The 108,131-nt window shown below is 59.4% G+C and carries 114 protein-coding genes, 4 tRNA genes and 5 pseudogenes (2 of these 123 cut by a window edge); 63 read left to right on the forward strand and 60 right to left on the reverse strand.

Features of this window, described 5'->3' with window-relative positions; translation table 11 throughout:
* The 8 genes and pseudogenes from SynTAK9802_RS00840 to SynTAK9802_RS00880 all read left to right on the forward strand — a co-directional run.
* Positions 1–1,398, forward strand: partial view of an ABC transporter ATP-binding protein gene (locus SynTAK9802_RS00840; RefSeq protein WP_186496817.1) — the 3' portion only. Its footprint begins 357 nt before the window's first position; the window shows 1,398 of its 1,755 coding nt (coding positions 358–1,755); its start codon lies beyond the left edge, outside the window; its stop codon occupies positions 1,396–1,398.
* Positions 1,399–1,481: 83 nt separating this feature from the next.
* Positions 1,482–2,315, forward strand: a complete 834-nt coding sequence (locus tag SynTAK9802_RS00845; protein ID WP_186496819.1) for a nucleotide-diphospho-sugar transferase — start codon at positions 1,482–1,484, stop codon at positions 2,313–2,315.
* The gene (locus SynTAK9802_RS00850) at positions 2,315–3,214 is read left to right on the forward strand and encodes a hypothetical protein (RefSeq protein ID WP_186496821.1); all 900 of its coding nucleotides are present in this window, start codon (positions 2,315–2,317) and stop codon (positions 3,212–3,214) included. Before SynTAK9802_RS00845 ends, SynTAK9802_RS00850 begins: the two co-directional genes overlap by 1 nt.
* A 32-nt stretch (positions 3,215–3,246) precedes the next feature.
* Positions 3,247–3,843 carry a hypothetical protein gene (locus tag SynTAK9802_RS00855; protein ID WP_186496822.1) on the forward strand — a complete coding sequence of 199 codons (597 nt, stop codon included), beginning with the start codon at positions 3,247–3,249 and terminating at the stop codon, positions 3,841–3,843.
* Positions 3,840–4,943: pseudogene (locus SynTAK9802_RS12485) on the forward strand (3-dehydroquinate synthase family protein). The gene SynTAK9802_RS00855 and the pseudogene SynTAK9802_RS12485 overlap by 4 nt, the downstream one beginning before the upstream one ends.
* A 3-nt stretch (positions 4,944–4,946) precedes the next feature.
* Complete coding sequence (locus SynTAK9802_RS00870) at positions 4,947–5,681, forward strand: SDR family NAD(P)-dependent oxidoreductase (protein ID WP_186496829.1); 735 nt, start codon at positions 4,947–4,949, stop codon at positions 5,679–5,681.
* Complete coding sequence (kdsB, locus tag SynTAK9802_RS00875; RefSeq protein WP_186496831.1) at positions 5,671–6,435, forward strand: 3-deoxy-manno-octulosonate cytidylyltransferase; 765 nt, start codon at positions 5,671–5,673, stop codon at positions 6,433–6,435. Before SynTAK9802_RS00870 ends, kdsB begins: the two co-directional genes overlap by 11 nt.
* Positions 6,436–6,529: 94 nt before the next feature.
* Positions 6,530–7,252, forward strand: coding sequence for a hypothetical protein (locus tag SynTAK9802_RS00880; protein ID WP_186496834.1), 723 nt, complete (start codon positions 6,530–6,532; stop codon positions 7,250–7,252).
* 21 nt (positions 7,253–7,273) lie between these two features.
* On the opposite strand, the gene SynTAK9802_RS00885 is transcribed toward SynTAK9802_RS00880, so the two are convergent.
* Positions 7,274–8,287, reverse strand: a complete 1,014-nt coding sequence (locus SynTAK9802_RS00885) for a glycosyltransferase (protein WP_186496836.1) — start codon at positions 8,285–8,287, stop codon at positions 7,274–7,276.
* Positions 8,288–8,392: 105 nt separating this feature from the next.
* On the opposite strand from SynTAK9802_RS00885, the gene SynTAK9802_RS00890 reads away from it, so the two are divergent.
* The 4 genes from SynTAK9802_RS00890 (at position 8,393) to SynTAK9802_RS00905 (ending at position 12,471) form a co-directional block, all read left to right on the forward strand.
* Positions 8,393–9,211 (forward strand): hypothetical protein, encoded by an 819-nt coding sequence (locus tag SynTAK9802_RS00890; RefSeq protein ID WP_186496838.1) that lies wholly within the window; start codon positions 8,393–8,395, stop codon positions 9,209–9,211.
* Positions 9,212–10,324 (forward strand): glycosyltransferase, encoded by a 1,113-nt coding sequence (locus tag SynTAK9802_RS00895; RefSeq protein WP_186496839.1) that lies wholly within the window; start codon positions 9,212–9,214, stop codon positions 10,322–10,324.
* A gap of 366 nt (positions 10,325–10,690) precedes the next feature.
* Positions 10,691–11,167, forward strand: coding sequence for a hypothetical protein (locus SynTAK9802_RS00900; protein WP_186496840.1), 477 nt, complete (start codon positions 10,691–10,693; stop codon positions 11,165–11,167).
* A 695-nt stretch (positions 11,168–11,862) separates the two neighbouring features.
* Positions 11,863–12,471 carry a hypothetical protein gene (locus SynTAK9802_RS00905; RefSeq protein ID WP_186496841.1) on the forward strand — a complete coding sequence of 203 codons (609 nt, stop codon included), beginning with the start codon at positions 11,863–11,865 and terminating at the stop codon, positions 12,469–12,471.
* Between the two features lie 1,187 nt (positions 12,472–13,658).
* Here the strand turns inward: SynTAK9802_RS00905 and SynTAK9802_RS00910 are convergent.
* From SynTAK9802_RS00910 to SynTAK9802_RS00935, 6 genes are all read right to left on the reverse strand, one after another.
* Positions 13,659–13,859, reverse strand: coding sequence for a photosystem II reaction center protein J (locus SynTAK9802_RS00910; RefSeq protein ID WP_011363231.1), 201 nt, complete (start codon positions 13,857–13,859; stop codon positions 13,659–13,661).
* A gap of 10 nt (positions 13,860–13,869) precedes the next feature.
* On the reverse strand, positions 13,870–13,989 hold the full coding sequence (locus SynTAK9802_RS00915) for a photosystem II reaction center protein L (RefSeq protein WP_006852026.1): 120 nt from the start codon (positions 13,987–13,989) through the stop codon (positions 13,870–13,872).
* Between the two features lie 8 nt (positions 13,990–13,997).
* Positions 13,998–14,138, reverse strand: coding sequence for a cytochrome b559 subunit beta (gene psbF, locus SynTAK9802_RS00920; RefSeq protein WP_006851435.1), 141 nt, complete (start codon positions 14,136–14,138; stop codon positions 13,998–14,000).
* A gap of 3 nt (positions 14,139–14,141) precedes the next feature.
* Positions 14,142–14,390 (reverse strand): cytochrome b559 subunit alpha, encoded by a 249-nt coding sequence (gene psbE / locus SynTAK9802_RS00925; protein ID WP_006850675.1) that lies wholly within the window; start codon positions 14,388–14,390, stop codon positions 14,142–14,144.
* Between the two features lie 71 nt (positions 14,391–14,461).
* On the reverse strand, positions 14,462–15,463 hold the full coding sequence (locus SynTAK9802_RS00930; protein ID WP_186496842.1) for a photosynthesis system II assembly factor Ycf48: 1,002 nt from the start codon (positions 15,461–15,463) through the stop codon (positions 14,462–14,464).
* Positions 15,464–15,472: 9 nt separating this feature from the next.
* Positions 15,473–15,871, reverse strand: a complete 399-nt coding sequence (locus SynTAK9802_RS00935) for a rubredoxin (RefSeq protein ID WP_186496843.1) — start codon at positions 15,869–15,871, stop codon at positions 15,473–15,475.
* An 83-nt stretch (positions 15,872–15,954) separates the two neighbouring features.
* On the opposite strand from SynTAK9802_RS00935, the gene SynTAK9802_RS00940 reads away from it, so the two are divergent.
* The 3 genes from SynTAK9802_RS00940 to SynTAK9802_RS00950 are packed head-to-tail and all read left to right on the forward strand — an operon-like array spanning position 15,955 to position 17,623.
* A complete protein-coding gene (locus SynTAK9802_RS00940) occupies positions 15,955–16,317 on the forward strand; it encodes an NAD(P)H-quinone oxidoreductase subunit 3 (protein WP_038551549.1) in 363 nt (120 codons plus the stop codon).
* Between the two features lie 2 nt (positions 16,318–16,319).
* Positions 16,320–17,060 carry an NADH dehydrogenase subunit K gene (locus SynTAK9802_RS00945; RefSeq protein ID WP_186496844.1) on the forward strand — a complete coding sequence of 247 codons (741 nt, stop codon included), beginning with the start codon at positions 16,320–16,322 and terminating at the stop codon, positions 17,058–17,060.
* Positions 17,057–17,623, forward strand: coding sequence for an NAD(P)H-quinone oxidoreductase subunit J (locus SynTAK9802_RS00950; protein WP_186496845.1), 567 nt, complete (start codon positions 17,057–17,059; stop codon positions 17,621–17,623). Before SynTAK9802_RS00945 ends, SynTAK9802_RS00950 begins: the two co-directional genes overlap by 4 nt.
* On the opposite strand, the gene yvcK is transcribed toward SynTAK9802_RS00950, so the two are convergent.
* Positions 17,617–18,972, reverse strand: a complete 1,356-nt coding sequence (yvcK, locus tag SynTAK9802_RS00955; protein WP_186497921.1) for a gluconeogenesis factor YvcK family protein — start codon at positions 18,970–18,972, stop codon at positions 17,617–17,619. The two genes, SynTAK9802_RS00950 and yvcK, sit on opposite strands and share 7 nt — an antisense overlap.
* 148 nt (positions 18,973–19,120) lie before the next feature.
* Here yvcK and SynTAK9802_RS00960 point away from each other — a divergent pair, with 148 nt between their 5' ends.
* Together SynTAK9802_RS00960 and SynTAK9802_RS00965 are read left to right on the forward strand one after the other, a co-directional pair.
* Complete coding sequence (locus SynTAK9802_RS00960; protein ID WP_186497923.1) at positions 19,121–19,879, forward strand: ATP-binding cassette domain-containing protein; 759 nt, start codon at positions 19,121–19,123, stop codon at positions 19,877–19,879.
* Between the two features lie 5 nt (positions 19,880–19,884).
* On the forward strand, positions 19,885–20,745 hold the full coding sequence (locus SynTAK9802_RS00965) for an MlaD family protein (protein ID WP_186496846.1): 861 nt from the start codon (positions 19,885–19,887) through the stop codon (positions 20,743–20,745).
* A 49-nt stretch (positions 20,746–20,794) separates the two neighbouring features.
* Here SynTAK9802_RS00965 and bchD read toward each other — a convergent pair whose 3' ends face one another.
* Positions 20,795–22,915 (reverse strand): magnesium chelatase ATPase subunit D, encoded by a 2,121-nt coding sequence (gene bchD / locus SynTAK9802_RS00970; RefSeq protein WP_186496848.1) that lies wholly within the window; start codon positions 22,913–22,915, stop codon positions 20,795–20,797.
* A 38-nt stretch (positions 22,916–22,953) separates the two neighbouring features.
* Here bchD and folK point away from each other — a divergent pair, with 38 nt between their 5' ends.
* Genes folK through SynTAK9802_RS00985 form a run of 3 tightly spaced genes read left to right on the forward strand, consistent with a single transcriptional unit; the run spans position 22,954 to position 25,457 of the window.
* Positions 22,954–23,445: a 2-amino-4-hydroxy-6-hydroxymethyldihydropteridine diphosphokinase gene (folK, locus tag SynTAK9802_RS00975; protein ID WP_186496850.1), complete on the forward strand. Its 492-nt coding sequence runs from the start codon at positions 22,954–22,956 to the stop codon at positions 23,443–23,445.
* A gap of 18 nt (positions 23,446–23,463) precedes the next feature.
* Positions 23,464–24,024 (forward strand): NUDIX hydrolase, encoded by a 561-nt coding sequence (locus tag SynTAK9802_RS00980; protein ID WP_186496852.1) that lies wholly within the window; start codon positions 23,464–23,466, stop codon positions 24,022–24,024.
* On the forward strand, positions 24,024–25,457 hold the full coding sequence (locus SynTAK9802_RS00985; RefSeq protein WP_186496854.1) for an FAD-binding domain-containing protein: 1,434 nt from the start codon (positions 24,024–24,026) through the stop codon (positions 25,455–25,457). The genes SynTAK9802_RS00980 and SynTAK9802_RS00985 overlap by 1 nt, the downstream gene beginning before the upstream one ends.
* Here SynTAK9802_RS00985 and SynTAK9802_RS00990 read toward each other — a convergent pair.
* Positions 25,436–26,677 (reverse strand): DegT/DnrJ/EryC1/StrS aminotransferase family protein, encoded by a 1,242-nt coding sequence (locus tag SynTAK9802_RS00990; protein WP_186496856.1) that lies wholly within the window; start codon positions 26,675–26,677, stop codon positions 25,436–25,438. The two genes, SynTAK9802_RS00985 and SynTAK9802_RS00990, sit on opposite strands and share 22 nt — an antisense overlap.
* 19 nt (positions 26,678–26,696) lie before the next feature.
* Positions 26,697–27,281, reverse strand: a complete 585-nt coding sequence (locus SynTAK9802_RS00995) for a thioredoxin family protein (protein ID WP_186497924.1) — start codon at positions 27,279–27,281, stop codon at positions 26,697–26,699.
* A gap of 57 nt (positions 27,282–27,338) precedes the next feature.
* On the opposite strand from SynTAK9802_RS00995, the pseudogene SynTAK9802_RS01000 reads away from it, so the two are divergent.
* A pseudogene (locus tag SynTAK9802_RS01000) lies at positions 27,339–27,857 on the forward strand (hypothetical protein).
* On the opposite strand, the gene SynTAK9802_RS01005 reads toward SynTAK9802_RS01000, so the two are convergent.
* Both SynTAK9802_RS01005 and SynTAK9802_RS01010 read right to left on the reverse strand, forming a co-directional pair.
* Positions 27,839–28,279, reverse strand: coding sequence for a hypothetical protein (locus SynTAK9802_RS01005; protein ID WP_186496858.1), 441 nt, complete (start codon positions 28,277–28,279; stop codon positions 27,839–27,841). The pseudogene SynTAK9802_RS01000 and the gene SynTAK9802_RS01005 overlap by 19 nt on opposite strands.
* Positions 28,280–28,294: 15 nt before the next feature.
* Entirely contained in the window at positions 28,295–29,206 is a 912-nt protein-coding gene (locus tag SynTAK9802_RS01010; protein WP_186496860.1) for an FAD-binding domain-containing protein, read from the reverse strand.
* An 83-nt stretch (positions 29,207–29,289) separates the two neighbouring features.
* Here SynTAK9802_RS01010 and fabI point away from each other — a divergent pair, with 83 nt between their 5' ends.
* The 3 genes from fabI to SynTAK9802_RS01025 are packed head-to-tail and all read left to right on the forward strand — an operon-like array spanning position 29,290 to position 32,240.
* Positions 29,290–30,072 carry an enoyl-ACP reductase FabI gene (gene fabI, locus SynTAK9802_RS01015; protein ID WP_025362030.1) on the forward strand — a complete coding sequence of 261 codons (783 nt, stop codon included), beginning with the start codon at positions 29,290–29,292 and terminating at the stop codon, positions 30,070–30,072.
* Positions 30,073–30,101: 29 nt separating this feature from the next.
* A complete protein-coding gene (hisB, locus tag SynTAK9802_RS01020) occupies positions 30,102–30,710 on the forward strand; it encodes an imidazoleglycerol-phosphate dehydratase HisB (protein ID WP_186496862.1) in 609 nt (202 codons plus the stop codon).
* Positions 30,711–30,770: 60 nt separating this feature from the next.
* The gene (locus SynTAK9802_RS01025; protein ID WP_186496864.1) at positions 30,771–32,240 is read left to right on the forward strand and encodes a carotenoid oxygenase family protein; all 1,470 of its coding nucleotides are present in this window, start codon (positions 30,771–30,773) and stop codon (positions 32,238–32,240) included.
* Here the strand turns inward: SynTAK9802_RS01025 and SynTAK9802_RS01030 are convergent, their stop codons facing one another.
* The 6 genes and pseudogenes from SynTAK9802_RS01030 to SynTAK9802_RS01055 all read right to left on the reverse strand — a co-directional run bounded on the left by SynTAK9802_RS01030 (position 32,241) and on the right by SynTAK9802_RS01055 (position 39,198).
* Positions 32,241–33,788 (reverse strand): BCCT family transporter, encoded by a 1,548-nt coding sequence (locus SynTAK9802_RS01030; RefSeq protein ID WP_186496866.1) that lies wholly within the window; start codon positions 33,786–33,788, stop codon positions 32,241–32,243. It abuts the gene before it with no gap.
* A gap of 18 nt (positions 33,789–33,806) precedes the next feature.
* Positions 33,807–34,997, reverse strand: coding sequence for an FAD-dependent oxidoreductase (locus SynTAK9802_RS01035; RefSeq protein ID WP_186496867.1), 1,191 nt, complete (start codon positions 34,995–34,997; stop codon positions 33,807–33,809).
* Positions 34,994–36,050 (reverse strand): annotated as a pseudogene (locus tag SynTAK9802_RS01040) (Glu/Leu/Phe/Val dehydrogenase dimerization domain-containing protein). Before SynTAK9802_RS01040 ends, SynTAK9802_RS01035 begins: the two are co-directional and overlap by 4 nt.
* A complete protein-coding gene (locus SynTAK9802_RS01045; RefSeq protein ID WP_186496868.1) occupies positions 36,050–37,087 on the reverse strand; it encodes an SAM-dependent methyltransferase in 1,038 nt (345 codons plus the stop codon). The pseudogene SynTAK9802_RS01040 and the gene SynTAK9802_RS01045 overlap by 1 nt, the downstream one beginning before the upstream one ends.
* Before the next feature lie 69 nt (positions 37,088–37,156).
* Positions 37,157–37,738, reverse strand: coding sequence for an RdgB/HAM1 family non-canonical purine NTP pyrophosphatase (rdgB, locus tag SynTAK9802_RS01050; RefSeq protein ID WP_186496869.1), 582 nt, complete (start codon positions 37,736–37,738; stop codon positions 37,157–37,159).
* Positions 37,735–39,198, reverse strand: coding sequence for a phosphoglucomutase/phosphomannomutase family protein (locus tag SynTAK9802_RS01055; RefSeq protein ID WP_186496870.1), 1,464 nt, complete (start codon positions 39,196–39,198; stop codon positions 37,735–37,737). Before SynTAK9802_RS01055 ends, rdgB begins: the two co-directional genes overlap by 4 nt.
* 53 nt (positions 39,199–39,251) lie before the next feature.
* Between SynTAK9802_RS01055 and SynTAK9802_RS01060 the strand changes: the two genes are divergently transcribed.
* Positions 39,252–40,727 (forward strand): TM0106 family RecB-like putative nuclease, encoded by a 1,476-nt coding sequence (locus SynTAK9802_RS01060; protein ID WP_186496871.1) that lies wholly within the window; start codon positions 39,252–39,254, stop codon positions 40,725–40,727.
* Here the strand turns inward: SynTAK9802_RS01060 and SynTAK9802_RS01065 are convergent.
* Both SynTAK9802_RS01065 and pyrE read right to left on the reverse strand, forming a co-directional pair.
* Positions 40,709–41,503, reverse strand: a complete 795-nt coding sequence (locus SynTAK9802_RS01065) for a glycine cleavage T-protein (protein ID WP_186496872.1) — start codon at positions 41,501–41,503, stop codon at positions 40,709–40,711. The genes SynTAK9802_RS01060 and SynTAK9802_RS01065 overlap by 19 nt on opposite strands.
* Positions 41,500–42,072, reverse strand: coding sequence for an orotate phosphoribosyltransferase (gene pyrE, locus SynTAK9802_RS01070; protein WP_186496874.1), 573 nt, complete (start codon positions 42,070–42,072; stop codon positions 41,500–41,502). Before pyrE ends, SynTAK9802_RS01065 begins: the two co-directional genes overlap by 4 nt.
* A 56-nt stretch (positions 42,073–42,128) precedes the next feature.
* On the opposite strand from pyrE, the gene SynTAK9802_RS01075 reads away from it, so the two are divergent.
* The 4 genes from SynTAK9802_RS01075 to SynTAK9802_RS01090 all read left to right on the forward strand — a co-directional run bounded on the left by SynTAK9802_RS01075 (position 42,129) and on the right by SynTAK9802_RS01090 (position 45,056).
* Complete coding sequence (locus SynTAK9802_RS01075) at positions 42,129–42,629, forward strand: hypothetical protein (RefSeq protein ID WP_255487795.1); 501 nt, start codon at positions 42,129–42,131, stop codon at positions 42,627–42,629.
* A 12-nt stretch (positions 42,630–42,641) separates the two neighbouring features.
* Positions 42,642–42,714: transfer RNA gene (locus SynTAK9802_RS01080), tRNA-Ile, on the forward strand.
* 13 nt (positions 42,715–42,727) lie between these two features.
* A complete protein-coding gene (locus SynTAK9802_RS01085; protein ID WP_115081543.1) occupies positions 42,728–44,011 on the forward strand; it encodes a hemolysin family protein in 1,284 nt (427 codons plus the stop codon).
* A gap of 37 nt (positions 44,012–44,048) precedes the next feature.
* On the forward strand, positions 44,049–45,056 hold the full coding sequence (locus SynTAK9802_RS01090) for a Gfo/Idh/MocA family protein (RefSeq protein ID WP_186496878.1): 1,008 nt from the start codon (positions 44,049–44,051) through the stop codon (positions 45,054–45,056).
* A gap of 15 nt (positions 45,057–45,071) precedes the next feature.
* On the opposite strand, the gene SynTAK9802_RS01095 is transcribed toward SynTAK9802_RS01090, so the two are convergent.
* Entirely contained in the window at positions 45,072–48,233 is a 3,162-nt protein-coding gene (locus tag SynTAK9802_RS01095) for a glycoside hydrolase family 15 protein (protein WP_255487796.1), read from the reverse strand.
* 63 nt (positions 48,234–48,296) lie between these two features.
* Between SynTAK9802_RS01095 and SynTAK9802_RS01100 the strand changes: the two genes are divergently transcribed.
* The gene (locus SynTAK9802_RS01100; protein ID WP_186497925.1) at positions 48,297–49,031 is read left to right on the forward strand and encodes a WecB/TagA/CpsF family glycosyltransferase; all 735 of its coding nucleotides are present in this window, start codon (positions 48,297–48,299) and stop codon (positions 49,029–49,031) included.
* Between the two features lie 4 nt (positions 49,032–49,035).
* Here SynTAK9802_RS01100 and SynTAK9802_RS01105 read toward each other — a convergent pair whose 3' ends face one another.
* Both SynTAK9802_RS01105 and tgt read right to left on the reverse strand, forming a co-directional pair.
* Positions 49,036–49,179: a photosystem II reaction center protein K gene (locus tag SynTAK9802_RS01105; protein ID WP_025362038.1), complete on the reverse strand. Its 144-nt coding sequence runs from the start codon at positions 49,177–49,179 to the stop codon at positions 49,036–49,038.
* Positions 49,180–49,210: 31 nt separating this feature from the next.
* Entirely contained in the window at positions 49,211–50,329 is a 1,119-nt protein-coding gene (gene tgt / locus SynTAK9802_RS01110) for a tRNA guanosine(34) transglycosylase Tgt (protein WP_186496882.1), read from the reverse strand.
* 29 nt (positions 50,330–50,358) lie between these two features.
* Here tgt and cobS point away from each other — a divergent pair, with 29 nt between their 5' ends.
* A complete protein-coding gene (cobS, locus tag SynTAK9802_RS01115) occupies positions 50,359–51,129 on the forward strand; it encodes an adenosylcobinamide-GDP ribazoletransferase (RefSeq protein WP_186496885.1) in 771 nt (256 codons plus the stop codon).
* On the opposite strand, the gene SynTAK9802_RS01120 is transcribed toward cobS, so the two are convergent.
* Entirely contained in the window at positions 51,089–52,210 is a 1,122-nt protein-coding gene (locus SynTAK9802_RS01120) for a sensor histidine kinase KdpD (protein ID WP_186496887.1), read from the reverse strand. The genes cobS and SynTAK9802_RS01120 overlap by 41 nt on opposite strands.
* Before the next feature lie 341 nt (positions 52,211–52,551).
* Here SynTAK9802_RS01120 and SynTAK9802_RS01125 point away from each other — a divergent pair, with 341 nt between their 5' ends.
* Positions 52,552–52,920 (forward strand): DUF3155 domain-containing protein, encoded by a 369-nt coding sequence (locus SynTAK9802_RS01125; protein ID WP_011363271.1) that lies wholly within the window; start codon positions 52,552–52,554, stop codon positions 52,918–52,920.
* Here SynTAK9802_RS01125 and SynTAK9802_RS01130 read toward each other — a convergent pair whose 3' ends face one another.
* On the reverse strand, positions 52,921–53,493 hold the full coding sequence (locus SynTAK9802_RS01130; RefSeq protein WP_186496889.1) for an alpha/beta hydrolase: 573 nt from the start codon (positions 53,491–53,493) through the stop codon (positions 52,921–52,923).
* A gap of 56 nt (positions 53,494–53,549) precedes the next feature.
* On the opposite strand from SynTAK9802_RS01130, the gene purH reads away from it, so the two are divergent.
* Entirely contained in the window at positions 53,550–55,112 is a 1,563-nt protein-coding gene (purH, locus tag SynTAK9802_RS01135) for a bifunctional phosphoribosylaminoimidazolecarboxamide formyltransferase/IMP cyclohydrolase (RefSeq protein WP_186496891.1), read from the forward strand.
* A 54-nt stretch (positions 55,113–55,166) separates the two neighbouring features.
* Entirely contained in the window at positions 55,167–55,625 is a 459-nt protein-coding gene (locus SynTAK9802_RS01140; protein WP_011363274.1) for a DUF4079 domain-containing protein, read from the forward strand.
* 7 nt (positions 55,626–55,632) lie between these two features.
* Here SynTAK9802_RS01140 and SynTAK9802_RS01145 read toward each other — a convergent pair whose 3' ends face one another.
* The 4 genes from SynTAK9802_RS01145 to sfsA all read right to left on the reverse strand — a co-directional run bounded on the left by SynTAK9802_RS01145 (position 55,633) and on the right by sfsA (position 59,942).
* The gene (locus tag SynTAK9802_RS01145; RefSeq protein WP_186496893.1) at positions 55,633–56,241 is read right to left on the reverse strand and encodes a DUF1997 domain-containing protein; all 609 of its coding nucleotides are present in this window, start codon (positions 56,239–56,241) and stop codon (positions 55,633–55,635) included.
* Positions 56,242–56,301: 60 nt separating this feature from the next.
* Entirely contained in the window at positions 56,302–57,501 is a 1,200-nt protein-coding gene (locus SynTAK9802_RS01150; RefSeq protein WP_186496894.1) for a 4-hydroxy-3-methylbut-2-enyl diphosphate reductase, read from the reverse strand.
* Positions 57,502–57,611: 110 nt separating this feature from the next.
* The gene (locus tag SynTAK9802_RS01155; protein WP_186496895.1) at positions 57,612–59,075 is read right to left on the reverse strand and encodes an ammonium transporter; all 1,464 of its coding nucleotides are present in this window, start codon (positions 59,073–59,075) and stop codon (positions 57,612–57,614) included.
* 102 nt (positions 59,076–59,177) lie between these two features.
* A complete protein-coding gene (gene sfsA / locus SynTAK9802_RS01160; RefSeq protein ID WP_186496896.1) occupies positions 59,178–59,942 on the reverse strand; it encodes a DNA/RNA nuclease SfsA in 765 nt (254 codons plus the stop codon).
* Between the two features lie 68 nt (positions 59,943–60,010).
* Here sfsA and murJ point away from each other — a divergent pair, with 68 nt between their 5' ends.
* Entirely contained in the window at positions 60,011–61,618 is a 1,608-nt protein-coding gene (gene murJ, locus SynTAK9802_RS01165; RefSeq protein WP_186496897.1) for a murein biosynthesis integral membrane protein MurJ, read from the forward strand.
* On the opposite strand, the gene SynTAK9802_RS01170 is transcribed toward murJ, so the two are convergent.
* Genes SynTAK9802_RS01170 through SynTAK9802_RS01180 form a run of 3 tightly spaced genes read right to left on the reverse strand, consistent with a single transcriptional unit; the run spans position 61,605 to position 62,474 of the window.
* Entirely contained in the window at positions 61,605–61,868 is a 264-nt protein-coding gene (locus SynTAK9802_RS01170; protein WP_114988123.1) for a cytochrome-c oxidase, read from the reverse strand. The genes murJ and SynTAK9802_RS01170 overlap by 14 nt on opposite strands.
* Before the next feature lie 27 nt (positions 61,869–61,895).
* On the reverse strand, positions 61,896–62,186 hold the full coding sequence (locus SynTAK9802_RS01175; RefSeq protein ID WP_011363281.1) for a DUF3181 family protein: 291 nt from the start codon (positions 62,184–62,186) through the stop codon (positions 61,896–61,898).
* A gap of 42 nt (positions 62,187–62,228) precedes the next feature.
* The gene (locus tag SynTAK9802_RS01180) at positions 62,229–62,474 is read right to left on the reverse strand and encodes a hypothetical protein (RefSeq protein WP_115161217.1); all 246 of its coding nucleotides are present in this window, start codon (positions 62,472–62,474) and stop codon (positions 62,229–62,231) included.
* A gap of 88 nt (positions 62,475–62,562) precedes the next feature.
* On the opposite strand from SynTAK9802_RS01180, the gene SynTAK9802_RS01185 reads away from it, so the two are divergent.
* From SynTAK9802_RS01185 to SynTAK9802_RS01215, 7 genes are all read left to right on the forward strand, one after another.
* A tRNA-Arg gene (locus tag SynTAK9802_RS01185) sits at positions 62,563–62,636 on the forward strand.
* A 95-nt stretch (positions 62,637–62,731) separates the two neighbouring features.
* Positions 62,732–64,021 (forward strand): serine hydroxymethyltransferase, encoded by a 1,290-nt coding sequence (gene glyA / locus SynTAK9802_RS01190; RefSeq protein ID WP_255487797.1) that lies wholly within the window; start codon positions 62,732–62,734, stop codon positions 64,019–64,021.
* Positions 64,022–64,136: 115 nt separating this feature from the next.
* Positions 64,137–65,279, forward strand: coding sequence for a glycosyltransferase family 4 protein (locus SynTAK9802_RS01195; protein WP_186496898.1), 1,143 nt, complete (start codon positions 64,137–64,139; stop codon positions 65,277–65,279).
* Positions 65,272–66,531 (forward strand): competence/damage-inducible protein A, encoded by a 1,260-nt coding sequence (locus SynTAK9802_RS01200; RefSeq protein WP_186497927.1) that lies wholly within the window; start codon positions 65,272–65,274, stop codon positions 66,529–66,531. Before SynTAK9802_RS01195 ends, SynTAK9802_RS01200 begins: the two co-directional genes overlap by 8 nt.
* A 26-nt stretch (positions 66,532–66,557) precedes the next feature.
* Positions 66,558–67,976 carry a 3-isopropylmalate dehydratase large subunit gene (gene leuC / locus SynTAK9802_RS01205; RefSeq protein WP_186496899.1) on the forward strand — a complete coding sequence of 473 codons (1,419 nt, stop codon included), beginning with the start codon at positions 66,558–66,560 and terminating at the stop codon, positions 67,974–67,976.
* Entirely contained in the window at positions 67,976–68,590 is a 615-nt protein-coding gene (locus SynTAK9802_RS01210) for a 3-isopropylmalate dehydratase small subunit (protein ID WP_186496900.1), read from the forward strand. Before leuC ends, SynTAK9802_RS01210 begins: the two co-directional genes overlap by 1 nt.
* A 64-nt stretch (positions 68,591–68,654) precedes the next feature.
* Entirely contained in the window at positions 68,655–69,098 is a 444-nt protein-coding gene (locus SynTAK9802_RS01215) for a pentapeptide repeat-containing protein (protein WP_186496902.1), read from the forward strand.
* On the opposite strand, the gene SynTAK9802_RS01220 is transcribed toward SynTAK9802_RS01215, so the two are convergent.
* Together SynTAK9802_RS01220 and SynTAK9802_RS01225 are read right to left on the reverse strand one after the other, a co-directional pair.
* Positions 69,099–71,882, reverse strand: coding sequence for a DUF3769 domain-containing protein (locus SynTAK9802_RS01220; RefSeq protein WP_255487798.1), 2,784 nt, complete (start codon positions 71,880–71,882; stop codon positions 69,099–69,101). It abuts the gene before it with no gap.
* Positions 71,883–72,097: 215 nt separating this feature from the next.
* The gene (locus tag SynTAK9802_RS01225) at positions 72,098–72,217 is read right to left on the reverse strand and encodes a photosystem II reaction center protein I (RefSeq protein WP_006042333.1); all 120 of its coding nucleotides are present in this window, start codon (positions 72,215–72,217) and stop codon (positions 72,098–72,100) included.
* A gap of 64 nt (positions 72,218–72,281) precedes the next feature.
* Between SynTAK9802_RS01225 and SynTAK9802_RS01230 the strand changes: the two genes are divergently transcribed.
* Entirely contained in the window at positions 72,282–75,221 is a 2,940-nt protein-coding gene (locus SynTAK9802_RS01230) for a glycoside hydrolase family 38 C-terminal domain-containing protein (protein WP_255487799.1), read from the forward strand.
* Here SynTAK9802_RS01230 and psbN read toward each other — a convergent pair.
* Positions 75,209–75,349, reverse strand: a complete 141-nt coding sequence (gene psbN, locus SynTAK9802_RS01235) for a photosystem II reaction center protein PsbN (protein ID WP_011363291.1) — start codon at positions 75,347–75,349, stop codon at positions 75,209–75,211. The genes SynTAK9802_RS01230 and psbN overlap by 13 nt on opposite strands.
* Before the next feature lie 84 nt (positions 75,350–75,433).
* Here psbN and psbH point away from each other — a divergent pair, with 84 nt between their 5' ends.
* The 4 genes from psbH to SynTAK9802_RS01255 are packed head-to-tail and all read left to right on the forward strand — an operon-like array spanning position 75,434 to position 76,763.
* Entirely contained in the window at positions 75,434–75,634 is a 201-nt protein-coding gene (psbH, locus tag SynTAK9802_RS01240; RefSeq protein WP_006849996.1) for a photosystem II reaction center phosphoprotein PsbH, read from the forward strand.
* Between the two features lie 9 nt (positions 75,635–75,643).
* Complete coding sequence (locus SynTAK9802_RS01245; RefSeq protein WP_115081562.1) at positions 75,644–75,874, forward strand: TatA/E family twin arginine-targeting protein translocase; 231 nt, start codon at positions 75,644–75,646, stop codon at positions 75,872–75,874.
* 14 nt (positions 75,875–75,888) lie between these two features.
* A complete protein-coding gene (gene pth, locus SynTAK9802_RS01250; RefSeq protein WP_186496908.1) occupies positions 75,889–76,506 on the forward strand; it encodes an aminoacyl-tRNA hydrolase in 618 nt (205 codons plus the stop codon).
* Entirely contained in the window at positions 76,506–76,763 is a 258-nt protein-coding gene (locus SynTAK9802_RS01255) for a DUF3146 family protein (protein WP_011363294.1), read from the forward strand. Before pth ends, SynTAK9802_RS01255 begins: the two co-directional genes overlap by 1 nt.
* On the opposite strand, the gene SynTAK9802_RS01260 is transcribed toward SynTAK9802_RS01255, so the two are convergent.
* From SynTAK9802_RS01260 to rph, 4 genes are read right to left on the reverse strand one after another with little or no spacing between them, the layout of a single operon-like run.
* Positions 76,741–77,187, reverse strand: a complete 447-nt coding sequence (locus SynTAK9802_RS01260; protein WP_115081564.1) for a resolvase — start codon at positions 77,185–77,187, stop codon at positions 76,741–76,743. The genes SynTAK9802_RS01255 and SynTAK9802_RS01260 overlap by 23 nt on opposite strands.
* Positions 77,184–78,335 carry a DUF3084 domain-containing protein gene (locus SynTAK9802_RS01265; RefSeq protein WP_186496909.1) on the reverse strand — a complete coding sequence of 384 codons (1,152 nt, stop codon included), beginning with the start codon at positions 78,333–78,335 and terminating at the stop codon, positions 77,184–77,186. The genes SynTAK9802_RS01260 and SynTAK9802_RS01265 overlap by 4 nt, the downstream gene beginning before the upstream one ends.
* Before the next feature lie 27 nt (positions 78,336–78,362).
* The gene (ntcA, locus tag SynTAK9802_RS01270; RefSeq protein WP_006850810.1) at positions 78,363–79,079 is read right to left on the reverse strand and encodes a global nitrogen regulator NtcA; all 717 of its coding nucleotides are present in this window, start codon (positions 79,077–79,079) and stop codon (positions 78,363–78,365) included.
* Positions 79,080–79,137: 58 nt separating this feature from the next.
* Positions 79,138–79,881, reverse strand: a complete 744-nt coding sequence (gene rph, locus SynTAK9802_RS01275) for a ribonuclease PH (RefSeq protein ID WP_186496910.1) — start codon at positions 79,879–79,881, stop codon at positions 79,138–79,140.
* Between the two features lie 145 nt (positions 79,882–80,026).
* Between rph and SynTAK9802_RS01280 the strand changes: the two genes are divergently transcribed.
* Entirely contained in the window at positions 80,027–80,626 is a 600-nt protein-coding gene (locus tag SynTAK9802_RS01280) for a cob(I)yrinic acid a,c-diamide adenosyltransferase (protein WP_186496911.1), read from the forward strand.
* Positions 80,626–81,219, forward strand: a complete 594-nt coding sequence (gene dcd, locus SynTAK9802_RS01285; RefSeq protein WP_006849961.1) for a dCTP deaminase — start codon at positions 80,626–80,628, stop codon at positions 81,217–81,219. Before SynTAK9802_RS01280 ends, dcd begins: the two co-directional genes overlap by 1 nt.
* Before the next feature lie 10 nt (positions 81,220–81,229).
* Here dcd and thyX read toward each other — a convergent pair whose 3' ends face one another.
* Together thyX and SynTAK9802_RS01295 are read right to left on the reverse strand one after the other, a co-directional pair.
* The gene (thyX, locus tag SynTAK9802_RS01290; protein WP_186496912.1) at positions 81,230–81,952 is read right to left on the reverse strand and encodes an FAD-dependent thymidylate synthase; all 723 of its coding nucleotides are present in this window, start codon (positions 81,950–81,952) and stop codon (positions 81,230–81,232) included.
* Between the two features lie 44 nt (positions 81,953–81,996).
* Complete coding sequence (locus SynTAK9802_RS01295) at positions 81,997–82,572, reverse strand: thioredoxin domain-containing protein (protein ID WP_186496913.1); 576 nt, start codon at positions 82,570–82,572, stop codon at positions 81,997–81,999.
* 63 nt (positions 82,573–82,635) lie between these two features.
* Between SynTAK9802_RS01295 and SynTAK9802_RS12490 the strand changes: the two genes are divergently transcribed.
* A complete protein-coding gene (locus SynTAK9802_RS12490) occupies positions 82,636–83,139 on the forward strand; it encodes a hypothetical protein (RefSeq protein WP_255487800.1) in 504 nt (167 codons plus the stop codon).
* A gap of 135 nt (positions 83,140–83,274) precedes the next feature.
* On the opposite strand, the pseudogene SynTAK9802_RS12735 reads toward SynTAK9802_RS12490, so the two are convergent.
* Together SynTAK9802_RS12735 and SynTAK9802_RS12500 are read right to left on the reverse strand one after the other, a co-directional pair.
* Positions 83,275–84,018: pseudogene (locus SynTAK9802_RS12735) on the reverse strand (transglycosylase SLT domain-containing protein); the annotation flags it as partial.
* Entirely contained in the window at positions 83,931–85,100 is a 1,170-nt protein-coding gene (locus SynTAK9802_RS12500) for a lipopolysaccharide assembly protein LapB (protein ID WP_255487801.1), read from the reverse strand. The gene SynTAK9802_RS12500 and the pseudogene SynTAK9802_RS12735, both read right to left, overlap by 88 nt.
* Before the next feature lie 153 nt (positions 85,101–85,253).
* Here SynTAK9802_RS12500 and glmM point away from each other — a divergent pair, with 153 nt between their 5' ends.
* Positions 85,254–86,648 (forward strand): phosphoglucosamine mutase, encoded by a 1,395-nt coding sequence (gene glmM, locus SynTAK9802_RS01305; RefSeq protein ID WP_186496915.1) that lies wholly within the window; start codon positions 85,254–85,256, stop codon positions 86,646–86,648.
* Here the strand turns inward: glmM and SynTAK9802_RS01310 are convergent.
* Genes SynTAK9802_RS01310 through SynTAK9802_RS01325 form a run of 4 tightly spaced genes read right to left on the reverse strand, consistent with a single transcriptional unit; the run spans position 86,635 to position 90,935 of the window.
* Positions 86,635–87,588, reverse strand: a complete 954-nt coding sequence (locus tag SynTAK9802_RS01310; RefSeq protein WP_186496917.1) for a BadF/BadG/BcrA/BcrD ATPase family protein — start codon at positions 87,586–87,588, stop codon at positions 86,635–86,637. The genes glmM and SynTAK9802_RS01310 overlap by 14 nt on opposite strands.
* Positions 87,585–88,901, reverse strand: coding sequence for an IctB family putative bicarbonate transporter (locus SynTAK9802_RS01315; protein ID WP_186496919.1), 1,317 nt, complete (start codon positions 88,899–88,901; stop codon positions 87,585–87,587). The genes SynTAK9802_RS01310 and SynTAK9802_RS01315 overlap by 4 nt, the downstream gene beginning before the upstream one ends.
* 9 nt (positions 88,902–88,910) lie before the next feature.
* A complete protein-coding gene (gene trmB, locus SynTAK9802_RS01320; protein WP_186496921.1) occupies positions 88,911–89,615 on the reverse strand; it encodes a tRNA (guanosine(46)-N7)-methyltransferase TrmB in 705 nt (234 codons plus the stop codon).
* A 24-nt stretch (positions 89,616–89,639) separates the two neighbouring features.
* The gene (locus tag SynTAK9802_RS01325; RefSeq protein WP_186496923.1) at positions 89,640–90,935 is read right to left on the reverse strand and encodes an FIST N-terminal domain-containing protein; all 1,296 of its coding nucleotides are present in this window, start codon (positions 90,933–90,935) and stop codon (positions 89,640–89,642) included.
* Between the two features lie 69 nt (positions 90,936–91,004).
* On the opposite strand from SynTAK9802_RS01325, the gene SynTAK9802_RS01330 reads away from it, so the two are divergent.
* Together SynTAK9802_RS01330 and SynTAK9802_RS01335 are read left to right on the forward strand one after the other, a co-directional pair.
* Complete coding sequence (locus SynTAK9802_RS01330; RefSeq protein WP_186496925.1) at positions 91,005–91,616, forward strand: DUF3177 family protein; 612 nt, start codon at positions 91,005–91,007, stop codon at positions 91,614–91,616.
* Positions 91,616–91,909, forward strand: coding sequence for a hypothetical protein (locus SynTAK9802_RS01335; protein WP_186496927.1), 294 nt, complete (start codon positions 91,616–91,618; stop codon positions 91,907–91,909). Before SynTAK9802_RS01330 ends, SynTAK9802_RS01335 begins: the two co-directional genes overlap by 1 nt.
* Here SynTAK9802_RS01335 and ileS read toward each other — a convergent pair.
* Positions 91,894–94,818 carry an isoleucine--tRNA ligase gene (gene ileS / locus SynTAK9802_RS01340; protein ID WP_186496929.1) on the reverse strand — a complete coding sequence of 975 codons (2,925 nt, stop codon included), beginning with the start codon at positions 94,816–94,818 and terminating at the stop codon, positions 91,894–91,896. The two genes, SynTAK9802_RS01335 and ileS, sit on opposite strands and share 16 nt — an antisense overlap.
* Before the next feature lie 27 nt (positions 94,819–94,845).
* A complete protein-coding gene (locus tag SynTAK9802_RS01345) occupies positions 94,846–95,340 on the reverse strand; it encodes a Ycf66 family protein (protein ID WP_186496931.1) in 495 nt (164 codons plus the stop codon).
* A gap of 54 nt (positions 95,341–95,394) precedes the next feature.
* Here SynTAK9802_RS01345 and SynTAK9802_RS01350 point away from each other — a divergent pair.
* Positions 95,395–95,476 (forward strand) — tRNA-Leu (locus SynTAK9802_RS01350).
* A gap of 54 nt (positions 95,477–95,530) precedes the next feature.
* Positions 95,531–96,562 (forward strand): beta-carotene hydroxylase, encoded by a 1,032-nt coding sequence (crtR, locus tag SynTAK9802_RS01355; protein ID WP_186496933.1) that lies wholly within the window; start codon positions 95,531–95,533, stop codon positions 96,560–96,562.
* A gap of 7 nt (positions 96,563–96,569) precedes the next feature.
* Here the strand turns inward: crtR and gatC are convergent, their stop codons facing one another.
* From gatC to SynTAK9802_RS01375, 4 genes are read right to left on the reverse strand one after another with little or no spacing between them, the layout of a single operon-like run.
* Entirely contained in the window at positions 96,570–96,863 is a 294-nt protein-coding gene (gene gatC / locus SynTAK9802_RS01360) for an Asp-tRNA(Asn)/Glu-tRNA(Gln) amidotransferase subunit GatC (RefSeq protein WP_186496935.1), read from the reverse strand.
* Positions 96,860–97,648: a creatininase family protein gene (locus SynTAK9802_RS01365; RefSeq protein WP_186496937.1), complete on the reverse strand. Its 789-nt coding sequence runs from the start codon at positions 97,646–97,648 to the stop codon at positions 96,860–96,862. The genes gatC and SynTAK9802_RS01365 overlap by 4 nt, the downstream gene beginning before the upstream one ends.
* Before the next feature lie 43 nt (positions 97,649–97,691).
* Positions 97,692–97,835, reverse strand: a complete 144-nt coding sequence (locus SynTAK9802_RS01370; RefSeq protein WP_186496939.1) for a hypothetical protein — start codon at positions 97,833–97,835, stop codon at positions 97,692–97,694.
* Between the two features lie 14 nt (positions 97,836–97,849).
* Positions 97,850–98,608 (reverse strand): queuosine precursor transporter, encoded by a 759-nt coding sequence (locus tag SynTAK9802_RS01375; protein WP_186497928.1) that lies wholly within the window; start codon positions 98,606–98,608, stop codon positions 97,850–97,852.
* 28 nt (positions 98,609–98,636) lie between these two features.
* On the opposite strand from SynTAK9802_RS01375, the gene SynTAK9802_RS01380 reads away from it, so the two are divergent.
* Together SynTAK9802_RS01380 and SynTAK9802_RS01385 are read left to right on the forward strand one after the other, a co-directional pair.
* Positions 98,637–99,278 (forward strand): DNA-3-methyladenine glycosylase, encoded by a 642-nt coding sequence (locus tag SynTAK9802_RS01380; protein WP_186496941.1) that lies wholly within the window; start codon positions 98,637–98,639, stop codon positions 99,276–99,278.
* Positions 99,275–100,324 (forward strand): aspartate carbamoyltransferase catalytic subunit, encoded by a 1,050-nt coding sequence (locus tag SynTAK9802_RS01385; protein ID WP_115009533.1) that lies wholly within the window; start codon positions 99,275–99,277, stop codon positions 100,322–100,324. The genes SynTAK9802_RS01380 and SynTAK9802_RS01385 overlap by 4 nt, the downstream gene beginning before the upstream one ends.
* On the opposite strand, the pseudogene SynTAK9802_RS01390 reads toward SynTAK9802_RS01385, so the two are convergent.
* The 5 genes and pseudogenes from SynTAK9802_RS01390 to SynTAK9802_RS01410 all read right to left on the reverse strand — a co-directional run.
* A pseudogene (locus SynTAK9802_RS01390) lies at positions 100,264–100,641 on the reverse strand (NAD(P)/FAD-dependent oxidoreductase); the annotation flags it as partial. The gene SynTAK9802_RS01385 and the pseudogene SynTAK9802_RS01390 overlap by 61 nt on opposite strands.
* A 176-nt stretch (positions 100,642–100,817) precedes the next feature.
* On the reverse strand, positions 100,818–101,198 hold the full coding sequence (locus SynTAK9802_RS01395; protein ID WP_186496945.1) for a DUF565 domain-containing protein: 381 nt from the start codon (positions 101,196–101,198) through the stop codon (positions 100,818–100,820).
* Between the two features lie 176 nt (positions 101,199–101,374).
* Positions 101,375–101,575, reverse strand: coding sequence for a hypothetical protein (locus tag SynTAK9802_RS01400; protein WP_011363323.1), 201 nt, complete (start codon positions 101,573–101,575; stop codon positions 101,375–101,377).
* Between the two features lie 42 nt (positions 101,576–101,617).
* Positions 101,618–101,755, reverse strand: a complete 138-nt coding sequence (locus tag SynTAK9802_RS01405) for a hypothetical protein (protein WP_186496947.1) — start codon at positions 101,753–101,755, stop codon at positions 101,618–101,620.
* A gap of 8 nt (positions 101,756–101,763) precedes the next feature.
* Positions 101,764–101,836 (reverse strand) — tRNA-Ala (locus SynTAK9802_RS01410).
* 45 nt (positions 101,837–101,881) lie between these two features.
* Here SynTAK9802_RS01410 and SynTAK9802_RS01415 point away from each other — a divergent pair.
* Both SynTAK9802_RS01415 and coaBC read left to right on the forward strand, forming a co-directional pair.
* A complete protein-coding gene (locus SynTAK9802_RS01415) occupies positions 101,882–102,103 on the forward strand; it encodes a DUF2555 domain-containing protein (protein WP_114988156.1) in 222 nt (73 codons plus the stop codon).
* Positions 102,093–103,391: a bifunctional phosphopantothenoylcysteine decarboxylase/phosphopantothenate--cysteine ligase CoaBC gene (coaBC, locus tag SynTAK9802_RS01420; RefSeq protein WP_186496949.1), complete on the forward strand. Its 1,299-nt coding sequence runs from the start codon at positions 102,093–102,095 to the stop codon at positions 103,389–103,391. Before SynTAK9802_RS01415 ends, coaBC begins: the two co-directional genes overlap by 11 nt.
* Here the strand turns inward: coaBC and SynTAK9802_RS01425 are convergent.
* Entirely contained in the window at positions 103,364–103,669 is a 306-nt protein-coding gene (locus SynTAK9802_RS01425) for a hypothetical protein (RefSeq protein WP_186496951.1), read from the reverse strand. The genes coaBC and SynTAK9802_RS01425 overlap by 28 nt on opposite strands.
* Positions 103,670–103,789: 120 nt before the next feature.
* On the opposite strand from SynTAK9802_RS01425, the gene SynTAK9802_RS01430 reads away from it, so the two are divergent.
* From SynTAK9802_RS01430 to SynTAK9802_RS01445, 4 genes are all read left to right on the forward strand, one after another.
* The gene (locus SynTAK9802_RS01430; RefSeq protein WP_186496953.1) at positions 103,790–104,620 is read left to right on the forward strand and encodes a photosystem II manganese-stabilizing polypeptide; all 831 of its coding nucleotides are present in this window, start codon (positions 103,790–103,792) and stop codon (positions 104,618–104,620) included.
* A gap of 105 nt (positions 104,621–104,725) precedes the next feature.
* Positions 104,726–105,898 (forward strand): sulfate adenylyltransferase, encoded by a 1,173-nt coding sequence (sat, locus tag SynTAK9802_RS01435; RefSeq protein ID WP_186496955.1) that lies wholly within the window; start codon positions 104,726–104,728, stop codon positions 105,896–105,898.
* A 44-nt stretch (positions 105,899–105,942) separates the two neighbouring features.
* Positions 105,943–107,793: an ATP-dependent zinc metalloprotease FtsH gene (gene ftsH, locus SynTAK9802_RS01440; RefSeq protein WP_186496956.1), complete on the forward strand. Its 1,851-nt coding sequence runs from the start codon at positions 105,943–105,945 to the stop codon at positions 107,791–107,793.
* 28 nt (positions 107,794–107,821) lie between these two features.
* On the forward strand, positions 107,822–108,131 hold the start of the coding sequence (locus SynTAK9802_RS01445) for a bifunctional 4-hydroxy-2-oxoglutarate aldolase/2-dehydro-3-deoxy-phosphogluconate aldolase (RefSeq protein ID WP_255487802.1). Its footprint extends 335 nt past the window's final position; only the first 310 of its 645 coding nucleotides appear in the window; the start codon lies at positions 107,822–107,824; its stop codon lies beyond the right edge, outside the window.

A 108,131-nucleotide genomic window follows, 5' to 3' on the forward strand; every position in this document is an offset into this window, starting at 1 on the left:
TTTGAAAACTATATTTTTAATACCTACGAGTTTCATGTTTCTGCCAATAGCAGTATTATTATTTCGGCATTGACCATGCAAATGCCAAAGTTGATTGCTTCGATAAACTCTTTTTTTGAAATCATTTCATCATCATTAATAGTACTATTTATTCTCTTGGTATTAATTTCCGCCAATCCTATACTTGCCGCCATTTCAATACTGTTTTTTTGCGTAATTTATACTGTTATTGCATTTGCAAGTAAAAAGAAAATAAAAGCCAATAGCATTAAAATTGCTGAATCTACACGAATGTTGGTTCAAGTCACTCAAGAAAGTGTTGGCGCCATAAAAGATATTATCTTGGATGGATCTCATAAACATTTTCTTGAAAAGTACACGACTCGTGACTTTTCTCAAAAAATTCTTCAAGCTAATAACTTATATATTTCTGCTTACCCCCGATACCTTGTAGAAGGCTTTGCAATGATTTTAGTGGCTTTAATTGCGTGTAATTATGCCATTCAAAATAATAATTTAGAATCTGTTATCCCAATTTTGGGTACGTTTGTTTTAGCGATACAGAAAATGCTACCAGCAATTCAAAAAATCTATAGAGGCTGGGCATTGATAAGCGGATATGCCAGTGACAATAAAGTTATTGCAAAATTTTTGAACAATCCCACAATAATGCCAATCAAGCCCTTCTCTCCAAAGGTATTAAAACAGAGTATTGAATTTAAAGATATTTCTTATTCTTATCCAAGTTCAAATTCTCCTGTTCTCTCGCATGTAAACCTGAGATTAAAGCTAGGCGATTGTATTGGAGTTGTTGGCAAAACCGGTTCTGGAAAGAGTACATTGATAAATCTGCTTATGGGGCTACTTATACCAAAAACCGGGAGTATTTATATTGATGACTCTTTAGTTTGTGACTATGGTAGGCAATCTATTGAGAAGTCTGAAATATTCAGAAATAATGTTGCCCATGTCCCTCAGGATATTTTTCTCATCGACGATACTATTCTTGGTAACATAACATTAGGCAAGAATAAGTCTGATATTCTTTCTGACATGCTTGAAAAATCATTGAAAGTGTCAGAACTAGATCGTTTTGTCGCAGACTTACCTGAAAATATTCATACTTTTGTCGGAGAACGAGGATATATGCTAAGCGGTGGTCAAAAACAAAGGATAGGTATTGCGAGAGCTATCTATAAAAACTCGACAATCTTAGTCCTTGATGAGGCTACCAGTGCGCTTGACTCACAGACACAGGATCAGATCATGGATAATCTGGAGCAAATCAGGCAAGATAAAATTATAATAATGGTTGCGCATCGCAAGGAAAGCCTCCGTCATTGTGATAAACTTATTTCTATTGAAAATGGAATTATCTCAGTAATAAATTCAAAATGACCGTAACCAATATTACTCTTGAGACTAGTTATAGAGTCCCAATACTAATTAATATCTATAATAGACCGCATTTCTCAGTAATCTTGGTCGATGCTCTTAGGAAGGTAAAACCTCGTAAGATCTATATTGCATCTGATGGTGCTAAATCTAATACAAAAGACATTGAACTTGTTAGCAAAGCCCGTCAAATTACCGAATTAATTGACTGGGATTGTGAATTATTTACCCTTTATCGTCCGCATAATCTTGGATGCAAAGATGCGGTGAGTTCTGCCATTTCTTGGTTCTTTAACTGTGAATCTAGTGGGATAATTCTTGAGGATGATACAATCCCTGCGCCAGACTTTTTTGCTTATTGCCAATATATGCTTGAGAAATATATTGATGACAAGTCTATATGGATGATTTGTGGATTTAATCCTAAAAATCCAACTGCTATAACTAATCAAGCATTTTTATCTCAAAATCCAAGTGTTTGGGGTTGGGCGACTTGGGCGGATCGATGGAAAGAATTTGACCTAGAGTTACGAGATTGGCCCACAAAACCAATAAAGTTTAATTCGCTAGTCCCAAAATACGTTAAAAGATTTTATAAACGCATTTTTAATCTGGTCAAAAATAATACTATTAATTGCTGGGGCTATCAAGTTACTTATATGATCCTTAAAAATAATGGCCATGTTGTTAAGCCTTATACTAACTTAATTGGCAACATAGGCACTGTTGGGGCTCACTCTACATCAAAAGACCTAAACCATTTTACTCCTACTGGACAATATACTGTACCTTCTAAAAATATAGATATCAAGTCAGACTATTCACAAGATTTATGGTTTTATGATGTGAACCTTAAGCGCTATAGGACTATCAATAGGCTAATAAATAAAATCAAAAAATATTTAACTTTTAGAACTTAATGATCACCTTAATCGCTTTTGCTGACACATCTCTAAGAAGAAGTGTTCATAGGTTCAACAAACAAGCGCAAAATCTCGGTTTCTTTGACAATATATGCATATATAGTGAACGCGACTTCTCTAATTTGTATAAAGAAAGTCCTTTCCCCTCTAAGGTTGATCGAGGATATGGCTACTGGTCATGGAAATCAAGAATTATTCTGGATACTATGTCTAACGTCTCATGCAAAGATATTATTGTTTATGTTGATATTGGATGCCATTTTAATCCCAAAGGTAAAAACCGTTTTGAGGAATATCTTGGCTTATTAAAATTCTCTAAAACAGGCATTCTAGCCTTTCAGGCTACTGCACCATCTTTAAGCAATTCTCCACTTATTCATGATGGTCGACCGTTACCAGATCAGTCACTTTATATTTGGACAAAAGGGGATGTATTTGATTTCTTTGGCATTAGAGATGATGAAAAGTTTACGAAATCGCAGATTATAGGTGCCGGAATTATATTTATTCAGAAAAATGAGCATAGCATGTCAATAATTCAAGAATGGGATCAGCTTATGCACTCATATCCATGGCTAATAAATGATTTACCTTCTATATCTCCTAACTTCTCCGGATTCCAAGAGCATAGGCATGACCAGTCTTTATGGTCTATTTTGTGTTTAAAGTATTCTGTATCTACGGTATCTGCCTATGAGTATTGGTACCCGCAATCTTTCAATTTGTCAAAATCTGATTGGCGTGTATTGGCCAAAATGCCCATTCTTGCCAAGCGTGATTTAAACTATGGTTCTATTGTTGCTATAGCTTTGTTATTCAAAAAAATCAAAAGACGGTTTTTTAAAATTCTCCTCTGCTACGCAGAGAAAACAAAAAATATCTATTTTTGCAACTAATGCATTTATTTATTCCTTATTCTAGGCAGTACATGAAGCTGAAGTATAAACATGATGCTTCATTCCTACAATTTATCGAAGATACAGTCCTTCCTGTTTCACTCAATCGGTTCTGTCGTGACAATAGAGTTTCTAAAATATATTTTTACTCAGATATACCATTGCCTAAGGATGTTCCTACCTCAAATTTAAAAATTTTAATTTCAAAAAATTTAGCCCCATCTTGTGATTCTAACTTAACCTTGGCGACATCTTTTTTCGAATCACACATATTTGATTTTTCAGCCCCTATTTTGCAAGTGAATCCACTATATCCTTTTTTATCAATTGAAAATTTGTTTAATTGCTATAGTTCTGTTTTATCTTCTGAGTTTGATGTTGTATTTTCTTCTTTACGGACCGGTCAAGTTATTGATAAGGCTTCGAACAAGAGAGCAAGTGATAACTACTTTTATGATATAGGTGCTTTTTATGTCTTCACTCCAAATCAGCTTTTATCCGAGCAAACTAGATTCTACGGGAAGATTAAAAAAGCATCTCTGAATGCTGTCGAAAATGTTAATCTTCGAACATTAGATGATATCAGTTTGTACAACCAAGTTATCAATCTGGGAGGATTAGTAAAATGATTAAACCTGATTTGACCATTGATTTAGAGCAAGCTTCTTATCCTGTTTATATAAAAGGTGATATTCTAGATTCTTTTCATGAAATATCATCTGATTTATTTCTTCCCTCAAATATATTTGTTATTGCTGACTCTGCAGTTTGGAATTTGTATTCTTTCAAGCTAGAGTCTTTTTTGGCGAACAAAAATTATTCTGTTTTTGAGGTAAAAGGTGGTAAGTCTTGTAAAAATTTTTCAACAGTCTTATCGATTTTTCAGGAAATGGATGAATTGAATTTCCCTCGTAATACATTAATAATTGCCTTCGGTGGTGGTGTGATTGGCGATTTAGCTGCGTTTGTTGCTTCCTGTTGGTACAGGTGAGTTCCTCTCCTACACATACCAACGACTTTGATGGCTGCTGTTGATAGCTGTGTTGGTGGTAAAACAGCCATTAACTTTAGAGATACTGTCAATGCTATTGGTACTTACCACCATCCTTGCGCCATAGTAATAGACATAAAAATACTTCAATCGCTTCCTTTGCGAGAGATCTCTTCTGGAATGGGAGAAGTCCTTAAATATGTATTATTAGGCTGTGATCAATTAATCGACTATTCTAATAGTAGGCACAACATTAATTATGAGGAAATAGTTACTTATTCATTGCTTACAAAGCAAAATTTTGTCAAAAATGATATTAAAGAGCAATCAATGAGATTATTTTTAAATTTTGGACATACTATCGGTCACGCAATAGAATTTAGCACGATTCTTAACGGTCATGAGTTATTGCGTCATGGCGAAGGTGTTGCTCTCGGTATTTTGGCTTCACTTCGTCTCTGTATTCAGCAGGGAAATTCTCAGTTGATCAAGCTTTATGATTATTCTTATGAATTTATGTTGACCCATAATCTCCCTGTTTCTATCAGTGCCTCTACTCTTGGTCTTACAAGAGAAGAACTCATTAATAAAATTTCAGCATTAGCTTTTAAGGACAAAAAACGTGTTGATTCCTCTCTTCGTTTCATTGGTCTTGAATCTATAGGCAAACCATTTATAATTTATATCTCAGATCCTGATACTATCAGCATTGCTCTTTCTGAGTTGATTACAGACTGAATTATGCAAGAGATTGTTCTTACAGGTGTTAGCAAAGGTTTTGGTAAGCAGCTCTTGTTGTCTTTATCAGAAAAATATTTTATTCACGCTCTGACGCGTAGCCCCGAAGATATATCATTTGCAGTTGAATTAGAACAACAAAATAAAATTAAGCTTTACTATGCTGATCTTGCTTCTATTAACGAAGTAGACGCTTTCTGCGACCAAGTCCTTGCCAACTCTAATCAATTACTTGGCATTATTAATAATGCTGGTCGTAGATTTCGTAGTTCTATTGATACAATTGAGTATTCTGACTTATGCTCCTTGTTTGACGTAAATATACACGCACCTTTTTTTATAATCAAGAACTTGCTCCCCCTATTGAAGAAGAATAAGTATTCTCGCATCATCAACATATCTTCTATAGTAGGTTATAGGGGTTTTGATGACTTGTCTGGATATGGTATGACGAAAGGTGCCATAAATTCTATGACTAAATGCCTCGCATCTGAACTAGCTGAGCATCAAGTTACTGTTAATGCTATTCTTCCTGGTTTTTGTGAAACCTCATATGCAGATAAATTTAAATCTAATCTACCCTTATACGAATCCACCATCATACGGACACCCTTGAAAAGGTGGGGGGCAGACACTGAATTAAATGGTATAGTTGAGTTTTTGTTGTCAACTCATTCTTCATATATGACTGGTTCGTTAATTACAATGATGGTGGCTGGACTGCAATATGACTCCTGAAACACTTATTGTTATACCATCCAGATTAGATTCTACGAGGATAAAGAGGAAGCCATTACAGCTTATTCACGGCAAACCAATGATAGTATGGGTTGCTGATAGAGTTGCCAATTTTAATCTTCTACCATACGTTGTTGCTACTGATAGTAATGAAATATATGATGTTTGCACGCGACATAATCACCCGTGCACTCTGACTTCAGCTACTTGTTCCTCTGGTACAGATAGAGTTTTTGAAGTTTCCACTATGCCTCAATATGTAAATTATTCCTTATATATTAACGTGCAAGGTGATGAACCTCTAGTTTTAAAAAGTTCTATCAAAAGTGTTTATTCAAGTTTGCTTGAAAATCAAGACTGTTTTGTACAACTTTTGTCAAAAAAAACTGTTACTAGTAATAACACTTCAGAAGTAAAAGCTGTTCTTAACGAACACCTTGAAATACTTTATTGTAGTCGCGCGTTGATTCCATTTGCAAAATCTGAACCAGAGAGTTATCAAATTTCAGTTATTAGTGGGCTTTATGGTTACTCAAGAGATACTCTTAAAAAGTTCTACAATTCGACGCCAGGACCTCTTGAACATTTAGAAGGTATTGAGCAGTTACGTTGTATTGAAAACCATATAACGATCAAAGGTCTATTTGGTGAAAATATTGAAAGAAGCGTAGATACCCCTCAAGATCTGCAATTTATGCGAAATTTGCCCTTAACCATGTTTCACAACTCTTCTGTTTCGTGTTCAGATGTCTGAAAGACTAGTCCGTTATTTTAAGTATTTGTGGCGTGACTCTAGTTCATTTGACCCTAGACTCTTCCTTTATTTGAACAACCGTATATCTTCGAATATGAACTACACTTCTTTAAAAAATTTATTTAAGAATAAATCTTGCTATTGCATCGGTACCGGTCCATCGCTTGATCTAATTGATACCTCTCTGATTAAGGATTCCATTGTTTTGCTTTTGAATTCTGCTTATCATCTATACAATTCTTTGGATTCGTCCAACATAGTATTTTGGTTTTCAATTGATAGTGGCTTCATTAGTAGAAATATAACTTTAATTCCTTCTTCTCTACCTGCAATTTTAATCCCAAATGGCTTTAGGTACTATGGTACCTATAAGAACCTGACCCGTCCCACAGACATTATTTTTTTTCCTACCCTTTCTTTACGTCGTGGTCACCGATTTGGATTTCCAAACCTACGCCCAAAACTTGTTTCTTTAGTTGACGTCAATAATGGTAACTATTTTAAATCTTTTCGCACTCCGATTTTTCCTCATACTGTCATGTTAAACGCAATAGCTCTGGCTTCAAAATTTCAATCATCTTCCATCATTGCTATAGGTTTTGATTGTCCATCTGCTAAGGCTGAAAAGAACTACACATACTCCTCATTGATTAATTCATTCATAAATTCTAACAATAGAGGATTTAATACAGACCAGATCGAATCTTACTTGCAAGCTCTTAATTCTTATTCAGAGTCAATTGGTTCCAAAATTTTTAACTGGTCTCCCCTTAGTACTCTAAAATCTATTCACAAAGTTCAAACCATTGATTGGTGACCCATTTTATTTATAACCATTCTACTTCCTGGAATCAACCAAGATATAATTAATAATGTCCTCCATTTTCATGCAGTCTCTATTTATTATATCGATAATCTCTTTTGGAGACGTTCGATTTCCATATATGGCATTTTCGAGCTGTTTATATATGTTTAGCCAAGGATCGTATTTATGGAACCCATCGTATTTATATAGGTAGTCATAGCAATCTGTTTTCGAAGCTATTAGGGCATTACCTATATATACTGCTTGTTCTAGGCCAGAGAGGCCCAAGCTTTCCCTAAATCTATCGCTGGGTGTTATCCCTATATCAAATTCAGCGTATATTCTTTTAGACATCTGCGCACTACCCATGTAATAGATGTTAGACGAGTCTCCGATTTTTGATTTCAAAATATTTAAGTCTGTTGGGTTTCCGCTACCTAGTATTATCAACAAATAGTAATTATTACTTGCGTTTTTTTCTGTTTTTAGCTTTTCGACTAGCCTAAATATACCTTTATCTTCCCGTATCCTGCCGCAATACAATAAAAGTCTTGTATTCTTATCGTTGCTAGCCCGTAATAATGAAGTTACTCTTTTTATCCGTTCATCATCTTTGCCACTTGTGGGCATCTGGGAGATACTACTTACATTAGATATAAAAGACTTTTTAGGAATTGTTTTCAGATTATAACTTTTTTTGCAAGTATGGCTTGAGTAAATTGTTACATTTGAATTCATGACAAGCTTGCTATATATAAACTTTATTACTTTGCTAGAAGGTGCAACCATGTGCTCGTGATTTATCCAATATGTGCTTGAATCATGCATTCCCATTAACCTTAATAACCCAACGTATGCTGCTGTATAACGAGTTGTTGTATGTATGATTAGATCTTTTTCACCTATTTTGCGCAAAACTTTTAAGTAGTAAAAGATAACGTTTAATAGCTTGGCCTTGCTTTTAGATGCGTGGTAATTAATCGCAAGTTTTTCAACCCTCTTTCTCATCTCACTATTCCAGGTTGTATCGTATAAATTAACTGTCAAATTTGACCCTTTTGATAACAGTTTCTCGATCCAAATAATGCTTATGATTTGACCTCCTCCCAGGCTAGACCTGCTAGAGTCTTCTAGTATTAGGTAGCTTCTTTTGTGAGCATCGCTATTATTACGATTCATAAAGGTAGTCCTGTTGAACTCTGTAAAACCCTTAATTCATCATACCCCCTTTTAACACTACCTGACGTTTGTGGTCATATTGTTTATGATTCATCTGAATATATTGCAGATTTATCATTATATTGTTCGCCTAAAATTAAGTACATTCATGCCTACCCTGGTAATGGCATAGTTAGTGCTTTGAATTGCAGTTTTTTAGCGGTTCGTGAGTTTTTTCCCGATTCAACTCACCATATATTTATCCATTCTGGAGACGTGTTTGACCCATGTTTTACATCTGACGCAATTGAGAGAGGATGTATTATTACTTCTGCAGAAGTTCGCGATCTTAATTTCTACGGATATACCAATGTCTACAAAGATAGATGTGAAAAATTGCTACCTATGTTTTCAAAAATTTATCAAGGGATGACGGTTTCTCATGTTGGTACAATTATTTCAAATTCTCTTTTCGAAGCTTATGGATTATACCAATATCAATATAAATTTGCCATGGATTACCATTTCTTTCTATGGTGTAGGTTAAGTCATGCATCTTTTAGTAGTAATAAGCTTTCATCTACTTGTATAGATATGGGTGGTATTTCTTCTATTCATCCATACAGAGCACTATGGGACACAACCAAGGCCAGGTTTATATTATTTTCTAAACTAAGGCGTGAATATGTGCACCCCTCTTTTTATTCTCTGCTTGCTTATATAAAAAGATTTGTTTTTGATGCTTTCTCTCTTTTTCTCCCAAGTGGTCTCATCTTGAATTTGCGTTTTTTTAATAAAAGGTTGATTAAGTAAGTGATTCCTCATCGCTCTGGTTTACAGATATTAAGTCATTGCCCACCAGGTTTTGGTGGTGTTGAGAGAGTGGCTCACTCTATTAGTTGTTCAAATGGTTACGCAGTCTGTTTTTTTCAGCCTGTTCCAAGAAATACTCCAACAACACCATATAAAAAAATACATATCAAATCCATTAAGCTGTTCCGATATTATTTTCCTTTTGACATTATTCAATTTATTAATGTCTGTTCTGGCTATAAGCATATACATATTCACCTGCCATCTCCAGGAGCATTACTTGCTTGCCTTCTGATTTTCTTACTGAAGCCTATATTTGGTTTGAATGTATCGTTACATTGGCATGCCTTTCTTGGTCCTAAGCAAAAATCTTTATTCTCACGCTTCTTCGTAAACCTCACGAATTTATTTTTTACTTGTTTTGCTCGTCTGTCTTCATTCGTTGTAACCACAAGCCCGACCTTGAAGTCTGAGCTCGTTTTTTCAGGTATTTCTGAGTCTAAACTGTTTATTCTTCCTTGTAATATTGATGAGAATTATGAGAAGCAGCTGGTTTCTTCCTACCATTTAAGAGAGAAATTTTCAGTCAGTACTTCCGTTTTGCATGTTGTCTTTGTTGGACGCCTAGAAAGTTATAAAAGATTGGACTGGGTTGTTGATTCTCTTAAAAACTCCAATATTTCCTGGAAATTGCATGTAATAGGTGCTGGCGCTCTATATTCCCACTACTCAAGTCTTTATGCAGACGAACCTGTGGTTTTTTATGGATTACTAACAGATTCAGCAAAGTATAAAATAATGTCTTGTTGCCATTGTTTGGTTCTTCTTTCCGATTCGTGCAATGAAGCCTTTGGGATTGTTCAGTTAGAGGCTATGGCTCTTGCTATTCCTTCAATATCACTCAATATCCCACGTTCGGGTATGTATTGGGTTTCAAAGACTCATTCTATGGAATGGTCTGGTAACTTGAATGATTTGCCTTTTCTTTTTAATCAGCTTTATAAAGATCCAGAACTATTAAAATTTTTATACGCTGAATCACGACTTCGCTATATAAATACTTTTTCTTATAGAAATTGGATTTATAGCTTTAATCATCTCCCTTTTTCTTGATTCATGTTTTCTATTAAACCCCTTTTGATTGTAACCGGTTCTCATAATATAGGGACTTCTATTGCTGGTTCGTTGCTGGCTAAACTTTTTCGGCTGAAATATATATGAACCCTCTAATCTTTTTTTAACAAGCATCTTTTTACTCCTACTTGGTATTCTTCTTCCTTTTGTATTGATTATAATCTCAATATCATTCCAACTTGGCGCCCTTCCTCTGAGCCAGATCTTTCTCCTAAGTTCCCATTTCGAGATATTCTTTCTAGTAAAGTAAAGATCTTTGGGCATTACTTGCGAAATATTAGATCTTCCGAACCCTGTGTCGTAAAGGATCCTTTTCTATTACCAGCTCTGTCAAATCTCGTCGACATGGAGTGTAATTCCCTCATTATCTTTACACATAAAAATCCTTTGTCTCTCGGCCTAAGCTTTATGTTTAGAAGGCAGCAAGAGTCAATCTTTGAGCTTTTAAGCCCAACCCAGCATCCTAATTATTTTGACTATTTTAAATCTTTAGATTGGGATCTTGATCCTTACCCAATATACCTCAGAAATGCTATTCATTTGTCTTTGGCCTCTTTATATTATTCTTCGTTTTACTCATCAATTGGTCTTTCGGTCTTCGATATTCATGATTTTTCTTTTATTGCTGATTTAACTGAATCTCTGGGTTTAATCAGTGATTCTTTTGGTTTAGCCCTCCCATCACCATCATATAGACAGAGGATCTTTAGTTCTTTTACAAGTGCTCGAAGTTTGAAAGATTTGAGTCAATTTTACACTGCTGACATTATTAATTCTGTTTCTGCCAAGTTTTCGGCAATTCGAGGCCAGCTTTATTCCTAAAACTATGAGATTTCGTCTTTTTCCTTTTTTTAGATACCTTTTCCCTTTTGTTTTTATTGCATTAATCTCAATGTCAGACGTAAAAATTTCTTTTTTAAAGCTAGGTCCGCTTTTCTCTCTTTTGTCCTGTTTTTATTTGTTTAAATCGCCTTCTTTCTCTTTACCTCTTAACTTCAAGCTTTCCTTTTCTTCCCTTGTAGTTTTTCCAGTTCTCGGTTCATTTTTTTGTATTCTGATTCTCAAGCCTCGCTTTATATCTTCTTCAATTATTTTAATTCAACCATTTGCGCTTTGGTGTTCCTGAAGCTTCTGCAACGTATCCCATTTCGTTTGTGGTCATATTTTGTCCTATACATACTCACGTTTCTTTCAATTATTGGTATTGTTCAAGTTTTGTTGAGTGGTCCCCGGCCTCCCATCATTTTTTATGAAACAAGTTATACCTCATATTGGCTTCCTTTTCTCTTCTCCCTCTTTCTGTGTCCAGTTTTGCAATCTCCTGAAAGATTTTTCTTTCGATCACGCTCAGGGACGCTTGTTTTTGTTTCACCCTTGCTTCCGGCTTATTGTCTCTATTGACTCAGTCTGTTGTTTTCTTTCTTGCTTTTTTGTACATTATATTATTTGTCTTCTTCTTTTCGCTCCGATCTTTCCTCTTTAAATTATTCTCTTTAAGGCTACTGATTTCTAAGAGATTGCTTCTGTTTGTCACACTGTTATTTGTCTCTTCTCAGTTCCTTCTTCCAGTTGCTGCTAGGTTGAATCGTTTTCTTTCTGGATTTTATGCTGCTTTTGGTCCAACTTTTCTTTCTGATCTGGCTCTCTTTGTTCAAGCTCAATCTGGCGCAAGAAGTATGCAGTTTTTTGCTTCTTATTCTTCGTTCCTTGACTTGTCTCCCTTTCAATTTTTATTAGGGGGTGGTGTGTCCCTCGACTCAAGACCTTTGGGTGGTCTTTTGAATAACTTGTCGCAAAGCTCATTGCCTTTTGATTATAAATATTTATGGATTTACAAGTTTTATTTGTTTACTGCTGTTCCAGGGCTTGGTGTTTTCGTTCATTTAAATCAAGTTGGGTTTATTTCGCTTGTCGCTTGGTCTTTTTTGGTGTTTGTATACGTATTCAAGTATAGGATCATGCCTCTTTATTTCTTGTCTGGTTGGTTGATTATCATGGTCCTATTTTTGTCGTCTAACCTTACCTACGCATTCCTTTATTTGCAGATTTTTGTGCTTGGCGAGGCTTATTTGTCTGTGTCACAACGTCGTAATAACCGTCTTGTTTATGCTGCCTCTCCTTCTTGATGGCATGTTGTTTTTTTGGGATTGTCTTGGCTTTGGTTTGTTCAATAGCGCACAAGTTAATTGGTTGCTTCTCGTTTTCTGAACTACCTTTTTTGTCATAGATGCGCTTATGTCTTGCCAGCTCTGGTTTGTCTTATGTGACTTATTTCGTGATTTTAGATCGTTTAATTCTGCTTCGTTGTGATTTTTTTGGTGAATGGATCTCCTTCTTTGGCTGCACTGTAGTGGATAGCTTTTTGCTGCCTGGTGAGGTCTGCCTGCAGCTACTTATGCGTTTACGGACCTTTAGGGCCGTCTTTGGGTGTTGGATCCCCTGTATTTCCTTACGCAACAGTTCGATAGCTTGCCGGAAGGCGCTCCCACCGTCCATCTCGGTCATCTACAAAGTACAGACGCCATCAGCCTGCCCATATGTTCATGTAGGCAATCTATGTGGCTTTGGCCAGCCCCCGAGCTGGTGCCCGCGGATGTTTAGGTCTGGATACTGCTGCATCAATAGCGGGCTCCAAGCATGTAATGTCTCGGCATTTCTGCAGTTATGGGTGTGGTGTGTCCGCCTTTGGAAGCATCTTTGATCTGATCTTGGTAGACGCTGGTGCTAGTGGAGGTTAGTTCGAGGATCTGTAGCAATGTCTGCTGTGGTACTCACATGGGCCACCTGCTCCCAGAGATCTCGCGGTTCCCAGTGCACCGTGTGCAGCCCCGCATCTTGGTTGATCACGTGGCACCAACGGCTTCTGCCGCATTTGTCGCAGAACAGCTCCTCTAGCCATTCGTTGCTCAGCACCAGCACCGGGTATGCGTTGATTATTAGCTACACCTTCTTGGCAGAAATACCGCGCTGCTGAAGCTGCCCCGGCTGCAACAGATGCAGAAAATATTTCCTGTCATTGCCTCCAATGCGTTCACCAGGGTGGGCCGGGCAGAACAGGGCACGGCGTATGGGCCGGCTTCGCTGGTTGCGGCGCCTTTGAGTCCACTCGGCTTCAGTACGAGGCGGAAGCATCCGTTTCTAGCTGACCTAGGTCCTCTATGGCACCGGTTGAACGGATCTCGCTTGAGCGCACACGGTTCCGATTTATGCACGATTCGAGTCGGCAAGAGGACAATGAATAGCCGTGTGCCAAGCAAATAAAAGCCCCTGGCCGAAAGGCCGGGGGCTTTTGCGAGGAACATGATTCCGGAAATTAGGCGGAACCAACACCGGTGTAGGAGCCATAGAAGAACAGGCCCACAACAAAGAGAACAGCCATTCCGCCTGCAGTGGCAACAAGCCATAAAGGAAGAACGCCTTCGGTCCAGCGGCTTCTCCAAGGCACAGCCGGTGTCCCATCCGGGTTGCGATCAGGAATTCGACCGTCGGGGTACGGGGATTTTTTTCCGCTCATCGAATAATCCTCAGTTGAAGAAGTAACTGGACATGAGTACGCCGGTCACGAAGACAAAGAGCAGACCCAGGTACAGGCTGGTGCGGTTGAGTTCAACTGGCAGGTTGTTGGGATTGGGATTGCGTTCCATGGGTTGGATCAGCGGCGGATGAACTGCATCGCGGCAAGGGCGCCAAGGAAAAACACCGTCGGGATGCCGAGGGTGTGCAACGCCAGCCAACGAACCGTGAAGATCGGATAGTTGCGTGGCGTTGTGGCGACAGGAGGAGCTTGGGTCATGACTTATTTCAGACGGATGTCGAGTTCAGATTTGCCCTCGTAGCGCTGGCTCACCACAGGAGCTTTACTTTCCGAAGCCTGAAAATAGGCGTCGGGACGAGGTGTTCCGAAGGCGTCGTAGGCCAGGCCGGTGGACACGAACAGGAAGCCTGCCAAAAAAATGGAAGGCAGTGTCACGGCGTGGATCACCCAGTAACGGATGCTCGTGATGATTTCGAAGAACGGGCGTTCTCCTGTTGAGCCGGCGGCCATGGCGTTGGGCGTGTCAGGACGATGATCTTAGGAGGTGGCTCAGGTGAGATGAGGCTGAGGCGTTGCCGCAGTTACACAGCGTTGCCCACCCAACGCAGCAGGTTGCCCCGCTCACCCAGCACAAAGGCGTGCTCTCCGTCGAACACCATGCGGGTGAAGTTGCTGGGTTGACGGTCCCCGACGGGGTCGTTCTCCCAGCTGTCGCCGCCGTCGCGGCTCACCAGCAGGGTGCCGTTGCCACCGCCGGCCCAGATGGCGCCGTCGTTATCCCAGGCCAGATCCATGTAGCCGTAGCCGTTGGTGATCGGGATGATGGCTTTGCTCCAGCTGTCGAAGTTGCCGGGCTCATCGTTGAGTCGAATTTGTGCGCCGCGGGCCACCATCCACAGGTTCCCGTCGGGTTGGAAGCCGATGCTTTGCAGCCGCTGGCTGCTAACGCGCTGGTGCACCTGCCAGACGGAATCACCCGGTTCCCATGTGGCGTAGAAGTTGCCAAGGCCACTCACGCTCACGTAGCTGCCATCCCTGCTGCGACGCAGATCCCGGACCGCACCTGCTGCATCGGTCACCTTGGCTTCCCAGCTGCTGCCGTCGTCATGGGTCTCGTAGACCGCGCCCACGTTGGTGGCGAGCTCTGCGGAATGGCTGCCCAACGCTGTGATCAGGTAGGGCTCGCCGGGCAATTTGGTGTCGAGGAACAGGCGGGTCCAGTTTTGGCCGCCGTCGTCGCTGTGCATCAGTAGCCCGGGTTGACCGGCGATCCAGCCTTCATCGCCATCGAAGTCGATGCTGATCAGACGGAAGTTCTCTTCATCGGGCAGATCAAGGCTGCGCTCATTCCAATGGGCACCCCCGTCGTTGGTTTCCCGGATCATCCGGTTGCTGCCCACCAGGTAGCCGTGGCGGCTGTCGGTGAAGGCCACATCCAGCGGGTTGGCCTGGGTGTCGAGATCCATGGCCTGCCAAGGACTCGTGCTGGCCGTGGGCACGTGGGTGGTGACGCAGCCGCTGAGGCTGACCCCCAGCACAAGCACCAGCAGAAGCTGGCTGACAGAGTTCAACAGGCGTTTCATCAGTTGGCCTCAGCGCAGGGAATAAAGGGACAGGAAAAAGGCGAAGCCGAGAGCAAGGCTGCCGAAGATCAGAACATTCTTCTGCCCGGGCGTCATCCGGTTCACCCCGAGGCCGAAATCGAGGTTCTCGTCGAAACCACTGGCCTTGGCACGCGGACCGATGTCGCGGAAGGCCGCCACTTTGCTGCGGCAGACGGGGCAGCGGAAAGCCAGCGCGTCGAGATCCTCGAAGGCTGTGCCGGGGTCAATCCCAACTTTCTTGACCCCTTCGTCGGGGTCATAGACGTAGCCGCAGCTGCGACATTCGAAACGGTGGGTCCGTGGGTCGCTCTCCGGAGCGGTTTCAACCGCTGGTTCCACCGCTTCGGTGGTATCGACCGGCTGGACGGACTGTTGTTCGTCGCTCACCGCTGTGTTGCTGGGCCAATCGACTCTATCGACGACAACTCCAGGCGGTGAATGCCAGACTGACCCGGTCTACGGGGACCTCCATGTTTGCCCTGCCCGGCTACGACGCCTTTCTGGGGTTTCTGCTGATTGCGGCTGCAGTGCCGGCCCTGGCGCTGATCACCAACAAGTTGGTGGCGCCGAAAAGCCGTGCTGGTGAGCGCCAACTCACCTATGAATCCGGCATGGAGCCCATTGGTGGGGCCTGGATTCAATTCAATATCCGCTACTACATGTTTGCGCTGGTCTTCGTCATCTTCGACGTCGAGACCGTGTTCCTTTATCCCTGGGCTGTGGCGTTCAACCGTCTCGGCTTGCTGGCCTTCATTGAGGCCCTGATTTTCATCGCCATCCTGCTGGTGGCTTTGGCCTACGCCTGGCGCAAAGGCGCCCTTGAGTGGAGCTAGTTATGTCTGAGAACACATCCCCCTCTATTGCTGCTGTTCGCGATCTGCGCGAAGCCAGCTGCGGTCCGATTGGTGCCCCAGCGGTCACCAACGATCTCAGCGAGAACGTCATCCTCACCAGTCTGGATGATCTGCACAACTGGGCTCGCTTGAGCAGCCTCTGGCCTCTTCTTTATGGAACGGCCTGCTGCTTCATTGAATTTGCAGCGCTGCTCGGGTCTCGCTTCGATTTCGACCGCTTCGGTCTGGTTCCCCGCAGTTCCCCTCGTCAGGCCGACCTTTTAATCGTGGCTGGCACCGTGACCATGAAAATGGCGCCCGCCCTGGTGCGGCTCTATGAGCAGATGCCCGAGCCGAAATACGTGATCGCCATGGGTGCCTGCACCATCACCGGTGGAATGTTCAGCGCTGATTCCACCACCGCAGTGCGCGGCGTCGACAAGTTAATTCCGGTGGATCTTTATCTGCCCGGCTGTCCGCCCCGCCCTGAAGCGATCTTTGATGCCGTGATCAAGTTGCGCAAGAAAGTTGGCGATGAGTCGCTGGCGGAGCGTCGCAAGCATCAGCAAACCCACCGCTACATGACGGTCTCCCACCAGATGAAGCGTGTTGAACCTGTGGTGACCGGTTCTTACCTTCGGGCCGAATCTCAGAAGGCTGCCCTGGCTGCGGCTCCGGCAGGGCAGACCCTGGCCACCGATGCCGCCGTGCTTACCCCTGCTGCTGAACCTGTCGAGTCATGAGCGAAACCCCTTCCAAGAAGACAGCCGCCTCGGATGAAGCTGGTGCTGTTGTTGCTCCCGAGCCTGGTCCGGTGAGCCAGTGGTTGAACAAGCAAGGCTTTGATCACAGCAGCCTTGAGCCTGATCATCTTGGTGTTGAGCAGATCGGCGTTGACGCTGCCGTTCTTCCCATGATTGCTGCGGCGCTCAAGAGCAACGGCTTTGACTATCTCCAGTGCCAAGGGGGCTACGACGAAGGCCCCGGTGAGCAACTGGTTTGCTTTTATCACCTGTTGGCGTTGGCGGAACAGGTGGAGGCCATGGCGGCCGATCCCTCAGCCAAGCTGCGGGAAGTGAGGATCAAGGTGTTCCTCGATCGTGAAGGCACCCCCTCGCTGCCATCGATCTATGGACTGTTCCGTGGCGCCGATTGGCAGGAGCGTGAAACCTTCGACATGTATGGGATCCAATTTGAGGGACACCCGCATCCCAAACGCTTGTTGATGCCGGAGGACTGGAAGGGATGGCCGCTGCGCAAGGACTACGTCCAGCCCGATTTCTATGAAATGCAGGACGCCTATTGATCGCGTTCGCGTCGATGGCTTCGGTAGAAGCGCATCACCGCAAGGGCAAGGCTGCGCGAGTCGTGGCGCAGTGTTGCAGTCGGCCGCACTCCCTGCAGTGGAGCCTGAGTCACGTCGTAGCCGTCTGAGCGGAGCCCTTCCGCATCGCAACGCACGGGATCAGCGCCGCGGCTTTGGTAATACCGCACCAGATCAGACTCGGGCAGATCGTCTTGGGCCAAGACGGCATTGAACAGTCTGGGCTCAATGCCGAGGGTGGCGAGCTGTGCCTCGATCGCGCGGATGTGACCGCGCACATCCAGGCCATCGGTCTCGCCGGGTTGCGTCATCAGGTTGCAGATGTAGAGCCTGGGGGCCTTGCTGCGTTTGATGGCGCCCACCAGTTCCGGTACCAGCAGATTGGGGAGCAGGGATGTGTAAAGGCTGCCCGGTCCGAGCACGATCAGGTCGGCATTGGCGATTGCTTCGAGGGCCCGGGGCAGGGCCGGTGGTCGTTCAGGACTGCAGCCCAGGCGAACAATGGGGCTGGGGGCGTGGCCGATGTTGCTTTCGCCTTCGATCCGTTGGCCGTTTTCAAGTTCGGCCCAGAGCTGCACATCCACGTTGGTGGCGGGCACCACCTGACCTTGCACGGCCAGCACACGACTTGATGCGGTGATGGCGGTTTCCAGATTGCCCGTGATCGCTGAGAGGGCAGAGAGAAACAGATTGCCGAAGCTGTGCCCTTCTAGGCCGCTCCCGGCTGCAAAGCGATATTGGAATAGGCGGGTGAGCAGTGGCTCTTCGGTGGACAGGGCGGCCAGGCAGTTGCGGATATCACCTGGGGGCAGCACCCCTAGTTCCCGCCGGAGCACTCCGCTGCTGCCGCCGTCATCAGCGACGGTGACGATCGCGGTGATGTTGCTGCTGTAGCGCTTCAGACCGCTCAGCAGGGTCGATAAACCCGTGCCGCCGCCGATGGCCACGATGTTGGGCCCCCGGTTCAAGCGGCTCTTGGCCCGCAGGGCATCCACCAGAACGGTGTCCTTGTCGGGAGCGAGAGCCTGTTGAATCGAGCCGAAGCTGCGGCTCTGCCCCCAGAGCAAAAGGCCACTGCCGATCAGCAGCACCAGGGGTCCGGTGATCTCGCGGGGCAGCACGGTTGTGAGGTTCCCCAGCAGCCAGCTAAGGGTTTCAAGGATCCAGTAGATCGGCTTCAGATCGGCCCAGACGGCGGCCCCTAGCAGTGCCGTCAAAAGGCCCAGGCCGGAGGTGAGCAGCCAGCGCTTCACCACTAAGCCAGGCTGCAGCCAGCGAACCGCCCGTTGGGAGCGGGTCATCAGATCCCGTCGCCGCTGATGGCGCATCATCCGGGCTTGGCGTTTGCTTGTCGGAGGCTTCAGCGCCAAGGAACGGCTTGATGAGCAAGTTCACCGAACTGTACGGAGCTTGTGGAAAGGCGGCAGGATGGCTGTGTTTTTGGCCCAGACCGTGCCGCAGTCTCAACCCGTCGTGGAGATGCGGGACCTCACGATGCAGTGGGGATCTCGGCCTGTTCTGGATCGGGTCAACTTGACCTTGCGTGCGGGGGAGCGCTTGGCCGTGGTGGGCCCATCCGGGGCAGGAAAGTCCACGGTACTGCGTCTTCTGGCTGGTTTGCAGCTGCCCACCAGTGGTGAGCTGCGCTTGTTCAACAAAGCCCAGACCTACCTGCGGCTGGACCAGACCGACCCGCCGGACGTGCGGCTGGTGTTTCAAAACCCCGCTCTGTTGGCATCGCTCACGGTTGAGGAGAACGTCGGCTTTCTCTTGCGCGAACGCACGCAGCTGTCGCGGCAGGAGATTCGTGACCGTGTGCATGCCTGCCTTGAGGCGGTGGGGCTCTATGACGTGGCCCACCTCTATGCCGGGGAATTGAGTGGTGGCATGCAGAAGCGGGTCAGCTTTGCCCGTGCCCTGATTGATGATCCTCAGCGGGGGAATCAGTCGATGCCCCTGTTGTTGTACGACGAGCCCACAGCAGGACTCGACCCCGTGGCGTGCACGCGGATCGAAGACTTGATTGTGAAAACCACCACCGTGGCGCAGGGCTGTTCAGTGGTGGTGAGCCATGTGCGCAGCACGATTGAACGCTCTGCGGAACGGGTGCTGATGCTCTACGACGGTCAGTTTCAGTGGGAAGGCTCGGTGGATGCGTTTCGCAGCACCGACAACCCCTATGTCATCCAGTTCAGGACGGGTAGCCTGCGCGGACCGATGCAACCGGCGGAGCACTGACCAACATGCGACGCAGTGTTCGTGATGCCATCGTCGGATTCACGGTGATTGGCGGCATCGTTGGATTTGCTTCAACCGCTCTTTGGCTCCGAGGGCTTCGTTTGGGGGCTGGCCACTGGTCTCTGACGGCCCGTTTCAACGACGCAGCAGGTTTGGCGGAGCGTTCTCCTGTCACTTACCGGGGCATCTTGGTGGGTTCGGTGCGTTCGATTGAGGTCACCCCTGAGGCGGTGGTGGTTGAGCTTGAGATCAACCAAGCTGATCTGCGTTTACCGCTGCCCGTCACGGCCACGGTGGGGGCGGGCTCGCTGCTGGGGGGTGACGCCCAGGTGGCCTTGGTCAGCAGCGGAACCCCGCTTCCGCCGGATGCACCCCTCCCTCAAGCGCCTGGCTGTCAGCCAACGCTCCAGCTCTGCAACGGTGGAACTGTGGTGGGACGAGAAGCTCCCAGCCTCTCCACCGTGACAGCAACCATGCAGGCGCTGCTGGCCCAGGTTCAGGACGAGCGGGTGATTCCCAATGTGGCGGCCTCGCTTGAGCAGATTGAGGCCTCCACCAAGGAATTCGAGGAGTTGACGGTGCAGCTGCAGGATGAACTGGCCAAGGCCGCGCCTGTGATTCGCAATCTGGAGTTAGCCACGGCACATCTGAACAACATTGCCGCGTCCCTCGATAATCCCCAGACCCTGAGCGACCTCAAGCAGACGGCCGCCAATGCCGCCCAGCTCACGGCCACGATCGATGCCGTGGGTGGCGATGTGGCTCAACTCACCAGTGATCCTGAGTTCATGAAGGGTGTTCGCAATCTCACCATCGGCTTGGGTGAATTGTTTGGCGAAATCTTTCCAGCACAAACCGCTCAATAGGCACGATATCGGGTCGATATTGGTGTGATTTCGACTCGATATCGTGCTTTTAGATGTTGGTGATGGCGTCCATTGCAACTGCTGCAATCGCCTGATCGCTGGCCTTGGGCAGCTGAACGTATTTGCCGCCTGCGGCTTCAGCCAGGTCTTTGCCCATGCCGCTGCCGATGAACTTCCGCTCGGTGTCGATCACCAGCAGCTTGATCCCAAGCATCCGGTAGCGGGCAGCGACGTCCAGCACCTCTTGCTTGAGATCGGGTTTCTCATCGCCCTCCAGTTCGGGTTGGCCTAGGGAGGTGCTCAGGGGTACGTTGCCGCGACCGTCGGTGATGGCCACCACAACCACCTGGCCGAGATCCCCTGTGGCCAGCGCATTGGCACCAACGCGGGCTGCTTGCGTGAGGCCATGGGCCAGGGGTGAACCGCCGCCGCAGGGCATCGATTCCAGGCGGCGGCGGGCCGCCGTAATCGAGCGGGTGGGCGGGAGCAGCACTTCGGCTTGATCCCCGCGGAAGGGGATCAGAGCCACTTCATCGCGGTTTTCGTAAGCCTCGGTGAGCAGCCGGATCACGGCGCCTTTGGCGCTTTGCATCCGGTTCAGGGCCATCGAGCCGCTGGCATCCACCAGGAACACCACCAGGGCACCGGCCTTGCGCTGCAGCAGCTTGGCCCGCAGATCTCCCTCTTCCACGATCACCGAGCGGCCCGGTTCCCGTTCGCGGCGAATCTTCTGGTACGGCGCCGCTGCCCGCAGGGTGGCGTCCACGGCGATCCGGCGCACCGGCCCTCGGGGCAGCATCGGTTTCACGTAGCGACCACGGCTGTCGCTCAGCACCACGGAGCGGCTGCCGCTGTTGCCGCTTTTCGCTTTGGCGGCATTGAACAGCAGCAGATCAGGGTCCACTTCGATCGCTTCGGGATCGAGCATGAACTCTTCGGGCACCGCCGGTGGAGCCTGATCCTCCTCGCCGTCACCCTCTTCGTCATCGCTGTTGTCGTCCTCGCTGTTGTCCTCCGGCGGTTCGTTGTCCTCGTCGTCGGACCCCTCCGGAGGTGGGGGCGGGTTGTCCTGCTGCTGATCGCCCTGGTCCTGGGGCTGCTCGGGGGGCGGCGGAGGCGGTTCCTGGTCCTGCGGTGGCGGTGGCTCCATCTGCTGGTCGGGCGGCGGCATCTGGGACGCCCGCGGAGCGATCACCAGGGCCACGGCCACCTGGAGGTCGTCAGCTTCCACCTGATCCCGTCCGCTGAGGGCGGCATGGGCCTTGGCCACCCGCACCGCGTAGAGCTCGGAGCGGTGCCCTTCGACGCCGCCGCGGATGGCTTCGGTGACGAGGTATTCGATTTGCTCGCCGCTGATCTGAACATCCGGGAGCCACTGGCGGGCCAGCAGCAGCTGTGTAGCCAGCGCATCGGTTTCCTCGCTCCATTTTTCAGCAAAGCTGCGGCTGCATTGGCCATGGCTGATCACTGCGTTGGTGATCTCCACCCGCTGCTCGGTGCTCACCAACTGGTTGGCGGAGAGCGCAATCGCGAAGCGATCCAGCAGGTGATCGCGAACGTTGCCCTCCTCCGGGTTGTAGGTGGCGATCAGCAGCGGCCGGCAGGGGTGGCTGAGGCTGAGACCTTCCCGCTCCACCCGATTTTCGCCGCTGCCGACGGCCGCCAGCATCAGGTTGACGATGCCGTCGTCGAGCAGATTGAGCTCGTCGACGTAGAGCACGCCGCGGTGGGCATCGGCGAGTAGCCCGGGCTGGAACACCGCACTGCCACTGGATAGGGAGGCTGCAACATCCACAGCGCCCACCAGGCGGTCTTCGGTGATGCCAAGGGGAATCTGCACGAAGGGGGCGGGAATCACCGTGGAGGGTGCTTCGCCTGTGATCCGCTCACGGGTGGCGTCGTCCCATTCATCCGAGTTCTGGGGATCGAGGTTGCGCCCCACACCCCCATCGGCCTCGAGGATGTCGATCGGGGGCAGCAGGGCATGCAGGCCCCGGGCCAAAACCGATTTGCCGGTGCCGCGTCCCCCCGCGATCACCACACCGCCCAACCCAGGGTCGACGGCCGCCAGCAGAAGGGCCAACTTCAACGTCCCATGGCCCGTGATCGCTGCCAGCGGAAAGGCACGGGTGGCCTGATCGTCCTTCACCGCTACTCCGGTTGCCACCATGGACGCGTTCAGCCCGTTCGTGCGCGCCAGTCTCGCTGATGCCCTCCATCGATGACGCTTCTGTTGCGGTGGCGCTGGGGGCGAACCAGCCCAGTGCGGCGGGATCGCCGCGCGAGACGTTGGTGGCGGTGCGGCCTTTGCTGGAGAAGCTGCTGAGGGCTTGGGCCGGTCAAAAGCTGGTTTACCGCTGGTCATCCCTGCACGACACCGCTCCGGTTGGTGGTCCTCCGGACCAGCCCCGTTACTGCAATGCCGTGATGTTGGTGGAGGGGCTGCAGGCCCCGCCGAGCGTGCCCGCCGCCCTGGAACTGTTGGATGCCTTACAGGGTTTGGAACAGCAGTTCGGCCGCAACCGATCGCAGGAACAGCGCTGGGGCCCGCGCAGCCTCGATCTGGATCTGCTGTTCTGGGGAGAACTGCGGCTGGATCATCCTGACCTGATGCTTCCCCACCGGCGGATGCACCTGCGCAGCTTTGTGCTGGCGCCGTTGCTGGAAGCGATGCAGGGCACTTACCCGCCATGCTGGTGAGCCTTCTCGCCTGATCCCATGGCGCCACTGCCCGCCCCGGAGCCCTTTGAGCTGCTGGACACCGTTGAGGTGGTGGACGCTCGCAAGCTCCGTTTCGAGCGCAACCGGATCAAGCTGCCGATGGGTGTCGAGGCCACCTTCGGGATGATCCGCCACCCCGGCGCTTCCTTGGCGGTGCCGATCACGAATGACGGCCAGGTGGTGCTTCTGCGTCAGTACCGCTTTGCGGTGCAGGCCCGCCTGCTCGAATTCCCAGCAGGCACGCTTGAAGATGGCGAAGATCCACTGGAATCGATGCAGCGGGAGCTGGGGGAGGAAGCCGGCTTTAGCGCTGCGCAGTGGGATGTGCTGGGGCCGATGCTCCCCTGCCCTGGTTATTCCGATGAAGTGATCCATTGCTTCCTGGCCCGGGAGCTCACGCCCTTGGAGAATCCGCCAGCCGGCGATGACGACGAAGATCTGGAGGTGGTGCGGATGAGCCCAGCCCAGCTGGATGCAGCGTTGGCCTCGGGCGATGAATGGCTCGATGGCAAAAGCGTGACCGCCTGGTTCCGTGCCAAGCAGCTTCTCGGCCTCTGATGACCAGCTCTCGCGTTCTGTTTTGGCACCGCCGCGACCTGCGCCTGGCGGACAACCTTGGTTTGGTGGCAGCTACGGACATCAGTCCGGCGGTGACGGGGGTATACGTGCTCGACCCGCAGCTGATCAACCCGCCGGATCATCTGCCGCCGATGGCGCCGGCCCGGCTGTGGTTTCTGATCGAGAGCCTGGTGGAACTGCAGCAGCGCTGGCGGAAGGCCGGTAGCCGGTTGCTGGTCGTCAAAGGTGACCCGGTGGCGGTGTTGCCGCAGCTGGCGCAGCAGATCGGTGCCGAGGCTGTGGTGTGGAACCGCGATGTGGAGCCCTATGCCCGTGAGCGGGACCGCCAGGTGGCCAAACAACTGCAGGCTGATGGCCGCAAGGTGGTGGTGGATTGGGATCAGCTGCTGATCGCTCCAGAGCTGCTCAAGACCGGTGGTGGTGACCCATATCGCGTGTATGGCCCGTTCCTGCGCAACTGGCGCGGCCAGGTGCTGGCCAAGCAACCCAGCACCATTGCGGCCCCCACCGGGCTGGTGGATCTTGATCCTGCTCAGCTGCCGGCCGTTGAGTCCCTGGAGGCTCTGCGGGAGAGCCATGGTTTCAAGGGCGCTGAGATCTGCCCCTGCCGCCCTGGAGAAGCGGCGGCGCTGGCCCAACTCAGCAGCTTCTGTGATGGGCCGTTGCTCGGCTATGAGCCTGGTCGCAATTTCCCCGGTACCGCAGGCACCTCCACCCTCAGTGCTGCCCTGAGCGTCGGCACCCTCAGCCCGCGCCAGGCCTGGTGTGCCGCCCAGGACTCCCGTGAGCAAGCCCGCAGCGAGGAGCACTTGCAGGCCATTGCAGTGTGGGAGCAGGAGCTGGGCTGGCGCGAGTTTTACCAGCAGGCTCTGTTTCATTTCCCGGAACTCGCCGATGGCCCCTACCGCGAGCAGTGGCGCCGCTTCCCCTGGGAGAACAACGAGGACTGGTTCGACTTCTGGAAGGAGGGGCAGACCGGCATGCCGATCATCGATGCCGCCATGCGTCAGCTCAACCAGACCGGCTGGATGCACAACCGCTGCCGCATGATCGTGGCCTCCTATCTGGTCAAAGACCTGATCTGCGACTGGCGCTGGGGCGAGCGCGCCTTCATGGAACTGGAGGTGGATGGTGACCTGGCCGCCAACAACGGTGGCTGGCAGTGGAGCGCCAGCAGTGGCATGGACCCCAAGCCCCTGCGCATCTTCAACCCCGCCACCCAGGCCTCCAAATTCGATTCAGCCGGCGACTACATCCGCCAGTGGGTGCCGGAACTGCGCCATGTGAACACCAAGGATTTGCTCAGCGGTGAAATCGGTGCTCTGGAACGGCGCGACTACCCCGAACCTCTGGTGGATCACAAGAAGCAGCAGGCTCGGTTTAAAGCGCTTTACGCCACCATCCGGTCCTGATCACCTTCGTCGGCACGTCGGAACTGGCCCGGCACCTTGGCTGCCAGCAGTTGGCGCACCGTGTCGATCACAGCCTCTTGCTGCTGGCCACTCAACTCAGGGAAGATCGGCAGGCTCAGCACCTGGCTGCAGAGCTGTTCCGTCACCGGTAAGGAGCCCTGTTGCAAGCCCAGATGGGCGTAGGCCGGCTGCCGGTGGATTGGAATGGGGTAGTAAATGATCGTGCTCACCCCACGCTCCTGCAGGGTCTGCTTGACCCAGTCGCGGCAGCAGCTCTCGGGGATGCCGTGGCGTGCACTGGTGGTGGAGGGGGTGCAGCTGGCGTTGCAGAGCGGCTGGCCGCTGGGGCAACTGCCGATGCGCACCACGAATTGGTTCCAGCTGTGGCCGTCGTCGGGGGTCGGCAGTGTGAGGCCGTTGAGATCGCCAAGAGCATCCCGGTAACGCTTGGCGATGGCTGTTCGTTTGCCGATCCACTCCTCAAGCCTTGGCAGCTTCACGTTCAAGACAGCCGCCTGGACCGCATCCAGCCGGCTGTTGTAGCCAAGGCTGGTGTGCAAGTACCGCTCGGGCATGCCGTGCACGGCGAGCTCACGCATGGCCTGGGCCAGTTGGGCATCGCTGGTGGTGACAGCACCGCCATCGCCGGCCGCGCCGAGGTTCTTGGTGGGGAAGAAGCTGAAGCAGCCCACATCGCCGAAGCTGCCCACGGCCTGACCATTCCACCGGGCTCCCGTTGCCTGGGCGCAGTCTTCGATCACCTTCAGCTGATGGCGTTCGGCAATGGCCATCAGCCGGGTCATGTTCACCGCGCGCCCGAACAGGTGCACCGGCATCAGGGCCCTGGTGGCGGGGGTGATCGCAGCTTCGATCTGATCGAAATCGATCAGGTAGGTGCTGGGGTCGACATCCACGAACACCGGCGTGGCGCCGACGGCGCTGATGGCCTCAGCCGTGGCGAAAAAACTGAACGAGCAGGTGATCACCTCATCGCCGGCGCCAATGCCCAGGCCGCGCAGGGCCAGGATCAGAGCGTCGGTGCCGCTGTTGCAGCCAACGACGTGCTCGCAGCCAACACTGGTGGCAAACGCTTCCTCAAAGCGTTTGATTTGCGGTCCACCGATGTACTGACCGCTTCGCAACACCTCGAGCACCGCCTCTTCGAGGTCCACACCAAGATCATCGATCTGCTGGCTGAGGCTGAAGGGAGGTACTTGCATAAAGCAAAGCTTAAGTGGCTCAGCCGAACCACTCCGGCTCCTGTCCGGGGTTCCACTTCACATTGCAGCCCACCGAGGCGGTCTGGTCTGGATTCACCAAAGCTCCCGTCAGCACGGCCTCGAGGGCGGCCCGCAGGTCACGACCATCGAGGGGCTGATCGTTGCCGGGTCGGCTCCCGTCCAATTGGCCGCGATAGCGCAGGCTCTGCAGGCCTTCGCCATCAGGTGAAAACAGGTAGAACTCCGGCGTGCAGGCGGCCCTGAGCGCTCGGGCCAGGGTTTGCTGCTCATCCAGCAGGTAAGGGAAGCTCCAGCCATGGCGCCTGGCCTGGTCCGCCAGTTGCTCCGGCCCATCCTGGGGGTGGGTGATCAGGCTGTTGCTGCTCACACCGATCAGTTGCACCGCATTTCTGAAGTCTTGGTTCAGTCGAGTGATCTCGGCCTCCACATGTTTCACAAAGGGGCAATGGGCACAAAGCACCATCAGCAGCACGGGCCGTTGGTCCAGAGAACTTCTGTTCAGCCGACCACCCGTGACCTGGGGAAGATCAAAATCAGGCAGGCCTGTGCTCAGCGCCAGCATCGTGGATGGTGTCAGGGCCATAAGGCGCAGGCAGATGCAGCGAATCTGCTTCAGGATGGCCACCTCCGGTGGTAATGGATGCCGCGCCTGCGACTGCTTTGGGGAGTCGTCCTGCTGCTGGGGGCCTGCGCTGCTCCAAAGGAACCGCCCAGTTGGCGCTTGTTCCCTCTCGAGCGCCATTCCCCCCATGACGGGGTGGCTGTGGTCAATCAGCCCGATGGCTACGGGCTCCACATTTATCTGGAGACAGACACCAGCTTCCCAGGGGTGTGTCGGCCCCGATGGCTGCCGGATCCGGCCCGCCTGTTCAACGGCAATGGATCCACACCGTTCAGTTCCGGGTTGGCGACCCGTGAGGAGTTTTTTGATGCCGTGGCCAGGCGCGATGTGCGTGGCCTGTTGAAGAGCGAGCTGAAAGCTCTGTGCCAGGCCCGCGCTCCGGAAGACCGCTGGCAGTGGATCGAGCCGCCCCGGAACGACAAGCAGGTGGTTCCTGTGTAGCTGCCCTCACTCGAGGAGGAAGATCTGCTTACTAATCCTGTGGAGGAATTGAAGCGGGCCCGGCAGCTGCTGAGGGATCAACGGGCTGGTGAGTAGCCCTCCCACACCACCGCTTCGGCATCGCGCCAGTACCGGCTGAACCGCCCCAGCCGTGGTGGCCGCGGCAGTTCCACGAACGGTTCGGGATCCAGCAGTTCAAGCGGCAGTTCTGCGTCGATGGCCTCGCCGATCCGCTCCAGGCGTGGATCTACAGAGCTGCTGCTCACCACACCATCGGCCTGATGGCGACGGGCAAAGGCCAGCACCTCATCGGCCACATCCCCCTTGCGCAGGGTGAGGGGAAGGTCGAGGGCGTTTTCGTAGAGGAAGCCGAGCCGTTTGCGGCTGATTCGTGCCTCTTGGATCCAACGGATGTCGAACACGAACACCGCTGGTGACTCTGGCCAGGCCTGCAGCGCTGGGTTGTTGGCACCAAGGGCCTCCTCGTGAATCCAGAGGATCGGGCGTTGAAATGTCATCGAGGAATCTCCTGCTTATCGCTTGGGACGGGCCAGGGCGGCACTGGCGCCTCTGCTGCTCCGGCGTTGGCGGTTGCGCTGCTGGTTGCGGTTGTTGCCGGTCTCCCGTATGGCCGGCATCAGGGCGAACAGCTGGCTCTCCAGTTGGTCGTAGCTGCCTTCGAATGGGCAGCTGTTTGCGCTGGGGCAGCTGTCGCAGTAATGCCCGTCGCTGTAGCGCTCCAGGTTGCCGCGGTTGAAGAAGTAGGGCTTGTGGCTGAAGGTGCTGGCCACCCATTGCCAGCTCAGATGGTTGCTGGCTGGATCGCCATCCAGCAGGTGCTCCAGGAACCAGTCGGCTCCGGCTTTCCAGTGCACCCGTCGCCAGTGCACGAGCCAGGCGGCCATCCACATGCGGGCGTGGTTGTGCAGCCAGCCGGTCGTCACCAGTTGATCGCGGAAGCCATCCATGCAGGCCAGCCCCGTGCTCCCTGCGCGCACATCGGCCGGCAGTTCCTGGGCATAGGCCCCGGCGTCATGGCCTGTTTTGAACGGCTCTTGATCGTCATGGATGCCATCCCCCAGATCGAGCCACATCCGTTGCCAGAAGTCCCGCCAGCCGAGTTCGTTGATCAGCTTTCCGCCCTCATCGCGGTTGCGGATCCGTGCAAACACTGAATCGCGCACCTCCGCGAGGGTCAGCACGCCGTGACGGATGTAGGGCGACAGCCCGGTGACTGCACCCTTGAGGTGATTGCGACTTTTGGCGTAGCGCCTTGCGTCAATGCGCCGCAGTTTGTCTTCGGCTGCTTCACGCCCACCGCGGATCGGGCTGAGTTCCCCCTCCGCCCCTGGGAACTCTTGCGCCAACAGGGTGTTGAGGGCATCGCGGGACGCGAATTGCCGCGGCAGGTCGCCGTTGATCGGGGGTGACGCAGCGCTGGGCACCGGCCTTTGTCAGCAAACGAGCGGTGATCTTGGCGGGGGATGGGGGAGAATCGCGCGAATTCAACCCGTTCCGGTCTGTCCCGATGCTGCTTGATCTCACCGGCAAGAAGATTCTCGTCACCGGCATCGCCAACAACCGTTCGATTGCCTGGGGCATCGCTCAGCAGCTGAAGGCGGCCGGTGCTGAACTCGGCATCACATATCTGCCTGACGACAAGGGCCGCTTTGAGGCCAAGGTGCGCGAACTCACCGCTCCCCTTGAGCCCAGCCTGTTCCTGCCTTTGAATGTGCAGGATGCCGACCAGATGGCTGAGGTCTTCGGCGAGATCAAGGAGAAGTGGGGCGTGCTCGACGGGCTGGTGCACTGCCTGGCCTTTGCTGGCAAGGAAGAGCTGATCGGTGACTACAGCGCCACCACCGCTGAAGGCTTTGCCCGTTCCCTCGACATCAGCGCTTATTCCCTGGCCCCCCTCTGCGCCCATGCCAAGCCGCTGTTCAGCGAGAAGGCCGGTGTGATCACGCTCTCCTACCTCGGTGCTGAGCGTGCGATCCCCAACTACAACGTGATGGGCGTCGCCAAGGCGGCTCTGGAGGCTTCTGTTCGCTATCTCGCGGCAGAGCTGGGTCCCGAAAAGCAAGTGCGCGTCAATGCCATCAGCGCCGGCCCGATCCGCACCCTGGCCAGCTCCGCCATCGGCGGCATTCTCGACATGATCCACAACGTGGAGGAGAAGGCTCCCCTGCGCCGCACCGTGACCCAGATGGAAGTGGGTGGCACGGCTGCCTTCTTGCTCAGCGATCTGGCCAGCGGCATTTCCGGTCAGACCATCTACGTGGATGCGGGCTACTGCGTCACCGGAATGTGAGGCACGATGAGGGCACTGAAGCTCGGGTGATGGCACGTCAGGGAACGATCCATCGGGTCACTGGTGAAACCGATGTGAAGGTGCGGCTGGATCTGGACGGCTCCGGCCAGTGCCAGTCCAGTACTGGTGTGCCGTTTCTCGACCACATGCTTCATCAGATCAGCAGCCACGGCCTAATCGATCTGGAAATCAATGCGGTGGGAGACACTCACATCGACGATCACCACACCAATGAGGACGTGGGGATTGCCGTGGGGCAGGCCCTGGCCCAGGCCCTGGGGGACCGGCGCGGAATTCATCGCTTCGGTCACTTCGTGGCACCGCTGGATGAGGCCCTGGTGCAGGTGGCCCTGGATTGTTCCGGTCGCCCCCATCTCAGCTACAGCCTCGAGATTCCCAGCCAGAAGATCGGCACGTACGACACCGAGCTGGTGAAGGAGTTCTTCGTGGCGGTGGTCAACAACAGCGGGCTGACCCTCCACATCCGTCAGCTGGATGGGGTCAACTCCCACCACATCGTTGAAGCCTGCTTCAAGGCCTTTGCCCGGGCCCTGCGCATGGCCACGGAGGTGGATCCACGCCGGGCCGGCGCTATCCCCAGCAGCAAAGGGGTGCTGGAGCAGGCCGGCGCCAGCTGAGCGCAGCTCCGCGCTTCACAGTCCGTTACGAGAGGATGGGCGGACGTTGATCGTTCGCCCGTGACCGTCGCCCCCGCCCGCAGCTACGCCCGCAGCGACTGGGCCAGTTCCTTTGTGAACGTTGAGCAGGAACTCACCGACGTGGCGCTGACCCCGGTGCGTGGAACGGTTCCGACGGAGCTTCAGGGCACCTTTTATCGCAATGGCCCCGGGCGGCTTGAGCGGGATGGGCATCGGGTGCATCACCCCTTCGACGGCGACGGCATGATTGCGGCGATGCGGTTTGAGAACGGCAGCGTCTGCCTCAGCAACCGTTTTGTGCGTACTGAGGGTTGGCTGGCGGAGGAGAAGGCCGGCAAGGTGCTCTACCGCGGCGTGTTCGGCAGTCAGAAGCCGGGTGGTCGGCTGGCCAATGCCTTTGACCTGCGCTTGAAGAACATCGCCAACACCAATGTGGTGCGTCTGGGTGATCAGCTGTTGGCCCTCTGGGAGGCGGCGGAACCCCATGCGCTCGATCCCCGCAGCCTGGAGACCCGCGGCCTGTCGCGCCTCGATGGTGTGTTGAAAAAGGGCGAGGCTTTCAGCGCTCACCCCCGCTTCGATCCCGGCCACAACGGACGGCCCCGCATGGTCACCTTCGGGGTTAAGACCGGGCCCCGCAGCACCATCCGTCTGATGGAGTTCGCCACCGATGGCCCGGAAGCTGGCGCCTTGCTGCACGACCGTTCCGACAGCTTCCCCGGCTTCGCCTTCCTCCACGATTTCGCCATCACCCCCAACTGGGCGGTGTTCCTCCAGAACGCCATCGCCTTTAATCCATTGCCGTTTGTGACCGGCGAAAAGGGTGCGGCCCAGTGCTTGGCATCTCAACCCGGCGGCAAGGGGCGCTTCTGGCTGATCCCCCGCGATTCCGGCCGCTTCGCCGGTCAGAAGCCCCGCATTCTCGAAGCTCCCGACGGTTTCGTCTTCCATCACCTCAATGCCTTCGAGGATGGCGATCACGTCGTGGTGGAGAGCATCGTCTACGACGATTTCCCGTCCATCGGACCTGATGAGGATTTCGCTGAGGTGAATTTCGACACGGTGCCGGAGGGAATCCTGCACCGTTGTCGCCTCGACCTCAGTCGGGAATCGGTGCAGACCGAGCGGATCAGCGAGCGCACCTGTGAGTTCGCCATGGTCAACCCCGAGCGTCAGGGCCTCAGCGCCCGCTTCGCCTGGATGGCGGTGGCGGAGCGGGAGAGGGGCAACGATCCGTTGCAGGCCATCCAGAAACTTGATCTGGATTCCGGGGAGACCCACACCTGGAGTGCGGCGCCGAGGGGCTTTGTGAGTGAGCCGTTGATGGTGCGTCGTCCCGGTGCTGAGGCAGAGGACGACGGCTGGGTGCTCGATCTGGTGTGGAACGGGGCCCGGGCCGCATCCGATCTGGTGATCCTCAACGCCCGTGATCTGTCGGAGGTGGCGGTGCTTGAGCTGCCGTTGGCCGTTCCCCATGGCCTGCACGGGAGCTGGGCACCCATCAGCTGATTAGCTGAGTCCTTCGCGCTTGGCTTCCCTCCAGGCCAGCCGTGGCGCGCTCCAGAGGGTGGCCAGCACCAAGGGGGTGACCGGCACCGCGGTGATCACGATGAAGGCCTGCAGGGCATCGATGGAGGTGCTGTCCCCCAGGCCCGAGCCAATGCGAAGCAGCACCAAGGTGAGGCTGCCGATCATCAAGGCCCAGAACAGGCGCAGCAGAGCAGGGGGCTCGTTGCGGCCGCTCACCACCATGGCCGCGGCGTAACTCATTGAGTCGGCGCTGGTGCACATAAACAGCACCACCAGCACCAGGCCGACCGGAATCAGCAGACCGGCCAGGGGGAGTTGGCTGAGGATCGTGAGCAGGGCAGCGGCGGCTCCGTTCTGGGCCAGGGCTTCGCTGATGCCGCCCCCCGCCAATTCGAGATGCAATCCGGTGCCCCCCAGCAGGGTGAACCAAAGGTTGGTCACGATCGGGCAGAGGATGGCCACCGCCAGTACCAGTTCACGAATGCTGCGGCCGCGGCTGACGCCGGCGGTGAACAGCCCCATCAAGGGCGCATAGCCGAGGAACCAGCCCCAGTAGAACACCGTCCAGCCGTTCACCCAGTTCGCCGGCACGGCATTGGGAGTGAGGGCCATCTGCGGCAGGTGGATCAGATAGGTGATGAAGCCGCTGAAGAAGTGCTGCATCAGCCAGAGGCCCGGGCCCAAAAGCAGTAGGCCCGCCGCCATGGCCAGGGTGAGCCACACATTGAGCTCCGACAGCCACTTGATGCCTTTTTGAATGCCGCTGACGGTGGAGGTCGCGAAGACGGCGGTCAGCAGCACCACCACAAGGGATTGCAAGCCGGCACTGTCGCTGAGCCAGGGCAGTTGCCCTGCGGCATTGCTGAGCTGCAGCGAGAGGAAACCCAAGGGGCCAACCGTGCCGGCGATTGCGGCCACCACAGACAACCCATCCGCCAGGTGACCGAGCGCACCATCCACCCAGCTGCGCGGCACGATGTTCACCAGAAGTGTGCGGGGACGCAGGGGTTCACCCCGTCGCTCCAGGATCGAGAAGGTGATCGTGGTGGTGGTGGCCACCAGGGCCCAGGCGAGGAAGCCCCAGTGCAGAAAACTCACCGCCAGGGCGGGATCCACCGCTGCGGCAGTGCTGCCCTCGACCCCCGCAAACACCGGTGATGGGGTCTGGAAGTGATAAAGCGGTTCGGCTGCCGACCAGAACACACCACCCCCCGCCAGCAGGGTGCAGATCAGCACTGCGCACCAGTCGAAGAATTTGAGACTGGGCTTGCTCTCAGCGCCTCCAAGCCGGAGTTTGCCGACTGGGCTGATGGCCAGGACCAGCGCGATCAGAAACAGCAGCACCACCATCCACTGCCAGACCCCGCCGAGGGCATCACTGATCACGGCTTTGCCGTTGTCGGTGAATTGCTTGGCCAGCGCCAGGTCGATGGCCGACACCAGCAGAAAGATCAGCAGGGGAGCAGCCCCCACCCAGAGGGGGGGCTGGCGCCACCAAGAGCGCTGGTTCGCGGGGGTGTCAGACATCGGATGAGGGGTGAGGGGTCAGGCGCGGACGGCGGCGCGTTGGTGGCTCCAGCAGGAGAGATCCACCGCTGGTTGTTCTTCACTGGCGAGGCGTGCCAGGGAATCACCGATCAGGGGGGCGAACTTGAAGGCCTGGCCGGAGCCTCCTGCGAACAGGCTCAGCTTCGGGGTGAGCCGGTCCAGCACGAAGTTCACGTCGCTGGCCATGGAGTAAGGGCTGATCACGGTCTCCACCCGCTCCTGCACACCCTCCAGTTCGTTGAACAGGAAGGTGTCGAGCAGCTCCACCAGGCGAGCGGGTGGTTCGGTCACCATGGCGTTGGGTTCGGCGACGCGCAGCTCCTTCGGAGCCCAGTCGATGCCCGCCTTGATCCGGGGGCGGCCATCCGCCGTTTGGCTGAGGACGGGGAATCCGTAGTAGAGGCCACCGTCATCGCCGCGTTCCTGCTGGAAGCAGAACCACTGGGGGTAGCGATCGGCCAGTGCCGGGTCGACCGTGTAGTGGGCCCAGAGCATCGGCCACACCTCCAGTTTGGGTGAGAGGCCAAGAGGGGCCAGCAACAGCTGGCTCCAGATCCCACAGGCCACCACCAGCTGTCCGGCGGCGATGTGTTCGCCGCTCTCCAGGGTGACGCCACCGCCATCGGCATCGAGGCCCGCCACGGGGCAGTACTCGATCAGCTGATGGCCGGCCTTGCGGGCGGTGTTGATCCAGTGGGCCACGACCCTGTCGCTGCGCACGGCGCCGGCGGTGGGCTCGAACAGTCCGGTGAAGCCCGGCTTCGGCTTCAGCGGGAAACGGGCCGCGATCTGGTCGGCGTTGAGGGCCTCATAGGGGATGCCCTGATCGTCCATGACCCGTCGGGCCCCGGGGATCGACCCCTCGATCGTTTCTTCATCCCAGCTTTCGCCGTAAAAGAGCAGGCCGTGGGTCTCCCGCAGTTGCTGACCGGCGTGGTTTTCTTCCTCGCGCCAGAGGCGGTTGGCCTCCTGGGCGAGACGGCAGAGCATCGGGTCGGAATACATCTCCCTGAACATCCGGGTTTCGCCATAGCTGCTGGCTTTGGCGTGGGCCAGGGTCTGAGCTTCCAGCAGCACCACATCGCGCACGCCGCGGCGGGCCAGGGATGCAGCGCAGCTGAGGCCGGCCATGCCGCCGCCCACGATTACGACGGCTGCCCGGCTGGGCAGGGACGTTGGTCTGCTCATTCGCTTTCTCCAAAGCTGAGGCCGATGGGCTCGGTGGAGGGTGTTGCAGCCACCTCCTCAAGGGCTGCACCCACCGACAGGCCCTGTTCGCGCTGATTCAGATACTCGCTGGCCCGTCGGCGCACCTCATCGCGAACGAAGGCATAGACGTCCTTGGCACCAGCGTCTTTCCAGGCGTCGGGGGAGAACCGCTCGATTGAGTCGGCGATCACAGCTCCTGCATTCACCAGGGGGTCTGGCAGCACCCGCACACCGCGGCGACGCAGGTCATCCGCCAATTGGGGTTGCTGGAAGGGGGCATTGGCGGCAGGCACCACGGCGGGGGTTTTCAGCGCCGTCGCCATTTCGGCGTTGATCAACCCGGAGATTGAGCAGGGCAGCAGCAGGTCGAGGTTCAGTTCCCACCAGGCGCAGCTCTCCGGCAGCGGCGTTGCGCCGGGAAAACTGGCTTTCTCGCGGTCCAGATCCACGGTGAAAACGGTCCAACCGTGCTCGACGAGATGGCGGGCAACGGTGCCACCAACGGCACCGCAGCCGTGCACGAGGGCCCGGCCGGGGCGGGCGTCGTTGAGGTCCTTGTCCAGAACGGCCTCCACAGCACCGAGGGTGCCGTGGGCTGTGGCGGCACTGGCGTCCACAGGGCTGCCGACCGCCGCCAGCACATGGGGGGGTGAGCGCCGTCAGACGCTCCATGTCTTCCAGGCTGGTGTTGAGATCGCAGCCGGTGATCATCGCGCCGTCAAGCGACTCCAGCAGCTCAGCGGTGACGCTGATCAGCTCATCCTTGACGGCATCGGGCTCAGCGGCCCGGGCAACGATCTTGCCCCCGGCGAAACCGGTGCCGTAAAGATCGTGCTTGTGGGTCATCAACCCCGCCAGTCGCTGGCCGTCTGCGATGCAGGCCTCATCGCTCGGGTAATTGAGCACCCGCAGGCCTCCGTTGGCGGGGCGCTTGGCATCGGTGTCTTCCGCCACCACGAACACCGAGAGGTGATCGGAGACGTGTTCCGCCAGCACCGACACGGTCGGCGCTGTTTTCTTGCCGCTGCTCATCAGGCCACCTTCTCCATCATCTGGTGGTGTTCGACGTAGTCGAGGCTCCATTCGCTGGGGGCTTCGGCGATGCGCTGCTGCAGCCGCTCGAACACCGTGTCTGCTGCGGTGTCGCCGGCAGCACTGGCGAAGCTGTGGCGGCTCCAGCTGCGGATCGTCGCCATCAATCCGGCGGCGAAAGTCGCCGTGTCACCGTTCTCGTTCCAGCGGCATCGGTAAGGGCACTTCACGTAAACGGTGCGCTCGTCCACAAGCCGCAGGCCGTTGCGGTAGGCGGCGCTGCTCTCGTCCTTCAGCGGAGCCATGAACTCCTCGGGGGATTTGTAGAAGTTCAGAACCGTGCCTTGTTGGTACTGCTCCTGGTTGATCAGGCCTTCCTCGGCCATGCCCCGCCAGATCTGGTGCAGCTGGTCGTGCACGTTGCGGGTTTCGCCGCCGTTGTGGCCGAGATAGAGCCCTGCTTCATCACGGGAGAGGTTCACCGTCAGCAGGCGCCCGCCCACTTTCAGTTCGCGGCTGCGCAGCTCGAGGATGTGGTTCCAGTCCTTCATCGCCTGGGCGGTGAAGCGCTGAAGTGCCTCGGCATCACCGGACGCCAGCACATGGGTGTGGCTGTTCAGGGGGCCGGGGGAGGCGCTCAGCCAGTGCATGGCCGTGGCGGAAAAACCGAAGCTCACCGAGTTCGGCGCCACGGAGGGCTCGTAGAAGCTGCGGGCACTCACCAGCACCGTTGGTTTCGGATCCCGGGGGATCTGCAGGGCCAGGTTGTTGGCCAGAGCAATGTTGTCGTTGCTCGGCAGGTCGTTGCCGATCAACGTCAGGTGGGCCTTCGGCTGGTTGGCATGCAGGCGATCCAGCACCTGGTTCCAGAGCCCAACGGCGGTTCCACCATCGGCAGCTCCGTAATCGATCAGGACATGGCTGTCAGCGACAGCCAGTTGATTCACACAAGTCAGGGCCCAGTCCGAGGCGGCTTCGATGCACAGAAGAGCGCCCTCGGTCTGCGCGCTGTAACCCGTGGTCATGGCGATGGCCATGGACCTCGTCAGCGGCAGGCCTCACCGTACAGACCATGCCACGAGAGCCTTTGTATCCCAGGTTCTTCTTCAGCTTGCTTCGAGCAACTGGCGCAACTTGGGTTCCAGGAGGCTGAAGGCTTTGCCGCGGTGGCCGTGCTGCTTTTTCTCCGCCAACGGCATCTCGGCGAAGGTGCGGCCGGTTCCAGCAACTTCGAAAATCGGGTCGTAGCCGAACCCCTGATCTCCCCGGGGTGTGGCCGTGATCAAGCCGTCGCAGCGGCCTTCCACCTCCAGCAGGATCGTGCCGTCTGGGGCGGCGACACAGAGCGCGGCGCAGAAATAGGCCTGGCGTTGGTCTGAGCCGTTCAGGGCCTTCAGCAGCCGGGCAATGCGTTCCGGGTCGGTGGGGGCATAGCGGGAGGAATGAACACCCGGAGCGCCATCAAGCGCATCAACGCTGAGGCCTGAATCGTCGGCCAGGGCCCATTCCCCTGTGGCGGCGGCAACCGCTTGAGCCTTGAGCCGGGCATTGGCGGCAAAGGTGGTGCCCGTCTCCTCCACCTCCAAGCCTTCTGGCTGGGGTTGCACGCTGACTGGCAGGGCCTGCAGCAGACCCTGGAATTCACGAATCTTGCCGGCGTTGCCGCTGGCGATCACAAGGGTCTTCATGCGGCCTCCGCAAACTGTCGGGCCCAAGCGAGAACCTCGTTCACCCGCTCGGCATCCGGCCCTTCGCAGTAGAGCCGCAGCAGCGGTTCCGTGCCGGAGAAGCGCAGCATCAGCCAGTGGTTCGGCCCCATCCTCAGCTTGATTCCGTCGGTGCTGATCACCTCCAGCACGTCTGCGCCGGCGACGCTCGAGGGCGTGCTCTGGTACAGCAGCGTCTCGAGCCGTCGGCGTGCCTCCATGTCGGCCAGGCGCAGGTCGAGTCGGTCGTAGTGACTGCTGCCTCCATGCTGTTGCTGGAGTGCATCCAGACGCGCACCCAGGGGTTGCTTCCCTTCCACCAGGGCTTCCAGCACCAGCATCGCCGCGAACAGGGCGTCCCGCTCGGGCAGGTGCATGCCGAAGCCCACACCACCGGATTCCTCTCCGCCGATCAGCACATCCCCGGCCAGCATCTCTGCGGCGATGTACTTGAAGCCCACCGCGAGCTCCAAAACGTTGCGTCCCTGGGCCTCCGCCACCAGCCGCATTAGATCCGAGCCGCTCACGGTTTTGACCACGGCGCCCGGCAGCTGGCGGGCTCGGGCCAGGTGATCGATCAACAGGGGCATCAGCAGCTGGGTGCTGCAGAACCGGCCGGTTTCATCCACGGCAGCGATGCGGTCACCATCGCCGTCGAACACCAATCCCACCGCAGGAGTTCCGGCGGCCGTTGAGGCTTTCACGGCCGCGATCAACGCCCCGAGGTAGGGCGCCAGGGGTTCCGGTGGATGACCGCCAAACAAGGGATCACGGTCGCTGCGGATCTCTTCCACAACGCCAGCGGCTTCAGGGCCGAGCAGTTCCGTCACACATCCGGCGGCTGAGCCGTGCATCGGATCGACGATCACCTTGAGGTTGATGGCCTTGAGGCCATCAACCAGGGCCTTCAGGTCCAACTTGCGGCGCAGCCCTTCCAGATGCTCGCCGCGCCCATCAAACCGGGGGACCTCCGCCTTGATCGGTGCCGTGATGCCGCCGGCGGCAAGACGTCGTTCGACTGCGGCCGTGAAGTCTCCCTCGACCGATCCACCAAAGGGTCCTTTGATCTTCAGCCCCAGCCATTCCGGTGGGTTGTGACTGGCGGTGATAACCAACGCTCCCAGGGCTTTGCGCTCCACCACGGCCCAGCTGCAGGCCGGCGTGGGCACAGCGGTGTCGGTGAGCAGGGGTTCCAGTTCACAACCACGCACAGCGGCTGCGATGGCTTCCGCCAGTTCTGGAGCCAGAAAGCGCCGGTCGTAACCGATCACCACCGTTCGGCTGTTGAGACCTTCGGGGGCGCGATGGGCGAGCTCCTGAGCCGCGGCAGCAGCAACGGGCAACAACCGCTCAACCGTGATGTCGACGCCGGTGATCCCGCGCCAGCCATCGGTGCCGAACTTGATCGGAGCTGGACTCAGAGGGAGGGGAGCCGATGCCATGGCACAGCCTGCACTTCAGTGGATCTAGCAGCTGGCAGCCGTAGGGTCGGCGGATGGGTGACACCCCGGCTGCCGACAACGCTCTCACCGACCGGTTGCTGCGCAGTTGGCTGCGTTGCCGTCGCAAGGCCTGGCTCGATCGCCACGGGAATCCTGCCGAGCGGCGTTGGACGGCCCATCGCAATCTCCTGCTGGACGACCAGCAACGCTGTTTTGTGGCCTTGCTCCCCCGCAAGCCTGGCCATGGCATCGCTGCCTGTGCTGCCGGAGCCGAGGCCGTGGTGGGTCTGCGCCTGAAGGGGCTTGGCCCATCCGGTGAGTCGTTGGAGGCACACCCTCCACTGCTGCGGCGGGTCAAGGGGAAGAGCCGCTGGGGTGACTTCGCCTATCAACCGGTGCTGGCCCGTCAGGGCCGCCGCACCACCCGGGAACATCAGCTGCCGCTGGCGCTGATGGCCCTGTTGCTTGCGCAGCATCAGCAGGGGGACGTTCCGTCGATGCTGGTGCTCGGCGGTGGTGGCCGGCGCCTGGAACAGGAGCGGCTGCATCTCTCCAGTGGTCTGCGCCGACAGCTGTCCGAGGGGCTGCGCAAATTGCGCTCTGACCTCGAGCGCCCGGTTCCTCCTCCGCTGGCCGCTGACCGGCGCAAGTGCTCACTTTGCAGCTGGCGTGTCGCCTGCAATGCCGTGGCGGCGGAGGAAGGGCATCTGAGCGAGGTCAGCGGCATCGGCGCCAAGCGGCGCGAGATGTTGCTGGAGCTTGGGATTCGCGGCTTGTCCGATCTGGCCGCGGCTGATCCGTTGCAGCTCGCCGAGCAGCTGCACCGTTTTGGGGATCAGCATGGTGAGGTGGCCGCATCCCTGGTGGCTCAGGCCCGGGCGCAGCGGGATGGACGGGTGGAGCGTTTGGATGCCTCAGCGGCACTGCCGGAACTTCAGGACTGTCCTGGTGTGCTGCTCTACGACATCGAATCCGATCCCGACGCCCGTCACGACTTCCTTCACGGTTTTCTGGTGTTGCCCAGAACCAAAAGCGGAAACTGGGATCTGGCATCCGTGGCGTATCACCCGATCCTGGCTCTGGCGGAGCATGGTGAAGCCCGTTGCTGGCTCCGTTTGCAACGGTTGCTGAATCGCTATCGGGGTTGGCCGATCCTCCACTACGGGGAGACAGAAAGCCTGGCCTTAAGGCGTATGGCTGAGCGGCAGGGTGCTGCCGAGGCCGAGGTGCTGCAGCTTCGTCAGCGGTTGGTGGATGTGCATGCCCGGGTCAGACATCACTGGCGCCTGCCCCTGGCCAGTTATGGCCTCAAGGCCGTGGCTGTTTGGCAGGGGTTCCAATGGAGTCAGGCCGGTGTGGATGGGGCCAGGGCCCTGCTCTGGTGGCGGCAGTGGCAGGGGGAGGGGCCCGATCGACGCGGCACCAGGCACGGGCTGCGCTGGATCTTCGATTACAACCGCGACGACTGTCTGGCCACCTGGGCCGTAGCCGACTGGTTGCTTGAACAGGATCAGGCGTCGGGATCCTGAAACGCCTCAGGTTGACGGATCTGGAGCTGTTCTCCGTTGGGACCTTCCAGCGTTGGACTGGCCAGGCACTGGCGGCGCACCAGGGCCAGCCCAAGCCAAGTGCCATCGTGTTCGAGCGCACTGGTGATCACCCCGGCTCGCTCGCCATCCAGCGTGAGCTTGGCGGCGGCCGCAAGTGGACTGGGGCAGCTCCAACAGCGCAACTGTTGCTTCACTCCTGCCTGGCCGATGAGTTTGGCCATGGTCTCCTGGCCGAGGTAGCAGCCTTTCTCTGTGCTGACCTGAGCGATGAGCCCAAGCTCCAGGGGGTTGGTCTCGCCATTGAGTTCACCGGGGCCCGGGGGGAATCCGCTTTGAAGCCGCCATTGCTCCAGAGCCGTCGCGGTGGCTGCTTCCCCTGATGTCCAGGGTTCCGGAAGGGCCGCATCCGGATCGCACCACACGGCTGCAGCCATGGGCTCGAGCCACTGCAGTCGGCGCAACTGGCCCAGGGGTTGGAGGCGAACCCGATCGGCTGGAAAGATCACCTGATCAAATCCAGAGTGAACGGCAGAGGCCTCTCCCGCCAGAACGATCACATCGGCCCCCTCTGCATCGAAACGAAGTTCCAGCACGGCCCGCAAGCGTCCCGTTGCGGTCAGCCAGCAGGTCTGAAGCAGATCCCCGGATTGGAGTGCGTTGAGGTCAGCACTGGTCTGCCCCTGAAGAAACTGGCGTGCTCCGCTGCCGTTCAAGCGCAGCCAGGGAACCTGGGCGTCCCAAAACAACTTGCTCATGCCGGCGTGAAGGCGGCGATTTCAGACAGCTTGAAAAGGCTGATCAGTTCAAGATTTTCAGCCGTCATCGCAGCGTCACCCCCTTCTTCCCGGTCGACGATGGTGACGACCCGCTCCACCTTGTAGCCGGCGTCGCGCAGCTGCCGAACTGCCTTGAGGGATGAGCCTCCTGTGGTGACAACGTCTTCCAGCACGGTGATACGTGCCCCGGGGGAAGGGAGCGGACCCTCCAGCCAGGCACCGGTGCCGTGGCCTTTGGCTTCCTTGCGCACGATCAGCGCATCCAGCTCCCGACCTCGATCGGCGGCGGCCATGGCAACACCGCTCACAAGTGGGTCTGCTCCGAGGGTCAGCCCAGCCACGGCCAGCGCATCGGCCTCCACGTGGGTGAGCATCGCCCGGCTGATCAGCGCCAGGCCGGAACCGCTCAGGCTCACGGGTTTGCAGTTCACGTAGTGCTCGCTCTTGCGGCCTGAAGCCAGGGTGAAGTCTCCGCGTCGGTAGGCCAGGGTGGCCAGACGGTTCAGCAGTTGCTCCCGCTCAGTCGGGACACTCGACGATTCAGACATGGGGCTGGCCGCGCTTCGCAGATGTCCTTAGTTTGCGCTTAGAGCTGATTCATCCGGTGCTGCTGCGGTCGTTCTTTGGTTCGAGCCTGCTTCTGCTCGCCGGCCCATCGGTGTTGGCGGGTCCGTTGGTCTGCACCACCAGTGTTGAGGCGCCTCCGCCCGGCAGTGGTTCCGCTCCCGTCGAAGTCACGGTGTGCCACCCCACGGAGACCACCAGTGAGCTAGTCAACCGTCGCTTTTACACCTGGACCTCACCCATGGCCCGGGGCGTGGACCCCCTACATCAATTGACCGATGTTCTGGGGATCGCGGTTGGCGGCATCGAGGGGAACCGGTTCATGGGATTCGGCTTCCCCGACCAGAGACTGATCTGGGATGGGTCTGCACTTCAGAATACGACGGGAGCTCTGCTGGACGAGCAGAGTCCGCCGTTGCCGATGCGAACCCTGGACATCTCGAGCGGTTTCAATGGCAGCCTGGCGGCCACCGAGACCATCGAAGCCGTGCCGGATGCGCCCTCGGACGATCACTTCCCCGGCGTAACTCCCCTGTGGTAACACTCTCCCTAAGGGGGTCTAGCAATCTGGTGAATGCAGCGAACTCATAATTCGCCTAAGGCGAGTTCGATCCTCGCGACCCCCATTCCCCCCTGTTGATGCGGCTTCTTCTGCTGGCTGTTCTGCTGGTTCTGCCGGCCTTCTTCGCGGCTGCAGAGGTGGCCCTGCTGCGGCTACGCCCAAGCCGCGTTGAAGTGCTCGTCGAGGAAGAGCAGGCCGGGGCCCGTTCCATCCAGCGTCTTCAGCGACGCCTGCGGCGCGCTCTGCTGGTGTCTCAACTGGGTGCAACCCTCGCTCTGGTGGCCCTTGGCTGGGCTGGCCGTGGTCTGGGGGGGCGGCTCTGGTCAGATGGGTCTGTGGGTGTCGCTTGGCGCGATACAGCCTTGTTCCTCAGCATCGTGCTGCTGGCCACGCTGGTGGCTGGTTTGCTGCCCAAGGCCTGGGTGTTGAACCGTCCGGAATCTTCGGCGCTTCGCCTGGTGCCGCTGCTGGAGGTGGTGATGCGCTGCCTGGCTCCACTGCTCAACCTGCTTGAGGCGCTGGCGGGCCTGTTGATGCGCCTGCTTGGCCTGGCTCCCCAATGGGATGTGCTGGTGCCAGCCCTTTCCGCTGGTGAACTGGAAACCCTGGTGGAATCCGGACGGGTCACGGGGTTATTCCCAGATGAGAAGAACATCCTGGAAGGTGTCTTCGCCCTGCGGGACACCCAGGTGCGGGAGGTGATGGTGCCGCGCTCCGGGATGGTCACCCTGCCGGCCACGGTTCGTTTCGCGGAAATGATGGAGGCCGTGCACCACACCCGTCATGCCCGCTTCCCGGTGATCGGTCAGTCGTTGGATGACGTGCGCGGTGTGCTGGATCTGCGTCAGATGGCCGAACCGATTGCGCGGGGTGAGCTCCAGGCCGATTCGTTGCTCGAGCCCTATCTCCAGCCTGCGGTGCCCGTGCTGGAGACCTGCACGCTGGCGGAACTGCTGCCGATGATCCGCAGCGGTCAGCCGCTGCTGCTGGTGGTGGATGAACACGGCGGCACCGAGGGGCTGGTGACCGCAGCTGATCTCACCGGAGAAATCGTTGGTGATGAGGATCCAGCCGAGACCGATGAACCGGATCTGATCGAAGAGAAGGACTGCCCCGGTGCCTGGCTGGTGGCCGGAGATCTCGAGATCTTCGAGCTCAATCGACAGCTCGATCTCGATCTGCCCGAGGCCGATGACCATCACACCCTGGCGGGCTTTCTGCTGGAGCGGCTCCAGCACATTCCATCCGCGGGGGAAGGGCTGCATTTCAACGGCCTGCAGTTCGAGATCACAGCCATGGCAGGGCCGCGGATCGAGCGGGTCCGGCTTGTTCTCCCCAGTTCAGAGGAAGATTCCGACTGAGGGCCGATAGTCTTCCCCTAATCGACCGCCTGCGCTGATGTCTCCCGACCCCATGGTCCCAGTCAAGGTCGGGGTGATCGGCATCGGCAACATGGGCTGGCATCACGCTCGGGTGCTCAGTCTTCTGCGGGATGCCGATCTTGTGGGAGTCGCGGATCCTGATGCTGAGCGCGGCAAGCTCGCCACTGAGCAATTCGGCTGCCGCTGGTTCGCCGACTACAACGCCATGCTCTCGGAGGTGGAGGCCGTCTGCATCGCGGTCCCCACGCTGCTGCACCATCCCGTCGGTCTAGCCTGCCTCCGTGCGGGTGTGCACGTTCTGATTGAAAAGCCGATTGCGGCCAGTCAGGACGAGGCCACTGCACTGATCGAGGCCGCTTCAGCGGCGGGGTGTCTGCTGCAGGTGGGCCATATCGAGCGGTTCAATCCTGCCTTCCGTGAGCTCACCAAGGTGGTGGCCAACGAGGAGGTGGTGGTTCTTGAGGCGCGTCGCCACAGCCCCCACTCCGATCGGGCCAATGACGTCTCCGTGGTGCTGGATCTGATGATCCATGACATCGACCTCGTGCTGGAGCTCGCGAAGGCGCCGGTGGTGCGGCTCGCCGCTGCCGGTGGTCGCAGTGCCGAAGGCCCGATCGATTACGTCAACACCACGTTGGGTTTCGAGAACGGTGTTGTGGCCAGCCTCACGGCCAGCAAGATGAGCCACCGAAAAATTCGCAGCCTCAGTGCCCATTGCCGTTCGAGCCTGGTGGAGACGGACTTCCTCAACCACACCCTGCATGTTCATCGCCGGGCCCACGAGTGGTATTCCGCTGATCACGGCGAGCTGCTGTATCGGAATGACGGCTTCATCGAGGAGGTGAGCACCACCTCGATCGAACCGCTCTATGCCGAGCTCGAGCACTTTCTGCAGTGCGTTCGCGGCCGGGAGACCCCTGCGGTGGATGGTCTTCAGGCCTCGCGGGCTCTCAAGCTGGCAGACCTGATCGAGCAGGCCGTCGAACACCCGGATACGGGAGCGCCCCTGTGCGCACCGATCTGAGGGCTTTCACTGGGATTACACCAGCCCCTGCTCTTCGGCCAGTTCCCGCAACGCCGTGATCTGCCAGCGGCGGCAGTCACCGGGTGAGGACCGATAAAACTGCCCCCAGGCCTGGGCCTTGTGTTGCGGGTAGTTCTCTGGACGAAGAGAGGGATGGCTCTGCTGCCAGCCCACCCTGACGGCATGACCGATCACCACGTCGAGGGCCAGGTCATCCTCGAAGCGCACCTCTGGATTGGCTTCGACAAAGGCCATCAGCGAAAGCAGGCATTCGCTGCAGAGTTGTCGGTATTCCGGCGCCTTGATCCGACTGAGCAAATGGTCGACCTGGGAGGCGAAATTGCGCTCCCCTGGCGTCTTCTCGAGGATGAGGCTGCTGTTAAGGCGATTGCGCCGCTCCAGCTTGTCGCCAATCACCAGGCCGCGGCAGTGCTGCAGCAGCGACCAGATCCCGGCGTAGAAATCGCGGGGAACTTTCTGGAAGGAACCCAGGCGGATGCGGTGTTGAAGCCAGTCCCCACCCCCCGGTGTTTCCTCCAACGGGTCAGGCACTGACCACTGCACCCGGCCGCTCACGTGCAGCTGTTCGCCGCGTTGCAGGGCTGCTCTGGCATGGTCCACATCGGCGAGCACGGCGCGCAAGCGCTTGCGAATTGCGTGGGGTGCTTCGCTGCAGAGGGCTTCAAAGGCTTCGTCCTGACTGAGCGTTTTCTCCACGGCCAGCTCTGATGTCAGCAGCAGCATCAGCTGCCCCAGCTGAAGGGTGAGGCTCCCCTTCAGCAGCGCTGGCTCCCGCCGCGCCACGCTGTCGAGGGCGAGCAGGAGTTCCTGTTCGAGCATGCGTTCACGGCCGTCGATTCCGCTGGTGGTTTCAATCCGCTCGGCGATGGCGGCACTGTCCATCGGCTGACGCAGCCGGGAGTCGCCGGTGTAGTTGCGCCCCACCACCACCTGTTTCTGACGCACGAGAAGATCGGTGAGGGCATCTTCGAGTTGGGGATGCACCATTCCCATGGCGCCAGCACAGCGCCGCACAACGTTCCAGTCCTCACAACGCAAGCCCCGTTGATAGACCTCCTCAAGCAGGGTGCGCAGGGCCACCGGATGGCCCTCGGGGCTGCGTTGAATCCCCTGGGGGCCAAGACGCCGTTGCAGCAACTCGAGCACTTCCGCCTGTTCATGCAGCAGCGCACTGTTCCAGAGGCGCTGGCTCAATTGTTCGATCGGTGTGTCATCCAGCTCCTGCTCCTCTGCGGCGGTCAGATCCCTCAGATCGGTGGCGTCGCGCAGAAGCGGCTTGGCTGGCTCGGAGCATGGAACCGGTTTCTGTTGGAGCGGCGGCAGCTGCACTTCCTGCGCCTGATCCACCAGTTCACTGAGGCAGCCCAAGCGGACGGGGATGCTTTCAATGACGCCGCTGCCGAGTTGCCGGGCCAGTTTGAGGATGACGTCGCGGTGCTGCTGGAGGGCTGCGTCGCGAATGGGGATCACCAGAAGGGGACGTCCCATGCCGCGCCAGTGCCGTTGCAGCAGATGCAGCTCGTCCACAACGGTTTCCACTAGCTCCTCCGGGTCATCGGCCAGATAGCTGCTGACGTCTTCCAGCACGGACGGGGTGAACACACGGATGGCGCCGTCCTGGCGGTAGACCCGAGCCGTGTCCTCGGTTTCCACCCGGTGCCCGGGGCGCCCGGTGAGCTCAAGCCGCGGATTGGTGCCGGCGGCTTTCAACCGTTGCTTCAGCTCGTCGGACGACTGCACGGAAATCATTGAGGTTGGGTCGATCGGCACCTCTGCAGCCAGCAGCGCCTGGCGCACGTCATCCGTCTCCGCAGCCATCGCCACAAGAACAGTGTCGGCGCCGAGCGACTGCGGCTCCCTGCGTCCACAGGGGTCAATGTCCTCGGGACGGATCAGATCGTCCAGCAGCATTTCCCCAAGCCACACCAGGCTCTGGGTCCAGATCAGCGGCAGGTTGGTGTTGGCCACCCGCTTTTGGCTGCCTGGATTGAGCCGTTCTTGAGCGACGGCACTGGCCGGCACCTGATAGAGCTCGGGGTAGAGACGTTCGCCGTCCTGTTCAACGGCCAGGGTCTTGAGCTGGCTGTGCAGGCGCCGGGCCTCGTCCCAGCGTCCTTCGCAGCAGGCGGTGACCAGTTCGAAGGCCAGAAACAACGGCCATTCCGACTCGATTCCTTCAAAGGCGGCGAGCTCCTCTGGTTCGTAGTGCAGGCGGTTGACGTCTTCCACCGCCGTCTGGTGACCATCCCGGAGGAAGCGTTTGTAGCCATAAGCCCCGCCGAGTTCGCGTCGAATACGCCGGCCGGTGCGCTCCACCAGGGCGGCATCTTCCACGGCCCAGGCGGGATAACCAATCACTGAGAGGCAGGCACTGTCTGCTTCCTTGCTGGCGGATTCCCGCGGCAGGAGCCCTTGCAGGGCGCGACGGAGGCGCACGATGGCCCCTTGGGGAATCAGCAGGATGCAGCTGCCGTCGCCATGGGGGCCGTAGAGGTCAAGCCCATCCAGGGCCTCCAGGGCGGCTTTGGCCATGCCGATGGAGCTGGCATTGCGCTCCGGTAAACCATGGTTGCCTTTGTCGCCCCGTTCCCAGATCCCGTAGTCGGGGGTGCGGTAGGCCCTGGCGATGTAGTGCACCAGGTTTTGGAGGAAATCCACTTCATCACGGCTTTGCACCACCGCGCAGTCGCCTTTGGTCAACTGCGCCAGCTGCAGCAGAAACAGGGAGGTGGCATCGAGTTGGAGATGCCCCCAGGCGTCGTCGGCTACCACCGGCTCGCCGGTGCAACTGTCGTATTTGGCGTGAAGGGCGTCGAGGGGGTTAAGGCTCTGCTTGAAGCGCTCCACCTTCTCGGCCTGCCGCATCATCGAGCGCATCAGGCCGCGCATGAGGGCCACCACTCGCTGCTCCAGCTCCCAGGCGCGCAGGCTGTTCTGCCCCTGCTGACGGCGGTGGGCCAGGGCCAGCCCCCAGACACACTGCACTGAATAGACGCAGTCCCGCACCCAGGCATCGCCGTAGTTGCCATGGATGGTGTGAGCGGTGCTGGCGGGGAGCAGGCCGCTGATCGGGTCCTGCCGATCGAGAACCACCCGTTGGATGGATTGATCCAGACGCTGAAGGGTCGTGGCGTTGTTCTGCGGAAGGGTTTCCATCGTCGTCACAACCATGCCCTCATGCATCACCACCCCTAAATTCTCCAACGCAGCCCTATGGCTATGGACTCTGTCAGCACTGCTCCCGACGACCGTCGCCGCTTTCAGGTGCTCGGTGTGCCGGTGGATGCCTGTCGTGATGTCTGTGCAGCTGCACTCGGTTTGCATGCCCGCGGCGGCGGACGCATCGTCACCCTCAACGCTGAGATGACAATGTCGGCTCGGGCCGATGCCGCTCTGGGGCAGGCGATCGCAACCGCTGATCTGGTGATCCCGGATGGAGCTGGAGTGGTCTGGGCTCTGGGCCGTCAGCAGGTCCGGGTTGTCAAAACTGCCGGCATCGAACTGGCCTGGACTTTGCTGGAGTACGCCGCAACCCATCATTGGCGCGTGGCGCTGGTGGGGGCGACACCTGAGGTGATGGCAACACTGCGTGAGGAATTGCCGCAACGCATCCGTGGGCTCAACCTGGCTCTCGCGGTGGACGGTTACCAACTTCCCGAGGCCTGGCCGGGTGTTGAGGCTGAGCTCAAGGTGTTGAAGCCGGATCTCGTTCTGGTGGCCCTGGGGGTGCCGCGCCAGGAAACCTGGTCACAACGCGTGGCGTCCGGGCAGCCTGGGCTGTGGATGGGTGTCGGCGGCAGTTTTGACGTCTGGACCGGCATCAAAAAACGAGCTCCCGGCTGGATGTGCCGGATGCAACTCGAATGGCTTTATCGGCTCGTACAGGAGCCATCACGCTGGCGACGCATGCTGTCGCTGCCAGCGTTTGCTTTGAAGGTGATCCGGTTGGGCTGAGGCTTCAGCGGAAGCCCACAGAGGCCTGCCAAACGAAGGCCAGCAGTAGGAAGAAGACCGGGATCAACGGGAGAATGTCGATCAGCGGAGAGAAGGCCTGATAGGCCTCGGGCAGCTGTGCCAGCAGGTCGAGGGTGAAGGCGGCCATCCCTTGCATCAAAAAGGCGTTGGGCTGGACGCTACCACGTGTGATGGGCTGGCGAGTCTGGCTCCCAGGGAGCGAAATCCTCTGAAAAACAGCCGTCGCGAATGGCTTGTGCCATGGCCGAGGTGAAACGCACCAGATGGGTGATGTTGTGAATGCTCAACAAGGTGAGGCCCAGAAGCTCCTCGCTGCGAATCAGGTGATGCAGGTAGGCCCGGGTGTGACCGGTGCAGGCCACGCAGGAGCAGCTCGGATCCAGGGGGGTGTGGTCGTGGCGGAAGCGGGCGTTGCGCAGGTTCCAACGTTCACCGCCCACCAGGGCGGTTCCATGACGGCCGAGTCGGGTCGGTAAGACGCAGTCGAACAGGTCGATCCCGTTGGCCACGGCAATGGCCATCTCGCGCAGGGTGCCGATGCCCATCAGGTAGCGCGGTTTGTCTGAAGGAAGCAGGGGCGTGACATCCCGCACGATGCGATGCATCTCCTCAGCGGGCTCACCAACGCTGACGCCACCGACGGCAATGCCCGGCAGATCAAAGGAGGCGACGGCCTTGGCACTCTCCCGCCGCAGATGGGGGAAACAGCCGCCCTGAACGATGCCGAACAGCGCCTGATCCTCGCGGGTGTGGGCTTTGACGCAGCGCGTGAGCCAGGCATGGGTGCGGCGACAGGCATCGATGACGTCGTTCTCAGTCGCCGGATAGGGCGGGCACTGGTCGAAGGCCATGGCCACATCCGCCCCGAGGGCCATCTGGATCTGGGTGGCATGTTCCGGGGTCATGTCGATTGTGCGTCCATCGCGGGGGTTTCGGAACACCACCCCATGGTCATCGATCTTGTTCAGGTCCCCCAGGCTGAACACCTGAAAGCCACCGGAGTCAGTGAGCATCGGGCCGTTCCAGCCCATGAACCGGTGCAGGCCACCGGCCGCCGCCACGATCTCCTCCCCCGGTTGCAAGTGCAGGTGGTAGGTGTTCGAGAGCACCATCTGGGCTCCCGTGCGCCCGAGCTGCTCCGTGCTGATCCCCTTGACGGTGGCCAGGGTTCCCACCGGCATGAAGCGTGGTGTGTGCACCGGCCCATGCGGGGTCTCAAAGGTGCCGCACCGTGCTGATGTGTTGGCGCAATGCGCGTTGATTTCGAAGCCGAACACGACTGATCCGCCCCTGTATTGACCCTACGGTGAGGGCCGATTGCATTCCTCGCGCCATTCCCAGGATCGTTCCGCCCTGGCTTTCCGATCTGGCGGGAGCCTGGATCTTCTACACGGTGCTGCCCGCATGGCCCTGGCCGCAGCCCTCGTTTCAGCGCATTGCCCGCTTCGCCCCCTGGATGGGGCTGCTGATTGGTGCGTTGCAGGGGCTGCTCTGGATTGGTCTGTCCAGGCTCTCCTGGCCTCCGGCGGCTTGTGCCCTTTGCGTGGTGGCTCTCGGCATCCAGCTCAGTGGTGGCTTGCACCACGACGGCCTGATCGACACGGCGGATGGCCTTGGGGCGCCAGCGGAGCGGCGGCTCGAAGCGATGGAGGACAGCCGGGTGGGCGGCAGTGGTGTGCTGGCTCTCGTGATGGTGCTGCTGCTGCAGGTTGCAGCATTGATCCAGCTGGGGGGGCAGGCCCCGCTCGGGCTCTGCCTGGCGGCGTTCTGGGCCCGGGTGGCACCGCTATGGGCCATGGCACGTTTCGACTACCTCCGCGCTGATGGAACCGCAGCGTTTCATCGCGAGCACGGCAGGCCGCTCTGGGATGCCCTGCCCTCACTTCTGGTGGTGGTTTTCTTGGCCGGTTGGGTGGGGGCCATGCCCCTTCTCCTGGGGGGAGTGGTGGCGATCCTTGTCGCCCAGAGCCTTGGGCAACGATTGGGGGGGCACACCGGTGACAGCTATGGAGCAGCTCTTGTGCTCACCGAGATGATCACGTTGTTGGGTCTGGCCTTGTTCCTGCCGGCCAGCTGAGGACGAATGCATTGCCCTGAGCGGGCAGATCCTGAGCGATTGTGGACGGCTCCACGCAGAGCGTGAGCTTGCGGCCCTCCTGCTCCGCCAGGGAGCGTGCAAGGGCGAGCCCAAGGCCGGTGCCCGCCCGGTCCTGTCCGGTGGACCCCCGTGCTCCCCGCTCGAAAATCAGGTCGCGCTCTTCCAGGGGGATCGGCGGCCCGTTGTCCCAGACGCAGAGCCCATCGGGCAACAGGCATAGCCCCACGCTGCAGCCCGCTGGGCTGTAACGGAAGGCGTTCTCAAGGAGGTTGGCGACGATCTCCGCGATCGTTCCGTCCTGGGACGGTTGATCAATCCACTGGGGCCATAGGTCTGGTCCCCGCCAGGGTCGGCCCTGCAGGCTTGCCGTCGCTTCCGCCCGCTCCAGCAGAGGCATCAGCAGGGTTCGCATGGTGGCCTCACCTTCGGCAGGCCCTGGGGGCAACAGGGTGGGGCCAAGGGGGTCCTGTTCGGGGAGACGTCGTTGCCCGAGGCCATCGAGCACGTCGATGTATTGGCCGAGTTGGCGTTGTTCCGAGAGCATTCCCTCCACGAGTGGGCGGTGGGAGCTGTCGGCTTCGAGCCGCCGCAGCAGCAGTTGGGCGTAGGTGCGCAGGGCGGCCAGTGGATTGCGCAGCTGATGCACGAGGGTGCGCAGCTGCTCGTTTTGTTGGCTGAGTTCCTGGCGAAGTTGCAGGCATTCCAGGTCACGCCCCAGGGCGTGGCTGATGGCGGCGGCACTGCGCCGCATCCGTTGGTCCAGGGTCAGCGTCCAGCTCCGCTGCGGATCCAGGTCCGCGCGCAGGGCTCCCAGGATCAGACCGGCATCCTGGAGGGGGTACCAGCGCCGACTCTCGTGCGGCAGGCGCAGGTTCGGGTCTGCGTCGGCAGGGGGAAGCGATCGTTCATTGGCTGACCATTGCCGGATCAGCAGCAGTGGCGGGCCTTGCTGATTGGGTGGCGCACTGACGTACAGCCCCAGATGCTGGATGCCTTCTTTGGCGGTTAGATCAGCCAGCTGTTGATCGGTGAAATCGAAGAATCGATCGGTGAGCTGCATCAGTTCCGGACGATCAATTCAGGCGCTTGGGCAAGCCTGCGCCACGGGGACTTGAAAAATCTGGGAAAAGTCTTAAGATCCTCTTATCGACCGAGGCGTCTGTTCACCATGAACAGACGCTCGCCAGCTCTCACAACGGTTGCAATTGCTTCGCAACCAAAGCTACAGCAGAGGTTGCAGTGTCCTCCGCTGGTTTCCGCTTGGGTGTTGGTGTCCTGCCGGTGATTGTGGTGTGTCTGCAATTGCCCCGACGCTTCCCTTGCGTCTGGCGTTTTCGCGCCGACGGCACCTGTTTGTTCTGACGATCCACCCCGTTCTTCCTTTCGTACCGGAGCCCTTCCATGTCCAAGAAGCGCAAGCGCATTAGCCGTCGTCGCCTGGCAGGTCAGCGGGTCCTGGCCCATGTGCCAACCCATCACCTCGAAACCGGTGAGTACAAGCCCGTGACGGCCGCTCGTCGTTACATCGCTGAGGGTGGACTGGTGCCTCCGGCGTTGCTGAATGTGCGCCGCAATGAGCACACCACCGACCGCTTCTTCTGGGGTGAGAAAGGTCTGTTCAGCGCTCAATACGCCGAAGAGAACCATTTCCTATTCCCCTCATTGCGCACGATTGTTGATTCCATCGGTGAAGACAAGCTCTTCGAGGGGCTCGAGCTTGGCGCCGATGATTGGGAGGAAATGGAGGAGTACGAATACGCCTTCGTTTGATCAGGCGTTCTCCAGAACACGCTCGATAAACATCAGGATCGGCTGCACCGTCTCATCAGGGATGGTGTGGCCGTTTTTGAATGGAACTGTCTGATATTGATCAGGCTGCAATTGCGCAGCGATCGACTGCATGGCCTGGAACGGCACCACGGGATCGTCTGAACCATGCATCAGCAACACGGGGGGGTGTTGCTGGGGCGGAGCCCAGTTGGGGTGTGGATAGCCGCTGCAGCTGATCAGCCCTGCGATCGGCAGGGCGCAGCCGCCCTCCAGGGCCATGGCTCCCCCCTGGGAAAAGCCGAACACCACCGTTCGTTCGAGTCCAAGGCCTGAGCTGCTCAGGCTCTGAAGTTGAGTCTTGAGGTGTTCAACGGCCGCGGGCACGGCATCCCACTGGGCTGGGAACAGGCCGTACCACTGACGCCCTCCCGGTTGGTCGGGATGGTGCTCAGGAGCCTCCAGGCACACCACATCAAGGGTCCTGGAACACTCTCGCGCCAGGCGAACGCCCAGGGGTTTGAGATCCTCTCCGTTGGCTCCCCAGCCGTGGAGCAGCACCAGTCGGCCATCCATGGGGCATGAGCATCACTGCTGCGTAGGTTGGCTCACGACCCAGTCACGACCCTTCGATGGCTCCTGTCGCTCTGCTGAGTGTTTCCGATAAGTCCGGGCTGGTGCCCCTGGCGGAGGCCCTGCATCGGACCCATGGCTATCAGCTGCTCTCCAGTGGGGGCACGGCCAAGGTGCTCGAGCAGGCCGGCCTTCCGGTGACCCGTGTGTCGGAGCACACCGGGGCTCCAGAAATTCTTGGCGGTCGTGTGAAAACGCTCCATCCAAGGGTGCATGGCGGGATTCTTGCCAAGCGGGGTGACGCGTCCCACCAGGCTGATCTTGAGCAGCAGAACATCGCCCCCATCGATGTGGTGGTGGTCAACCTCTATCCCTTCCGCGAAACGATTGCTCGACCTGACGTCTCCTGGGATCAGGCGATCGAGAACATCGACATCGGTGGCCCCGCCATGGTTCGGGCGGCCGCCAAAAACCATGCTGATGTGGCTGTTCTCACCAGTCCTGACCAATACGACCGTCTGTTGACCGCCATGGCGGAGTCGGGCGGGAACGTGCCTTCGGAGCTGCGGCGCCAACTGGCCCTGGAAGCGTTTCAGCACACGGCGTCGTACGACACGGCGATCAGCCGCTGGATGGCCGACCAAACCGCCGCAGAAGACAGCCCCTGGCTGGAGGCGGTGCCGCTGCGGCAGACCCTTCGGTACGGCGAAAATCCCCACCAGAAAGCGCGTTGGTTCAGCCATCCCAAACAGGGATGGGGTGGGGCCATTCAGCTGCAGGGCAAGGAGCTGAGCACCAACAACCTGTTGGATCTCGAGGCGGCTCTCGCCACGGTGCGGGAGTTCGGCTACGGAGCCGATGGTTCCGCTCCGGCCTTGCAGCCTGCCGCCGTGGTCGTCAAGCACACCAACCCCTGCGGTGTGGCGATCGGAGCTTCGATTCCTGCTGCACTGACGCGGGCCCTGGATGCCGATCGGGTGAGTGCCTTCGGCGGCATCATCGCCATCAATGGTGTGGTGGAAGCCACGGCGGCCCGTGAGCTCACCAGTCTGTTTCTGGAATGCGTCGTGGCACCGGGCTTCACGCCCGAGGCACGGGAGGTGCTGGCGGCCAAAGCCAATCTGCGCCTGTTGGAACTCGCTCCGCAGGCCATTGACCTGGCCGGCCCCGATCACGTGCGCAGCATCCTGGGTGGTCTCCTGGTTCAGGACCTCGATGATCAGGCGATCACACCAGCCGACTGGACCGTGGCCAGCCAGCGGCCGCCCACGCTGCAGGAAAAGCAGGACCTGGAATTTGCCTGGCGCTTGGTGCGTCACGTTCGCTCCAACGCCATCGTTGTGGTCAAGGATGGCCAGAGCCTCGGCGTGGGTGCTGGTCAGATGAATCGTGTGGGCTCAGCGCGGATTGCGCTGGAGGCTGCGGGTGACAAAGCCCAGGGGGCTGTTCTGGCCAGTGATGGTTTCTTCCCGTTTGACGACACGGTGCGTCTGGCTGCCAGCCACGGCATCACCGCCGTGATCCATCCCGGCGGGAGCATGCGCGATGCCGATTCGATCAAAGCCTGCGATGAGCTCGGCCTGGCGATGCAGCTCACGGGGCGCCGCCATTTCCTGCACTGACGCTGGTGGAGGCCGCCGGCCCCCTAGCCTCGCGGCACTGAAGAGTCCCCTTCAATGCTCGCCACTCTCCCCTTCAGCCTCAATTTCGCTCACCCCCTAGCGGAGTGGGGCCTGCTCGCCGTTGGTGGTTGGGCTCTCTACCTGGGGATCAAGGCCAAGAAAACGCGCACCGGTACCCCCGAACAGCGCAAAGAACTGGTGCCGAAAAAGTTCGCCCAGCGGCACTACCTCTGGGGCAGCATCTTGCTGGCCGTGATGACCCTCGGGACCCTGGGTGGCATGGCGGTCACCTATCTGAATAACGGCAAGTTGTTTGTCGGTCCGCACCTGCTGGTGGGTCTTGCCATGACCGGGATGATCGCCGTTGCCGCCTCGCTCTCACCCCTGATGCAGCGGGGTAATGTGATTGCGCGCAAGGCTCATGTGGGCCTGAACATGGGCATGCTCACGCTGTTCCTCTGGCAGGCCGTCAGCGGCATGGAGATCGTCAACAAGATCTGGGCCAACCGCTGAAGATTCTTCAGAAGGCTGCCCGCTGACGCGGTGGGCAGCTCAGACCATGGGCGGCGTGGAAATCTTCCTGGACCTTCCAGGTGAGCCGTCGTGAAATCTGACGGACAATCTGCTTGAGCAGATGATCACCACTGCTCTGGACCAACTGATCCGGGAGCATGGTGATCACCTTGGGCAGACGGATCCAGACCTTCAGATCCAGATCCCACTGGACGGAGGTGTGCTCCTGTTGGGGGATCAGGTGCATCCCCGCGCGGAAGTCGACGTCGTAGTGATGGCGCAGGGCTAGCGACTGCGGCACGGTTCGAACGGTTTCGATTCGATAAATCCCTTCCTGCTGTGGCAGCAGTCGCAGAGCAATCGTGGGTTCCACCTCGAAGCCGAAGTTGCCGAACCGCCCCAGGGTCAGGCTGTAGGACTGCCGATCGATGGCCTCGACCTGCATCGGGCTGGCGCAACGTTTAAACCAGCTCTGATGGTCATCCAGGTAGCGAGCTACCACCGCTCGGGGCGCCAGCATCTGCATCGAATCCTCGAAGTGGCTGCTGTAGCAGCGCACCTGCGGGTCGGCACCGTGAAGCTGATTGTCGGTTTCAGTGGGCGACAAGACCGTCACGGATGGGGAGCTGCCGGCGGAGGGCGATTAAAGATGAACCAATGTAAAGCTCTCTGCGCTTCAGTTTTCGCTCAATTGCATCAGTTTTTCGATCACCTCTTCCACCGCCCGATCTGGGGTTGAGGCACCGGAGGTGATTCCCACCCGCACGGGGCCTTCAGGCAGGAAATCGCCCTCACAACAGAGTTCGGCTGCCAGTGGTTTGTGCTCGATCGAATTGCTGCCGACGTCGATGCGCTCGGGCGTGTCGATGTGGAACGAGCGAATGCCACGGCTGACGGCAATCTCTTGCAGGTGTGTGGTGTTGGAGGAGTTGAAACCACCAATCACCACCATCAGATCCAGGGATTCATCCACCAGGGAGAACATGGCGTCCTGACGCTCCTGGGTGGCGTCGCAGATGGTGTTGAAGGCCAGGAAGTGGTCGTTGAGCTGGGTTGGACCGTATTTGCTCAACATCGTGCGTTCGAACAGGCGTCCGATCTCTTCCGTTTCGCTCTTCAGCATCGTGGTCTGGTTGGCCACGCCCAGACGTTCGAGGTCACGATCGGGATCGAACCCTGGAGAGCAGGCTTTGGCAAACCGTTGAATGAAGTCATCTCGGTCTCCGTTGCCGAGGATGTAATCGGCGACGTACTGGGCTTCCTCCAGATCGAGCACCACCAGATAGGTGCCGGCAAATGAGCTGGTGGCCAGTGTTTCCTCGTGCTTCACCTTGCCGTGAATGATCGAGGTGAAGGTGTGCTTCTTGTGTTTCTCCACCGTGTTCCAAACCTTGGAGACCCAGGGACAGGTCGTGTCAACGATGTGGCAGCCCCGTTCATTCAGCAGCTGCATTTCCTGAACGGTGGCACCAAAGGCCGGCAGGATCACCACATCACCGGAGGTGACACCTGAGAAGTCCTTCACTCCCTGTTCAACAGGGATGAACTGCACATCCATTTCCCTCAGGTGATCATTCACGGAAGGGTTGTGAATGATCTCGTTCGTGATCCAGAGACGCTCGCTGGGGTAGTGCTTGCGGGTCTCGTAAGCCATCGCCACAGCCCGTTCAACACCCCAGCAGAAGCCGAAAGCTTCCGCCAATCGGACGTTGAGCCGGCCATGCTCCAGTCGATAGCCGTTGTCCCGGATCGTGCCGATTAGGCCGCTCTGGTAGGCCTGCTCAAGGCTTTCCGCCACTTCCTCCGCGCGCCCGAAGCCTCGCCGGTTGTAACGCTCGGAATGGTGGAGGGAGCGCTTGAAGGCGTGGGTGTCCATGGAGGGCGCTGGAGTGTGGCAACTCTATGTGGCCTGAAGCATCGCTTCAGGCAGTAAAAAAGCCCGGCCAGTCGGCCGGGCTTGAGAACAGCAGCTGATCCGAAGCGGAATCAGTTGTTGGTGGTGGAGAAACCGGCGTAGGCCTCCATGCCGTGTTCGCCAATGTCCAGACCTTCGGACTCTTCCTGTTCGGTGACGCGGATGCCGCCGAAGAGGGAGCCGATGATCTGCCAGGCGATGAAGCAGGTGACCACGGTCCAGATGGCATAGGCAGCAGCACCCAGAGCCTGGATGCCGAGCTGGTCGATGCCGCCGCCGACCAGAAGGCCGAGGCCGGAGCCATCGCCCTGGATGTCGTAGCCCCAGAGACCGATCACGATCGTGCCCCACACGCCGCACACACCGTGCACGGAGAAGGCGCCGACGGGGTCGTCAATGCCTGCGGCATCGAGAGCGGCAACGGAGAAGACGACGATGATGCCGCCCACCAGGCCAGCCACCCAGGAACCAGTCAGGGTGAGGTTGCCGCAACCAGCAGTCACGCTCACCAGGCCGGCCAGGATGCCGTTGATGATCATGGTGAGGTCAGGCTTCTTGGAGGTGATCGTGGAGATCACCGTGGCGCCGATGGCACCACCGGCTGCACCAAGGGTGGTGGTGACGGCCACGTAGGGAACCCACTGGTCCATGGCCAGCTGCGAACCGGGGTTGAAGCCGTACCAGCCGATCCAGAGGATCAGGGCGCCAAGGGTGGCGATGGACATGTTGTGGCCAGGGATGGCCTGAACCTTGCCGTCGACGTACTTGCCGATGCGGGGTCCGAGCAGCATGGCGCCGACGAGGCCGGCCCAGGCGCCAACGGAGTGAACGATCGAGGAACCAGCGAAATCGATGAAGCCCATTTCGCTGAGCCAACCACCGTTCCACTGCCAGCTACCGGCAATCGGGTAGATGACTGCGGTGAGCACCAGGGCGAAGATCACGAATTCGCCGAACTTGATTCGCTCAGCCACAAGACCGGAAACGATCGTGGCAGCGGTTCCGGCGAAGGCCGCCTGGAACAGGAAATCAACGGTGGGAACCAGGCCGGCCTCGCTGATGGTCTCAGCTGTGACGGTCGGATCGAAGAAGAGGCCCCCGAAATACAGCCAGCCGTCGATGACGGAGTCGCCGTACATCAAGGAGTAGCCCACGAACCAGTAGGCGGTCACCGCGAGGGCGAACACAAACAGGTTCTTGGCGAGGATATTGACGGCATTTTTTTGCCGGCACATGCCTGCTTCGACCATGGCGAAGCCGGCATTCATGAAGATCACCAGGATGGTGGCGACCAGAAGCCAGAGGTTGTTGGCCAGGAAAGCGGCGGAGAGCTCAGGAAGCTCTTCGGCTTTGGCCGACAGAGTGAAGATGCCAAGGCCCATGAGCGCAAGGGGCGCACAGGCGAGCCAGGTCATGGCGCGGTTGGAACTGAAGCCCCGGATGCTCTTCAGGAGCAGCATCGGGCCTTCCAGGAGGCTGGCCTCCTGAAGGGTTTTGCGCCGCCTTTGCGGTGGCGCGTGGAATGCAGTTGTCATGAACGAGGGTGCAGAGCTGCGTGACACGCCTAGTTGTAACTAAGCGAACCAGACCACGCTGCACGTCAGTCTCGTCTTTCTATGTTCGATCTGCTACCAAAATCAATCTAGGTGGACTAGGCGTGTCCCCTGCCAGTGCACCGCATCGGCGCTGAAGCTGAAACAGCAAGGTAGAACTTCCACGCCGCTGTTGGTGGCCTGGCGAAACAGTTCCCCGTAGCGCGGATCGGCGCTGTCGCCGGGAGCAAAGGCAGTCACGTCCGGCCGGCTGAGGCAGGGCACCAGCACTGCCCGTGCATCCGGTAGCACCCCCATCAACTCAATCAGATGCTTTTGCCCCCGTTCGGTCACCGTGTCGGGGAACAGGGCCGTGCTGCCGTCGGTCCAGGTGGTGTTCTTCACCTCCAAATAGATCGGTCGTTGATCAGGGTTCTGCGCGGATGGCGTCAGCAGGAGGTCGATTCGGCTGCGTTTGTTCGTGCCGTAGGCCACTTCAGCGCGGATCCCCTCAATGCCCCCGAGCTGGGCCTCCAGGCACCCCGCTTCGACCGTGGCGCGAATCAGTCGGTTTGGCAGGACCGTGTTGATGCCCACCCAGCAAGGTTGGCCATCGGCGCCTGGCACCTCGGCTTGCTCCCAGGTCCAGGCCAGCTTGCGTTTGGGGGAGGGGGCGTAGCGCAGACGCACCCGTTGGCCAGGGACCAAGACTCCGGTCATCGGGCCGGTATTGGCGCAATGGGCGGTGACGGTCTCACCGCTGCTCAGCTCCACATCGGCCAGGAAGCGTTTGTAGCGCTTCAGCAGCACGCCCTCCGTTAGGGGTTCAAAGCGCAGCAGGGCATCGCCCGGAGAGGGAAGGCCAGTCATGGCAGCAGCTGAGATTGGCCCATGGTCTCGTGTGGTGCCTCCACAATGCGCCCAATGCTGGGGGGCGAATGGCACGTTCACTGAAGGGGATCGCACTGGTGGTGACCCTCGGCACCTTGCTGAGCAAGGTGGGTGGCCTGATTCGGCAGCTGGTGATCGCAGCGGCCTTCGGGGTGGGCGCTGCCTATGACGCCTACAACTACGCCTATGTGCTGCCTGGATTTCTGCTGATCCTGCTCGGGGGAATCAATGGACCCTTCCACAGCGCCATGGTGAGCGTGCTGAGCCGGCGCCCCCGAGCTGAAGGGGCGCACATCCTTGCGGCGCTCAATACCAGCGTCAGTGCTCTGTTGCTCCTGGTCACCATCGTTCTGCTGTTGGCGGCGGATCCCCTGATCACCCTTGTGGGCCCTGGCCTTGCCCCCGAGCTTCACGCCATCGCACGGGTCCAGCTGCAGGTGATGGCGTCGATGGCGCTGCTGGCGGGGTTGATCGGGCTCGGCTTCGGGTCCCTCAACGCCGCCGACGAATTCTGGATCCCTGCGATTTCACCGCTGATGTCCAGCGGGGCCTTGATCCTGGGGGTGGGACTGCTCTGGTGGCAGCTCGGCGCTGATATCGCCTTGCCGTCCGCCGCCATGACAGGTGGTGTGGTGCTGGCCTTGGCCACGTTGGTGGGGGCCTTGCTGCAGTGGTTGATCCAGCTGCCGGCGTTGATCCGGCAGGGGTTGGCCCGTTTCCAACTGGTCTGGGACTGGCGGCACCCAGGAGTGCGGGAGGTGTGGCGTGTGATGGGGCCGGCGACGTTGTCGTCCGGAATGCTTCAGATCAATGTGTTCACGGATCTGTTTTTCGCCTCGGGCATCGTCGGTGCGGCGGCGGGTCTGGGGTACGCCAATTTGCTGGTGCAAACCCCCCTGGGCCTGATCTCGAATGCACTGCTGGTGCCCTTGCTGCCCACTTTTTCCAGGCTCACGGCTCCGCAGAATCGTCCGCAGCTGATCGATCGGATCCGCCAGGGGTTGATGCTGTCTGCGGCATCAATGATCCCCCTGGGGGGACTGTTCATTGCGTTGGGTGGCCCCATCGTCGCCCTGGTGTACGAGCGTGGTGCCTTCGATGCATCAGCCGCCCAGCTGGTGACGGGCCTGTTGATGGCCTATGGCCTGGGCATGCCGGCTTATCTCGGTCGGGATGTGCTGGTGCGCGTCTTCTATGCCCTTGGCGATGGAACAACGCCTTTTCGGCTCTCGCTGGCGGGGATTGGTCTGAACGTGGTTTTTGACTGGCTGCTGGTGGGTGGTCCGACCCCTTGGGGGAATCAGTCGCCGTTCAATTTCGGTGCGCCCGGGTTGGTACTCGCCACGGTTGCCATCAATCTGATCACCTGCCTCGCCCTGTTGCTGGGCCTGCAGCAACAGATTGGAGGCCTGCCGCTGCGGCGCTGGGGGATGGACCTGCTGCGGCTTGCCATCGCCGGAGTTCTGGCAGCGGGGGGCGCGGGGATCCTGGTGACCGTTGTGCCCTGGCCGGCAGGGTTGCTGGGCCTAGTGCTGCAGGTGTCTGCCCCTGGCCTGCTGGGTTTGGCCTTGTTTGCCTTAATCGGTGCGCAACTTCAGGTGCCGGAGGTGCGTGAGGTCACGCAGTTGGTGGTGGGCCGATTCAGGGCTCGCTGAGACGAACATCGAGCTCTTCACGCACCTGAATGGGAAGTTCCAGCTGCTCGCGACCCACGAGTTGCGGGCCCTGCACAGACACAATTCGGGCCTCGATGCCGAACTCTTTAAAGGCGGTTTCCAGTTCCTGAATCAGGGCTTTTTCAACCTGAGCCTCCGCATCCACGACCCGACCGATCAGCCGTTCACCAAGGCGGCCGATGCGTTGGCGCACCAGATCTCTGGAGTTGGTGACTTCAATGATCAGCACACCAACCGCTGCGGATGGACTGCAACCTTATCCGCAGTACGGCTCGAGGATCTCTTCAAGATCCCTCAGCTGGGCGGGGGGGATTAGCTTGGAGAGCGGAAGCTGACTGGCGCCTCCTGCCAGAGGCACCTTGACGGCGTCGAGGGCCTGCCGGGCCGCTACCTCAGCACCTTGGTTGACGCGGGCACTGCATTCGATCGCCAGGGCTGAGGCCAGGTCGGCATCGCCGAGGTAAAGATGCCAGCCGCTGATCTGCACGTAGAGGCGGTCAGCCAAAGCACTCTGAAGGTCCTGCAGGTCGCTGGCGGAGAGGGACATCAGCCCGGAAGGATCGAGGTGGGGATTACATCCATGCTGGCTTTATTCCTCCGGCTTGGGGCGCTGAACAATCACCCAGATCAATTGGCCCAGCCACAGGCTTGCCCAGAGGCTGGTGACCCAGGTCAGGCTTCCTTCGGGGAAGGGGTGGCGCATCTCCTGCAGAAACCAGCTGCCGCTGTTCACCGCGGCGAACACGCCGCCATGCAGGCACAGGTTCACGATGCGTTCGAAATGCCGGTAGGTCGGATCCTCAGGGTTAGCGGGGCCATACCAGCGGATCGGCATTGCTCAGGCTCAGAAACACCTGAATCCTGACGCGGCCCGCACCCAGTTGACGAGCGGACCCTCGATGGGGTCTGATGGTTTGGCGCAAGCGCTTGTAGCTCAGCGGATTAGAGCATCTGACTACGGATCAGAGGGTCGGGAGTTCGAATCTCTCCAGGCGCGTTCCAACTGCCCCACGTGGGCAGTTTTTTTTTGGTTGATCGCTCGGGCTGATCGCTGCGGTTTCTTACGATTGGTCAAAGCATTACTTACATTTCATGGGCCAGATTTCTGGACGCGCCATCGACGCTGATCTGGCTCAGTCGGATCCGGATATCGCCGCGTTCATCAATCAAGAACGGCAGCGCCAGGAAACCCACCTGGAACTGATCGCATCGGAGAACTTTGCCTCCCGTGCGGTGATGCAGGCCCAGGGTTCCGTGCTCACCAACAAGTACGCCGAGGGGCTGCCCAGCAAGCGGTATTACGGCGGTTGTGAGCACGTTGATGCCATCGAGGAGCTGGCCATCGAGCGGGCCAAGCAGTTGTTTGGTGCCGCCTGGGCCAATGTCCAGCCCCACAGTGGGGCCCAGGCCAACTTCGCCGTCTTCCTGGCCCTGCTGCAGCCCGGCGACACGATCATGGGGCTGGACCTGTCCCATGGCGGTCACCTCACCCATGGTTCACCGGTCAACGTCAGCGGCAAGTGGTTCAACGTCGTTCAGTACGGCGTCGACAAGGAGACCCAACGCCTCGATATGGCGGCGATCCGCCAGCTGGCTTTGGAGCACAAGCCGAAGCTGATCGTTTGCGGTTATTCCGCGTATCCACGCACCATCGATTTCGCCGCCTTCCGTGCCATCGCTGATGAAGTGGGTGCCTATCTGCTCGCCGATATGGCCCACATCGCCGGCCTCGTGGCCGCGGGAGTGCATCCCAGCCCGGTGCCCCATTGCGATGTGGTGACCACCACCACCCACAAGACCCTGCGCGGCCCCCGCGGTGGCCTGATCCTCTGCCGCGACGCCGAGTTCGCCAAAAAGTTCGATAAGGCCGTGTTCCCTGGCAGTCAGGGCGGCCCTCTGGAGCACGTGATCGCTGCCAAGGCTGTGGCCTTCGGGGAAGCGCTGCAGCCTTCGTTCAAGGCCTACAGCCAGCAGGTGGTTGCCAATGCGGCAGCCCTCGCTGAACAGCTGATTTCCCGCGGCATCGATGTCGTCAGCGGCGGCACCGACAACCATGTGGTGCTGCTGGATCTGCGTGGCATCGGCATGACTGGAAAGGTGGCTGATCTGTTGGTGAGTGATGTGCACATCACGGCCAACAAAAACACCGTTCCCTTCGACCCCGAATCTCCTTTCGTCACCAGTGGCCTGCGGCTGGGAACCGCCGCGCTCACCACCCGTGGTTTTGATGCGCAGGCCTTCCGGGACGTCGCTGATGTGATTGCTGATCGTCTTCTCAATCCTGAGGATGATGCGATTCGTCAGCGTTGCCTCGATCGGGTGGCCGCTCTCTGTGAGCGCTTTCCCCTCTACGCCGCCAGCAAGCAGCCTGTTCTGGCGTGAGGCTTGGCCTTGGCTCTCGAATGGGCCGGGGCGGTGCCTGGTTGAACGGTTGAAGGCTCCCTAGGATTGGGGTGACTCCTTCTGACCGGGGGATCGTCTCTTTCCCGGAGCCTGCGTGAACCTCTTGGCCAGCCCTATTGCGGTCGCCTCGGTCAGCTTTCTTCTGGCTGCGGTGACCACCATGGTGCTGGTGCCCCAAGTGCGCCGGATGGGGCTTCGCTTCGGGTGGACCGACCAACCGGATGATCGCAAGCAGCACATCACCCCCATGGTGAGGTTGGGGGGCATTGCCATGGTGCTGGGTTTTGCCCTTGCCTTGGCGATGGTCTGGTCCGTCGGCGGTTTCGGCCTGCTGGCGCCGGCCAAGGATCAGCTGATCTGGGGCACCCTGGCTGGTTCGCTCTGTTTTTTTCTGATCGGCCTGGCCGACGACCTCTTCGCTCTCTCGCCCTGGCCGCGGCTGGCTGGACAGGTTGCCGTGGCTTGTGCCGTCTGGAGCCAGGGCGTTCGGATTGGGGCGATCGATCTCCCCTGGTTCACCGCTTCAGCCGGTCCGATTGCTCTGCCTGAGAGCCTCAGCCTACTGGCCACTGTTGTTTGGCTGGTAGGGATCACCAACGCCATCAACTGGCTGGATGGCCTTGATGGTCTTGCTGCGGGAGTGGCTGGCATTGCCGCTGTTGGGCTGGTTTCCGTCAGCTTTTCGCTGCATCAGGTGGCTGCCGGATTCCTTGCCGCAGCGTTAGCAGGGTGCTGCCTCGGTTTCCTGAGGCACAACTTCAACCCCGCTCGCATCTTCATGGGGGATGGGGGCTCTTATTTCCTCGGCTTCACCCTCGCTGCCGTGAGCATCGTGGGACCCGCCAAGGGGCTCACGACGGTGAGCCTGCTTCTGCCGTTGCTGATTCTTTCGTTGCCCCTGGCCGACATGTCGGCCGTGATCATGGGCCGTCTGAGGGAAGGCCGTTCCCCCTTCTATCCCGATCGGCGTCACCTCCACCACCGCCTGTTGCGCGCCGGGTTCAGTCATCGGCGCACGGTGCTGTTGATCTACGTCTTCACCCAGTGGCTTGCTGCCCTGGCCCTGGTGGTGGCCAATGCCGAGATGCGCTTCCTCTGGCTGGCTTTGGCCACGGCCATCCTGGTGGCCACGGTGGTGATCAGCCGTCGCCAGCGGCAACATGAGCGAGCTCTGTTGAACACCAACCCCTGTTCCACCCCTGTTAACCCTGCGGCCCTTGGCGAACCGCGTGGCTGAATCGGGTGTTGAAATCCTGTGCGTGGGCACAGAGCTGTTGTTGGGAGACATCCTCAACGGCAATGCCCGATGGATTGCCGAACAGTTGGCGGGTCTGGGGCTGCCGCATTACCGCCAAACCGTCGTTGGCGACAACAAAGAGCGTTTGATCTCTGCCGTACGCGAGGCATCGCAGCGTTGCAGGGTTCTGGTGACGACTGGAGGTTTGGGCCCAACCCCCGATGACCTCACCACCGAGGCCCTGGCCGCTGCTTTCGACACTCCCTTGGAGGAGCGGCCCGAACTCTGGCTGGAGATCCAGCAGAAGCTATCGGCAGGTGGCCGGCCGGTTGCTTCCAGCAACCGCAGCCAGGCTTATCTGCCCCGTGGCGCGGAAGTTCTTCCCAATCCAATGGGGTCGGCACCGGGAATGATCTGGTCTCCCCGGCCTGATTTCACGATTCTCACCTTCCCGGGGGTGCCTGCGGAAATGCGGGCGATGTGGATGGAAACGGCCGCCCCGTGGCTTCAAGCCAATGGTGGGGCTTCCGGTGTATTTGTGAGCCGTCAGCTCCGCTTCAGCGGCATTGGCGAATCCGAGCTGGCTGAGCGCGTTGCCGATTTATTGGAGTCGACCAACCCAACGGTGGCTCCTTATGCCTCCCTCGGCGATGTGAAATTGCGGCTCACGGCCTGTGCGTCCAGTGCCGATACCGCCGCTCAGCTGTTGGTGCCGCTGGAGGCTGAGCTGCGTCGTCGCACGGGCAATCACTGCTACGGCGTCGATGCGGACAGCCTGGCGTCGGTGGTGATCGCCCTGCTCAAGCAACGGCACCAGACGCTGGCGGTAGCGGAGTCCTGCACCGGTGGTGGATTGGCGGCAGCCCTGACGTCTGTTCCAGGTTCTTCGTCGGTTTTTCAGGGTGGCGTCGTCGCCTACAGCAATGCGGTGAAACAGGCTGTGCTTGGGGTGTCTCCGGATCTGCTCACTGCCCATGGGGCTGTTTCACAGCCTGTGGTCGAGGCGATGGCGTGGGCAGCCCGGGAGAAACTCAATTGCGATTGGGCGATTGCCATCAGCGGCATCGCCGGCCCTGGCGGTGGCAGTGCTGAGAAGCCGGTGGGCTTGGTGCATCTGGCCTTGGCTGGTCCCGATGGCTGTGAGGCCTGGCTGCAGCATTTCGGTGAGCGGCGGGGCCGTGAGGCCATTCAGAAGATGAGCGTGATCCGCGGCTTGGACCATCTGCGTCTTCGCTTGCTCGCTCAGGTTTAGGGTCAACGGTTCTTGCGGCTGAACTGTTGAGTTCCGGCACCCTCTACGACAAGGTGTGGGACCTGCATCGGGTGGCGGAGCTCCCCGGCGGATCCACCCAACTGTTTGTCGGTCTGCACCTGATCCATGAGGTCACCAGTCCTCAGGCCTTCTCGGCGTTGAAGGACAAGGGGCTGACGGTGCGCTGTCCTGAGCGCACGGTGGCCACGGTGGACCACATCGTTCCGACCACGTCTCAGCAACGGCCGTTCGCCGATCCTTTGGCGGAGGAGATGCTCAGCACCTTGGAGCGGAACTGCCAGGAGCACGGCATCCCTCTCAACAACATTGGCAGCGGCCGGCAGGGCATCGTTCATGTGATTGCCCCGGAGCTGGGCCTGACCCAGCCGGGCATGACGGTGGCCTGCGGTGATTCCCACACCTCCACGCACGGCGCCTTCGGGGCGATCGCCTTCGGGATCGGCACCAGTCAGGTGCGCGATGTGTTGGCCAGCCAGAGCCTGGCCATGAACAAGCTCAAGGTGCGCCGGATTCAGGTGAATGGCCAGCTCGCCGAGGGCGTGTCAGCGAAGGACCTGATCCTGCATGTAATTCGCCACCTGGGGGTGAAGGGCGGCGTTGGCTACGCCTATGAGTTCGCCGGCTCTGCCATCGAGGCGTTGTCGATGGAAGAGCGGATGACCCTTTGCAACATGGCGATCGAGGGGGGAGCCCGTTGCGGTTACGTCAATCCCGATCAGGTCACCTTTGACTATCTGAAAGGTCGTCCCCATGCCCCCGAGGGTGAGGCCTGGCATCGTGCTGTCGCCTGGTGGAGCTCCCTGGCCACGGATGCCAACGCAACTGTCGACGATGAGGTGGTGTTTGACGCCGCTGCGATTCCACCCACGGTGACCTGGGGCATTACCCCGGGCCAGGGACTGGGGATCGATGAAAAGGTGCCAAGCCTTGATCAGCTGGATCCAGGCGAGCGTCCTATTGCTGAGGAGGCTTACCGCTACATGGATCTCCAGCCGGGAACGGCGATTGAAGGGGTTCCTGTGGATGTCTGTTTCATCGGCAGCTGCACCAATGGTCGCCTCAGCGATCTACGTGCTGCTGCCGATGTTGCCCGTGGGCGCCAGGTGGCTGAAGGCATCAAGGCGTTTGTGGTTCCCGGTTCGGAGCAGGTGGCGAAGGCTGCTGAAGCAGAAGGGCTGGATGCGGTGTTCCGTGCCGCAGGTTTTGAGTGGCGGGAGCCCGGCTGCTCGATGTGTCTGGCGATGAATCCGGATCGGCTGGAGGGGCGTCAGATCAGCGCCAGCTCCAGCAACCGCAATTTCAAGGGTCGGCAGGGATCGGCCAGTGGCCGGACCTTGTTGATGAGTCCTGCCATGGTGGCGGCAGCTGCCGTTAACGGTCGTGTGACCGATGTCCGTACTTTGATTTCTCCGTCCGCATCGTGATGGCTCTCTTCCCGACTGGTCCGATTCAACAGGTGAGTGGAACGGCCATCGCCGTTCCTGGTGAAGACATCGACACGGATCGGATCATTCCGGCACGGTTCCTCAAATGCGTGAGTTTCGAGGCGCTGGGTGACCAGGTGTTTGCCGACGATCGCCTTGAACTCTCCGGTGAGCATCCCTTTGATCAGGCCCGTTATCAGGGGGCCTCGATCCTGGTGGTGAACGGCAATTTCGGCTGCGGTTCCAGTCGTGAGCATGCCCCTCAGGCGTTGATGCGCTGGGGAATTCGCGCGGTGGTTGGGGTGAGTTTTGCCGAGATCTTCTACGGCAACTGCCTCGCCCTTGGCATTCCCTGTGCAACGGCCGCTCCGGAGCAGATCAAGGCGATTCAGGCCCAGGTGGATGGTGATCTGGGGCGCTCCTGGAGCCTCGATCTTGCCGCTTTGCAACTGACCTCAGCCGACTCCAGTTGGCCTGTGTCGATCGATCCCGGCCCTCTGGACATGCTGCGCAGCGGTCGTTGGGATGCAACGTCCCAGCTCCTGGACCATGGCCCCCAGGTTGCGGAATTGATGCAAACACTGCCCTACATCAACCAGTTCGCCGCCAAGTAACAGCCAAGCGCGACTCCTGTGTCTATGAAAGAGATAGGAGGTTGCATTCGGAGGTTGGATCTCAATGGCCCATTTGCTTTCGCGTTTGTTGTTGCCGTTGGCGCCCCTGTTGGTTGTTGCCGGAGTGGCTCCCGTTGGTGCCGTTCCGCTTCAGATTGAGCCCCATGATCCGTTGGACCGCAGCTGTCCAGGCTGTGACCTCCGCCAGGCGGATTTCCGTCAGGCCCATCTAATCGGCGCTGATTTCCGAGGCAGTGATCTGCGCGGCGCCGATCTGAGGGAGGCGAATCTGGAAGGTGCTGACCTGACGGGAGCATTGCTGGAAGGTGCTGACCTGCGGGGAGCCAACCTCACCAATGCTGAGCTGTCCGGAGTGGACTTGCGCAATGCCGATCTGCGGGAGGCTCAGGTGATCAATGCCTATGCACCGAACGTGCGGACCTCCGGCATGCGCTATGCCGGAGCTTCACTGTTTGGCAGCGATCTGATCATCGGGGGCGGTGATTGATCAGAAGGGTCGATCCGTGTTGGTGGTGTTCATCCAGCTCGTTGGGGTGTATGGCACAAACGGCACGCCTGTGCCGTTGAAGTCAAAGTTGTGGAGTCGGAATCGGAAGCCGCCGATGCCTTCATAGGGATTGACGTAGAACCCGACGTCGTAGCTGCGCCTTTGCCAGAGAAGTTCGATATTCGATTCGATCACATCCCCGTAGTACTCGGAAGCTGGATCCACATTGACTCCAATGCCGGCATTGAGGACTAAGGGGCCGGCGATTTGTTGGGTGAGGCCGATGCCAATGGTGCCCAAGTCGATGGCCCGGTCGAAATTGAAGGGACTATTGCCCTGTTTAAGGGTGATGCCACCGCTGATTGAAAGCTGGGTGTAATCAAGAAAGGGTTTGCTGAAGGTCCCCAGGGTGAGCGATGGCCCCCCCGAAATGCTGAACGTGTTTTGACTAGTGCCATCGCCGTAGGCCGCCAGGAGGGTGTTTACATTCGTGTTGAAGCTGATGCCTGGAACCACCGCTACCGGCGAGTAGCGGTAAGCCTGATCTGGGGTCAGAGGAGCTGGTTCCCCGCGCCAGATCGGATAGCTGTTAGTGAGCGAGCCGTAGAAATTGGCACGAAGGCTGTCGGTGAGGTTGAAGCTGCTGGAGCTGTCCGCCTGGTAGTTGCCTATTCCGATTCGCCAAAGAGAGGAGTTGCTTGACTCGCCCCATTTGAAAGACATCCTTTGCTCAATAAAGCCAGCCTGTGCGGAGTAGACATCTGTTTCGCCCAAGGAGCCGTTCCAGGTGCGGTAGCGATACGCGCCAAAAAGGCGTGCTGTGACGTCCCCGATCCAAGGCATATCGATAACGTTTTCTACACTGCCCCAATAGCGGCTGCCGTTGGCAAAGTTCTGCGGCTCGAAAGTACTGATGTCGGCGTTCAGTCTGGTAGCCCAACCCCAGAGCTGGCCGTTCAGTTTGGCTTTCAGGCCAAATAGGTCCCCGGTCGAGCTTATTTGTTTGACGTCTTCGCTTTCGGCCGATTCGCCAGGTGCCGGATAGCTGTTGGTTTCTCCGTCGTTGAAACGTTGCACCATGAACTGGGGCTGCATCTTCAGTGTGAAATTGCGCGTCAGTTGAATCGGCTTCAGTCTGCGTCCGATAAAGAAGCCGTCGCGATCCTCTTTGTCAAATCCAAGGTTCCAACGGCTTTCCACTTGCTCCTTTTGGATGCGCTGCCGACGGTTTGCCGGGACGGGCAGTCTCTCTTCGATGATTAGGCGATTACGCCGTGCCGAGATCACGATGTCACCATTGCGTTGCTTCCGGGCGATTACATCCTCTGCATCAAGCCTCGTTTGTGCTGGGGTGTAGGGGTCATTGGTAAAACTCATGCGCTCGGATTCCCAGCCATCCTTCGTGATTAAGACCTTTGAGGCTTGAATCCTCCAACGGCTGATAGAGCCAGTAATCAGTTGTGTTTTCTCTCGTTTTTTCAGTTGCTGAGGTCGGATATATCCGAAGCGGTTTTTATCCTCGACTGACGATTTTGAACGCTCGGTTTTGCTGCCTCCGCGTTGCTCAATGCTGAAGCTGCCACTTAACGCAATGTCCGAGATACGTTGGTCGACCTTGGCGATGGCCTCCGTCCGCATGGCCTGCTGCTGGGCCGGAGGAATCGTCCGTCCTTCGGTTTTGTCGTGATTGGAAACATGACGCTGAGGATTTCCTCCATCGCCGAGGGCAATCGATTCGAGGCGTTCGGAGAGGGAGGAGGGTTTAACTCGATTTGCGCGATCTGGGTCTTCACACTGCGGAGGAGGAGGCATCAAGGTGCTCTCCAGCTCGTGGGTATCTCGCCCCCAGCGGTAGCGGAGCCCGAGCAAGTAGCCATTGCTCCCCCCTGAGACTCCGTTAAAGAGGCAAAAAGCTCCTGAGCGGTGGTGAATCCTGCCGACGAGTGACAAGTCGGGGGATACAGCGGCTTCTACTTCGAAGCCGAGATAGTTCAGAAGCTGGCTGTTTTTCTCGCGGAATGTTTTTTCGTAGAGGCTTACATCGGTGTTGAAGCTGATGCCCTCAATGAGGCTGAAACTCAGCCAAGGCTGAACCCACAAGCGTGCTCCAATCCCCAGAATCCCTTCTCCAAAGCTTTGGGACGGGAGATCAGCATTGGGCTGGCTTTGGTTGTAAGCGCCACCTTGTTGTTGGTCTGCGATGTGGCTGAACAGGTCAGCTTCAAGTTCAATAGCAAGCGGGCCTGCTCGCTTAATTCGCTTCTGTAAGCCAACGCCCAGCAGGCCTTCGGGACGCATTCGACCGTCGAAAAGGAAAGTGGGGCCGAAGTCTGCATCAATCATCTGACCGCCCCATGCCGTCACTGCCCAGGGATGGGGATGCCAGTCGGGAATCGGAGGAAGCAGCGGCGGACAAGCCACAGCAGGCATGTCCTCAGGGCTTGCTGGCTTGGTTGTGGATGACTCAGCCGGTGCTGATGTCGTTTGGGGGTTGGTTAGTGGATTGGTGAGGGGCTCCTCAAGGTCGATGACCCCATAAACATCATGGAGCAGCCCTTTCTGTTGAACGAGGTTGTAGCGGAAGCTCGACGCTTGGAAGAACTGCTTGCCGCGCCTGAAACGGACTGCGCCGCTGGCATAGAGCGTGCGGTAGGCCGCATCAAACTCGATCCGTTCGGCGTGCAGTTCAGCGTTCCCCAGCTGAACAGAGACGTTGCCTTCGGCGACGTTGGCTTTCGACTTGGTGTCGGAATATTGACGATCAGCTCGAACCTTGAGGCTCACCGGAGCTTGAGCAGTTGTCTCGGACCGTGATTCAGCTGAACGGGCCGTTGCGGGCAAGGCGGAAACCGACCCTGTGATCAGGGTTCCGGTCAACACAAAAAGAAGGCGGAGCGCCGCCAAGGCAATGCTGCTGCGGACAATGAGCTTGACAGCTCATTTCAGAAATCATGCTCCGCTCAGACCAGTGTGTGGCGCGGTCTGAGCGGGAGGCTGAATCAATCTTCCAGGTCTTTGCGGCTAGGGGTGCGGCTTGGATCGCTCGCAAGGAACCCGAACACAAAGATGCCGAGGAAAAAGAAGACGACCGAGTAAACGGAGATCTTGAGGGCGAGCATGGAGACCGACCGGCGTCTGTGACAAGGGCATCATCCTATGGGGCATGACAGCGTCAGCAGGGGAATGAACCCTGATCAAGTCGGTCGATCGGAGTGGATTGAAACGTTTCGCAGTCGCTCGCGGCGTGATCTGCATTCCGGTTGGCGCCGCTCAGGCGCCGCCCAAGCTGGGTTTTTTCTCAACGAAAGCTGGGGAGCAACGCACCGGCCGGACTGGGCCAAGCGTGGCCTGCTGATCTGGCCCAGGGGACGCCAATGGCTGCGGCTTGAGCAGCGGTTGAGCTGGCCTGATGGCTGGAGTGCCAGTGATTCCTGCCGTGCCCGGCTGGTGCTGAGCTGGTGGGCCGAGCAGATGCGTCTCTGGGTGGATGGCGTGCTGGTTCATGAGGGGGATCTGTTCGATACCGCCTGTCGCTGGCCGCTGCCCCAGCGATGTCGTCAGGGGGCTGCACTGGATCTTGTGCTGGAGCTCTGCAGTCCCCTGCATGACGATGGAGCTCTGATCAGCAGCCATCTCGACCTGGAGCCGCAGACTGCAGGCCTAGACCCCGAGGGCACGCTGTTGCCTGCGGCCCTGGAGCTGCATTTGGCGATGGACAGAGACCTGCCGCCGCATTGGGCGGATCTGGATCCCAGCTCTGCAGGGGCGCAGGCTGCTGTTGCAGCGCATCTGCTCCAGGCAGAACCGCCGCGAGGGTCGTTGCATTGGCTGGGTCATGCCCATCTCGATCTCGCTTGGCTTTGGCCGGTCGCTGATACCTGGCAGGCCGCTGAACGCACCTTCCGATCAGCGCTGGCGTTGATGCGTCGCTGGCCCGAGCTGCGCTTTGCCCATTCCACGCCGGCGCTTTACGCCTGGGTGGAGCAACATCGGCCCGCTCTGTTTGCGGAGATCCAGGTGGCCAGCCGGGCCGGTCGCTGGGAACCGATCAATGGCCCCTGGGTGGAGACCGACTGTGTGCTGGTCAGCACGGCGTCGTTGTGGAATCAGTTCGTTCTCGGTCAGGACGACAGCCGCCGCCGCTTCCCGGAATGGACCCATGAACTGGCCTGGTTGCCGGACAGCTTTGGCTTCGCTGCTGGCCTGCCTGCCGTGGCGGCTGCCACCGGAGTGCGCTGGTTCTGCACCCACAAGCTGGCCTGGAATGCTGATAACCCTTTCCCCCACCGTTTGTTCCGCTGGCGCGCGCGGGGACGCGCTGAACTGCGCAGCCTGATGCTGCCGCCGATCGGTCGTCGCGCCGATCCTTTGGAGATGCTGAACGAGCAGCGGGCCTGGCATCAGAACACGGGGCTGGAGGCGGCGCTCTGGATTCCTGGCGTTGGTGATCACGGTGGTGGTCCCACCGAGGAGTTGCTGGAGCAGATCGAGCTCTGGGAGGGCCACGCGGCCGCTTTGCCTACCCGTGCCGGCACGGTGAGGGAGTTTTTGACCGAGTTGGAGCAGGGCGACCAGACATGGCCGGTGTGGCGTGATGAGCTCTTCCTGGAGTTGCACCGCGGTTGCGCCACCAGCCGTCCGGATCAGAAGCGCCACAACCGAACGCTCGAGCGGCTTTTGCGGGAGGCTGATGTCGTCTCAGCCCTGTTGGCGATTGCAGGTCGCGACAGCGGCAGCAGCGATTGGCGCCCGCTGTTGTTCCAGCAGTTTCACGACATCCTTCCGGGAACCTCGATCCCGGAGGTGTTTGACCAGGCGGAAACGGTCTGGCGCTCAGCCCGGCGCCAGGCCCGGCAGGAACGCGATCGGCGGCTGGCGAGGCTGCCGCGTCCGGAGAACACAGCAGCGGTGTGGAGTTGGTGGGGTCTGCAGCCTTTGGCGTCTTGGTCGCCTTTGGTTCGCCTTCCCGCGGTATCGTGGTTAGCGGATGCCGTTTCACTGCCGCAGCAAAACGCCGCTGCTGGTGGTACGTGGGTGCAGCTACCGCGTCAGCACGGGATTTGTTCGGTGCCGCTCCGGCGTGAACCAGACTTGACGTCCTGCGCTGCTCAACCCCGTCAGCCTGTGGTCATCAGGTCGCTGGGGGCTGGAGCTTGGCGTGTTGGCAATGGTCTGATCGAGCTCGATGTCTCCTCGGCCGGACTGCTGGCTTTGCGGGATCGCGATGGACGGAATCAGTTGTCGTCTTCCTTGCAGTTAGAGCGCTATCGGGACCGGGGCGAATTCTGGGATGCCTGGGATCTTGCGGCGGACTACCGATCTCAGCCCCTAGGTGTGCTCTGTACGGATTCCCTGGAGTGGCTCGATCAGGGCCCCCTGGTGGCGCATCTGGTGCTGCGGCGCCAGCTCGGTGCCAGTTGCATGCGTCTGGACCTGCGGCTGAAGGCCGACACGCCCTGGCTGGAGCTGATCTGCGGTATCGACTGGCGCCAGACCCATGAGTTGCTGCGTCTCGAGCTACCGCTGGCGACCCCCGCCGTCCGCATCGCTGCCGACACCAGTGGAGGGGTGGTCGAACGGCCGGCTGCACCGATGACGGCTCGAGAACAAGCCCGTTGGGAAGTGCCTGTGATCTCCTGGTTCGCCTCGCAGTCGGCGGCTCCCGGAGGCGGGATGGCTGTGTTGCTGGACGGCCCCCAGGGTGTGGATTGGTCTTCAGACCGACTTGGAATTTCGCTGCTGCGGGGCCCGACCTGGCCAGATCCCAGCGCTGATCAGGGGTGGCATCGCCAGCGCTTGGCCCTCATGCCGTTCGCCGGCTCATGGAGCGATGCCGGTGTGTCTCAGGCGGCCATTGCCTTTCGTGAGCCCGGGTGGTGTGCGGACTTGCCGGCGGAGCAGCGCCAATGGTTTCCATCGCTGCCGTTTCCACTCACGCCGGTGGGGTTGGAGCGCCATGCCGATGGTTGCATGCTGAAGCTGCTCAATTCGGGATCAGCGCGCTGTCGCTGGACCCCCGGAGCGGGGTGGAGGGTCCGCAGGGAAGCCGACTCAATTGCCGCTTCTGCCGTGGTGATCACCCCAGGAGAACTCGTCTCCCTGGTGGTGGATCAGTCCTCGTGATCGTCGAACGGGTCGTCGAGTGCTTTTGATGGAGGGCCAAAGGCCTGGTACACGCCAAATCCGGTGAGTCCGAACAAAACGGCGAGCACGCCAATGGCGACGGACAGGGCTGGGGACGACGTTTCCATCACATCTCTCGACAGGATCAACCCCGAACCGGAGTCGGCCCCTACAGTATCGAGACTTCAAACCACCCGAGACCCGGCGTCGCCATGGCACAACGCACCCGTCTGGGAGACCTTCTCCGCCCACTGAACTCCGAGTACGGCAAGGTGGTTCCTGGATGGGGCACCACTCCCGTGATGGGCATCTTCATGGTGCTGTTCCTGGTGTTTCTGCTGGTGATTCTTCAGCTGTACAACAAGTCCCTCATCCTCGAGGGCATCAACGTGAACTGGAACGGCCTCGGCTGATCTGCACCCATGAACATCTTCGGCGTCGGTCTCCCCGAAATGGCGGTTATCGGCGCCGTTGCCTTGTTGGTTTTCGGGCCGAAACGCCTGCCCGAGCTTGGTCGGACTCTTGGCAAAACCCTGAAAGGCTTCCAATCCGCCTCCAAGGAATTCGAACGCGAGATCAACAAAGCCATGGCTGATCCGGAAGTTTCCGGTGAGGCTGCGAAGCCGGTTGAAGAACTTCCCCCCAGCGACTGAGTCGTTCCAGCGGTATGACCACTGATCTCAAGCTGGTGGTGGGTCTGGGAAATCCGGGTGTGAAATATGCCGGCACCCGTCACAACATCGGCTTCATGGCCCTCGAGCTTTTGGGTGAGCGCTCTGGGTTCAGTTTTCGTCAGCAGGCCAAGTTGCACGGTCTTGCAGCCGATACAGGGGTTGGTGAGCAGCGGCTGCGCTTGCTGATGCCTCAGACCTACATGAATGACAGCGGTCGTTCCATTCGTGCGGCTCTCGATTGGTTCGGCCTGGAGCCTCACCAATTGTTGGTGTTGGTGGACGACATGGATCTTCCGCTGGGTCGTTTGCGGTTGCGGGCCCAGGGCAGTGCCGGCGGGCACAACGGTTTGCGCAGCACTATTCAGCATCTCGGTACCCAGGGGTTCCCCAGGCTGCGGATCGGCATTGGTGCGCCGGCTGAGAACCCTGCCGAACGCCGCGCCCGAACGGTGTCCCATGTTCTTGGTCCGTTCAGCAAGGCGGAGCAACCCTGTGTCGGCGCTGTTCTCGATGCTGTTCTGGATGGGATTCAACGTCTTCAGCGCCAGAGCTTTGAGCGCGCTGGAACCTGGATCAACGGGTTCCGCTATGACCTGGAGCCGGTCGACTGATGCCGGCACTTCCGGCGACAACGGCCCATTTGCGGGTGCTCCGCCAGTGTTTTCAAGCCAAGTGCGTGGAGGGTGAAGTTTCTGCTGGAGGGTTTGAGTGGCAGTTTTCCTGGGCCTTTGATCGCGGTGAACTGGTGGTGGAGCCATCCCTGGGACGTGCCCTGATCGAGGATGCCCTGCGGCGGTTTCTGGTGCGTTCTGATTACAGGCTGGAACCGGGGGGTGATTACACCTTCATGGTCCGGGCCAGGTTCTGAGCGAGAACGTGGGATCAGGCTCAGGCCATTTCAGGCGGCATTGCAGGTGCTCCTCAAGCATCACCAAAGCTGCAACAGCATCCAGATCCACCGGTGGAATGCGCAGTCCTGCCGGCAGCATCCGTCGCCAACCTCGAGCTGGCCACAGCGCCCAGTAACGCTGTCTCGCCCTCAGGGTTGTTCCCTGCTCTGGAACCACAGTGAGATGGCCCAGCCGTTCCAGTCGCTGGATCCATGCTCGGCTTCCCGTGCCATCGCCGATCAGGATGCGGTCGAGAGCTTGGTCTTGATTCCAGTGCTCCAGCCAGGGTTCGACGGCCTCCGGGGCCAGCACATGCCCTTCGCGCACGAGGCCGAGCTGAAGATCGGCCAGCACAAGACCACATTTGCAGCGGCCTGGATCGAGGACGGCCACCCGTTTCATGGGGAGGCCTGAATGGTGACGACGACAGGATCGGCACTGTCGCTGACCCCTGCGGAAATCACCTCCAAGACCACGCTTTGGCTGGGTCCTTTCATCAGGGTCTGGGCCAGTTGGGAGAGGGCTGATCCATCGAACTGAAGGCCTTCGCTCAGGGATCCCCGCCGCTGCACTTCGGCATAGGCCGAGGCCAGGAGCAGGTTCAATCGTGTGCGAATGCCCTCTGGAGTGCGTTCATCCGGTTGCAGTGTGGTGGTGGCCAGCAAGTCTCCGCGTTGGGTCACCGGCCGGTTCGGACGCACCTCGGGAAAGGCGTACACCGCTGTTTCACCTCGCAGCACATTGGTGGCTGAGCGCAGCGAGATCACCCAGGTCTCCGGTTTGCGGATGATGCTTTGCAGGCGTTCCACATCGCTGCGCGGAACGCGGATCAACTGGCGTTCGGGTGCTTCGCCAGGCCGCACTTTCCCGTAGGCGTTGAGATTGGCCTCCTGCAACAGCCTGTCGACAGCCTGTTTGGCCTGGTCCGGAGCATCCAGTCGAACCGTTGCTCTTGCCAAGGTCTGTCCGCTGCTGATCACCACAGATCCACGCCGCAAGGCGACCAGATTGCGTTCCAGTTCTTTGAGTTCCTGCTCACCGGCTCGGATGTGGCTGCGAACGCTGTTGAGTTCGGCTTCCGTGCGCTGGATGTCCGCATCGCGGGAGGTGATGTCCTGGCTGAGGCGTTCACGTTCGGCTTCGAGTTGGGCCAGCTCCTTCTGAAGAGGAGCCAGTTCGAGGCGCAGGGTGTTGGCCCGTTGCTGCGATTGCTCGAGCTCAATGGCGATCCGTTTGGTTTCTGTTTGGGTCTTGTCCCGTTCCCGCTCGGCTGCCTCCAGCTGCTGACGGCTGTCCTGGAGTTTCTCCTGCAGGGCATCCAGTTCAAACAGGCCCACCCGCAACTGCCGGCTCACCAGAAGCATCAGGCCAAGTGAGAGTGCGCTGATCAGGCTGCCGGTCAACACCGTGATCAAAACGGCGGTGCGCCGTGGGCGCATGCTGAACAAACTCAGTCGCGCTTTGCCGACGCGGCTGCCCAAGCGGTCGCCCAGGGTCGACAGCACGCCCCCGAGCAGCAACAGAACCAGGATCAGTGTCCAGCCGCTCATGGCTGCACAAGTCGGGCGATGGCAGGCCTAGCTGAAGCGTTTGGCCAGCGCGATCGGATCCAGAACCGTGATTTTCTTGCGGTCAATCTGAACCAGACCGGATTGACGCAAGTCTCCCAGCAGACGCGTGATTGTGACGCGTGTTGAGCCAATTGCTTCAGCGATGGCCTGATGGGACAGGCGCAGGTCGATGGTGATGCCCAGCTCATCTGCCACGCCGAAGTCCCTGCAAAGCACCAGCAGGAAGCTCACCAGCCGGGATGACATGTCCCGATGGGTGAGGGTTTCAATCATCGTCTCGGTCTGCAGAATCCGGCTGGAGAGACCCTGAAGCAAGCGCAGGCCAACGCTGGTGTCTGCTTCGATGGCGGCCTTCACGGAGGTCGCTGGTGCCGTCACCATTTCGACCCGAGTGAAGGCCACAGCGTGATAGAAGCGGTCGGACCGTTGACCTGTCAGCAGTGACAGCACCCCGAAGAGGCTGTTCTCGCGGAGCAGGGCCACGGTGATCTCTTCTCCCGATTCGTAGACGCGGGACAGACGAACGGCTCCCCGGCGGATCAGATACACCCGTTCTGCGGGATCTCCGGGGAAAAAGATGGTCTTGTTGCGATCCACCAGTTCACTGCTGGCGCCATCGAGATCTCTGATGATCTCCAGCAGGGAGCGGTTGGCGGGCTCTGCGCTGGGAGCTGGAGCCACCATCTGCGGGGCGTATCGGCTGAAACCTCGGCTACTGGTCATGACAACCCCCTGGTGTGGCGAAGTTACGGAGCCGGCGGTGGCCGCCATGTAGCGGTTATTACGTAACGCTGCTGTGCTCGTTGAAGGCCTGGCGTTGCGCCTGCATCAGGGATGTCAATCCCGGCTCTGCTAAATCCAGCAGCTCATTGAGTTGGCTGCGACTGAAGGGCGCACCCTCCGCAGTCCCCTGGATTTCCAGCAGACGGCCATCGCCGGACTGCACAACGTTCAGGTCCACCTCGGCTCGGCTGTCTTCGCTGTAGTCCAGATCCAGCAAGGCCTGGCCATCAACCAAGCCAACGGATACAGCCGCCACCTGATCGATCAGGGGTGATTGCTCCAGCACTCCCTGGTCCACCAGGGATCGGCAGGCTTGGTCCAGGGCGAGCCAAGCCCCGGTGATCGAGGCCGTCCGGGTGCCGGCGTCCGCTTGGATCACGTCGCAGTCGATCAGCAAGGTGCGCTCCCCTAGGCGCTCCATGTCGATCACGGCGCGCAGGCTTCGGCCGATCAGCCGCTGAATTTCCTGGGTGCGACCCGAGAGTTTCATCAGCTCCCGTGATTGCCGCTGTGGGGTGGATCCGGGCAGCAACCGGTATTCGGCGCTGAGCCATCCCAATCCTTCTCCCTCGCGCCAGCGGGGAACCTTGTCCTCCAAGCAAACGCTGCAGAGAACAGCGGTTCGGCCGGTGTGAACCACAAGGGAGCTCAAGGCAAACCCCATGGGATTCCAGGTCACCGAGAACGGTCGCAACTGCTGCGGGCGACGGCCATCAGTGCGTTGTTCAGGGGATTGGCTCATCGGTGGTGTGCAGTTCGTCAAGCCTCGCAGGCGGTTGGTTCTCGCCCTGTCCAAACACCATGGGTGGTGTCAATGCCCTTGTGGAATGTGATCTCGCCGCTACATTCAAGGTCTTGCCGGGGTCGCCCGGACAGATGCTTCCGTGATGACCACAAGCCTCGCCGACCCCCAATCCTTCCAAAATTCCCTGGATCGGGATCAGCAGGCCTTGCATCGGGCGGGCCTGAGGCCCTTGCCTGCCGTCACTGATCCGCCACCCCTACATCTGGCGGCTCCCGAAGGGCAGCTGCAAGTGCATACGGCGCCTTATCGAGGCAGTTTCGCCAGTGTTCTCAGCCAGGCCATGCGAGCTGCCGGCTTGGGCAGTCGTGTTCTGATCAGTCAGTTCCTCAAAGGGGGCGTGCAGCAGGGACCGGCCGGCCGGGTGCAGCTCTGTGGAGGCCTCGTCTGGCTGCGGCCGGAAGTGCCCCTCTGCCTCCCCTCTCCGGGGCATCCCGGCGGTGCCGAGGCGGTGGCTGAGGTTTGGTCCATCTGCCGCCAGCATCTGATCCAGGGAGATCTCGACCAGCTGGTATTGGATGAACTCGGCCTTGCCGTGGCCTTCGGATACCTGGATGAGGCGGACGTGATTGCAGCCCTTGAGCAGCGGCCCGCTTCGATGGATGTGATCATCACTGGACCTGCCATCCCCGCCGGTGTGGTGGAGATGGCAGATCAAGTCACGGAGTTGCGCCGAGGTTTCTGATGCTCAAGTGCGATCGCTGGATCACTGAACAGGCCGGGCAGGGAATGATCGAGCCATTCCAGAGCGGTTTGGTCCGTCACCTGGAGCCGGAGCAGAAGCTGCGGCCAGTTCTGAGTTTTGGTTGCTCCTCCTACGGCTACGACCTACGCCTTTCCCCCCAGGAATTTCTGATCTTCCGGCATGTTCCAGGCACGGTTATGAACCCCAAGCGGTTCAACCCGGCCAACCTGGAACCCACTCCCCTTCATGAGGATGAAGACGGGCGTTACTTCATTCTCCCGGCCCATTCCTATGGCCTCGGTGTGGCCCTGGAGAAGTTGCGGGTTCCCCCCAACATCACCGTGATCTGCTTGGGCAAGAGCACTTATGCCCGCCTTGGAATCATCGTGAACACCACCCCGGCAGAAGCGAGCTGGGAGGGTCACCTCACCCTTGAATTCAGCAACAGTTCCGGTGCTGACTGCCGTATCTATGCCGATGAGGGCATCTGTCAGCTGCTGTTTTTTGAGGGTGATCCCTGCTCGACCACCTATAGCGATCGACAAGGCAAGTACCAGCACCAACCGGAACGGGTGACGCTGGCCAAGGTTTAGTGCTCTCTGTTTAGGGGGCCAAACGCGCCCGGTGCAGCCTGCTTTTTTCGTACCAGGCTGCAAATTCAGGGGCCCACTCCACCATGTGGGGCCACATCAGATCACAGAGCTGGCGGATCTCCAGCTGGGCATCGAGCTTGGCCCGCAGATCCATGAAGTGCAGGAACGCCCGCAGGCTGAAGCTCACCACAAAATGCTGGCGGTAGTCGAAGGGAAGGATGCCGCGGGCGTGCTCCTCGGCGAAGCCCGCCCTGAGCAGATCCCTGTAGCGCTCGGCGGCGCTCCGGCAGAGATCAAGATCCTGTTGGCGTAGTGCTTCGGTGTAGGCGTATTTCTTGCCCTTCCGATCGCTGTACTCGCCGATGGGCCGCAGATAGAACACCTCTTCCAGCTCAAGGGCTCCATCCGCTGCACGGCAGATGCGTTCACCGGTGTAACGCATCGACTGCACATCGAAGCTCACCCCAACCCGGTGGGTGCGGGCCTGCTGCATCACCGAGTGCGGGAACCAGCCCACGTTCAGCACGATCTGCGCATGCTCCATCGGGCCGTAGTGGCCTCGTTCTCCAGACAGCAGGCGTTTCACACAGATCTCTCCAGCCCGCTGCTCATCGGGCCAGTTGGCACGATCTCCGGCCACGAATCCTTCGCTGTAGTCCTGATGCATGGCGGCGTATACGCATTGCTGCGGGTTCGGCGTAGCTGCGATCAGATCGACCCGAAAGCGGTCCATGGGAGCGTCAGAGTGACGAGTTGTGGTGATCATGGCGAGGCGTGTCAACCATGGCTGCGGGGCCCCGCGTTGGCTGGGCTCGAGGCCCCTGCCATCGCGTTGTTCGCGGAGGGGGGCGTCAGCAGCTGGCTGATGTTGCCGACGCCAGGCAAGGCCGGCAACGGCTGATTTTCAAGCAGTGCTGTGGTGAGTAGCTGGAGTTCCTCAGCGCTGCGCAAGCCGAGGGATCGCCCCTTGGCTTCCCCCTCAGCGTTGAACAGGTTCAACTGGGGAATGCCGTTGACGTCGTAGCGATCAACCAGATCTTGCCAACGGGGATTGTCGACGTTGACCAGAACAACATCGAGTCGATCGCGCGATTGCTTCTCCAAAGCCAGCATCGCAGGGGCCATCTCTCTGCAGACCTGGCACCAATCGGCGTAGAACTCGATCAGCGTTGGGCGTCCGTTGGTTAACGCTGTTTGTGGGTCGAGGGATCGTCTCGCCAGCTGCTCCATCGGGCTTTCGCTCTGAATGCCACCGCGTAGGACAACCAGGCCAATGGCCAGAGCCACCGCAATCAGCACCAGCACCCATCGCTGCGCTGTGCCCAGGGGCGAAGACTCCGGGGTGCCTGTCATCGCACGTCAACCGCAGCGATCACTCTGGCAGCACCTTTGAAAGGCCGCCGCTACCTTGACGCTATGCCAATTCTGCGACTGCTGAGCCTTCCGGTTCGGGCGCCGTTGCTGACGGTGCTGTTTCTCGTTGCGGTTGTGCTCGGCAACCATTGGCAAATTGTTCAGCCCTCCTTTACGTCTCTCTATGGCGTGAGTGCGGCCTGGTTCTGGGGTCTCGTGTTGCTGCAGACGCAGGTGGTTGTCGTCTTCTGCACCATGCCCGATCTGCTGTTGCGCCAGGTGTCGTTGCTGATGGCATCGAGCCGGGTGATGACGTTGGTGGTCACGCTGCTGTTGGTGATCACCGGTGGCATCTACCTGCTGAAGCTCAATGTGCTCACCGACGTGTTGATCTTGGCCTCAGCCGTGCTGTTGGCCAGGCTCGATCTCATCCGCATCGGTGTTCTGCCCGCCGCTGGGATCTGCCTGCTTCTGATGAGTTTGGTCGTGATCGCTGGCATCATCGCCGGCACGCTTCTGCCCCACCCCAGCGCCAGTCTCTTTGCAGAAGGGTTTATTGCCGCCTAGGTAGCCGAGCAGATTGTCCAGCACTTTCTTGGTGTAGAAGCGTGTTTCCGGGTAAGGAATGCGTTCAACCCAGAGCGCATCGTCGTCTTGATCCGTGGGTTGCATCCAAGAAGCCACAGCACCAGGCCCGGCGTTGTAGCTGGCAATGCTGCGGAAGGGGTCGTCCTCCCATTGCTCCAGCAGGTGGTTGATGTAGCGCGCGCCCAGTTCGAAGTTGTTGGCGGGATCTTTCAGCATTGGCGTGCTGGTCGGTGCGTCAGCCATCTCTGTGGCTGTGGAGGGCATCAATTGCATCACGCCTACGGCCCCAGCAGGGGAGACGACACCAGGAGCAAAGCGTGATTCCTGTTTGGCGATCGCTCGCAGCAGGTTGGCCTGAATACCTTCTTGCTCTGCTGCTGTCTTTATCTCAGCTTCGAAGAGGCGAGGGAATTGGCTGCGATGCAGGAGAGTCCGTTGATGGCAGCTCGGATCACGCCAGCGGAGGCTGAGCCACCAGAGCTGGTCCAGTCCCATCCAGGTGTCCCCGACGGCAAGGCGCAGCCTGCCTTCGGCGAGACGTTCTTCAGGTGGCGGCGGGACTGCAGGGTCTGCCTGGGCCTGCCAGGCCTCCCAGGCAGCGTGCACCTGGCCCAGGCGCCAAAGCTCGTTCACCAGGCGGTGATGGCTGTTGAGCGGTTGCCAGGCTGGCGGCTCCTGCTGCGGGTCTGGGGATCGCAACGCCAGGGGTTCGGCCACACCCAGGTGCTCCATGGCGCGCCAGCGGTAGTAGCCCCCGGGGAAGGCCCCGATCAGGCGGCGCCAGCTGCGTTCTGCCTTAGTCGTTTCGCCGAGTTGCTTGTGGCTAAGCCCCAACCAGAACAGCCGCCGCGTCTCCAACGGTGGAGGCAGGGGGCCATCTTTATCGGGGCGTTCCAGCAGGGCGCGGGCACGATCCCAATCTCCAGCCAGAAATGCCTCGCGGGCGAGGTCCCATTGGAGTTGCCAGATGTCGGGTCGTTGGGCCAGCGGCTCAGGGCGGCATCCGCCCCATCGCCGCCGGCGAGTCGCACGCGAGCTGCTGCAACAGCGGCTGAGCGCTCCTCAAGGGCAGCCGGAAGCGCATCCAGAACCCCAGGCTGGGCATCCAGCGGTTCACTCAAGATCCGTGCTGCTTCAAGGCTGGCGGGGTGGTTTGGGTGGTTCTGCGCCAGGGTCAGCAGCCGGGCTGTACCTGCATCAGGGTCGCCATGCAGCAGCAGGGAACGACCGATGGCCAGCTGGGTCTCAGGGGAGGCCTCAAGCTCCTGAAGACAGGTCACTGCGGTGTCGGCATGGCCTTGTTTTGCCAGTGCTTGCGCCAAGGTTTGGCGTTGGTCGGGTTGAGGTGCCTGCGCCCCCGTGGCCTCGCAGGCGTCACGCATCAGCCCAAGGGAGCCGGCTCGGCGCGCATTCCAACGGGCCAGGTGCAAGGCGCCTCGATGGCTTGCTAGCGCTTCGGAGCCATCCCGAGCCGCCAGGGTCAGTGCTGCGGGGTGTGCGGGTTGCTGTTGGAGCAGCTGCTGATGAAGAACGGGATTGTTGTTGCCAAGCGCCAATCGAGCCCAAGCGGAGCCGGGTGCTTCGGGAAAGCGATCCAACAGGCGCTGCCAGGTCTCAGCAGCGTCCGATGGCTTGCCCTGGGCGGCAGCGGTGAGGGCTGCCCGTTCGAGCACCACGGCCGCCATCGGATCGCGCCCCCAGCCTTGGCCGTGGAGCAGTTGCGGTGACCCATCCCTCGCCACCATCAATAGGGCGGCCTCTCGACGGGTCTGCGGATCGATGGCCCAGCGGTAGTGCTGCCAGAGCCTTGCCTGCGAGACCTCAGGCGTGAGGCGCTGATGCTGCTTGTTCAGAAGCAGCTGCCCGCCCCATGCAGCTAACCCACTGAAACCAGCAACCGAAAGCAGCAGCAGCGTTTCGATTCGCGGCCCTGCCTGCACACCCAACCTTGAACTCGTTTCATTCTGATGCTTCAAAGAGAGTTGGCGAGCCTTTGATCGCTTGTGGGCCGTGGAGGGCAGAGCTGCGCCTGTCACGTCCCTGGGAATCAGCCTCAGAGGTGCTTCCTATGGTGCTATCCACGATTGAGACCCATGGTTCAAGAGGCGTGCTCCCCGATCGGCCCCGCTCTCGGTGATGCTGCGCCAGGGTTTGGAACCGATGGAATCCGTGGGCTCGCCGGCACGGTTCTCACCCCCGCTCTATGTCTTCAGGTGGGCTATTGGGTCGGTCGGGTTCTGCAGGCGGAAGGTCCTGTGCTGATCGGGATGGACTCCCGGACCAGCGGCAGCATGGTGGTTGCTGCCCTGACGGCCGGCTTGACGGCCGCTGGTCGCGATGTGTGGACCCTTGGGCTCTGTCCGACGCCGGCGGTTCCGTTGTTGATCCGCCAGCTGGGGGCCGCCGGCGGCCTGATGGTCTCCGCCAGCCATAACCCCCCGGCAGACAACGGCATCAAAGTGTTTGGGGCCGATGGCGCCAAACTCAGCGCCTCCCGTCAAGCCCAGGTGGAAGCCGGTCTGCAGGGGCAGACGCCCATGGCTGAGCAAGCAACATTCCGCTGCGGTGTGGCGCGATCCAGCGCCGATCTCCTGGATGGCTACAGAGAGGTGTTGCAGCAATCGGTGGCTGAACGGCGACTGGATGGCGTTCCCATCGTTTTGGACCTCTGCTGGGGATCCGCGACGGCGTGCGGTGCCGATGCCTTCCGTGCCCTGGGGGCTGATCTCACCGTGCTCCATGGGGAACCCGATGGCTCCCGCATCAACGTGGCTTGCGGGTCAACCCATCTGGAACCGCTGCAACGGGCTGTGATCGAGCGCGGCGCGGCGATGGGTTTTGCCTTTGATGGTGATGCCGATCGGATGCTGGCGGTGGACGGCCGCGGCCGGATCATCGACGGCGACCACGTGCTGTTTCTCTGGGGATCCGTGCTGCAGGAGCAGCAGGCGCTCCCCGATCAGCGGTTGGTGGCCACTGTGATGTCGAACCTTGGCTTCGAGCGTGCTTGGCAGCAGCGGGGCGGCACTCTCGATCGCACGCCGGTGGGAGATCAGCACGTCCATGCCGCCATGGTGGCCAGTGGCGCGGGCCTCGGTGGAGAACAATCCGGCCACATCCTTTCCGCCTCCCATGGGCTGTGTGGCGATGGTGTTCTGACCGCCGTTCAGTTGGCCACCTTGTGCCATGCCCAGGGCATCAGCCTGGGCGATTGGTTGGACCGCAGTTTCCAGGCCTACCCGCAGAAATTGGTCAATGTGCGGGTGATCGACCGTTTGCGCCGTAAGAACTGGAGCGCTTGCACTGCTCTCACCGACGCCATTGCTTCAGCGGAGCAGTCGATGGGCGAGACCGGTCGCATTTTGGTTCGGGCCAGTGGTACAGAGCCCGTCTTGCGGGTGATGGTGGAAGCCGAGCAGTTGGACGCTGTGGAGCATTGGACGGGGCATCTGGCCGCCGTTGCCGAGGATCATCTCAACGCGGCCTGAGGCTTAAGCCCTCGGCCATCAGGAGGGCGCCATCACAGGCATCGCCCTTGGCCTTGCCCCATCGGGCTTCGGGAATCGACTGATGGATGGCCTGTTGCACGGCTGTGCGGAACCCCTGGAGATGGGTGACGGCTCCCCCATGGCAGACCACCAGGGGGGACCGCAGGGAAAGCTGCTGGGCCACGGTGCTGATGCAGCGGGAGAGGGCTGCTGCCGATCCCTGAACGATCTCCTCCGCGCCAGGGCAGTTCTTGGCTGCGGCTTCCACCACCAGTGGAGCCAAGGCTGCAAAGTCAGCCGTGCCGAAGTCCTGCTGCACCACCCGGGCTTTCACTGCGGCGTGGCTGTCGCAGTCAATCTGATTCCAGATCTGCAGGCGCAGCGGATGGTCGGGCAGGCGTCCATCGGCCATGCGCAGGGTCAGCTGCAATCCCTGGTGGCCCAGATCAAAGGCCGAGCCGGCTCCATCGAGCAGCCATCCCCAGCCGCCACAGCGGTGTTCATGGCCGTTCTCGTCTCGGCCCAGCACGATCATTCCGGTACCGCTGATCGCCAGGATTCCTGCGCCTTCAGGGATCGCACCTCGCAGGGCGGTGCGTTCGTCTCCAGTGACCAGCACCATGGTCAAGCCTGTGTCATCACCGATGGCCAGGGCTTGCCCCACCAAACGTTCAGCACGCTGTTGCAACGCTGTTCCGTGTTCGATGCCGCTGGCTCCCACAACTGCCGCCTGGATCACGCCATCGGGGTGATTTTTCAGGGCCTCCTGCGCACTGGTGCTGATCGCCTCGAGGAAACGACGTTCACCCTGGGGGGCATCCAGGTGGCTGACTCCGGGGCCCTCGCCTTCTCCAACAGGCTGGTGCACGCCGTTTTGAACCACACTGAGGCGGCAGCGGGTGTGCGTCTGTCCGGCATCGAATCCAGCGAGCAGTCTCATGATTCCCTGGGTCGACTCACCAGGCTGGCCAGAGCAAACCAGCCGATCAGCTGCACTTCGGGGCGGAAGAAGATTGTGTCGGTGCTGCCCTGCATCAGCAGGCCAGCGATGGCAGCGAGGCTGGCGATGGATGCCAAGGCGCTTGCAGCATCGGCATTGAGCTGCTTGAGGCCCTGCCTCAGGCAGCTGGCCAGCAATCCCAGGCAGGCCAGCAGCCCGGGAATGCCGGTTTCCACCAGGATTTCCAAGGGAACGGAGTAGGCACTGAGGGCGTTGAACTTCGGTTGCTGATACAGGGGATAGATGCTGTTGAAGGCCGTATTGCCAGGGCCGATGCCCAGCCAGGGACGGTCTTGCACCATCTGGATGGCCGCCATCCAGACGTTGATGCGGAAGTTGTTGGAACTATCCCCCCGACCTGCCAGCAGGCTGGTGATGCGCGTGCGGATCGGATCGATCTGGGTGGCCGCCACTACAAGGCAAGCGGCTCCAACCAGCAGCACGGCCAGAGGCACCAGACGTCTCCAGAGCGGAGGCCAGTGGCGTGTCCAGCGCAGCAGCAGCAACAACAGCAGCACGGCACCGGCAGCAACCATTCCCAGCCAGCCGCCGCGGCTGTAGGTGAACAGCGTGGCTGTTGCTGCCAACACCAATGTGGTTCCGGCAAACAGCTGGGCTCCCACCCCACGCCAGCGCACCAGTGCGATCGCTGCGAAGGGAATCAGCGGCAGCAGGTAACCCGCCAGGAGGTTGGGGTTTCCCAGGGGGCCATAGATCCGAACGGTGCCGGCACTGATGGAATTCGGATCGGCCCAGCCCGCCAGTGCCTCGCTGGAGGCATACAGCTGTCGCAAAGCCAGAACACTGCTGAGCAGCCCGCCACCCAGCAGTCCGGCGATCAGCCGGTTCCACCATCGGCTGTTGCTCAGCAGCAGCTTGCAGAGCAAGGCATAAACGCCCAGGTAGCTGAGCAGTTTGATCAGGCCTTTGCTGGCGGCGATTGGAACTGGAGAACACCCTGTGGCCACAATCGCGATGGCCAGAAAAAGCATCAGCCAGCGCGAGATGGTTCCGATGCGCTGTGGTGGCGGACTGCAGAGGCACCAGAGCAGCCACAGAACGCCGCAGGCTGCAATCACCAGGGCCAGGCCTGTGCGTGTGAAGAAAGGAAGACCGGTGAACAAGGCCAGCAGCAGGAGTCCCGCCAGCCCTTCAAGGCGTTTCAGCACCGCCTGATCCGGAGTGATCACCCCCTGCCAGCGCACCAACAGGGCCCCACTGCTTGCCGTCTGGGTTGCATCCGCAGAGGCCATCGTGGGGCTTCAGGTGGTGAGTGCTTCCGCCGGATTATCAATCTCCTGCCAGCGCTGTTCCAGATCTGAAACGGAAGGAAGTGGATTCTGGTTCCGGCGAAAGAGCACCCGGTAGACGGGGAGGTTTTGCTCAAGCACGTAGCGCTCCCGTTCCGTGGGAACCGAAAGCGGGTTGCTGGCGCGCCAGGGACGTTGGTCCTCGGCGGGGCGGTCGAAACAGTCGCTGAGTTCGGTGAGGGCCACCATCGGCTTAATCACGTCAAGAACATCGCTCTGCAGAAACAGCTCACGGCCTGGTTGGAGTGCCGTTGCGATGGCCAGAAGCAGCGCGGGTTGAAGGACACGGCGCTTGTGGTGCCTTCGTTTGAACCAGGGATCGGGGAATTGGATCGAGACCCGCTGCAGTCGGTCCTGCTTCAGGGCCTTCATCCAGCCTTCCAGGCTGATGTTGGCGTTGCAGAACAGGATCCGAACATTGCCGTGCTCCGAGGCGAGCGCGTCTTGATCGGCAGACGTCACCAGCGGTCGGCGGATTTCAACGCCGAGATGATTCCAGTGGGGATCACGCTCGGCCAGGCCCAGCAGGCACCGTCCACGGGCACAGCCGATATCAAGATGGATCGGCTGATCAGGCACGCGAAACAGCTGCTCGGGTGGTGGTAGTTCCAGCGGCAACTGGAAGAAGCTGCTGAGGGGATTGACGTGCTGATGCAAGGTTCTGAAGCGGTGCGATCCGGTTCAATCGAGATTGTCAGAGCCACTGCCGGAGGAGCTGTCGGGGTCCTGGAGCAGCAAGCCCCAGCAGGCGGTGTAGCCATGCAGATGCGTCGTGCCGCCGACGGGCCCGATCTCCCCGTTGCAGAACGCTCCCGCCACAGGCAGGTCTGGCATCAGTTGGCGCGCCAGGCTGATGTCGCCATCGGCTCGACCAAACAGCCCCTGGCCCCTTCCCAGGCAGGCCATGAGCAGTCCGAAGTGGACCGTGTCGCCAGAGTCTGTCGTCGCTGCTTTGAGCAGGGCAACGGCTTCGTCCTGAGAGGCCGTGGCTTCGCGCAGGTGAAATTGCACGTTTTGGCCGGCGCGCACCCGCTCAGCAACGGCCACGGCGCCATTGTTGGGATCGACTCCGATCAGGTTGCGGATCAGGAAGGCACTCGCTTCCGAGGCTGCTCCATTGGGGTTCAGCCGCAGGCTTCTGCGTTCCACACCGAGGAACAACGAGTGACGCACCAGTTCGCGCTCCCGTTCGCTGAGGTCCGCCAGAACCCGTTGCAGGCAATTGATGGGGCTGGCCTTGGTGCTGCCATCACTGAGTTCCAGCAACACGTTGCGCTGCACCTGCTCGATTGAGAAGACCGGGCCGATGGGGCGGCAGCCCTGAGCTACAACGGTTTCGAGCCGCCAGCTCCCCCCGATGGAACACACCACTGCGCCGGTGACGACCTGGTCATCCAGCAGCAACGATCCGTGCGGGCTGTTATGAGGTGCGGCGATGCCGCCAATCTTTTCGGCACCCGGATAGGCGTAGTCCAGCCCGCTGATCAGGTCATTGATTCCACTGCTGGTGGGGTCGATCAGCAGGATCTGGCTGCGGGCATCCTCGGGGGTGATGCCAACCCAGTCTTGCCATTGCTGGGCGGCTCCATCCAGATCAGGCAGCTCCTCGGTGCTCAGGTGTTGAGTGGCGATCGATGCCCCCGGCAGGGAGAGCAGCGTCACGCTCAAAGCAGGTGTCTGCTCCAGTTCCGCGGCACTGCCGTCGCCGCGGGTGCCCACCACGCCGCCACCGGTGCATCCGATCCAATGCTTCGCGCTGATCTGGGCGCGAAGCATCGGCAGCAGCCGCGGCAGGTCGGTGGCGTAACCCGTGGAGGTGAAGACGAGGGCGAGATCGGCTTCGCCCTTGGATCGGCCCAGTTGCTCGACCACATCCCTTACGGCTTCATCCAGGGACGCTTTGCCAGACAATCCTGTCCGGCAACTGGCTTCAGCGCCCCCGGAGCGAAACCAGCTGAACGGTGCGAACGGTGCCATGAAGCGGACCCTATCAACCCTGGAGCACAGCTCGGGACGTTGATAATGGCGGCACTGTGACAGTCCCCAGTGAACGAGCTCACGTACCGCGCTCTGGTGTGGCTGACCTATCGCCTGGCCGCCACCTTCGCCGTTGGCGTGCCTCTGGTCCTGTTGATCTGGTCGTCCTGGCGTCGCGAGCCGTTGGTGCTTCGGCTGCTCGGGATCTACTGGAAAGTGGCCAGCCTGATGGCGATCAGTCTCTTGCTGCTGACGGATCAGCGGCCCTTGGGCTACGCCATGGCGGTTGTCGCCCCGGTGTTGATGGTGATCAGCCTGTGGTTCTGGGTCGACATCAATGAGGAGCTGGCCGACCAGCCGTCCTGGCGTCCGCTGCCCCTTGCCGTGAAGGTGTGGCGTTGGGCATTCAGTGGGTTTGCTCTCATCAGCCTGGGCATGAGCGTGACGGGTTTGGGCTGCATGCAACAGCTGGAGTCCTCGGCATGCCTTACCTGGCTGGAAGCTCCTCAGAGCATCCATGGTCTTGCGGCCACGGTGTTCAATTTTCTGTTCGGTGGTTTGTGGACCGAGGCCGTTGCTGCCTTTGTGGGGTACGTCGCCCTGGTGGCTTACTTGGCTGGTTTGCTGCAGTGGCTGTTGGTGCGTTTGCCCCGTTACGGCCGCGTGGCGGGGGATTTCTGATGGTTGACCAGGCGCTGGTTCAGGCCCTGGAGGAGCGAACACGTGTTCAGCCCCAGCGGGTTGTTCGCCTACGGGGTCAGGTCGGGGATGAGCCGTTTGAGTTGCTGATCTTCCGTGGGTTCAGCAGCAGCACCACCCATCCAACCGCCTTTGACCCCGACGCCTCTGTTCTCCCTGAGGGAACCAGCCTCGATCAGGCTGAGCTGCTGCAGGGGCCCTTGTCGCCAGGTCAAGAGTTTGTCCTGGCTGGACCGATGCCGCCGAATGATCTCCTGGCTCAGGCCAACTGGTGAGTCCGGCGTTCCAGAACCCCAACACAGCGCCCACAGATGTGGGGATGCTCCGGGTGCTGACCCACATCCCCCTCGTAGTGCCAGCAGCGCTCGCATTTGGTTCCCCGCGCTCGGCTTACCTCGATCGATGCGAGTTCGTCGTCCTGGCTGGCCAGCACTTCGGCCCAGGGCTCGCCGCCAATCTGCAGTTGTGAGACCAGCAGCCAGTCCCGCAGACCGTCCACCTCGGGATCCCCCGTCTCACTCAGCCAGGAGAGAGCGGCCTGGAGTTCCGGACGGCGGGCGTCAATCCGCACGGCTGCCTCAAGCGATGCGCCAAGTTCCTGACGGCCGCGGCAATCTTCAAGCACTTTGTTGACGGCGGCGCGGAGCTCACGCAGCTCTTGAACCGGAGCGCTGAGAGCAGCATCACGCCACTCGACTGGAACCGTCGGCCAGCCCCGGTGGAAGACCGATGTCTCCTCCACGGGGTAAGGCAGGTTCTGCCAGATGTCTTCGGCCATGTGGCACAAGACAGGAGCGATCAGTCCGGCCAGGCGTTCGATGATCAGGGCCATCACGGTCTGGCAGCTGCGCCGGCGCTGGTCGGCGGGGGCACTCACGTAGAGCCTGTCCTTGGCGATGTCGAGGTAGAAGTTCGACAGATCGGTGACACAGAAGTTCTGCAGCAGCTGGAAGAAGCGGAAGAACTCGAAGCTTTCGAAGGCTTCTGTGATGTCGTCCATCACCTCGGCCGTGCGCTGCAGCATCCAGCGGTCCAGCAACGGCAGTTCCGCAATCGGGATCGCGTCGGTTGCCGGATTGAAGTCGTGCAGGTTGCCCAGCAGATAGCGGCTGGTGTTGCGCACCTTGCGATACACATCGGCCAGCTGGCGCAGAATCCCGGCTCCGATCGGCACATCGGCGGAGTAATCCACCGAGCTCACCCAGAGCCGCAGCACATCGGCGCCGTAGGGCGGTTCCTGTTTCTGGTTTTTGCCCCCCTCGATGATCACCATCGGGTCGACCACGTTGCCGAGGGATTTACTCATCTTGCGGCCCTTCTCATCCAAGGCGAAGCCATGGGTGAGCACCCGCTTGTAGGGAGCGTGGCCATTCACGGCGACCGAGGTGAGCAGTGAACTCTGGAACCAGCCGCGGTGCTGGTCGGACCCCTCCAAGTACAGGTCGGCTGGATAGCTCAGGTTGTCCCGCTGGCTGGCGACGGCAGCCCAGCTTGAGCCGGAGTCGAACCACACGTCCATGGTGTCGGTGCCCTTGCGCCACTGATCGGCCTGGTCGGCGTAGGTGGGCGGCAGCAGATCCGCTTCGTCTTTCTCCCACCAGACGTCGGCACCGTGCTCGGCGATCAACGCCTGGATGTGCTCCAGGGTGTCGGCGTTCAGCAGCACCTCGCCGTTGCTGCGGTGATAAAAGACGGGAATCGGCACCCCCCAGGTGCGCTGACGGGAGATGCACCAGTCGCCCCGCTCCTTGACCATCGATTCGATCCGGTTGCGACCGGAAGCAGGGGTCCATTCCACGGCGGCGATCGCATCCAGGGCCTGTTGACGGAACCCTTCCACGGAGGCAAACCACTGTTCCGTGGCCCGGAAGATGGTGGGTTTCTTGGTGCGCCAGTCGTAGGGGTAGCGGTGGCCATAGGCCTCCTGCTTGAGCAGGGCCCCGGCGGACTCCAGCGCCTCAATGATCTTGGGGTTGGCATCCTTGAGCACATTCAGGCCCGCGAACGGCCCGGCCTCTTCGGTGAGGTTGCCGGCTTCGTCCACAGGGCAGAGCACCGGCAGGCCGTTCTTCTGGCCGGTGTGGAAGTCGTCGACGCCGTGACCAGGTGCGGTGTGCACGAGGCCTGTGCCTGATTCGGTGGTGATGTAATCGCCCCCGATCACCACCGGACTGGTGCGATCCAGCAGCGGGTGGCGGTAGGTCAGCCCGGCGAGCAGAGCGCCTTTGACGGTGGCGCGCCGGCTCAGTGGGCGCGCAAGGGTGCCGCTCAGCGTCTCTATCAGATCGGCAGCCACCAGCAGCAGTCGGCCTTCGCCGTCGTCGGCCAGGGCGTAATCGAGCCTTTCATTCACCGACACCGCCAGATTGGCCGGCAGCGTCCAGGGGGTGGTGGTCCAGATCGCCACCTGCAGGGCCTTCCCAAGGGCGTCCGTCTCCGTGGGCAGGTCCAGGCCCTCGGCCTTGAGTGCATCCCGCAGCGCCGCTGGAAGCTCCACGGCTGAGAAGGCGGCGTAGACGCTGGGACTGGTGTGGCCGTCGGGGTACTCCAGTTCCGCTTCGGCCAAAGCGGTGCGTGAACTCGGGCTCCAGTGCACCGGTTTCAGACCCCGGTAGATGTGCCCCTTGAGCACCATCTCGCCAAACACCCGAATCTGAGCCGATTCGTACTCCTTTTGCAGAGTCAGATACGGCTGCTCCCAGTCCGCCCAGATGCCCCAGCGCTGGAAGCCCTTCATCTGGCCATCCACCTGTTTGCGGGCGTAGGCGGCAGCCTTTTTGCGCAGCTTGATCGGTGTCAGCGCCTTGCGCTGCCCCTGATCCATCGACTGCAGCACCTTGAGCTCGATCGGCAGACCGTGGCAGTCCCAGCCCGGTACGTAGCGCACTCGCCGTCCGTTCAACACCTGATATTTGTTGATGACGTCCTTCAACACCTTGTTGAGGGCATGCCCCATGTGCAGAGCACCGTTGGCATAGGGCGGGCCGTCATGGAGGGTGAAAGTTGGGCCGCTGTTGTTCAGGCCCAGCTCGCCGTCGATGCCGTGGTCTTTCCAGAAGCCCTGCAGTTCAGGTTCGCGTTGGACGGCATTGGCGCGCATGCCGAATCCAGTCTGCAGCAGATTGAGGGTGTGTTTGTAGGAGGGGCGTTCCTCAGCGGCGGCGTCGCGCGTCTCCTTGCTCACGGGGTCCCTGCTCTGGCCTCGGGATTATCAGTCTTCGCCCTCTGGAGATGTGACCTTGGCGGCTTCGGCTGATTCGGTGTCGCTTGCGTCAGTGGTTTCGGGGGACTCGGGACGCACCCATGTTTTGCCCGTAACCCCTGATTTCCCGGCCGGTTTGAGTTGTTTGGCAATGCCGCTGATGCCTTCGCCCACGCGGCCCGTGGTGATCAACAGTTGTTGAAGGCTGGTGCGCCAATGATCGAGCGAGGTGAACCGCTGCTGCTCGGTTTCGCTGAGGCTGTTCCAGCGGGCCTGTCCGACCTCGGATCCCAAGCGTGCGATCAACAGGCCGGCACAGAGAACCGCCAGCATCGGCGCTCCCCGCAGACGGTCCGTGCTGGTGACCAGAACGAGACCCAGCAGCAAGACAACCGCGCCCCAAACACCATCGCGGGGACGACTGAGTTCAACGGCCAGAAGGGGAAGCAACAGGAGTGCCAGGCCGAGCAGGAGGCAGAGATCGCCGCTGAGGGTCGCAAGCATCCGAGGTGTGGCGGTCTGCTCCCATTCTGGTGCGATCTCTAGAGTCAGGTCGTTGCCCACCTGGCGGAATTGGTAGACGCGCTGGTTTTAGGTACCAGTGGCTTTGGTCGTGGGGGTTCAAGTCCCCCGGTGGGCATTCCTTTCCCTACCGTGGTTCGGGATCGTTACAGACTTGTTGCCTGACCTCCGGATGCATCAGAGCACTGCTCAACAACAGCAGCCTCGTCCGGTCGGAATGGGCTATCGCTCTGTTCCGCGCGAATTCGTTGACCCGCCGGCCTTCTGGAACCCCACCGTTGGCCTCTTCTTAGGCGGTTATGCCCTGGCGGCTCTGACCATCTGGGGCTGGTTTGTGGCGGCCTTGCCCCTGCCGGTGCTGCTTTGCACGGGCTTTCTGGCGCTGCACCTGGAAGGGACGGTGATTCATGACGCCTGCCACAACGCAGCCCATCCCAATCGATGGATCAACCAGGCCATGGGCCATGGCTCGGCGCTGTTGCTCGGGTTCAGCTTTCCAGTGTTCACGCGGGTGCATCTTGAGCATCACGCCCATGTGAATGACCCGAAGAACGACCCGGACCACATCGTGAGCACCTTCGGGCCGCTCTGGCTGATCGCTCCGAGATTTTTCTATCACGAGTGGTTTTTCTTTCAACGTCGCCTCTGGCGCCGCTGGGAGTTGATGCAGTGGGGGCTGGAGCGCAGCATTTTTGTGGTGATCGTGCTGGCGGCGGCACGCTTTGACTTCCTGCCGTTCATCTTCAACTGTTGGTTTGCCCCTGCCCTGATGGTGGGCGTGACGCTGGGTTTGTTCTTCGACTATCTCCCGCATCGGCCGTTCACCTCCCGCAACCGCTGGACGAACGCCAGGATCTACCCGGGCAGGCTGATGAACTGGCTGATCATGGGGCAGAACTATCACCTGGTTCATCACCTCTGGCCATCCGTTCCCTGGTTCGAATACAAACCGGCCTATGAGGCGACAAAGCCTCTGCTCGACGCCAAGGGATCTCCCCAACGGTTGGGAATTTTTGAGACCCGCCGGGATGGTTATAACTTCCTCTACGACATCCTTGTGGGAGTGCGCAGCCACAAGCGCCGCCGTGGAAAGATGAGGCGTGCAGCGCGGTTCATGCCCGGTCGGGGGCTGCGTCGCCACTGGCTCGGTTTTGTTGATCGCATCGCGATCAAAACCGAGCCCAAACGTTCGGTGTCCCGCTGATTCGGGTTCAGTCGGCCAGGATTTTCGGAACCCGGAAGAAGTCACCCTCTCTCTGGGGTGCCTGGTTGAGAATTTCGTCCCGAACGGGGGTCGGCTGCACGCCATCGGCCCGGGTGACGTTGGTCACCTCCACGGCTCGGGTGGTTTCCGGAACGCCTTCGGTGTCCACCTGCTGAAGCTGACCCACGTACTCGAGGATCGACTCGAGCTGACCGGTGTAGGTCGCAATCTTGTCCTCGGGCAGATCAAGCCGGGCGAGCTGGGCCACCTTGCGGACGTCGTCGCTGGAAATCTGGCTCATGACTCGCCGAGGAACGTGCGCAGATCCTCGCTCAACGCGGTGGCGGCTGTCTCGAGCAAGGCCTCACCGTGCTGGGCGGTGGCCAAGGAGGGGTGGGACCCCATGCGTCCATCGGGGTGACGGCGCCGGAAGTCGTCCGGTCCATGGATGGGGCCTGCTGGCGCGGGGTCGGGCAGCGGTCGCTGCTTGCTCTGCAGGCTCGGCTCCATGGCGAGGGTGACAGCGATTTCGCTGGGTGTGGCGTGATGGCCTTCTTTGTCGCCATACAGATCGCGCGCCTGGCGCATCACGGGGCCGGCCATGAACCAGTTGGCCAGCCGACAACGCAGCTGCGGGGCAACGGGGAGATTGCGGGTGGCGGCGGTGCCGTGGGCCTGGGCAAAGGCGGCTTTGGCCGTTGCAATGTTGCCGCCGTGGCCATTGATCACGAACACCCGTTCGAAGCCATGCCGGCCCAGGGACAACACCAGGTCGTTCAGAACGGCCAGAAGCGTTGCTGGCTGCAGGCTCATCGTTCCCGCGAAACCAAGGTGGTGTTCCGCCATGCCAAAGGCTTGAGCTGGGGTGACCAAAACGCCTGTGCGACGACCCACCTCAAGGGCCACCGCTTCAGCGGTGAGGGCGTCGGTGCCGATGGCGCCCGTGGGACCGTGCTGCTCGGTGGATCCCAGGGGGAGGATCACCCCCTTGCAGCCTTGGAGGTAGCTCTCCACTTCAGGCCAACTGCGCAGGGCGAGGCGAATGGCGTCCGTGCTGTCGACAGGACCGGGAGTTGCAGCGGTCATTAAGGCTGAACCAGTGACCCGATGATCGCTCAACTCCCGCCGATCAGTGGGCGGTGCCGTTGCCGTCGTACTGATCGGTGTTGTAGTACCCGCCGCGGGTTCCGAAGAACATGCAGGCCAAGGGGAACAGCACGATGCTGGCGAGAAGCACAGTGCCGAGGTTGAAGCTGGAGGTGGCTGCGTCCATCACCTGGCCTGAACTCATCTCATTTTGGAGTGGATGCGCCCTTCATGCATCGATGACGGGGCTTCTGTTGTGAGTTCGCCTTCCTCTTCAGGAATGTCCAGCCACTCCCGCAGCCATCCCGTGAGCCAGATGAAGGGAAGCGTGTCGGTCAACGCCGCCAGCACTTTGAACAGATACCCGCTTCCAATAAAACTGATCAGCTGGGGCAGCACGGACCGTTCCGGCTGCACAGGCAGCACATGGGCCCCGTAATGGCTGATCAGCACCACTGCACTGGTGTCCACCAACTGGCTCACCAGGGTGGAGCCGTTGTTGCGCAGCCAGAGCGCCTTGCCTTTGGTGAGCTGTTTCCAGAAATGGAACAGCCGCACGTCCACGAACTGCGCCGTGAGGTAAGCCACCATCGAGGCGCCAACCGAACCGAAACTGAGCTGCTGAATGGTGCGAAAGGTGGTGTCATCGCTGCCGCTCATGCCCGGCAGAACGCCCCCCAGCCAGAGGATCAGCAGCACCCAGCCGTTGAGCAGCAGCCCGACCCACACCACTTGATTGGCTTTCTGTTCTCCCCAGAGTTCGCTGATTAGATCAGTGCAGAGGAACGTGATCGGGTAAGGCAGTGCGCCAACGGCCACCACGATCGGCCAGCCGCCGATGCTGCCCAGTTGCAGGAAGCGCGTCAGGCCAAGGATGTTGAGCATGCCGAGGGTTCCGAGGAACAAACCCGCCAGCACCAGAAACACCCCATCACGCCGTGCCTGGAGGTTGCTGTCCACAGCCTGCAACGTTCAAGCTGAAACAAGCGTGGCCGCCAGCCGGCAGCCTGTCATCGATTTCGTTTCGCTTCCGCTCAATTTTTTTGCCCGTCCGGCTCAGATCGTGGGCCCCGATCTGGTGGGCTGCAGGTTGGTGAAACGCCAAGCGGATGGAGGTTTGCTGTGGGGCGTGATTGTGGAAACAGAGGCCTATTCCCAGGACGATCCCGCTTGTCATGGCTACCGCCGCCGTTCACCGCAAAACGAAACCCTGTTCGGTGAGCCAGGGCGGTTCTATGTGTATGTCAGCTATGGCATCCACCACTGCGTGAACGTGGTCACCGATCGGGCCGATTGGGCCAACGGCATGTTGCTGCGTGCCGTGGCTCTTCCTGATGAACCGGAGCGGATTGCGGCAGGGCCCGGCCTGCTGGCACGACGTTTCGAGCTTGATCGCTGTGATGACAGCCGTCCGGTGACGGGCGAACATGACGTGTGGATGGCCCCAAGGTCAGACACATTTGCCAGCCAGGATCTTGTGACAACCACCCGGATCGGCATTTCCCAGGGCGCTGCAACCCCATGGCGCTGGTACCTGCGGAGCAGTCGCAGTGTCAGCAGACGAGCTCGGGGCGATCGCATGCCAGCCAAGGCACAGTGCTGGGCGCCATCGCTGGAGTCGTCGTCATGAGTGGCTGGCCGCATCGACACGTGCTGGATCTTGCCTCGTTTTCGCGGGAAGACTTTGCAGCTGTGCTTGAGCTGGCCCAGCGGTTTCGTTCACTGCCCGTCACTGGTGCCCGCAAACTGCCCGCCTTGCAGGGCCGTCTGGTGGCAACGCTGTTCTTCGAGCCCAGCACCCGAACTCGCAGCAGTTTTGAGTTGGCGGCCAAGCGTCTGTCGGCAGACGTGATGAGCTTTTCACCCTCCAGCAGCTCTCTCAGCAAAGGGGAAAGCGTTCTCGACACAGCTCGCACCTACGTGGCCATGGGCGCCGACGTTTTGGTGGTGCGCCACCGTTCCACCGGTGTTCCGCAGCAACTGGCACTGGATCTGCAGCAGATGGGTGAGCGCACCGTGGTGCTCAATGGGGGCGATGGACTTCACAGTCATCCCAGTCAGGGACTGCTGGATCTGCTCACTCTTGCTCGGCATTTCTCGCCCCAGTACCCCATGCCGGAAGCGCTGCAAGGTCGCCGGATTGTGATTGTCGGAGACATCCTTCACTCGCGGGTGGCCCGTTCCAATCTCTGGGCTTTGACGGCCTGTGGCGCGGATGTGGTGTTGTGCGGTCCTCCCAGCCTTGTTCCCGAGGATTTTTCGGCCTTCGTGGATGCTCCGCCCCCGGGTCTGCTGAAGGATCCGGTGCCGCAACGGGGCAAGGTCAGCGTGGTGCGGCGCCTGGAGCATGCGCTGCCGGGCGCCGATGCCGTGATGACCCTGCGGCTTCAGAAGGAACGGATGGGCCAGCAGTTGCTCACCAGCTTGGAGCGCTATCACCGGGACTTCGGGCTGAGCCATGAGCGCATGCAGCTTTGCGGAGAGAACGTTCCCGTACTGCACCCCGGCCCAGTCAATCGCGGCGTCGAATTGAGTGGTTCGCTTCTGGATGACCCGCGCGTCAGCCTTGTGGAAGAGCAGGTCAGGAATGGCGTGCCCACCCGGATGGCCTTGCTCTATTTGATGGCAGCTTCCGAATCCGCAACTGAGGCCTCCTTGGTGTCGAGCAGCTCCTGAGTTTGGGGGAGGCCACTGAGCTGATGGGCGTAGTAATCCATCGCTGCCTTGAGGGCGGCATCGGGTTCTGCGATGGAGGGACCTTTGCCGCTGGCCATCGGGAAGTGGGCATCCTCAGCATCAAGCGCCAGATGCTGGCTGGGCATTCCGGTTAGCAGAATCGAGGCCCGTTGCCGGGTCGCCAGGGCGTACAGCCATTTGATGCTCAAGGTGATTCCGTTCTCTCGGTTGGGGATCAAGGCCAGGTGAACGATGGCCCACAGCAGCAGGCCCAGGCGTCCGGAAAATTTGAAGCCATGCAGGTCGGCCACTGCACTGGCGTGCACCCCTGCAAAGCCTCCGCCGACGATGACCACATGCGGTGCATGGCGTAACCGCTCCGCTGGCGGTTCAAGCTCCAGGAAGTAATGGTTGCTCGCCATTTGCATCCCATCGGATTCTTTCCGAAGGGTATGAATCGCAATCTTGGTGGGCTGTTTTGAACGGTTCTGCTTCAGATCAGCTTGAACCCTTCGAGAAAGAGGCCGTAGAGAAAGCCAATACGACCAAGGTCCAGGAGCTGTTGGGGCAGCTTCAGTGATGGTTCGGAGCTGCGTTGGCGCCGGATCGTGAGTTCAGTGCCAAGAACCACCACAAGCGCAGCCACGGGGTCCATCTGCCCGAGAACGCCTGCCACTGATGTGATGGCGCTACCGATCAAAAAGCCGATGAGTCCGGCAAGGGCCAGCAAGGAAAACCGCCGCCAAGGATTGCGCGCCCATTGATCCAGCCTTTGAAATGCTGCTCCAACGTTGGTTTGCAGCCGGGTGGATTGAAGCCGTCGCACGGCACTGGTTTCAAGGGAAGAGGCAGGGTCGAAACCAGTGATCCCCATCACCCGGCCATGCCCCTGCCAGCCCCTGTTTACACCACCCGTAGGCAACCTGCAGGCATCAGACACTACGGATAGGAGATTTCAATAAAAAAACCCGGGGCAAGCCCGGGCCAGGTGATGGGGATTGGCGCAGCAAAGCCAGAGCTGAGGGCTTTGACAACGGCTTGCGCTGAAAGTTATTTGGACTCAGCCTTCGCTTTTCTGGACGCTTTGCCTTCGAGAAGCTCCAGCAGAGCTTCCATTTGTGCCATCACACCCCGAACTTCGCCCGCTTCGGGAAGAAGGCCGTCTTCCATGACTCCTTGGTGCATCTCGCGCAGCTCTTGGCGGATGTAGCGCAGGTGGCTCACGACCTGCTCGCGCTTCGATTGCGACATCGGCTACGGGGGAGTTCAACACCCCTTTTACCTCATGGGGGGTCAGGTGCGGCGCGATGGGGCGCGACTTATCGCACCGGCTGCAGCCAGGAGTGTGAAGGTGAGCAGGGCTGAAGGTCGTGCCACGGTGCTGAACACCACCAGGACAAACAGGCCGATAAGAAGCAGGCGACGCTGCAAAAGCGCAGTGGAGAATAGGGGATTCGAACCCCTGACCTCTGCGGTGCGATCGCAGCGCTCTACCAACTGAGCTAATTCCCCGGTCAGCCAACGCTAGCCGGCACGGCCTGCGTCAAACTGCCATGAATGGGGTCTGAGGACGGCTCGATGCTTACGCAGGAACGGCTCGAAGCTTTTGACGAGGCCTCGACGGCCGAACTCGCCCGCCGGCTTGAAGAGGATGATTACCCCTCTCCTTTCGACAGCCTTTCGGATTGGCACCTGCTTCGGGCGCTGGCCATTCACCGGCCCGAGCTGATCCTTCCATACCACCATTTGGTGGACCAAGAGCCTTTTGATGAAGACTGAGCAGGCGTCGCCACTGTCGTCGCCACTGTTCGGGCGGCGTGTGCTGGTGGCCGTCAGCGGCAGCATTGCTGCCGTTAAGACGCCCTTGCTCGTCAGCGCGCTGATTAAGGCCGGCGCTGAGGTGCGCTGTCTTGTGACCACCAGTGGTGCTGCCTTGGTGAGTCCCGTGGCGCTCGCCAGCCTCAGTCGCCATCGCTGCTACCTCGAGGCCGACCAGTGGGACTCCGCCTCATCCAGGCCGTTGCACATCGAGTTGGCGGAGTGGGCGGAGTTGGCCATCGTTGCGCCCCTGAGTGCCAGCAGCCTGTCCCGCTGGAGCCAGGGTTCAGCCGACGGTCTGCTCGCCAGTGTTCTGCTGGCCATGGAAGCTCCTGTTATCGCGGCTCCGGCGATGAACACGGCCATGTGGCGTCACCCTGCGGTGCAACGCAACTGGCAGCAGGTTCAATCCTTCCCTGGGGTGATCCCCCTCGTGCCGGCGTCCGGTCTCTTGGCCTGTGATCGCGTCGGCGATGGGCGCATGGCCGATCCGCTGTTGATTGAGTTGGCGGCTGCGTCTGTGTTCAGCCGCGGTTCGGGAATTCCTGACGTGACCCTTGATTGCTCGGGGATGACCGTTCTTGTTTCGGCTGGACCGACGCAAGAGTCGATTGATCCGGCCCGTTTCCTGAGCAACCGCAGCAGCGGCCGCATGGGTGTGTTGCTGGCGCAGGCGGCACGCTTCCGGGGTGCCACCGTTCATCTGGTGCATGGTCCATTGGATCTCCCCGACGCCTGGCTTGAAGGCCTGGAGTGCACTGCGGTGGAGAGTGCCGCCGAACTTGGTTCAGCTCTGCAGTTGGCTCAGCCCGGATCCGATGTGCTCGTCATGGCTGCTGCCGTCGCTGACCTGCGGCGCGATGCCACTCCCTCAAGCAAACTGGCCAAGCAGGATCTTCAGCAGGCACTTGTTTCCGGTTGGGCCGAAGTGCCTGATTTGCTGTCGAATCTGACCCGCCAACGCCGTCCCGGACAGTTGGTTCTCGGCTTCTCAGCGCTCACAGGCAGCGATGCCCATTTGCTGGAGCGGGCTGAAAGCAAGAGGCTGGTGAAAGGCTGCGATCTGATGATGGTGAATCCCGTGGACCGCGATGGTCAGGGTTTCGGGGACCAACCCAATGGAGGCTGGTTGCTTGGAGATGGCTGGAGACGAGAGCTGCCTGTGACGGCAAAGCTCTCTCTGGCCCATCAATTGCTAGATGCTCTGGTTGAGGCTCGGGATCAGGCCGCGGCGTCGATGGAGTCCTGACCGAGCAGATCGATGAAGGTGCGCAGCTGAAGACGAGGGATGTAGGGCCAGCCTCCGTTTTTCTCCATTCCCTGCAGAAGTGTGAACAATTTCTGGCGGTTTTCTGGAAGGCTTTGACGAAACGGACCGTCCTGAACGTCGCGATGCAGGGCCTCCAGCTCACGCAGCAGGGTGAGCAGTGCTTCGGGATTTCCCCTCAACTCCTCTGCCAGCTCGCCCAGGGCGGCCAGTGCCGGAGCCATCCGTCCTTGGGTCGAATCGGGATCGTTGGATGTCACGCGCTTTCGACAAGTTGTTGAGAGCTGCAAAAGGCTAGCCCTGACGTCATTTTTCGCCCTGTAAGATCCAGGTCTGACGGCATTCCGTCCCCATTAGCGTTCAGCCGATCGGCTCCTTCCATGCGCATTCGTCCTCTGCTGGCCGTCGTGCTGGCGCTCTGCCTCGCGTTCTTCACCACGGCCTGCAGTGGCGACAGTGATGCAGTTCAGCGTGGTGGATCCAACGTCACCTACGACGACATCCACAACACCGGCAAAGCCAACGATTGCCCCACGATCGGGGATTCAGCCCGGGGCTCGATTCCTCTGACGGCCGGTGGCAGCTACGAGCTGCGTGAGATCTGCATGCACCCCGTGCAGGTCTATGCCAAGGAGGAGCCCAAGAACATTCGTCAGCAAGCCGAGTTTGTTGAGGGCAAGATCCTTACCCGTTACACCTCCAGCCTCGACTCCGTTTTTGGCGATCTGAAGGTGACGGAATCAGGCCTGCAATTCCAGGAGAAAGGTGGCATCGACTTCCAGCCGATCACCGTTCTGGTGCCCGGTGGCGAAGAGTTCCCCTTCACCTTCTCCAGCAAGTCCCTCAATGCCACTGCTGAGGGTTCGGCTCTGACCACCAGCACCGACTTTGAGGGCACCTACCGCACCCCCAGCTACCGCACGAGCAACTTCATCGATCCCAAGGGTCGGGCTCTGACCACTGGTGTTCAGTACGCCCAGGGTCTTGTGGCACTTGGTGGTGATGACGAGCAGCTCGAGAAGGACAACAACAAGCGCTACATCGATGGTGTGGGCACCATGAGCCTCTCCATCACCAAGGTTGATCCTGAAACCGGAGAATTCGCTGGTGTGTTCAGCGCCATCCAGCCCTCCGACTCCGACATGGGTGGTCGTGAAGTGGTCGACATCAAGATCACTGGCGATCTCTACGGCCGTCTTGAAGAGGCTTGATCGAGGTCACCACAACTGGTTGCAAGGGGGCTTAGGCCCCCTTTTTTGTGGCCCATTGCAGTTCTCCGGCGATCTGGGAGAATCGCCCGATCTTTCCATGCAGCCATGACCGCCAGTGCTTCAGCTCCTGCCCAGCGATCCGGTGTGATTGCTCCCTATGGCGGAACGCTGGTTGATCTGATGGTGGCCGAGGCGGATCGTGCCGCTGTGAAAGCCACGGCGATTAAAACGATCGAGTGTTCCGATCGCAACGCCTGTGATGTGGAGCTGCTGTGTGTGGGTGGCTTCTCTCCCCTGCGTGGCTTCATGCACCAGGAGGACTACGACGCCGTGGTCAGTGGGCATCGTCTGGCTGCTGGCCAGCTGTTCGGTCTGCCGATCGTGATGGACACCGACCGCGATGACGTGGTGGTGGGCGACAAGCTGCTGCTCACCTACAAGGGTCAGGACCTGGCCGTCCTCGAGGTGGAGGACAAGTGGGAACCCAACAAAGTGGCTGAAGCCAAGGGCTGCTACGGCACCACCTCCATCGAGCACCCTGCGGTTCGGATGATCACGATGGAACGCAAGCGCTTCTATCTGGGTGGAAGCCTCCAGGGTCTTGCTTTGCCCGAGCGGGTGTTCCCCTGCAAGACCCCTGCTGAGGTGCGTGCAGGCCTGCCCGAGGGCGAGGACGTGGTTGCGTTCCAGTGCCGTAACCCCATTCACCGCGCGCACTACGAACTGTTCACCCGTGCTTTGCATGCACAGAATGTGAGTGACAACGCTGTGGTGCTCGTTCATCCCACCTGCGGTCCCACTCAGCAGGACGACATCCCTGGTGCCGTTCGTTTCCAGACCTATGAGCGTCTGGCGGCCGAAGTGAACAACGACAGCATTCGCTGGGCCTACCTGCCCTACGCCATGCACATGGCCGGCCCGCGCGAAGCGCTGCAGCACATGATCATCCGCCGCAACTACGGATGCACCCACTTCATCATTGGCCGCGATATGGCCGGCTGTAAATCGTCTCTCACCGGTGACGACTTCTACGGCCCTTACGACGCTCAGAACTTCGCGAAGGAGTGTGCCCCCGAGCTCACGATGGAAACCGTTCCCTCCTTGAACCTCGTCTACACCCAGGAAGAGGGCTATGTGACGGCGGAGCATGCCGAAGCCCGTGGCCTGCACGTGAAGAAGCTGAGCGGCACCCAGTTCCGCAAAATGCTGCGCGGTGGTGAGGAGATTCCCGAGTGGTTCGCCTTCAAGAGCGTGGTTGAGGTGCTCCGCGCCGCCTGAAGACTGAGAACCCGTTTAACATTCCTTTATCTACGAGGCGACCTGTGAACAAGCGTTGGCGAAATATCGGTCTCGGGGCCCTTCTGGTTCTGGCGATCGTTGTGATTGCACCAGCGTTCTTTGGTGGCGGCGGTGGCAGCCAGCCCCAGGTGAACACCATCCGCTACAGCGAGTTCGTTGAGGCGGTGAAGGATGACCAAATCAGCCGTGTGCTGATTTCTCCTGATCAAGGCACCGCCCAGGTGGTTGAAAACGACGGCCGTCGTGCCCAGGTCAACCTGGCCCCCGATCGTGAGCTGCTCGGTTTGCTGACCGAACACAGCGTTGATATCGCCGTGCAGCCCTCCCGTCAGACCCCTGGCTGGCAGCAGGCTGCTGGAAGTCTGATTTTCCCTCTGCTGCTGCTTGGTGGTCTGTTCTTCCTCTTCCGGCGCGCCCAGGGTGGAGGTGGCGGCAACCCAGCCATGCAGTTCGGCAAGAGCAAAGCGCGGGTTCAGATGGAGCCCTCCACCCAGGTGACCTTCACCGATGTGGCCGGCATTGAAGGGGCGAAGCTTGAGCTGACCGAGGTGGTCGACTTCCTCAAGAACCCCGATCGCTTCACGGCCGTCGGCGCCAAGATCCCCAAGGGTGTTCTGCTTGTGGGGCCTCCTGGCACCGGTAAGACCCTTCTCGCCAAGGCTGTGGCTGGTGAAGCAGGTGTTCCCTTCTTCTCGATCTCCGGTTCTGAGTTCGTTGAGATGTTTGTTGGTGTTGGTGCCAGCCGCGTTCGCGACCTCTTCGAGCAAGCCAAGAAAAATGCTCCCTGCATCGTCTTCATCGACGAGATCGATGCCGTTGGCCGTCAGCGGGGTGCAGGCCTCGGCGGTGGTAACGACGAGCGTGAGCAAACGCTGAACCAGCTCCTGACGGAGATGGATGGTTTTGAGGGCAACACCGGGATCATCATCGTGGCGGCCACCAACCGCCCGGACGTGCTCGATGCCGCTCTGATGCGCCCCGGACGTTTCGATCGTCAGGTCACCGTTGACCGGCCTGACTATTCCGGACGTCTACAAATTCTTGGCGTTCACGCTCGCGGCAAGACCCTCGCCAAGGACGTCGATCTCGACAAGGTTGCACGCCGGACACCTGGTTACACCGGTGCCGATCTCGCCAACCTTCTCAACGAAGCCGCCATCCTTGCGGCCCGTCGCGAGCTCACCGAAGTGAGCAACGACGAGATCAGCGATGCCATTGAACGGGTGATGGCGGGTCCGGAGAAGAAGGACCGTGTGATGAGCGAGCGCCGCGCTCGCCTGGTGGCCTATCACGAGGCTGGTCATGCCCTTGTGGGCGCTCTGATGCCGGACTATGACCCGGTTCAGAAGATCTCGATCATTCCCCGCGGTAATGCTGGCGGTCTGACCTTCTTCACCCCCAGTGAAGAGCGGATGGAATCGGGTTTGTACTCCCGGGCTTACCTCCAGAACCAGATGGCAGTTGCCCTTGGCGGCCGTGTGGCTGAAGAGATTGTCTACGGCGAAGATGAGGTCACCACTGGTGCATCCAACGACCTCCAGCAGGTTGCTTCAACTGCGCGTCAGATGATCACCCGCTTCGGCATGAGCGACGAGCTCGGTCCAGTCGCCTTGGCGCGCGCGCAGGGTGGCATGTTCCTTGGCCGCGACATCGCTGCGGAGCGTGACTTCTCTGAGGAAACCGCCGCCATGATCGACAAAGAGGTCTCCGAGCTGGTCGACGTGGCCTACAAGCGCGCCACCAAGGTGCTCGTCGACAATCGAGCCGTTCTGGATGAATTGGCTGAGATGCTCGTTGAGCAGGAGACTGTTGATGCTGAAGAGCTTCAGGAGCTGCTGATTAAACGTGACGTCCGGGTCGCCGAATACGTCTGATTTCGATTCGTCTTCCAACCCTTGGCTGGTGCGGCAGGAGCTCTTGGTGGCATCCCTGCAGCGTCAGCCTCTTTTGTTGGTGATTCGGCCAGAGCCCGACGACCTCGTGGCTTCAGGTTCAGGCTCTGGTTTGTTGGACCTGGTGAAGCAGCTTCACGCCGCAGGACTTCGACATCTCGAAGTGGCCTGGCTTGACCAGCCAGGTTGGATGGGCTTCATGCAACGGGTGCAGGACCATTGCCCTGGACTGAATCTGGGGGCGGCCTCGGTAACGGCCCCCAAGGCGATCAACGATCTATCGCGGCTGGATCTGAGCTACGCCATGGCACCGTGCTGGT

Origin of the sequence: Synechococcus sp. TAK9802 (genome assembly GCF_014279535.1) — a bacterium.
In the GTDB taxonomy this organism is placed as follows: Bacteria; Cyanobacteriota; Cyanobacteriia; order PCC-6307; family Cyanobiaceae; genus Parasynechococcus.

What these genes read in the sequence shown, in the direction of transcription:
- SynTAK9802_RS01280 (WP_186496911.1), top strand. Translation starts at nt 80,027, where the DNA reads ATGACCACAAGCCTCGCCGACCCCCAATCCTTCCAAAATTCCCTGGAT.
- SynTAK9802_RS01095 (WP_255487796.1), bottom strand. Translation starts at nt 48,233, where the DNA reads ATGGAAACCCTTCCGCAGAACAACGCCACGACCCTTCAGCGTCTGGAT.
- kdsB (WP_186496831.1), top strand. Translation starts at nt 5,671, where the DNA reads ATGACTCCTGAAACACTTATTGTTATACCATCCAGATTAGATTCTACG.
- SynTAK9802_RS01125 (WP_011363271.1), top strand. Translation starts at nt 52,552, where the DNA reads ATGTCCAAGAAGCGCAAGCGCATTAGCCGTCGTCGCCTGGCAGGTCAG.
- SynTAK9802_RS12490 (WP_255487800.1), top strand. Translation starts at nt 82,636, where the DNA reads ATGCCAATTCTGCGACTGCTGAGCCTTCCGGTTCGGGCGCCGTTGCTG.
- SynTAK9802_RS00990 (WP_186496856.1), bottom strand. Translation starts at nt 26,677, where the DNA reads ATGCAAGTACCTCCCTTCAGCCTCAGCCAGCAGATCGATGATCTTGGT.
- SynTAK9802_RS01230 (WP_255487799.1), top strand. Translation starts at nt 72,282, where the DNA reads ATGAACCCTGATCAAGTCGGTCGATCGGAGTGGATTGAAACGTTTCGC.
- pth (WP_186496908.1), top strand. Translation starts at nt 75,889, where the DNA reads ATGACCACTGATCTCAAGCTGGTGGTGGGTCTGGGAAATCCGGGTGTG.
- SynTAK9802_RS01385 (WP_115009533.1), top strand. Translation starts at nt 99,275, where the DNA reads ATGAGTGGCTGGCCGCATCGACACGTGCTGGATCTTGCCTCGTTTTCG.
- yvcK (WP_186497921.1), bottom strand. Translation starts at nt 18,972, where the DNA reads ATGATGCGCCATCAGCGGCGACGGGATCTGATGACCCGCTCCCAACGG.
- folK (WP_186496850.1), top strand. Translation starts at nt 22,954, where the DNA reads ATGCCCTCCATCGATGACGCTTCTGTTGCGGTGGCGCTGGGGGCGAAC.
- SynTAK9802_RS00900 (WP_186496840.1), top strand. Translation starts at nt 10,691, where the DNA reads ATGGAGTGTAATTCCCTCATTATCTTTACACATAAAAATCCTTTGTCT.
- SynTAK9802_RS00930 (WP_186496842.1), bottom strand. Translation starts at nt 15,463, where the DNA reads ATGAAACGCCTGTTGAACTCTGTCAGCCAGCTTCTGCTGGTGCTTGTG.
- SynTAK9802_RS01430 (WP_186496953.1), top strand. Translation starts at nt 103,790, where the DNA reads ATGCGCATTCGTCCTCTGCTGGCCGTCGTGCTGGCGCTCTGCCTCGCG.
- SynTAK9802_RS01345 (WP_186496931.1), bottom strand. Translation starts at nt 95,340, where the DNA reads ATGCTTGCGACCCTCAGCGGCGATCTCTGCCTCCTGCTCGGCCTGGCA.
- SynTAK9802_RS01155 (WP_186496895.1), bottom strand. Translation starts at nt 59,075, where the DNA reads ATGACAACTGCATTCCACGCGCCACCGCAAAGGCGGCGCAAAACCCTT.
- SynTAK9802_RS01255 (WP_011363294.1), top strand. Translation starts at nt 76,506, where the DNA reads ATGCCGGCACTTCCGGCGACAACGGCCCATTTGCGGGTGCTCCGCCAG.
- SynTAK9802_RS00910 (WP_011363231.1), bottom strand. Translation starts at nt 13,859, where the DNA reads ATGAGCGGAAAAAAATCCCCGTACCCCGACGGTCGAATTCCTGATCGC.
- psbF (WP_006851435.1), bottom strand. Translation starts at nt 14,138, where the DNA reads ATGACCCAAGCTCCTCCTGTCGCCACAACGCCACGCAACTATCCGATC.
- SynTAK9802_RS01400 (WP_011363323.1), bottom strand. Translation starts at nt 101,575, where the DNA reads ATGTCGCAATCGAAGCGCGAGCAGGTCGTGAGCCACCTGCGCTACATC.
- SynTAK9802_RS01045 (WP_186496868.1), bottom strand. Translation starts at nt 37,087, where the DNA reads ATGGCCATCGCCATGACCACGGGTTACAGCGCGCAGACCGAGGGCGCT.
- coaBC (WP_186496949.1), top strand. Translation starts at nt 102,093, where the DNA reads ATGAAGACTGAGCAGGCGTCGCCACTGTCGTCGCCACTGTTCGGGCGG.
- SynTAK9802_RS00870 (WP_186496829.1), top strand. Translation starts at nt 4,947, where the DNA reads ATGCAAGAGATTGTTCTTACAGGTGTTAGCAAAGGTTTTGGTAAGCAG.
- rdgB (WP_186496869.1), bottom strand. Translation starts at nt 37,738, where the DNA reads ATGAAGACCCTTGTGATCGCCAGCGGCAACGCCGGCAAGATTCGTGAA.
- SynTAK9802_RS00915 (WP_006852026.1), bottom strand. Translation starts at nt 13,989, where the DNA reads ATGGAACGCAATCCCAATCCCAACAACCTGCCAGTTGAACTCAACCGC.
- SynTAK9802_RS01130 (WP_186496889.1), bottom strand. Translation starts at nt 53,493, where the DNA reads ATGGATGGCCGACTGGTGCTGCTCCACGGCTGGGGAGCCAACGGAGAG.
- SynTAK9802_RS01415 (WP_114988156.1), top strand. Translation starts at nt 101,882, where the DNA reads ATGGGGTCTGAGGACGGCTCGATGCTTACGCAGGAACGGCTCGAAGCT.
- SynTAK9802_RS01215 (WP_186496902.1), top strand. Translation starts at nt 68,655, where the DNA reads ATGGCCCATTTGCTTTCGCGTTTGTTGTTGCCGTTGGCGCCCCTGTTG.
- SynTAK9802_RS01325 (WP_186496923.1), bottom strand. Translation starts at nt 90,935, where the DNA reads ATGGCACCGTTCGCACCGTTCAGCTGGTTTCGCTCCGGGGGCGCTGAA.
- SynTAK9802_RS01210 (WP_186496900.1), top strand. Translation starts at nt 67,976, where the DNA reads ATGGCTCTCTTCCCGACTGGTCCGATTCAACAGGTGAGTGGAACGGCC.
- SynTAK9802_RS00995 (WP_186497924.1), bottom strand. Translation starts at nt 27,281, where the DNA reads ATGGCCCTGACACCATCCACGATGCTGGCGCTGAGCACAGGCCTGCCT.
- SynTAK9802_RS00855 (WP_186496822.1), top strand. Translation starts at nt 3,247, where the DNA reads ATGAAGCTGAAGTATAAACATGATGCTTCATTCCTACAATTTATCGAA.
- SynTAK9802_RS01395 (WP_186496945.1), bottom strand. Translation starts at nt 101,198, where the DNA reads ATGGGGATCACTGGTTTCGACCCTGCCTCTTCCCTTGAAACCAGTGCC.
- gatC (WP_186496935.1), bottom strand. Translation starts at nt 96,863, where the DNA reads ATGAGCCAGATTTCCAGCGACGACGTCCGCAAGGTGGCCCAGCTCGCC.
- SynTAK9802_RS01295 (WP_186496913.1), bottom strand. Translation starts at nt 82,572, where the DNA reads ATGACAGGCACCCCGGAGTCTTCGCCCCTGGGCACAGCGCAGCGATGG.
- SynTAK9802_RS01180 (WP_115161217.1), bottom strand. Translation starts at nt 62,474, where the DNA reads ATGCCGATCCGCTGGTATGGCCCCGCTAACCCTGAGGATCCGACCTAC.
- purH (WP_186496891.1), top strand. Translation starts at nt 53,550, where the DNA reads ATGGCTCCTGTCGCTCTGCTGAGTGTTTCCGATAAGTCCGGGCTGGTG.
- pyrE (WP_186496874.1), bottom strand. Translation starts at nt 42,072, where the DNA reads ATGTCTGAATCGTCGAGTGTCCCGACTGAGCGGGAGCAACTGCTGAAC.
- SynTAK9802_RS00850 (WP_186496821.1), top strand. Translation starts at nt 2,315, where the DNA reads ATGATCACCTTAATCGCTTTTGCTGACACATCTCTAAGAAGAAGTGTT.
- SynTAK9802_RS00980 (WP_186496852.1), top strand. Translation starts at nt 23,464, where the DNA reads ATGGCGCCACTGCCCGCCCCGGAGCCCTTTGAGCTGCTGGACACCGTT.
- SynTAK9802_RS01225 (WP_006042333.1), bottom strand. Translation starts at nt 72,217, where the DNA reads ATGCTCGCCCTCAAGATCTCCGTTTACTCGGTCGTCTTCTTTTTCCTC.
- SynTAK9802_RS01140 (WP_011363274.1), top strand. Translation starts at nt 55,167, where the DNA reads ATGCTCGCCACTCTCCCCTTCAGCCTCAATTTCGCTCACCCCCTAGCG.
- SynTAK9802_RS00985 (WP_186496854.1), top strand. Translation starts at nt 24,024, where the DNA reads ATGACCAGCTCTCGCGTTCTGTTTTGGCACCGCCGCGACCTGCGCCTG.
- dcd (WP_006849961.1), top strand. Translation starts at nt 80,626, where the DNA reads ATGCTCAAGTGCGATCGCTGGATCACTGAACAGGCCGGGCAGGGAATG.
- SynTAK9802_RS01065 (WP_186496872.1), bottom strand. Translation starts at nt 41,503, where the DNA reads ATGAGCAAGTTGTTTTGGGACGCCCAGGTTCCCTGGCTGCGCTTGAAC.
- glyA (WP_255487797.1), top strand. Translation starts at nt 62,732, where the DNA reads ATGGGCCAGATTTCTGGACGCGCCATCGACGCTGATCTGGCTCAGTCG.
- SynTAK9802_RS01060 (WP_186496871.1), top strand. Translation starts at nt 39,252, where the DNA reads ATGGGTGACACCCCGGCTGCCGACAACGCTCTCACCGACCGGTTGCTG.
- SynTAK9802_RS01310 (WP_186496917.1), bottom strand. Translation starts at nt 87,588, where the DNA reads ATGAGACTGCTCGCTGGATTCGATGCCGGACAGACGCACACCCGCTGC.
- sat (WP_186496955.1), top strand. Translation starts at nt 104,726, where the DNA reads ATGACCGCCAGTGCTTCAGCTCCTGCCCAGCGATCCGGTGTGATTGCT.
- SynTAK9802_RS01120 (WP_186496887.1), bottom strand. Translation starts at nt 52,210, where the DNA reads ATGCAGCTCACCGATCGATTCTTCGATTTCACCGATCAACAGCTGGCT.
- bchD (WP_186496848.1), bottom strand. Translation starts at nt 22,915, where the DNA reads ATGGTGGCAACCGGAGTAGCGGTGAAGGACGATCAGGCCACCCGTGCC.
- SynTAK9802_RS01335 (WP_186496927.1), top strand. Translation starts at nt 91,616, where the DNA reads ATGGTTGACCAGGCGCTGGTTCAGGCCCTGGAGGAGCGAACACGTGTT.
- SynTAK9802_RS01085 (WP_115081543.1), top strand. Translation starts at nt 42,728, where the DNA reads ATGCGGCTTCTTCTGCTGGCTGTTCTGCTGGTTCTGCCGGCCTTCTTC.
- SynTAK9802_RS01105 (WP_025362038.1), bottom strand. Translation starts at nt 49,179, where the DNA reads ATGGCCGCCTTCACCCTCGACCTGCTGGCACAGCTGCCCGAGGCCTAT.
- thyX (WP_186496912.1), bottom strand. Translation starts at nt 81,952, where the DNA reads ATGGACCGCTTTCGGGTCGATCTGATCGCAGCTACGCCGAACCCGCAG.
- SynTAK9802_RS01005 (WP_186496858.1), bottom strand. Translation starts at nt 28,279, where the DNA reads ATGACATTTCAACGCCCGATCCTCTGGATTCACGAGGAGGCCCTTGGT.
- SynTAK9802_RS00940 (WP_038551549.1), top strand. Translation starts at nt 15,955, where the DNA reads ATGTTTGCCCTGCCCGGCTACGACGCCTTTCTGGGGTTTCTGCTGATT.
- murJ (WP_186496897.1), top strand. Translation starts at nt 60,011, where the DNA reads ATGGCACGTTCACTGAAGGGGATCGCACTGGTGGTGACCCTCGGCACC.
- rph (WP_186496910.1), bottom strand. Translation starts at nt 79,881, where the DNA reads ATGAGCCAATCCCCTGAACAACGCACTGATGGCCGTCGCCCGCAGCAG.
- SynTAK9802_RS01315 (WP_186496919.1), bottom strand. Translation starts at nt 88,901, where the DNA reads ATGGCCTCTGCGGATGCAACCCAGACGGCAAGCAGTGGGGCCCTGTTG.
- psbE (WP_006850675.1), bottom strand. Translation starts at nt 14,390, where the DNA reads ATGGCCGCCGGCTCAACAGGAGAACGCCCGTTCTTCGAAATCATCACG.
- SynTAK9802_RS01100 (WP_186497925.1), top strand. Translation starts at nt 48,297, where the DNA reads ATGGACTCTGTCAGCACTGCTCCCGACGACCGTCGCCGCTTTCAGGTG.
- SynTAK9802_RS00950 (WP_186496845.1), top strand. Translation starts at nt 17,057, where the DNA reads ATGAGCGAAACCCCTTCCAAGAAGACAGCCGCCTCGGATGAAGCTGGT.
- SynTAK9802_RS00960 (WP_186497923.1), top strand. Translation starts at nt 19,121, where the DNA reads ATGCGGGACCTCACGATGCAGTGGGGATCTCGGCCTGTTCTGGATCGG.
- glmM (WP_186496915.1), top strand. Translation starts at nt 85,254, where the DNA reads ATGGTTCAAGAGGCGTGCTCCCCGATCGGCCCCGCTCTCGGTGATGCT.
- SynTAK9802_RS01055 (WP_186496870.1), bottom strand. Translation starts at nt 39,198, where the DNA reads ATGGCATCGGCTCCCCTCCCTCTGAGTCCAGCTCCGATCAAGTTCGGC.
- SynTAK9802_RS01245 (WP_115081562.1), top strand. Translation starts at nt 75,644, where the DNA reads ATGAACATCTTCGGCGTCGGTCTCCCCGAAATGGCGGTTATCGGCGCC.
- fabI (WP_025362030.1), top strand. Translation starts at nt 29,290, where the DNA reads ATGCTGCTTGATCTCACCGGCAAGAAGATTCTCGTCACCGGCATCGCC.
- psbH (WP_006849996.1), top strand. Translation starts at nt 75,434, where the DNA reads ATGGCACAACGCACCCGTCTGGGAGACCTTCTCCGCCCACTGAACTCC.
- SynTAK9802_RS01370 (WP_186496939.1), bottom strand. Translation starts at nt 97,835, where the DNA reads ATGGACGCAGCCACCTCCAGCTTCAACCTCGGCACTGTGCTTCTCGCC.
- psbN (WP_011363291.1), bottom strand. Translation starts at nt 75,349, where the DNA reads ATGGAAACGTCGTCCCCAGCCCTGTCCGTCGCCATTGGCGTGCTCGCC.
- SynTAK9802_RS01175 (WP_011363281.1), bottom strand. Translation starts at nt 62,186, where the DNA reads ATGTCCCTCTCCGCCAGCGACCTGCAGGACCTTCAGAGTGCTTTGGCT.
- sfsA (WP_186496896.1), bottom strand. Translation starts at nt 59,942, where the DNA reads ATGACTGGCCTTCCCTCTCCGGGCGATGCCCTGCTGCGCTTTGAACCC.
- SynTAK9802_RS01265 (WP_186496909.1), bottom strand. Translation starts at nt 78,335, where the DNA reads ATGAGCGGCTGGACACTGATCCTGGTTCTGTTGCTGCTCGGGGGCGTG.
- SynTAK9802_RS01365 (WP_186496937.1), bottom strand. Translation starts at nt 97,648, where the DNA reads ATGACCGCTGCAACTCCCGGTCCTGTCGACAGCACGGACGCCATTCGC.
- SynTAK9802_RS01260 (WP_115081564.1), bottom strand. Translation starts at nt 77,187, where the DNA reads ATGAAACGGGTGGCCGTCCTCGATCCAGGCCGCTGCAAATGTGGTCTT.
- SynTAK9802_RS01090 (WP_186496878.1), top strand. Translation starts at nt 44,049, where the DNA reads ATGTCTCCCGACCCCATGGTCCCAGTCAAGGTCGGGGTGATCGGCATC.
- SynTAK9802_RS01030 (WP_186496866.1), bottom strand. Translation starts at nt 33,788, where the DNA reads ATGTCTGACACCCCCGCGAACCAGCGCTCTTGGTGGCGCCAGCCCCCC.
- SynTAK9802_RS01150 (WP_186496894.1), bottom strand. Translation starts at nt 57,501, where the DNA reads ATGGACACCCACGCCTTCAAGCGCTCCCTCCACCATTCCGAGCGTTAC.
- SynTAK9802_RS00945 (WP_186496844.1), top strand. Translation starts at nt 16,320, where the DNA reads ATGTCTGAGAACACATCCCCCTCTATTGCTGCTGTTCGCGATCTGCGC.
- SynTAK9802_RS00965 (WP_186496846.1), top strand. Translation starts at nt 19,885, where the DNA reads ATGCGACGCAGTGTTCGTGATGCCATCGTCGGATTCACGGTGATTGGC.
- hisB (WP_186496862.1), top strand. Translation starts at nt 30,102, where the DNA reads ATGGCACGTCAGGGAACGATCCATCGGGTCACTGGTGAAACCGATGTG.
- SynTAK9802_RS01035 (WP_186496867.1), bottom strand. Translation starts at nt 34,997, where the DNA reads ATGAGCAGACCAACGTCCCTGCCCAGCCGGGCAGCCGTCGTAATCGTG.
- crtR (WP_186496933.1), top strand. Translation starts at nt 95,531, where the DNA reads ATGCATCAGAGCACTGCTCAACAACAGCAGCCTCGTCCGGTCGGAATG.
- ntcA (WP_006850810.1), bottom strand. Translation starts at nt 79,079, where the DNA reads ATGACCAGTAGCCGAGGTTTCAGCCGATACGCCCCGCAGATGGTGGCT.
- SynTAK9802_RS00880 (WP_186496834.1), top strand. Translation starts at nt 6,530, where the DNA reads ATGAACTACACTTCTTTAAAAAATTTATTTAAGAATAAATCTTGCTAT.